Here is a 115,343-nt window from a genome sequence, read left to right on the forward strand (position 1 = left end):
GCGGCAAATATTGCAGCATCTTTTAAAGGAAAGGTCCAGTCAAAACTACCAATGGCTTTCATTTGATAAGCGACGCTAAAATCCTGCTTACCCTGTGTAACTGTTCTGCCTTTTACATGTATGGTGTAATTTCCGGCTGGTAAATTAGTTAAACTCACCTGCTGTACAGTATTGATATTGTCTATTCCTCTTTTAGCAGGCAGTGATAAAGAGTCTGCACTTGGATATGTGCTTAGTATCCAGGGCAAAATAACGGTACCCGCAGGGGTTTCCATTGATAAATCCAGGTGGTTTACAATTCCCTGTACATTGTTAATTGCTGCCGGCGGATCGACCCAGGCCAGTGTAACTTTGAGTTCCTGCTGGTTTGCCGGAACCTGTAATTGGAATGTATAGTCCTGCTGATTGTTAACTGTCCCCGTTCTAAATCTGTTTTCCAGGATAGTCTGTATCGCCTGTAAAGCATTTAGTTTCCCAAAGCCAGTGACATAGTCAACCTGTGGGGTGCCTATATCATCCGCAGAATTTACAAAAACACTCTTTACAATTGCCTGAGATGGCTGTTTTCCAAATAGACTCTTATATTTTTGCTGAAAAATAGCGACAGTCCCGGAGGTTAATGCAGCAGCACCTGAGGTACCATCCTGACCCAAAGCGACTATTTCTGGTTTAACCCTTCCATCATAAGCGGGGCCCCGGCTGCTTCGTGGCTCCGGAATATCTTCCAGGCCAATTCCTCCTATTACAATCACGTTTTTTGCAGTTTTAAAGTTGCCGGTTATATTGGCCCAAAGAGGAATGTTTTTATAGATTCCATCAGGCGGAGTAATCAGACCTGAATTTCCTGCTGAAAAAATATGGATAATAGTATCTGATTCGAATACCTGTTTATCATAAGCGGCAGCCTGCATGCCGTAAAAATTATCTACGCCAAGTCCATAAGAGTGATTTTGTACATTGACTTTGTATTGGTTCAGTTCTTTAATGTCATCAGGCATCAGATCGTCATTGTTTTTCCTGTAATCCGAAGCCGTTAAAGATGCAAAAGGAGCTGCCCCCTGTCCAAGGATATAAGTATTTCCTCTGCCTGTAGCCAGTGTTGCCATATTGGTCGCATGGTCATCTACAACGGGTGCATTAGACGGAGAAGCAACGATGTTTCCAACCAGATCTATATCAGTCTTATCAAACATCTGTTCTTTAATAGATAATGTAATGCCTTTTCCGTTAATATCAGGATAGCGCAGTTGTACCGCAGCAATTTCGTTCACAGAAAGATCCAGATCTTTAATCAGCGCTTCGTCTTTAGCTACCTGAATGATATCTGCAAATAAGACGTCTTCCGATTGCAGGATGGGCATGAGCTCATTCATTTGAATACTGGCAGTAATGATATGGTTGTTCTGATCTAACGTATAAGATTTTAATCCGGTGAGCAGGGCCGGGACAGTCAATGTTTGTGGGTTTATTGCAATCCTTATAGTAAATAGCTTATTCTGAGTTAAATATTGTTCATAGAGCCGGCTTAATTTGTCGCTCGCTTTCCATAAAGAGTTCGCTTTTGACTGAGAAATAATTAAGGAACTGAATTTTGCCGCTGTCTTTTCCGGGATAATGATATGATTCAAAGAAAAACTGCGCAAAGGTTTTAGTTCCTGAAACTCAGCAGCGGTCAAAGGACGGGAAAGCTCTACAAGTAAGAGGTTTACACCATTTATCCTTGAATTTCCTGCAGTAGAGCTGTATTTGTGGAAAATATCTTTTTTTTCTGCTACCGATAAATTTTGTGCTTTTGCAGCTGTGTTGCAAAGAAAAATTATAATTAAAGCATATTTTATTTTGAAACTCACAATATTTTGAAATTAAAAATTTGTTTATGGTTAAAATTATATATAATTTTAGATTAACCTATTAGTTCACAAACATTCTACCTAAAAAACTAACTTAATGAAAAAATTTAACTTATTCTCGCTTGCCGTGGCCGGCATGCTTGCGCTCTGCGTTTTCGGATGTCAGAAAAAAGACGCTGCTACTACAGCGACAGCAAACCAAGATGAAATTTCAGCAGCAACTAAATCTCAGATTACCAGTCTGGGTTTCAGTACTGAAAATGCAAGAAAAGTAGCTGGCGGTTACCTTGTTGAAGGTGACATCCTTTTAAGCGAAGCAAATCTTACTGAAAAAGCAGAAACTGCACATTTAAGTGTTGCTGAAACCGAGCAATACAGAACCACTAATTTAGTCAAAGCATTACCAAGAGTAATTACCATTTCTGTAACTAACCTACCTGCAGTTTATGGAAACGCTGTTGATGCAATGATTACCAGATACAACAACTTAGGCTTACGTTTTACATTTCAACGTGCAGCTGCAGGAACTACTGGTCAAATTAATGTAATTGGCTTTAACGAAGGTCCTTCTGGTGGTTATATCACTTTAGGTTCATCAGGTTTCCCAACTGCATCTGGTAATCCATACAGCGAAATTAAAATGAATACTAATCCGGCGGCTTACGGTGCTAATCCTAACCTTTTATATCTTACTTCAGTTTTACAGCATGAGGTTGGACATTGCATTGGTTTCCGCCATACTGACTACTCTAACAGAGCTTATAGCTGTGGTGGAACAGCAGTAAACGAAGGTCAGAGTAATGTGGGTGCAATCCAGATCCCAGGTACTCCATCAGGACCAGATGCAGCATCATTTATGTTAGCTTGTTCTAACGGCGGCGACAGAACCTTCAATGCTAATGATGTAAAAGCAATCAATTATTTATACAAATAAAATATCTAACCACTAGATTTTTTGTGAATTAAAGGCTTTAAGCCCGGTGATAACTATTGCCGGGCTTAGTCTGTTTAAGATTTTCTGATTAAAATTATATTATGTATTGATAGTCAGTTAATTATGTAAATTTAAATTTGTTTTTGGTTAGAATTATATATAATTTTAGCTTACCTATGACTTATTAATCATCTACCTAAAATTAACTTAATGAAAAAACTGAATTTATTGTCATTTGCCCTTGTGGGGGTAATGACCCTGTGCATTTTTGGATGCCAAAAAAAAGATGCCTCAACTACTTCAACTGCTAGTCAGGACCAGATTTCTGCAAGCACAAAATCTCAAATCAGTAATCTGGGCTTCAGTACCGAGAATGCCCGCAAAGTAAAAGGAGGATACCTTGTAGAAGGTGATATTCTTCTTACTGATAAAAACCTGAATGAAAAAGCAGTGACCAGTCACTTAAGTATTGCCGAAACAGAGCAGTACCGGACCACAAATCTGGTTAGCGGCTTACCAAGAGTAATCACAATCTCTGTAACTAATTTACCTGCTGTTTATGGAAATGCTGTAGATGCAATGATCACCAGGTATAATAACCTGGGCTTGCGCTTTACTTTCCAGCGTGCAGCATCAGGTACTACTGGTGATATTGATGTGGTTGGTTTTAATGAAGGTCCTTCTGGTGGTTATATCACTTTAGGCTCATCAGGTTTCCCATATGGAGGTGATCCTTATAATGAAATCCAGATGAATACAAACCCTGCTGCTTATGGTTCAAACCCTAATTTGGGCTATCTGACTTCTGTTTTACAGCATGAGGTTGGACACTGTATCGGACTTCGTCATACTGACTATTCAAACAGAGCTTATAGCTGCGGCGGTACTGCTGTGAATGAAGGACAGAGTGATGTTGGTGCGATCCGTATTCCTGGTACGCCATCAGGACCAGATGCAGCATCATTTATGTTGGCCTGTTCAAACGGATCTGACAGGACTTTCAACGCTAATGATAAAATTGCTTTAAACTACCTGTATAAATAATAATTAAAAACCATAGATAATTTATGAGTCATGGCTTTGAAGCCCGGCATTAATTTGCCGGGCTTTTATAGGTTGTTAACCCGCCCAGTTGTTTCTGTCCAGACTGCGGTAATGTATTGCTTCTGCTAAATGCTCCATCTCGATGTTTTTACTGCCGGCCAGATCAGCAATAGTTCTTGAAACCTTTAAAATCCGGTCATAAGCGCGGGCAGATAAGCCTAATTTCTCCATTGCCTTTTTAATGAGCAGAAGGCTTTCCTGATTGACCGTGCATAATTTCCTTACCATATTTGAACTCATCTGTGCATTGTAATGTAAACCCATATGGGCTGCAAAACGTGTTTCTTGTGTCAAGCGGGCTTTAATTACCCTTTTTCTGATGATCACGCTTTTCTCCGAAGGATTCAGTGAAGAAAGTTCATTAAAATTTACAGGTGTTACCTCCACATGTAAATCTATTCTGTCCATTAGCGGGCCGGAAATCTTACTGAGATATTTCTGCACTATACCAGGTGAACAGGTACAGTCTTTTTCAGGATGGTTAAAAAAGCCACAGGGACAGGGGTTCATCGAAGCAATCAGCATAAAGCTGGCAGGATAATCTACGCTTAAGCGTGCTCTGGATATAGTTACCTTCCGGTCTTCGAGTGGCTGTCTCATCACTTCGAGTACTGATCTTTTAAATTCGGGCAATTCGTCAAGAAATAGAATACCATTATGTGCGAGCGATATTTCTCCTGGCTGAGGATTGCTGCCACCGCCAACCAAAGCTACATCAGAAATGCTGTGATGCGGGCTGCGAAAAGGTCTTTCTGTCATTAATGATTCTGCAGCATTTAACTTACCGGCTACAGAGTGAATTTTAGTAGTTTCGAGTGCTTCTTCTAAATTTAAAGGCGGTAAAATGGTGGGTAAACGTTTGGCCAGCATTGTTTTCCCTGCACCGGGTGGCCCGATAAGAATCACATTATGCCCTCCGGCAGCAGCAATTTCCAGCGCCCTTTTAATACTATCCTGTCCTTTGACATCAGAAAAATCATGGTCATAGGAACTTATGTTTCTTAAAAATTCTTCTTTTGTATTAACCTTTACGGGTGTAAAGATTTTTTTTTCATTGAAAAAGGCGACCAGGTCAGTAAGATGATGCATGCCATAAACCAGTAAGTCATCTACTACAGCAGCTTCTCTGGAATTATCCGCAGGTAAAATAAAACCTTTAAAGCCAGCTTTCCTGGCTTGTATCGCAATAGAAAGCGCACCTTTTACGGGCTGTATCCCGCCATCCAGCGAAAGTTCTCCTGCAATGATAAATTCATGTACCCTTATGTGGGCTAATTGTCCTGAAGCCGCTAAAATGCCGGCGGCAATTGGGAGATCGTAAGAGGTTCCCTCTTTCCGGATATCTGCAGGCGACAAATTAACCACAATTTTTTGTCTGGGCATCTTTAAACCCGAAGCCTGGATTGCGCTTTCTATTCTTTTAAGACTTTCCTTAACGGCATTGTCAGGTAATCCTACGATATGATATTTATTTCCGCTGCTAATACTGACTTCAATAGTGATAGTTAAAGCATTGACACCAAAGACTGCGCTGCCGTAAGTTTTAATGAGCATAGTGATTTACGATTAGTACGTAAATTTAATCCCATAATAAGCCTTATAGGTTAAAAAAGATAGGGCATAAAAAAAACCGGATTGAGAGCCCGGTTTTTTAAAGATCAGAAAAGGTGTTATTACATTCTTCCCTGTGGCATTTTAGGCATACCGCGCATCATTTTTGCTGCGGCCGCAGGATTAGAAAACTGTTTCATCACCTTACGCATATCCTCAAACTGTTTAATCAGTTTGGTTACTTCTTCTATTTTATTACCAGAACCTTTAGCAATACGTAAACGTCTGCTTTGCTGAATGCTGTCTGGATTTTCGCGTTCGTACTTCGTCATAGACTGAATAATCGCTTCCACATTTTTGAAAGCATCATCTTCAATCTCTACGTTTTTCATCATTTTACTCACTCCGGGAATCATGCCCATCAGGTCTTTCATATTACCCATTTTCTTGATCTGCTGAATCTGGTTATAGAAATCGTTGAAGTCAAATTTATTCTTACGGATTTTCTTTTGAAGTTCTGCAGCTTCTTTCTCGTCAAACTGCTCCTGAGCACGCTCAACAAGGGAAACAACGTCACCCATTCCCAAAATACGGGAAGCCATTCTGTCTGGATAGAAAACGTCAAGCGCTTCCATTTTTTCACCAGTACCTACAAATTTAATAGGCTTGTTTACCACAGACTTAATAGATAAAGCCGCACCACCGCGGGTATCACCATCAAGTTTTGTCAGTACAACACCTGTAAAATCTAATCTGTCGTTGAATGCTTTAGCTGTATTAACCGCATCCTGTCCGGTCATGGCATCAACTACGAACAGGATTTCATGCGGTTTAGTATGCAATTTCACATCTGCAATCTCATTCATCATCTGTTCGTCTATCGCTAAACGACCAGCTGTATCAATGATAATTACATTGTGATGTTCTTTCTTTCCTTGTTCAATCCCTTCAAGCGCGATAGCTACAGGGTCTTTAGAATCTTTGTTCGCGTAAACAGGAACGCCAATCTGCTCACCCAATATCTGCAGCTGATCAATTGCCGCAGGACGATAAACGTCACCAGCTACCAGTAAAGGCTTTTTACCTTTACTTTTCAGGTAATTTGCCAGTTTTCCGGAGAAGGTTGTTTTACCCGCACCATTCAGACCAGCAATTAATATGATCGTAGGATTTGTTTTTAAGTCTAATTCTTTGACCTCACCACCCATCAGTTCCTTCAGCTCATCGTTCATTACTTTAGTAAGTAATTGTCCCGGAGAAACCGCAGTAAGTACATTCAGGCCTAATGCCTTTTCCTTAACCTCGTCAGTAAAGCTTTTAGCAGTTTTAAAATTTACATCGGCATCCAGTAAAGCCTTACGAATTTCCTTCATGGTCTCAGCCACGTTGATCTCTGAAATGCTTCCCTGACCCTTTAGAACTTTAAATGCCCGGTCTAGTTTATCCTGTAAATTTTCAAACATGTTTTATTAATTGATAGTCAATTAGTTAATGTATAATGGTAGAAGAATACAAAGTTGCAAACATTTTTAATAACAATCAACATTAAAATAGGATGCAAAAGTATTTAGCGCGGGAATATAAACATAACCCCCATAGCCAGTGACTGGCTGCCCTGAATTTTGGAACTTATTGTTTTATCATATATTCCAACCCCATTCAGTGTAACATTCATAAACCTGTTAACTTTAGTAGTTAAAGTCACATCCAGTCTGTGTTTCATGTTTTCGACCTCATCATAAGGAACAAAAACATAGTATCTGCTTTTCAGGTTTACGTTATGAAAAATATCCTTTTCAAAGTTAACAGTGACCTGGAAAGCCAGGTCATTTTTAAAAGTTTTTCCTACAGGAACCCCATAAAAATCAGTTTTCTGGTTAGTAGGGTTTGCAGCTGCATCGGCTGCAGCCAATTCCTTATTATCCAATACGAAAGTTTGTTTTGCAGCACCCGTACCAAATTGAGTAGAGAAATACTTACTTGGCTTATACTCAAAACCGAATGATTCTGTTAAATAGCCCGGAGACATGAATTTAGAAATAAGTACACCGCTTTCAACGCCATTATTTGTTGAATAAGAATATCCGCTGTCAAATTGTGACTCAAAAGTAACCTGGGTAAATAAATTCCAGTTTTTAGAGATCTTAAATGCACCGGTATTATTCCAGAATATCCGGTCATTCGTTTTCTTTTGTAACTGACCTTTGTTCCTTATTTTTCCGTAACGCAGATCAACCTCAGATAAATAACTATAGTTTTCTTTTTTATATTCAGCTTTGTAGTTGATCAATCCTTCGACAGCCAGCGAATTTACCCCGCCTCCACTCCAGTTATTACTGAATGAAGATTGATTCACATTGATTCCGATTGCTGTTTTGTTCTTCCAGTAATTGACCTTAGAACTCACAATCAATGGCTTAATCTCTACCGGCTTAAACACGATAATGCCTTTCAGGGACGGCATCGGGCTTTTCTTTAGCTTAAGATCGAAATCCTTAATCGGAATTGGAACTGTATCTATCTCTTGTGCACTTACTTGTGCTGAAACTGCAAATACAAATAGTAAACATGCGTATAAACCTCTCATTGGTACAAAGAAAAGAAAAATGTTCTTAGGATTTAGCATAAATATTTAATCCTTGAATACAGTCTCCTGTTTTACAGCTATTTCATGTCCTGAGGAGGAAAAGAAAGGCCTTTCTATAGCAGAACCAGTTACCTTATGGCTGTGCAATTTTGATCGTCGGAAGTGGCTGCAGCCTGAATGCTTTCGGATTGCGCTTGTAAGAAGCATAATTGTTTTTCAGAAAAACAATGAAAGCATAATCAGAAGCCGCCAGTACAAAATCGTAACTAGGGCGGTACTGTTGCATAAAATCTTTAAGTTCAAAGTCCTTGATCCTTAAAACACGGCCTACAAAAGCTGCATTATATCTGTAATCGATAATTTCTTCTTTATAATCTCTTTCCAGGATAGCCTGCAGATGTCTGGCATTTTTACCTTTTCTACTCAGTAAGTTGTAAATCGCATCTATTCCTAAACCGACACCTCTTGAATTTAAATTCAGCAGATCTTTAGAACTTCCCAGGTCTGTAGCATATTTAAATTCTCTGGTCCGCTGATCGTAGCGTTGTTTTGGAGAAAGGGAACTCCCGATAATAGAAACCTCCTTGAGTTGAATGGCAAGAGGTTTTAGTTGAAAAAACATCGCGCCGCCTTTGTAAATAACGGTATCTAAACCATAACCCTGACGCACGGCAAATAAAGTATCACCAACAACTGCCTGCAGGGTGAACTCACCTTTGCTATTGTTATAGATACCATCATCGTTATGGGAATTGTATATATATACGGTAGCTAAACGCTGCTTAGATACTTTGTCTATGACAAATCCCTGTACCGATTTCTTTTGTGCCATAGCAATGCCACAAAACAAGCAACAGAAAAGAAATAAAATAGTAGGTTTCATTGAGAAGCAAAAATACAAATAAGACGAAGCTAAATGGCTTATATTAACATTATTTAACTACTATTAGCTTCTGTCCGATTTTCACTCCTTCGTCTGTAAGGCCATTCAGGGACTTTAATTCATCAACAGTCATATTATATCTTTTGGAGATATTATACATAGTATCTCCTTTTTGTACGGTATAGTTAGGATCAGTTGTATTGATGATCTGTTTCGATACAGGTGTTTCTACAGGTGCGAATTTCTTTGTTTCCTTAGGGATGTTTGCATTGATCTCTGTAAAAACACGGTCTTCACGTTTAATCTTATCCTTTTCTGATTCCGACTGATCGTACTGATGTAAATTATATTTTTCAATCATATTGATCAGCATATCCGGATACCTTGGATTTGTTGCATAACCAGCCTGTTTTAAGCCTTTTGCCCAGTTCTGATAATCATTCTTATCAAGCTCAAATAACGCGCTATAGCGTTTACGCTTTAAAAACTCAGAGTGATCCTTATAAGATTCTCTGGCATCTTTATAAACCCTGAAACAGTCGTTAGCTTTATCATCATCCTTATAATATGCTTTTCCTCTCCATTCTGCTGTACATTTAATCCCAAAGTGGTTATTTGCATATTTGGCCAGGCTGCTGTTTCCACTGCCAGATTCGATGATGCCCTGTGCAAGTGTGATACTTGCAGGGATACCATAAGTATTCATTTCTTCAATGGCCACACCCTTAAAAGCTTCGATATAGCTTAACGTATTATAGTCAGTAAAATTCGGATTAGCTTTATTGGCAGCTTTTTCAATCTGCACGTTATTCCGGTGATACTTTCTCGTTTTACACGAGGATAAAAAGACGATCGCTATAGCGAAGAGTAAGAATGTGTGTTTCATTAAAGCTTGATTTTTTGCCCTGGTTTAAGCGCTGATCTCTTCAATCCATTTTTGCGCATCAGTGTGGTAGAAGAAGTACCATGTGATTCTGCAATTTTATTCAGGTTGTCCCCTTTTTTAACTGTATATAATTTAATGGAAGCACGGTGATGTTTAGCCTTATAATGACGGCTATGTTTCTTTTTTAAGCTAACAGGAGCAACTTTTACAGGCTCTACATAGTCATCAGGTCTGTCATCATACTGGTATAATTCGTACTTGTTGATGATTGCGATCACTTGTTTTGCCCAGGTCCTGCTTCGTGCATAACCACCACGCTGAATCCCTTTTGCCCATGCCGCATAATCATACTGGTCACACTCGTCAAATAATTTGCTGAAAGAAGATTTGTTTTGTAATACTTCTACGAAATTATCATAAGATTCATCTGCACTTTCAAAATCACGGTAAGAAGAATTGATCTGAGCATTGCTATTTGATCCTTTGATGCCGAAATGATTATTTAAATGACGGGCGATTTTGCTTTTACCAGCTGCAGATTCGTGAATAGCGACCGCTAAAATTACACTTGCCGGTACATCGTACTCTCTCATTAATTCTTGTGCGTGATCTGTGTGTTCTTCAACGTAAGCAGTAACAGTCTGGCTTTGGGCAGCTGAGCCCAGTAAAATTAGTGCCAGCCAAATCAGCATTAGTTTTTTTGTTATCATATTTTATTTTTTTCTGATGATAAACAAGCCATCCCTGACAGGTAAGATTAATTTCTCAACCCTGTCATCTCCAGCGACTTTATCATTAAAAGTACTAATATTAACGGTATCTCTGTCTTGTTGGAGTGTTAGTACTTTTCCACTCCACAACACGTTATCAACAATGATCAGCCCGCCTGGTCTCACTCTGTCAAAGATGAGGTCATAATAGGTGCCATTGTTTTTCTTATCTGCATCAATAAAAACAAGATCAAAAGTCTCATTTAATCCATTAATGGTTTGGGTGGCATCACCCATGATATATTTTATTTGTGAATTATAAGGGGAATCTGCAAAATAGCCGCGCACACGGTCTTCCAGTTCCATGTTTTTGTCCAGTGTATAAATAATGCCGTCATCGGCCAATCCTTCTGCCATGCATAAAGTCGCATAACCGGTAAAGGTGCCAATTTCAAGAATACGTTTAGGGGTGATTAACTTACTTAACATGCTTAAAACACGTCCCTGGTAATGTCCGGAAAGCATTCGCGGCATTAAAACCTTGAGATTGGTTTCCCGGTCAATCCGCTGTAGCAATTCGGATTCCGGTTCGCAGAAATTTAGCAGTAAAAGTTGTAAGTCGTCTTTAATCAGGCTCATGTAATGTTCTATAAACGGTGTTCTTCCATGAAATATTGTAAAATAATTGTTGCAGCGATCGTATCTACCCTTTCTTTATTACGGCGGTCCTGTTTTTTAAGGCCACTCTGCATGATGGTCTGATGGGCAAGTTTAGAAGTAAAACGTTCGTCAACCCAGTGCTGCGGGATATCCGGGAAGTTTTTTTTCAGCGTCGTGGAAAAACCTCTGACATGCTGTGCTGATTCGGATGGCGTGCCATCCATTTGTTTAGGCTCACCAATCACAAAGGCTTCTACCTGTTCAGTCAGCAGATATTTTTTCAAATATTCGACAATATCTTTTGGGTGTATGGTATCCAGTCCTGTAGCAATAATTTGCAGGGGATCTGTAACGGCGATGCCGATACGTTTGGTACCATAATCAAATGCGATAATACGGGGCATAGCTGCAAAGATTGTTATAAATTTACTATTTTGCACCAAATGCAGTTTAAAGAGATCGTCGGACAAGAGGAAATTAAGCGTCAGCTGATACAGACAGTTGTTGAAAACAGGGTAAGTCATGCTCAGTTATTTCTCTCTGCCGAAGGCACTGGGGCTTTACCTCTTGCTATTGCTTATGCGCAGTATATCAATTGTTTAGATAAGTCGGCTACAGATAGCTGTGGCGTTTGTTCGTCTTGTCGCAAGTACGAAAGATACATTCATCCCGACTTACATTTCTCTTATCCATTTTTTGCATCGAAGGATGTTAAAATTGCTGTCGATGTACTGGAAGAATGGAGAACAATGCTTTTGGCAGACCCATATTTCGATCTTGACATCTGGAGACAACAGCTAAGTGCCGATAATAAACAGGCAAATATAAATATTGCCGAATGTCACGATATCATTAAGAAATTAAGCTATAAAGCTTTTGAGGCAGAGACGAAGGTTTTAATTATGTGGCTCCCTGAATATCTGGAAAAAGAAGGGAATTCGCTGTTGAAAATTATTGAAGAACCACCTGCTAATACTTTATTCTTATTGGTGGCCAATAATCAGGAGCATATCCTTTCCACTTTGCTGTCAAGAACGCAAATTGTTAAAATTCCCAAACTTTCTTCGCAAACGATAGAAAACTATCTGATCGGCAATAACAATATTTCCGGAGAACAGGCATCGACTTATAGTTTTCTGGCTGATGGCAATTTAATTGAGGCTAAATTGCAGGTTGCCCAGTCTCATAATGACAATGCAGAGGTTTTTGCAGAATGGTTACGAATGGGTTATGGTAATAAGGTGCTGGATCTGGTGAATTTTGTAGATCAGGCTGCAACCTGGGGAAGAGAAAATCAAAAGAATTTTTTAAAATACGGTATCAGCTTTTTAAGGGAGTGCAGTTTGCTAATGAGCGGAGCAGATAGTTTAGTGAAATTGCCGGCCAGAACACTCGATACGGCACAAAAGTTAAGTAAACACGTGCTTGATCTGAATATGGCTTCTGCTATTATTACAGAGCTGGAGCAAGCACATTATCATATAGAACGTAACGCTAATCCGAAAATACTATTTTTAGATGTATCTTTACAATTAGTAAAAATAATCAAGTTTAAAACGCTCCCGAAAGGGACTCAACATATATACAATTAGTTATGGGATGTGGAAGTTGTTCTACAGGTGGCGGTTGCGCCCCCTCAGGCTGCAAAAGTAATGGCTCATGCCTTACCGGAGGTTGTCAGAAAATGGAAGTTTACGATTGGCTGTCTAATCTTGACATGCCTTCTAATTATAAACCTTTCGAGGTTATAGAGGTTAAATTCAAAGGTGCGAGAAAAGAATTTTATCTGAATACTGATAATATTTATCTGGAAATCGGGGAACTGATTGCCGTAGAAGGATCTACTGGCGGATATGATATAGGCCATGTCTCTTTAACCGGAGAATTGGTAAGGATGCAGATGAAACGCCGTAAAACACCAATGGATCAGGTTACCCGTAAAGTCTACAGAAAGGCCACAGAGGCCGATGTAGATAAGTGGAAACTGGCCAAAGATCTGGAGTGGGAAACTATGCATAAAGCCCGTACACTGGCTCTTGATTTGCGTCTTTCCATGAAAATCAGTGATGTGGATTATCAGGGTGATAAAACTAAAGCAACTTTTTTCTATACTGCCGAAGGGCGGGTAGATTTCAGGGAACTGATCAAGAAAATGGCCGAAACTTTCCGGATAAGGATTGAAATGAGGCAAATTGGAATGCGTCAGGAAGCAGGAAGATTGGGTGGAATTGGTTCATGCGGCCGTGAATTATGCTGTTCTACCTGGTTAACTAATTTCAAGACAGTATCTACTGCGGCAGCAAGATATCAAAACCTTTCTTTGAACACGTTAAAACTTGCCGGACAATGCGGTAAACTGAAATGCTGTCTGAATTATGAGCTGGATACCTATCTTGATGCTTTAAAGGATATCCCGGATCGCGTAGAAAACCTTCAGACTGAAATTGGTACTGCGCGTCATCAGAAAACGGATATTTTTAAGAAATTAATGTGGTTCAGTTACCCGAATCAGGAAGACTGGATCCCATTGAAAGTAGACCGTGTAAAAGAAATCATGGCGATGAACAAAAAAGGTCAGAAACCGGTTAATTTAAAAGATGAAGCGGTAGAGCTGGCAACAACTGTTTTTGTTGAAAAAACACCTGATTATGAAAATGTGGTTGGTCAGGATAGTTTAACACGTCTGGATGATAAACCAAAGAATAAAAACGCAAGAAATAACAATAACAGGAATAAAAATAATAATCCAAACCGGCCTGAGCGTAATGTTAAGCCAGGACAACCAGCAGTAAAGGCCGGGCAACCTGCTGTGAAACCAAATCAGGGTGGCGTAAAGGCGGGACAACCCGGAGTTAAACCAGGTCAGCCAGGTGTTAAACCCGGGCCTCAAGGACAAAAGGCAGCTCAGTCTAATCAAAAACCTGTAGAAAACAGAAAAAATCAAGAGGTAAAGAAAGCTCCGGAAGCTGTCAAAACGGAAGATGGAGAAGTTGTTAAAGCCCCTTCTGCAAGCAGGAATAACAGGTCAAGGAATAACCGCAGACGTAACAAACCAACGGATAAGCCAAAGAATGAAGAAAATTAAACTTTTTGTATGCTTATTTTTCAGTGTGCTGGCAACAGGGCTGATGGGATGTAATACAAATAACCTGATTGATACGAATGAAGAAATGCCTCAGCGTAACTGGAGCTATGTGAATAAGATTAAAGGCATTGCAGAGATTAAAGATCCTGCAAAACCTGTTTCCCTTCGTTTTAAGCTCAGACATACTGCAGATTACAGGTATTCTAATATTTATATTTTAATGACTTTAAGCGGGCCTGGGTTGCCTAAAATTACCCGGCGTTATGAATATAAGCTTGCTGAGTCAGACGGACAGTGGTTGGGTAAAGGATCCGGTAACTTATATACTTATGTTCTTCCTTTATTAACGAATTATAATTTTCCGGCTTCCGGGAAATATAATATTGAGATAGAGCAAAACATGCGTGATAATCCGTTAAAGGAAATCAGTGATGTTGGCATCATGGTTTCTGGAATCCCAGAAAAATAAAGTCAGAATTTATTGCTGTTTATAGAAAAATCCGGTTGTGCAGACAGCCGGATTTTTTTATAGAATTATGGCGTTTTCTGGTAGTTTGGTAAGGTTACTATGGCAGATCTGAGACTTGTCTTATCCCTATAAAATTGGTAATAATTGCTCCAGGGCCATTCCTCTGGAACCCTTTAGTAAGACGAGGCTATCTTTTATAGGGTTATCTTTAAGCCAGCGCTCTGTATCTTGCGGGGTGTTAAAAAACAGACCTTCAAACTGATCTTTAAAGGCGTAAAAATACTTGCCAATAAAAATAACGGTATCCAGTCCTGATTTTTCAGCCAGAGCTGCTATTTCCTCATGCTGTTTTTCTGTTTCCGGTCCTAATTCAAACATATCACCTATAATGGCTACTTTATTTTTAGCATTTAGTATAGAGATATTACCTAATGCAGCAGCCATACTGCTTGGATTCGCATTATAGAAGTCACAAATAACCGTATTCGTAGCTGTTTTGGTTAGTTGTGAACGGTTATTATTAGGGAAATATCCCGTTAAACCCTGATTGATCTGGTCGGGGCTAAGCTCAAAGAAGGAAGCAATACAGATTGCCGCCAGAATATTTTCAAAATTATAGGCCCCTGTCAGGTTTGCTTTAACCTGGAATATTTGTTCTTGTTTTTTCCAGGCCAGTTCAATCAGCGGATCTGACTTTAATAACTGCCCGGTAACCGCATTTTCTCCGGCTGTTCCATAATAAACAAGATGAGTTAAACCTGCGGCAATGCTCATTTCTATAATATAAGGATTGTCACGATTGATAAAAGCAATACCATCTGTGTTTTTCAGGTGACTGAACAATTCGGCTTTACCCTTTTTAACACCTTCAAATCCACCAAATCCATCTAAATGCGCCATACCTATGTTGGTGATCATTCCATGGGTTGGCTGGGCAATGGTACATAAAAACTCAATTTCTTTCTGGTGATTTGCTCCCATTTCAATTATTGCAATTTCTGTATCCTTTGAAATTGACAGGATTGATAATGGAACACCAATATGATTATTCAGATTTCCTTTTGTAGCAAAGGTTTTATATTTTTCTGAAAGTATTGCATTGATCAGTTCTTTAGTTGTAGTTTTTCCGTTACTTCCAGTAAGGCCAATAACAGGAATATGTAGCTGTGACCTGTGGTGGCGGGCTAAATCCTGTAAAGCAGTCAATACATCCGGGACTAAAATACACTGCTCATTTAACTTGTAGTCTGCATTGTCTATAACAGCGAATGCCGCACCCTGTTTCAAAGCTTCAGCTGCAAAAGTGTTGGCATCAAAATGCTCTCCTTTTAAAGCGAAGAATAAACAGCCTGCACTAATCTTCCTGGTATCCGTACAAATAATTGCATTTGACAGGTAGTGCTGATAAATAGATTCAATCTGGGACATAGCTGATGAGGTTGTTGGTATAATTGTGGGTAAAATTACATTATGGATTACAAACAAAAAATATTCTTTAGTACTTTGGTGTTAAGATTAGTTTGAAATTAATCAATCTTAATTAAACAGGACTAAGAACCTGATAAGCCCAGCCTGCTAAAACATATACCCTAATGAAAAAAAGTATACTCTCATTTTTATCATTGTTGTTCTGCTTTACGGTTATTCAGGCACAGGTGAAATCTCCGGATGCTTTTTTAGGTTATCCTTTGGGAACAAAATTTACCGCACATTATCAGATTCTTGCTTATTTTAAATATCTGGCAGGCACAGACAGTAATATTAAACTGATCAGTTACGGTAAAAGCTATGAGAACCGGGAGCTAGTAGTTGCTGTAGTCTCTTCCAAAGAGAATATGGAGAACCTGGAACAGCTTAGAAAAAATAATTTGGGTTTAAGTAAGGCAGAAGGCGGACAGGTAAATATTAATAAGCAGCCTGCAATTTTGTGGTTGAGCTATAATGTTCATGGAAATGAAGCAAGTTCATCAGAAACCGCAATGAGAATGCTTTATAATTTAGCTGAAGGTGTAAACAGGCAGGCAAAAGACTGGCTGAAGAATACGATTGTAATTATTGACCCTTGTCTGAACCCTGATGGAAGAGAACGATACGTTAACTATTATAATTCAGTAGCAGGGCTTATGCCTGATGTAAGCCCTCTTTCCAGAGAGCATTATGAACCCTGGCCCGGAGGCCGTCCAAATCATTATTATTTCGATCTTAACCGGGATTGGGCATGGCAATCACAAGTTGAAACCAGGGCGCGTGTAGCTTTGTATCATCAATGGATGCCAGAAGTACATATAGATTTTCATGAACAAAGTTACAATGAGCCTTATTACTTTGCTCCTGCAGCCGAGCCTGTACACCAGGATATCACCGCTTTTCAGCGTGAATTTCAAATTATAGCAGGAAAGAATAATGCCCGGTATTTTGATAAAAACGGATGGCAGTACTTTACAAAAGAGCGGTTTGATTTATTATATCCTTCTTATGGAGATACTTACCCATTATATAATGGTGCGATTGGAATGACATATGAGCAGGGCGGAATAGGTGCAGGATTAGCTGTCGTTATCGCAAATGGAGATACGCTGACTTTAAAAGACCGCATTAATCATCATCTGACCACCGGGCTGGCTACATTAGAAACAGTATCTGAGAATGCTTATAGACTTGTCGCTGAATTTAAAAAATATTTTTCGCAGGCAGCAGCTTATCCTCCTGGATTATATAAAACCTATGTTGTAAAAGCTGATAATCTGAGCAGGATGAAAAAAATGGCTGTCCTGTTAACAAAGAATAATATCAAATATGCATTTGGCGGAGATAAAACAATGACAGGTTTTAATTTTGCGACAAAGAAGACGGTTCTTTTCAGGGTTGGAAGAAATGATATGGTCATTAACCTTAAACAGCCGGCATCAGTTTTGGCCAACGTACTTTTTGAACCTCAGACTGTCGTAACAGATTCGAATACTTATGATATTACAGCCTGGGCATTGCCTTATGCTTATAATCTGAGTGCTTATGGCTGTAAAGAACTTTTTAATGGTGAATTTCCTGATCTTGAACCCAAAAAGGATAGTGCTGTGGTGCTGACAAAACCTTATGGCTGGATTTTATCCTGGGACGCAGTCGAAGATGCACAGGTTTTAATCGCGCTGCACCGGGCTAATATTAAGGTACGTATTGCCGAACAGGCTTTTACTGTAGGTGGTAAAATTCATCAGGCAGGGTCATTGCTGGTTTACAGGGCTGAAAATGAGAAGCTCAACAAGTTAATTGAGACAGATATTATTGCGTTTTCCAGAAAATTCAGGAAAGCATTTATCCCAATATCCACCAGCTATGTGGAAAAGGGAAAAGATTTTGGTTCTTCTGTGTATCCTTTACTTCCTGTTCCAAAAGTTACTATGGTTGCGGGGACTGATATTTCTTCTCAGAGTTTTGGAGAGGTTTGGCATTTCTTTGAACAGGAATTGAATTATCCGCTGAACATCATCACAGAGCAGAATATAGGAAGTCTGGATCTGGCTGCGACAAATGTTTTGATTTTGCCTGACGGGGCTTATGCACGCAGAAATATGGAAAAACTGGAAGACTGGATTAATCTGGGTGGAAAAGTAATTTTAATGGAGGACGCGATTTCGAGTGTTGCAGGGGTTAAGCCTTTTGATATTAAAAAAAAGGAGCCGGTAGTAAAAACTGAAAAAGAGGTCTTTTCCCGGATTTATAAGGAAAAAGACAAGGATAATTCGGCTGATGCTATTCCAGGTGCTATATATAAAGTTACATTGGATAAGAGTCATCCTTTTGCTATTGGCTTAGGGGATATCTATTATACTTTAAAAACAGATGATAAAATTTATGAGCCTTTGCTAAAAGGCTGGAATGTCGGTACACTTAAGCAAGATGCTTATGTGACAGGTATCGCTGGTAAAAACGTGCAGGAAAAGCTTTCTCAGGGGATGTTATTTGGTGTACAGCCTGCAGGTAAAGGAAATATTGTTTACCTCTCTGGTAATTTGTTGTTTCGCTCTTTCTGGGAAAGTGGAAAGCAACTTTTTGTAAATACTATATTCCTTGTTTTCTGATCTAAGCGGGCTTTAATGCTTGTTTAAACAATAATTCTATTGTTTTAGCTTCATGCAATATAATATTTTGTGAGATTTGCTTTTGTGGGTTTCATGTTTCGTATGCATGGTCCTATATCATATTGTCATTTAAAAGTCATTTTGCTATAACTTTTTAGTTTCCAGCTAAATCAACATTTGTAAAAATCTATCTTAGATCTTCAATTATTAACTAACTTAATAAATAATTAATCTATGAAAAAACTTATACTAAGTTTATTCGTGTTTCTAGTCATTGCAGGTGTTGCAGTCGCACAGGACCGGATAGTAACTGGTACAGTGAAAGGAAAGGATGATAATCTTCCTATTCCTGGAGTATCAGTAAAAGTAAAAGGTACAGCAAATGGTGCTGCGACCGGATCAGATGGAAAATTTTCCATTAAAGCAGGTACAGGTGCTGTATTAGAATTCTCTTCAGTGGGTTATACCCGCCAGGCCGTTACAGTAGGTACGGGTAGTAATTACACTGTTTTATTAATACAAGATTCACAATCTTTAGGTGAAGTTGTGGTAACCGCTCTTGGTATTAGTAAAGCGAAAAAAACAATCGGTTATGCAGAAACCACAGTTAAATCGGAAGAGATTAATAAATCTGCTTCAGTAAGTTTAGTTGGTGGTTTACAAGGTAAAATTGCCGGAGCAACCATTTCAAATACTTCTGGTTCTCCAGGTGGATCTACTAAAGTTATTTTAAGAGGTTTTTCTTCTATTACAGGAAGTAATCAGCCTCTTTATGTAATTGATGGTGTTCCTTTGGATAACTCTACTGCAGGTTCTAATGATAATTATGACTTTGGTAACAGTGCGAATGATATTGATCCTAACAATATTGAGAGCATGAGTGTGCTGAAAGGATCAGCAGCTACAGCGCTTTACGGATCAAGGGGATCCAGCGGTGTAATTTTAATTACGACTAAAAAAGGTAAAGCAGGTTCTTTCCAGGTAGACTTCTCTTCTGCAACAACAATTACGCAGGTTGCATCACTATACAAACCACAGGAAGTTTTCGGAAATGGTTGGGATGCAACTTATATTCCATCTGAAAATGGTAACTGGGGCCCTAAACTGGATGGTGTGATGAGATCATGGGGTGCTGTTGTTGACGGGACTCAATTGGTAAAACCATTTTCTTTTGTGAAGGATAACGTACGTAATGCATTAACAAATGGTCTGGAGTTAAATAATAACCTTGCAATCAGTGGTGGTAATGAAAGTTCTACTTTTTACTTTGCTTATGGTAATATAAATAGTAATGGTTATCTGCCAACAGATGCGGATTCTTATAAACGTAACAACGTTACTTTAAAGGGATCTACAAAGTATAAGAACTTCAGCATTGATGGTTCAATGAACTATGTAGGCAAAAATCAAAGATTTGTGAGTGGTGGTGGTGGTGACTCTGGAATCGGGTCTTCATTTTATGAGGAAATCCTGCAGATACCAGTAGATATTAATATTAAAGACTTCAGAGACTACAAAAATAAGTTCTTTAACGTAGATAACTACTTCACTCCTTATGCTGAAAACCCTTATTACGCACTTTATGAAAATGGTAGCAGAAATAAAAGCGACCGTGTTTATGGTAATATCAATATGAATTACAAAGTGAACGACTGGTTGAATATTCAGTTACAACAAGGTGGAGACATCAGTAATTCTCAGGTGAAAATATGGCATAATAAAAATGCGCCTTCACCAGGCAGTTATAATGACGGAGGAAACGTTGAGGGATCTAAAAGAGCTCCTGATGTAGGTAATGTGATGGAAGGCTCTTATAAGACTTTTGAGTATGATACTAAACTAAATTTAATTTTTAATAAAAAACTAAGTTCTAAATTTGATTTAGACGGTTTAGTTGGAGCCAATTATAATGACAGAGGATTTAGATATCTGACAACTACAGTTGAAGATCTAGCGATTCCTGGATTCTTTGATATTAGTAACAGCTCAAACAATCCAGTTAGTACAGAACAAGAATCACACAGAAGATTGTTTGGTGCTTATGCTCAGGCTACTTTAGGCTATGATAAATTCTTGTATTTAACAGTAACAGGCAGAAATGACTGGTCTTCAACATTAGCTCCAGGTAAAAACAGTTATTTCTATCCTGCAGCCAGTTTATCTTTTCTTGCTTCCGAATTATTTGACCTTTCTAAAACACCAATCAGCTTCCTGAAATTAAGAGCCAGTTATGGTCAGACAGGTAGTGATACAGACCCATTCAGAATAAATAATGTAATCACAAGAACTAATATTCCGATAGGTACAAGTAATATTCCTGGCCAGCCAGTAATTACTTTCCCTGTTCAGGGTGTACCAGGATTCTCTGTTTCTAATACTTTAAGAAACGCCGACCTGAAACCAGAAAGAGTGAGTGAGGGTGAATTTGGTACAGAGATCAGATTCTTTAAAGACAGAATTGGTTTGGATGTGACTTATTACAACAGAATCAGAAAGGATCAGGTTCTTGCGGTTCCTATTGATCCTGCATCTGGTTATACTTTCTCTTATTTAAACTTTGGTAAGGTAAGAAACAGAGGTATAGAGGTTACTTTAAATGCTAAACCAATTGTGACCAGAGATTTCCAGTGGAATCTGATGTACACGTTCTCAAGAGATAGAAATCTTGTTCTTGAATTGCCTGCGGGATTAAATAAGGTGATTATTAATGCTGCTTATGATGCGCAATTTGTTGCAGAAGTTGGTCAGCCAATGGGAACTTTCCTTGCTCCTGTTCCAGTTTATGATCCTCAGGGAAGAATAGTTGTAGGTAACAATGGATTCCCGATAGTTGCAGCTGATAATGGTAACTACGGATCAATGCAGCGTGACTTCTCTATGGGTTTGTCTAACTCATTTACTTATAAGAACTTTAATTTAGGTTTTACGTTTGACTGGCAAAAAGGTGGTGTGTTCTATTCAGGAACAGCCGATTTGTTAAACTTCGTAGGTGCCGATAAGAAAACACTTTATAATGATCGCAGACCTTTCATTGTGCCTAATTCAGTAAAACAGGTGATTGATGCAAATGGTAAAACTACTTATATAGAGAATACAACCAGAATTACAGAAGGAAATATAGATGATTACTATTATCCTACTACAAACAGAGCATTGGTTTACAAAAACAGAATTTTAAGTAAATCCTTCCTGAAATTGAGAGAGGTAACTCTGAACTATACTTTACCTAAAGGTGCAGCAAATAAAATAGGAGCTGAACGTATCAATGTAGGTGTATTTGGCAGAAACTTAATTACCTGGTTGCCGGCTTCAAATCAAACAATTGACCCTGAAGTTTCTAACTACGGTAACGATTTAACAAGTGAATTCGGTGAATTCAGAACAGCGCCTCCGGTAAGGTTCTTTGGTGCTACGTTAAAAGTTACATTCTAAATCAAAAGAAAGATGAAAAAGACTAATTTTAAATATAATACGCTGATATTTTCAGCAATTCTACTGCTTTCCTTTGGGTGTAAAAAAACCTTGGATGTAAATACAGATCCAAATAATCCATTAGTTGAGAATGCTACACCTGAGGTGTTATTTCCTTCTGCTGTTATGTCAACTACAGCGGTTGTAGGTGGGCAATTAGCTATTGTGGGAGGTATCTGGTCTCAATATTTTACACAAGCTCAGGCTTCGAATCAATATAAAAATATTGATTCTTACAATTTGACAAAAAATGATGTTTCTGTCACAGTTCCTTATACGGAGATGTTTAGCGGGGCATTAATGGATTATGACCTGACACTTAAAAAGTCAATAGAGCGTAGTGACTGGAAATATAACCTGATGGCTACAGTAATGAAAGCATATTCTTTTCAGGTTCTTGTAGATTTATACGATAAGGTTCCTTATACTGAAGCATTTCAGGGCGCAGCTAACCTGCAGCCTAAATTTGATAATGGAGATGCAATTTATACAGCTTTATTAGCGGAAATCGATGCTGCTTTAGCCAAAGATTTCCTGGGCGGAACAGCATTAACAGCTACACAGAAAAATACAGACTTTGTATTTCACGGAGATATGAACCTGTGGAAACAGTTCGCTAATACGCTAAAACTAAAAATGTACCTGCGAATGATTAATGCTAATCCAACGGCGGCGCAGGCTGGAATTAATAAATTATTTCAGGAAAATGCGGTGTTTTTATCTACGGATGCAGGAATCAAGACCTGGAGCGGCACGCCAAATAATAGTAATCCTTTCTATGAATACAATATCAGACGCTTAAATACTTCGACTAATTTAAGAGCAAGTGTAACGTTTGTAAGCTGGTTAACACAAAAGAATGACCCTAGAATTGTTAACTATTTTGGTACAGACCCAATTATTCCTATGCATCAGGGCGACTTTGCAGCTACATCAGCACAGCAGCCTACTTACGGTGATGCTACTGTACTTGTTCAGTCGGCTAAAGATCCGGTATGGTTTATTACTAAAGCAGAATCATATTTTCTGCAGGCTGAGGCCCTGGAGCGTTATGCAGCGGGTGCAGGTGCTAAAGATGCTTATGACAAAGGGTTGCAGGCTGCATTTGATCAGGCTGGACAAACACTTAGCGGAGATTTGGCTGCGACTTATGCTTATCCTGCAACAGGGTCACTTGAAAATAAAATAGAAGCAATTATCACTCAAAAGTGGGCGTCATTTACTGGAACACATGATATCGAAGCTTTCTTTGAGCAACAGCGTACAGGTTATCCTAAATTCAGTCCTGTGTACTCAACTAATGCGGCTTATATCCCGGGACAATTGGTGCTGACTCCAAATTCTGTTACTGCAGGTTTATTTCCAAGGAGATTAGTTTTTCCTGCAGCAGCAACTGACAGGAATAAGAATACTCCGGCAGTAGTTCCAATCACAACTAAAGTGTGGTGGGGTAAATAATTGCACCTAATTTAAAATAGACGATGAAAAAATATATAGCAATCATTGGCTTAGGTATCCTGAGTCTGACGATAAGTTCTTGTGAGAAAGAACCTACTTATAATTATCCAGATGGACATGTAGGTGGCTCAAAAATAACAGTTTATGCGACGATAGCACTTAAAGGAGATGCAACGGTTCTGCTTGTGAAGGGAACAGCCTTTACTGATCCGGGTGTAACCGCACTGGAAGGAAAAACTGCACTGACTCCTGTAATTAAGGGGACAGTTGATGTAAATACTGCTGGGGTATATCCTATAACTTATACCGCCACAAATAGCGATGGTTTTTCTACTGCTGTAACAAGAACTGTAATTGTTTATGATACAAAAGCAGATGCTGCTGCAAATGATCTTTCTGGTACCTATTCAGATGGGGATGAGCAAGCATCTGTCTGGACAAAACTGGCTCCTGGTGTGTATTCAGTTACAGATCCTGCTGGAAATGGATTAGCATTGACTCTTATTGCTTTTAATCCAACAGGAAATACAATTCATGTTCCTGTTCAGTTGTCTGATGATGGTACGCCAATCAGTACCACAAATGAGAGTTATGATCCAATTGCGGGCTCATATACGTGGGGTATTGTTAATTTGGAATACAAACCTGTCGCTCTTACTTTTGTTAAACAGTAATTAATAGATTGAAAATGAAAAAATACTTATATATATTAACACTATGCGTGTTAAGTTTGGCATCCTGTAAAAAGGATGAAGATCCGGGGGGAACTGCAGTTCAGGTAATGGCTAACGAATGGTTTGTTCAAGTGCAGACTGTTGATCCGTCAGGTACGGTGATCAAGCCTTTTAATACTTATTCTCCTGTCTCAACCTACAATACTTCAGATAACTCATCTACATTAATGTGGTTGAACATGAGTGCAACTGATAAAAATGTAATTGGTTTTCTGGCTAAGGTGAATGTTGACTTAGGTAGCAAAAGTTTCAATCTTACCAGTGGAGATGATACGCGCAATTCAAGAAAAATAACTGTAAAAAACGGTAAAGTTGTAACAAATGGTACTGTTGGACCAGTATCTAAAGCTGTTACTGATGCTATTTCTTTTGATATTACTGTCGATAGCAATCCTTCTGTAATTTATCAGGTAAAAGGGTATGCAAGAACCAGATTTGCCGAAGATGACCACTAAATAACTGGTTTTTCTATCAAAACCCCGTATGCTTTAACAAGCTATACGGGGTTTTTCTTTAAAAAAATACCTATAGAGGCTTTAATTTTTTGCTCTGAGTTTAACCTTTTACTTGCGAAGTAATAACCTCTGCTTTTTATATCAAAACACGCAAAAATGGAGTAAAAAGATACTAATTATGATATTTTAACTTATATTAGGACCCAATTAACTTATTAATAACCTAGACAAATTTTTTTATGAAAAAACTTATACTAAGTTTATTCTTGTTCTTGTCGCTTGCTGCAGCCGCATGGGCTCAGGACAGAACAATAACTGGTACTGTTACAGGAAAGGATGATGGACAGCCAATTCCTGGTGTCAGTGTGAAAATCAGAGGAGCCCAAGGTGGAGCTCAAACTGGCGCTGACGGAAAGTACGCAGTTAAAATTCCAGCTGGAGCTACAGCATTGGAATTCACTTCAATTGGCTATGTGTCACAATCTGTTCCACTTAGAGCAGGAAACGTAATTAGCGTTAGTTTATCATCTGACTCTAAATCATTAGGTGAGATCGTTGTAACTGCGAATGCTATTAAAAGAGAGAAAAGAACTTTAGGTTACTCTGCACCAACTATTAAGGCTGGAGAATTGACTGAAAGTGGTAGCCCAAGTGCGATTAACTCTTTAGCAGGTAAAGTAGCGGGTGTAAATATCACAAGTACTTCTAACTCACCAGGTAGTTCATCAAGAATCGTTCTTCGTGGAGGATCTTCAATTGGTGGATCTAACCAGGCGCTTATTGTTGTTGACGGGGTTCCTGTTGATAATACAAGTCAGATTGGTGGTGCATCTGTTTTATCAAGTGTTGACTTTGGAAACAGAGGTAATGATATCAATCCTGATGATATTGCTTCGGTTACAGTATTGAAAGGCCCTGCTGCGGCTGCTCTTTATGGATCACGTGCATCAAACGGTGCCTTGATCATCACAACTAAAGGTGGTACTAAAAATGCTGATAAGACTTCTATTACTTTTAACACTTCAAATACGTTTTCTTCAGTATTGAAATTACCTGATTTCCAAAATGAATATGGTCAGGGTTATTATCAGCCGGATCCAAAAACAGGAGCTCCTATTTTTGTAAACGGTCAGCCGGTTTATAACGGAGACCTTAGAGAGAATGGTAGCTGGGGTGCTCCTTTTACTGGAGTAGTTCAACCTTGGGGTCAGTCTATTGACGGAGTTCGTCAGACAAAATCATACTCTGCTATTAAAAACAATGTGCGTGATTTCTTTGATACAGGATTCTCAACAGATAACAACTTAACCTTTTCAGGTGGTGGCGATAAAACAACTTTTTATTTAGGCTTAAACGGTTTAAACTCTAATGGAGTTTTCCCGGGTAATAAAGATGTCTTTAATAAATACGGTGTTAGATTTAATGGTACAGCTGATCTTAGCAATAAGTTTACTGCGGGTGTATCTTTCAACTACAATAAAATAAATGCTAACCAGGTTGCTGGTGGTCAGGGTAGTTCATCTGTATTTAATAACGTATTACAAACACCAAGAGATATTAGTTTAGTAGGTTTAAAAGATTTGACCAACAAATATAATGGCTATGGTTATACTGATGCCAATGGTGTTGTTCAGAAAAATTCATATGGATACTATGGTGCTTATACATTAAATCCATACTGGGTTCTTCAAAACTTTGATAACTTTGATGATGTAAGCCGTATAACAGGTAATGTTAACGTTGCTTATAAACCATTAAAATGGTTAGATGTAACAGAAAGAGTTGGTATTGATACTTATACTGACCGTCGTAGAACATTAGCTCCAAAATATAGCTTTATCCCTGCACCTGGTGCTGCAAATGCACCATATACTGCAAGTAATATCAGAACAGGTACTGGTTCATATGAAATCGACCAATACAATATTACTGAGTTAGTACACGATTTAATGATTACTGCCCGTCATAAATTCAATGAGGATTTTGAAGGATCATTCATGATCGGTAACAACGTTCGTCAAAGATCAGTGACTTCACTTTTAACTGCAACAAATGCATCCGGAGGTTTAGTAGTTCCAGGATGGTATAACCTTGCGAACAGTAATGGTCCGGTTAACGTGATTCAGGATAACATCAGCAGAAGAAGATTAGTAGGTCTTTATGCAGATTTAAACTTGTCTTACAAAAACTACCTTTTCTTAGAAGGAACTGCTAGAAATGACTGGTCTTCTACTTTGCCAGTTAAAAACAACTCATTCTTTTACCCAAGTGTTAGTGCTTCATTTGTATTCTCTGAATTATTAAAAAGCTCATCAATTAATAACTGGTTAAGCTATGGTAAACTTAGATCAAGCTGGGCTCAGGTAGGTAATGATACTGATCCTTATCAGTTAGCTACTACATACGGCAGAACAGTAATCAGCGGTAACTTTGGTAACACAACTTTCCCATTTGGTAACGTGCCAGGATTATCTGCAAGTTCTACAATTGGAAACAACGAACTTAGACCAGAGAAAACCAGTTCTTTTGAGGTAGGTACAGAACTTGGATTTTTAGACGGCAGAGTTTCTGTGGATTTCAGTTATTATAAAAATAATTCAAAAGATCAGATTATCAGTGTTCCAATTCCTAACTCTACAGGATATGGTTTCGCATTGGTAAATGCTGGTGAGATTCAGAATAAAGGTGTTGAGTTAAGTTTAAGAGGAACAGTTATTAAATCAACAAATGTAAACTGGGAACTTTATGGTACGTTTACTAAAAATAACAGTTTAGTAGTATCTCTAATGCCAGGTGTTGAACAAATCTCTCTTGGTGGAGCTTCTGGTATTACTGCTGTTGCTGCTGTAGGCAGACCATATGGTGAGTTTTATGCAGTTGATAATTTAAGAGACGCACAAGGCAGAACTGTTGTTGATGCTAAAACTGGTCGTCCTTTACCAACTTCTAAAGCACAATACTTAGGAAGTTACAACCCTAAATATCAAGCTTCATTCGGAACAAACTTCCGTTTTAAACAAGTTACTTTCGGAGTGTTATTTGACATTAAACACGGTGGTGTTTTCTATTCAAGAACTAAAGGTACATTGGCATTTGTTGGAGCTTCTGCTGAAACAGGAGGAGACAGATTCAATCAGATCTGGCCTAACTCTGTTACTTTGGATGCTAACGGTAATAGTGTTCCTAATACTTCTATTACTTATAACAAACAGGATTACTATAGTGGAAGCTTAAATCCAGGAACAAACATTGTTGACGCTTCTTATGTGAAAATGCGTTCAGCAAATATTTCTTACGCATTTACTAAAGATCAGTTAAGACGTACTCCATTCGGTGCATTATCGATCGGTGTTTTCGGTAATAACTTATTTATCTGGACTCCAAACTCGAATCAATTTGCTGATCCGGAAGTTAACTCTGCTGGTGCTGGTAACTTACAAGGTTTTGACTTTACTGCACAACCTTCACTGCGTAACTACGGTGTTAATCTAAAAGTTTCATTCTAAAAAAAACTCAATTAATATGAGAACGAATAAAAATATTAATCCTAAGCAGATCATACTTCTGCTTTTTATCGCCATGGTTGGATTCTCTGGCTGTAAAAAATATTTGGATATAAACCAAAACCCTAACAATCCGGATAGCGCTGACCCGAACTTGCTTTTACCTACTGTACAAGCTGCAATGGGACAGATTGTCGGAAATGCATTTCAGGTTTATGGTGGTATCTGGGCTCAGTACTGGACACAAAGTCCAAACTCATCACAGTACAAAACGATTGATCAGTATAACCTGGCTAACACTGCTTTTGACAGACCATGGTTAACTATTTACCGTAACTCACTGGTAAATTCTGAGGCGATCATTAATAGCACTCTTCCTAGTACTGAATACACAAAAGGTATTGCTTATTTGATGAAAGCATATACTGTTCAGGTTACTACTGATGCTTTTGGTGATATTCCAGTAGCTGAAGCTGTAAATTACACACTATATCCTGCACCTCATTATCAGAAACAAGAGGTAGTTTATGATAGTATCTTTAAATTTATTGATAAAGGTGTTGCTTTGTTAAACGTAACTGCATCTGTTTCTCCAGGTTCTCAGGATGTTGTTTTTGCTGGAAACACTACACAGTGGAAAGCATTTGCAAATACTTTAAAACTTAAAGCTTATTTAAGATTAGCTTATGTTAACCCAACTAAAGCTAGTGCTGGTATTGCTGCTTTATATGCAACAGGCCCAGCTTTCCTGACAACTGATGCGGCAATTAAGTATTTAACTATCGGTGGTAATGAAAACCCACTTTATAATGAGATGGTTGCATTGAGCAAAACGCAGAATTTAGTAGCAAGTAGTACAGCCGTTGATAATTATGTGAGAAACAATGATACAAGGGTGCTTAAATTCTATGATCCGATTGCTGGTGGTGATCAGACTAAGATTACAGCAATTCCTCAAGGTAGCTACTCAGCTAATGCAGGTGCAGTTGTATCTGTTCCGGCAGGATTAGTTGGTGCGAACCCATTAAATGCAGCATCAGCTACTGCTCCGGTTAAATTCTTCTCAGCTGCTGAGAGTTATTTCTTACAGGCAGAAGCGGTTGCCAGAGGATATGCTACTGGTGATATCAACGGATTATATACTAAAGGAATCGCTGCAAGTTTCGCTGCTACAGGAAACCCAGCAGATGCGGCAGCTTATACTGCAGCTGCTCCGGACGGATTGTTAGCTTTAACAAGTGCTGTTAGCGTTGAAGATAAAGTTAAAGCAATCATTACTCAGAAATACTATGCTTTAAATGGTACTCAGGGTTTTGAAGCTTGGACTGACTATCGCAGAACAGGATTCCCAACATTCCTTGTTACGTCTGCAGCTTCTCAATTAGGAGCAGGCAGAATGCCACAACGTATGTTATATCCAAGTTCTGAAGCACTTTCAAACAGTAACTTCCCAGGTAATATACCTTTGTATACTCCTGTTTGGTGGGCTGCTAAAAAGTAATCATTCCAATTGGAACATAAAAAAAGAGGCCGTCTGTAGACGGCCTCTTTTTTTATGTCTTTATTTTTGGTAATTATTGATAAGATAATATGACTTCATGTGTCTGAACATGAAGTATAGCTGTGCTGCCAACGATCAGTGCCTGGTTATCTTCTATATGACCAACGGGAAAATTGAAACAGACCGGGTAATTATATTCAGAGACAATTTCAAGAATCAGTTCTTCAGGCGTTTGTCCAAAGGGAATTTCCTGTGGTTTGATGCCATTGAAGCTTCCAATAATCAAGCCCCTCAGATGAGCTAATTTTCCGCTCCGTTTCAACATGCGCAGCATTCTGTCTATTGCGTATTCCTGTTCTCCTACATCCTCCAGAAATAAAATCTTATCTGTATAATCCATTTCAGAAACTGAGCCTTGCATAGCAACCAGGATCGAAAGGTTTCCTCCTATTAAAACTCCCTCTGTATGTCCCGGACGGTTTGTGATGGTACTTTTATAAGTGTAATTGAGTTCTTCTCCGAATAGGGCCTTTCTTAGCGTTTCTATAGAATTTGCGCTTCCGGTTTCAAAAGAAGCTGGCATTTGTCCATGGATACTTTGCGTATGCAATGCAGCCAGTGTATGGGAAAGAAAGGTTGTGATATCACTAAAGCCCGCAATCCATTTGGGATTTCTATTAAATGCGCTAAAATCTATCTGGTCAATAATCCTGATACCCCCATAGCCTCCCCTGGCCGCAAGAATGGCTTTTATACTGCTATCGTCTACAAATGTCTGCAGATCTGCTGTCCTTAGCGCGTCATCTCCTGCAAAGTTAAAATGATCACCAGTGATACTTTTTCCGGTTATCACTTCAAGCCCCCAGCTCTCTAATAGCGCTATCGCAGGAGCTATAGATTTCCTTAATTTATTTGCAGGGCAGACAATGGCAATTTTGTCTCCTTTTTTTAGGTATGGCGGTTGTATGTTCATCGGATAAATTCTTAATCAGTGCAAAAGAATATAAATTGTCTTAAATTCTGGTAATATAAGTAAATCGTTTGTTACCTATAAGGTACGGTGTCTGCAGATATCCTTCCGTTGAAATTGTTAGCTCAAATTTAGGATGTGTGGTTATCGCGAATTTAAAGGTTATTAGAAAAATAATACCGGCCACCTGTTCAATTGATTTTTCAGATGAATTTTGTCTTCCTTTTTAAGTGGGGCGGCTGTTTAATCAGCTGCAAAACTCTTATCTTTGATAAAATAATAAAGATAGTTTTGGATAACAGTAAAATAAAAAGATATACCGTTACGGCGGCATTACCCTATACGAATGGTCCTGTACACATTGGGCATTTAGCCGGTGTTTATTTACCTGCTGATACTTATGTGCGTTACCTTCGTTCGAATAAAAGAGATGTTAAATTTATTTGTGGTTCTGATGAAAATGGTGTTCCTATTACATTAAAGGCCAAAAAGGAAGGAGTTACTCCGCAAGTTGTAGTTGACAAATATCATAAAATTATAGGGGATTCTTTTAGAGAGTTCGGTGTGTCTTTTGATATCTATCACCGTACTTCTTCTGAAATGCATCATGAAACCGCATCTGATTTCTTTAAAACTCTTTATGATAAGGGTGTCTTTACTGAAGAGGTAACAGAACAGTATTATGATGAAAAAGCACAGACTTTCCTTGCAGATCGTTATATCACCGGGACTTGTCCAAAGTGTGGTAACGAGAATGCTTATGGAGATCAGTGTGAGAACTGTGGGAGTACTTTAAATGCGACTGATCTGATTAATCCAAAGTCAACGCTGTCTGGTGAGCCTCCTGTTCGCAGAGAGACGAAGAACTGGTTTCTTCCATTAGAAAAGTATGAAGATCAGTTAAGAGCTTATATTGAAGGACACAAGGAGTGGAAACCGAATGTTTCTGGTCAGTGTCATAGCTGGTTAAATGCCGGTTTACAGCCAAGAGCGATGACCAGGGATCTGGACTGGGGTGTAAAAGTTCCTGTAAAAGATGCTGAGGGTAAGGTCTTGTATGTGTGGTTTGACGCACCTATTGGTTATATTTCTGCAACTAAAGAATTATTCCGTTTTTCCGGTACTGCAGGCGTAAATCCTAAGGCAGATGAGTATTATCTGAATAAGGATGAAGCGGCTCAGGGAAACTGGGAAGATTACTGGAAAGATGATACGACTAAACTGGTTCATTTTATCGGAAAGGACAATATCGTATTCCATTGTATTATTTTTCCGGCCATGTTAATGGCTCATGGTGATTATACTCTGGCTGATAATGTTCCTGCGAATGAATTTTTAAATTTAGAAGGACAGAAAATTTCTACTTCTAAAAACTGGGCTGTATGGTTAAATGAATATTTGCTTGAATTTAAGGATAAACAGGACGTGTTACGTTATGTCCTGACTTCAACTGCTCCGGAAACCAAGGATAATGATTTTACCTGGAAAGATTTTCAGGCTAGAAATAATAACGAATTAGTTGCTGTATTAGGCAATTTCATCAATAGGGTGACTGTTCTTACACATAAGTACTTTGATGGCAAGGTGCCTGCTCTAATGGAGCTGAATGAGCAAGATCAGCTGGTAATTGATGAGCTGGCTTTATATCCTGCTAAAATCGGCGCCTCTATAGAGACTTACAGATTCAGAGAGGCTTTAACAGAGGTGATGAATGTTGCACGTTTAGGAAATAAATACCTGGCGGAAACTGAACCATGGAAAGTTATTAAAACTGATGAAAACCGGGTAAGAACAATATTAAATATCAGTTTACAGATTGTTGCAAGTCTGGAGATTCTGATAGAGCCATTTTTGCCGTTTACAGCTGCAAAATTAAAGGGCATGCTGAACCATGAAAGTCATTTATGGGGAGATGCTGGTCAAATGGGGTTATTACAGGCAGATCATCAGTTAAATGAAACTGCTTTATTGTTTGAAAAGGTAGAAGATACTGATGTTCAGGCTCAGATTGATAAGTTAAACCAGAGTAAGGTCGATAATATCGCAGCTAATGTTGTGGTTGCTCCTGCTAAAGAAAATATAGATTTCGAACAGTTTAGTGCCATGGATATCCGTGTAGCAACGATTATTGCTGCCGAAAAGGTGGAAAAGACTAAAAAATTACTGAAACTTACGCTGAATACGGGATTGGATGAACGTACGGTGGTTTCAGGAATTGCAGAATATTTTACTCCTGAAGAGGTAATTGGTCAGCAGGTTAGCTTACTGATTAACCTTGCACCAAGAGAGATCAAAGGAATTTTATCTCAGGGAATGATTTTAATGTCTGAAAATTCAGATGGAAAACTTACTTTTGTGTCGCCTTTACAAAACCATGCGAATGGAAGTGTAATCAGGTAGTACAGGTCCCGTAGTTCAACGGATAGAATAGAAGTTTCCTAAACTTGAGATATGAGTTCGATTCTCGTCGGGACCACTTATTTAGCCAGCAGTTATATATAACTGCTGGCTTTTTTGCTTCAGGGGGCTTGAAGTTATGTATAAGTATTGACTTTAGTAATGTACTAACCCCATAATATATTCAACCTCGATGGATTACTTACTGAGAGCAAAAGGATCGTTCGGACAAGACTTAATTCATGCATTTTAACGACTTTTTTTTATCCGGGAGTTATGAATGTTCCGTATATTCATGAGTTAGCCGTCAGTTAAAAAAGTAAAAATAAATAAACTGAAAATTATGAAAAGCCTTTATCTATACTTTTTATGTATTTTAATTTCAGTCCAAATGAATTCATCTGCTCAAAATATTAAAAATAAAGGCAATTATACTTATCTGGTAAGAGAAGAAAAAGGCGACTTAAATAATGATGGTAAAATGGACAGAATAACGGTGAAAATGGATTTAACAGATGAAACCAGGCCACTAAGATTTCAAGTTTTTCTATCTCAGCCAAATGGAAAATTGACTTTAGCTGTATCTTCAACCAAAGTAATTGAGCCACAATATCCTGTTGAAAAGCAAGGGAAGCCTAATGGATACCAAATTCCAAGTTTTTTTATTGAAAAAGGGATTTTGAGAATGTGGAGTGAAATTGAAGGGGGAAACATTACTTACGATTTCAAATATAACAATGGCAATTTTGAATTAATTAAGGTTAAAAAGTTTACTCATGATGAAACGAAAGGATATATTGACGAATATACTATTTTTACAGAAACTGAATTTAACTTAATCTCGGGGCTCAGAACCGAAACTGATGATAGGTCAGATTCAGGGGGGATATTAAGTAAAAGGAAAAAAATAGTTTTAATCAGACCTTTGCCGAAACTTCAGGATTTCAAATTTTCCGATAAAAAAATATATTAAAAGAACTGGAGTAATATCGGCTTGAAAATATGGGTGGGTTTTAAATTCTGAACAAGAAGAGTTTATATAGGATTTTAATATTTTTTATAGCTAATAAAAACAAGATTGCTTATAGTGATGAAAGGAAAACTAATCATATTAATCGTTTTAACCTTTTTGAGTTGTAATTCTGCAACTAAAGATCAGGAAAAGAGAATCATTGGTAATTGGGTTGGAGATATAAAACTTCCTAAAACGGGTAAATACATCGGGAAAATGTATTTACAGTTCACTCAAAAGGGTGAATTTTTTCAAAAAACCGGGGAAGGAAGTGAACAGGTTGTTTCAAAAATGACTTATAAACTTAGTAAGAATAAAATTTTTTACAAAGGGAAAGCAACCTCAAATGAAGAATTCGATTCTAATTATTCTTTTAAGGGAGATACTTTAGTTGTTGAATATGAAGGTGAAAAAGCTGATTATATAAGAATTAAATAAAATTGGATTAGTATTTAAGATTGAAATGATAAATGTTTTGTCTTTTCTGACTTACAGGCTGCAACGGAAATTAGTTTGATAGCCATGTCTCATGTAGACACAGTTATCATCCCTGGATTTAAAAGAAGCCGTAAATTGAATATTAATAGATTTTTTGAACCGTTTTAAGAAGATCATGCGGATAGCCCAATGTTATTCTGCTAACGCTTTCTAAACGTTCAACCTGATCGTGGCTTAAACGAATATTAAGCGCCTTTAAGTTGTCGGTTAGATGAGTGAGTGTACGGGCCCCAACTATAGGGAAAGCATTTTTAGTCAGTGTCCAGGCTAATGCTACCTGGCCCGGTGTTGCCTGAACTTCTGCTGCTATCAATTCTAACTGATCTATAATAGTTTTGGTAGCTATATCTTCTTTGAAACTACCCTGTGCAGACTGTGTTAGCCGACCTGTATCGCCTTTACGATATTTGCCTGTCAACAATCCCCCTGCTAATGGAGAATATAACATTGTGCCCAGTCCAAAGTGGGTAGCCATTGTCATTAACTCCCGGTCTGCAGCTCGTTGGACAAGATTATATTCTATTTGTAAAGCGGTTAACGGAATTATACTGGCGATAGCCGATGCCTTCCATGCAGGAAAATTAGCCAGTCCCGTGTACAATATTTTACCAGATTTAACGAGATCCTCAAGTCCCCGGATCGTTTCTTCAAGCGGAGTAACACCGTCATCATAATGGGGCATATAAATATCAATATAATCAGTATTCAGTCGCTTCAGGCTGGCATCAACAGACTGACGTATAACCTTGCGGTGGTTACCCAGATTAGCGGGTTCCGGATTCGTCTCACTACTGCGTGTATATTTAGTACAGATAATGAAATTATGTCTTTGTGATTTAATAAATTCTCCAACTATGGCTTCCGCTTCTCCAAGTTGATATTGGTCAGCAACGTCAATAAAATTGCCTCCTGCATCTTTGTAAGCCGCCAGGATTTTTGAAATTTCGCCGGCATTGGCTCCATGCCCACGACGTTCACCAAAACTTGCTGCTCCCAAAACGAGCTCACTGGCCGGAAGGCCTGATTGTGTTCCGAATAATTTATATTTCATATTTCAAAGCTCGCCGTATAAGCAGATAAAGTCAAGTATAGCTGAATTCAGCCATATCAGATAAGACAATAGTATGACCTATATTTGTAGAATGTATGAAAGGAAACTACCTATACAATTTGAATGCGGCCTTCACCTTTTTATGGAGGTGATGAATGGGAAATGGAAAATCAACCTGATATGGTGTATTTACAATGGCATTAAAAGACCAGGTGAATTACATCGCAGGATGCCTAAAGCTTCCCGCCGATTATTGGATACTCAACTGAAGCAACTCACAAACCTTGGTATTATTACCAAAACAATATTTAACCAACGACCTTTAAAAGTAGAATACGAACTCACAGCGTTGGGCCTGACATTGATTCCTGTAATAGAAGTAACCGCACAATGGGGTGAAACTCACCGCGACGTGCTGGAGCCCTTATTTCAGTCATAGGTTGCACCTTTGGCGGTTGGAACTCAAAGTCTTTAGTGCCTGCAACTGTATTATTTTGTAATTAACAATAAAAGCCACTAATCAGTGGCTTTTATTGTTAATTACAAAATGTAAATCTTACAACTAAAGTGTTGCCATATCAATAACAAACCTATAGCGAACATCTCCTTTTAACATCCTTTCGTAAGATGCAGTGATATCCTTAATGTCAATAACCTCAACATCAGAAACGATATCGTGTTCTGCGCAGAAATCAAGCATTTCCTGAGTTTCAGCAATACCTCCGATACCTGAACCTGCAACACTTTTGCGGCCCCCTAATAACGAGAATGGTTGGATTGCATAAGCCTCAGAAGGAACACCTACACAAATATGTGTACCATTGGTTCTCAACAATGAAATATACATATCCATATCATGTACAGCAGATACAGTATCTAAAATGAAGTCAAATGAACCTTTTACTGCTTCAAGCTGAGCTGGGTCTGAAGTCACTACAAAGTGATGTGCGCCTAATTCTTTTGCAGCAGCCTCTTTAGCAGGAGAAGTACTTAATACAGTAACCTCTGCGCCAAAAGCGACACCAAATTTAACACCCATGTGTCCTAAACCACCTAAACCTAAAACGGCAAGTTTATGGCCTTTTCCAACTTTCCAGTGGCGTAAAGGTGAGTAGGTAGTGATACCTGCACAAAGTAAAGGTGCTGTTGCTGCCAGAGATAATTTCTCTGAAATGTGCAATACAAATTCTTCACGAACAACAATTGTGTTAGAGTAACCACCGTAAGTTGGCACTCCTGATCTGTCGATATTATTATAAGTCTGTGTACTTCCTTCCAGGCAGTATTGCTCCAGACCATCCTTGCAGTTCTCACAAATCTGACACGAATCGACCATACAGCCAACACCAGCAAGTTCTCCTACGCTGAATTTCTTTACATGGTCACCTACTTTAACAATCTTACCTACAATCTCATGTCCTGGGACCATTGGGAATACACCCGGAAACCAGTCATTTTTAATCTGATGAAGGTCAGAATGGCAAACGCCACAATATGATATTTCAATTTGGACGTCATGCGGTCCGACTTCCCTGTGTTCAAAATTCCAGGGAGCTAAGTCTGTTTGAGCATCCTGTGCTGCATATCCTTTTGCTTGTATCATGGTTAAAATCTTTTTTATGTAATACAAATGTATGGGCTGGAATTTGAACTCCAATTAAGAATTTCAAAGCAATACTTATACTTTTCAAAGAGTTTTTCTTAAAGTCATTGGAGTTTGTCCGGTATGCTTTTTAAAGAAATTATTAAAATATGAAGCATAATCAAAACCAAGACTGCGTGCTATCTCTGCTACATTCCAGTCGGTATGCATTAATAAAGACCTTGCTTCAGCAAGTATTCTGTTATTAATGTGATGAGTGGTTGACCTGCCTGTCACCTCACTTACTGCTGCATTTAAATGATTAACGTGAATAGCAAGCAGGTCGGCGTAGTCACTTGCTTTTTTGAGTATAAGGGTATATTGCTGGGAGTCTACGGGAAATTGTTTTTCCAGTAGATCCAAAAATAATTTCGCAATGCGCGATGACGCTTTCTGCGGCGAAAAATAGGCGATGGCAGGCTGCATTTTAATCGCTTCGTGAATGATGAGATTCAGATAGTTTCGGATAAGATCATGTTTGTAAATATATTCACTCTCCTGTTCCAGTTTCATCCTGTTAAAGATGCTATTGATGTAATCGGCTTGCAAATCATTCAGAAAATAAACAGGATCACCACCAGGCTTGAATAAATTTGATTCTTCAAGGTTGTGCGTACGCCCGTTTTCCTGAAGAAACTCTTTTGTAAATACACAAAAGTGTCCTACTTTGGTTTCTGGGTTGCCTTCCCATGAATAGGGAATCATGGGAGTGGTGAATACTAATGCAGGGCCGTTGATCTCAATAGCTCTGTTGGGATAATAAAGTATACTGTTACCTTCCAGCGTTAGTGTGATTTTATAAAAATCACGACGGTTATAGGAAGCCAGGCTACAGTTGGCTGTGCAGGTGTCGGCTACCCTGAATTGTGTACGCTCAGTATTTATGTTTTGTAAATATTGGTCTGTGATGCCTGCTTCCTCTGGTAAACTCATAGACAAAGTTAAATATTTCAAAGAGAAAAAGCATTGATCGGTTTTTGGGTAGCGAAGCCAGGTTTGAAAATAATAAGAGCCTGAGGACAGTGGTATGATTTGTTGTCAGCAGGCTCTTAAAGTATTGTGAGAAACTAATTTAATTATTCTGGATCAACATCAGCAGAAGTGGCCAGGATAGTTTTAATAATTGTTGTTTTTGTGCTTCCGTTATTTGGTACCACATCAAAGGAAATTCTTACAGCATAAGCCCCTACTGATGGTCCCCAGCTGGGAGCCTGGCTTGTTTTGAAAGTTCTTGTAAAAGAGGCTGTGCCGTCACCGGTCATGGCAACTAATGTTTCAGTTTGAGGCGTAATATACTCCCCTACATATCCGGTTCCTTTTACAGGACTCTTAACATCAATTAAAACAAATTGCTTTCTTAAATTCTGAATGCTCGCTCCGTCTGGTGTCTGATTAATCAAATCCGGGTTCCATATCATGGAAAAAGAGTTATAGTCAAGAGCAAATTCTGCTGTTGTCTGAGAGTCAACCTCTCCATCGTATTTGTACATCCATTTTTTGATAATCGGAGTGCCTACGATATTAAAAACCCCGAGTTTCTTCGTGTATATTGGGATTATACCGCTTTCAGGGGCAGTTAGGTTTTGAGTCCCGGAGAAAAGGACATCGAAGGTTCCCAGACCAGTAGGAGAGCCTGTTCCGGTCCCCTCAAGTTTTATGGAAGTGTTTATTTTTAGATTTACCTTCTCAGTACTGTAAGTAGTCCCTGTATCATTTTTACCTAAAATAGCATTAAATATACTTTTTGGGAGATCTTTAATGACGCTTGATGATTTAATAGATTCAAGAGCTCCTTCTGTTATTTGTGACATTTTCAATGCGCTAAGCCCATCTTTGAAAATACTTTTTAATGCAGCAGAAGCACCTGAACTGATGGCTCCCATACCAAGGTTCATTGCGCCATTAACTAATGTTGACCACAAAGAGCTTCCTGTTTTTTGAGGGACCTGTATTGTTCCGTCAATTGTGCCGGTCTGACTACCTGTGAAGCTATATTTAGTTACATCCTGCCCCATTAATCCTATTTTTAACACATTAGCTGCATAGCTTTGAGGATAAATTGATTCGTCATATGCCAGCTCAAATTGTTCTGCATACCAACAGCCATTCGGTTGTACCTTTTTCTCCAGCTGTACTCTGGTTGTATAGAGTAATTTAATGGAGTTATCGACTAATTCCCCCTGTTCAAAGTTTAGTACTTTGGAATTATTTGCGGTACCGTTTAAGCCTAGTTCCCAGACAATATTCTTTGTTGGACTAAAATTAGTATTATCCAAATAATAATAGATGCGTAAAAGGCCCCTGTATCTGTTGTATATAACGAAATACTTCTTTTGGGTATCAACCGGATTTACAGCAAAAGTATTCATATAAAGTTCCCACCCATCTGCTGGCTTCATATCACTCATGTATTCTGTAGGAAACTCTCTGGAAGTCCCGCCCGCAAACGGAGAGAGAATATTTGTATTGAACCAAGGGTAAGTCTGGTTGGTCCAGATTAAATCTGCAGACGGAATATAATTTATTTTTTTGTCGGTAGCGAGCTCTTTTCCGGGTATTACTGTGTGGTCCTTTTTACACGACGAAAATGCGAGTAAAGATGCAGTTAAAAAAATAAAGTGTTTAGTCGTTTTTGAATACATAGGTATTGGTTTTGGTTTGTTGTGTACTGTAGAATATGGTTCTTTTTTGTTGCTTGTTGTTTAATCTCTAGTATTTTGTGTTGATTTTTTAAAGAAATGTAATTGCTTTTTTTGTTTTTTATGTCATTTTTTTCTATTTTAGAAATGTAGGAAGAATTTAGAGAAAAAATGATCTGTATCGATCTTTTTACCATATGGATGAGTTGAGCGATGATTAATGGGGATTGTTAATCGAAAGTTAAATTAAGTTCACAACTGTAGTGTATATATTATAGGTACTGGATACTAATCCAGGCTCTTAATAATTTTAGCTGCATTCATATTATTGGGATCAAGTTTTAATGATAGTAAGTAGTTTAGTTTTGCTTGATTTTTATCTCCTGCCGCCAGGTAAGCCTCACCAAGACTATCATAGACATCTCCGCTATTAGGGTACAATATTGTATTTACTTTGAAAATATCTATAGCTTTTTTAAATTCTTTGGTTTTTAAGAATCGGTATCCTAGTCTGTTGATGTAAGGCTGGCTTAGTGCAAAGTGTTCCGGGCTTTCGGTTTTTGCCTGCTTATAGGCAGATAGTGCTTTTTCAAACTGATCATCCAGTATGAATTCAAAAGGGACTTTTTCTTCAGTTTTTAGCTCGGGGTTCACAAATGAAACCGAATCGGTACTCAAAACAGAAGCTATATACCTGATATGATCAGAAGGGTTACGAACAATTTTAGTCTGTGCTTCCCAGTTTCGTAAAGCATAAGTGTTTGCTGCAACTTTGAATAGTTCTTCAGGTTCTTCTGCATTTTTTTGAAGGAAGAGTCTTTCTCCATCAGCATAGATTTTTATTAACTCATATTTTTCGGACCGGTACCTGCCACCATTATTTTCTATATCAGCGGCTGTAATCTGTATTTTCTTATAAATGGGTAATACATAGTTTGACCAATTGTAATTAATTGCTACAGAACGTATTAATTCTTCAATAAGCATTGGCTGATTGCCATTTGTAAGTATTACCAGGCCGTAGCCTTTATTTTTATGAGCGATTATTTTACTTGAAAAACCTTCATTCCACCCTCCGTGGTTAAAATAGATATCCTGTTGCTTCTTCTCAAGAAAAATTCCAAGACCTTCAAAAGGTTCAATCAATGGACTGGTCATTTTATCTGCCATTTGCTGCGTCAGTACTTTTTCGCTTTGTCCCTTTACTGTTAATTGTATATCAATTGCAAATTTCGCAAGATCTTCGGCAGTAGTCCAGAGACCGGCAGGAGACATTTCGGGATAGGTATGTCTTTTTCCTGTGGTTTGTTTCCCATCAGGCAGGTAACCTGTTGCTGCCCATTTCAATTGATCTGCTTGTAAGGGTTGACTATAAGTACTGTTTTTCATCCCAAGCGGGTCCAGTACCAGTTCTTGCATGATCTCAGGGAATGGTTTACCTTCTATATCGATTAGCATTTGCTGTGCAATGCAATATCCTCCTCCTGAATAATTAAAACTGCCTCCTGGTTCCTTGTATACCCGAATAGCTCCAGAATTAGCTGGGGCTGTTCCATTAAGTATCTGCAATAGTGTGGGAACCTTATCGGGAATTGCATAGCCCGCGAAGCCTGAAACAGTGAGTCCGGCGCTGTGGCTAAGAATGTATTTCAGGGAAACTTTCTTTTTTGCTGTAAATTCATTTTCCGGCAGCTTCCATGATTTAAGATATGAATTTACATCTTCATCCAGGTTGATTTTTCCTCTTTCCACCTCTTTTAGTACCGCATAGGCACTTACCGGTTTGCTGATTGAAGCTGCTTGAAAGAGCGTCTGTCCTGTAACTGGTAGCTTGGTTTCCCGATCAGTTACGCCATAACTTTTGATCCATATTATTTTTGAATCTTTTATGACGGCCATACTGAGACCAGGCACACCATAATATTTCATTCTTTGTTCAATAGTCCATACGGAGTCCCCTTCAAAACGTACCGGGGGTATTAATCCGGTCTCAATTTTCTTTATCTCTGCCTTGATTCCGTGATCAGTTTGAGCTAAAATATTATGACAGTATAGAGAAGCGATTAAAAACAGAATACCTACAGTAGCTTTGTTTTTCATAATGAAGATTGATCAGGGTGATTTATGAAAATAAAGATAACTAATTGTTAATCAAATGCGGGATGAAACAAGAAGTGTTTCCTGTGATTAAACTATCATCTTCGCGAATGCCCATACCTGAGGGCTGCTGGCCTATAATCCACGAACCTATAATAGGAATTTTAGTTCCGGACCGCGGAATGTTAAAGATCTTCTGGCAGATATAACCTTCCCTGCCATATATCCCCTTTGTTTCTTCTATCGTCTTCCCATTTTTGATAATACTGATATTCGCTCCTTCTCTTGAATAAATTGGTTTTTTTACATAATCCTTTAAACTGTTCTCCTCCTCGAAATAACATTCCAGAATATAAGGGCAGTTTGGAAATAATTTCCATAAGACCGGCAACAGGGCTTTATTGGAAAGCAACATTTTCCATGCAGGTTCTATCCAGTAAACTTCGGGGTTTAACAATAGCTGATCAAAGAAAGGTTCATTTACCATCCATTCCCATGGATAAAGCTTAAAAATATTCTTAATCTCCTGATCTTCCAGATCTACAAATTCGCATTCTTCCTGATCCCATCCAATGTCATCAATAAAAATGAGTTTGGTTGATATTCCTGCCTGTATGGCGCAGTCTCTCATATATTCTACAGTAGTCAGGTCTTCCAGTGATTGTTTGACACAGGCAAAATGTAAAGGCCCTTCATGAAGATAAGGTTTCAGATATTTCCAATAATCAATCAGGCGTTCATGAACAGAATTGAACTGATCTTTATGCGTAGCAAAATCCTGCAGCCAGAACCATTGTACAATTCCAGCTTCAAATAAAGAAGTCGGCGTGTCGGCATTAAATTCAAATAGTTTTAAATCGTTTCCGTCAAATCCGAAGTCAAAACGGCCATATATTGCAGGTACATCATCATTCCAGCTTTTTTCAATAAGTGCTATAGCTTTCTCCGGGATTGCAAACTTATGATATAGCTGATGGTCTATGATATATTGTACAGCTTCAAGGCACATGCCCCAAAGCTCGGCTGTAGCCGTTTCAATTTTATTAACCTCCGACAGTGAGAATTCATAATATGCAGTCTCATCCCAGTAAGGAATATCAGAAGTATGGAAGCCAAAGCCCAATTTCTCTACAGCTGCCTGCCAGTGGTTTCTGGGGGTAATACTATGTCTTTGCATTTATGATGAAACAGAAAATGAATGTGAGCCTCCAAAACCACCTCTTATTGCAGCGCCTTTCATGGCCGATCTGCCAATATTTGAACGCTCAGAAAGTGAAGAGGAATAATAACCTGAATGATGATATCTGCCGCCGTAAAACATACCATATGGCCGGAATGCATAATACCATAGAAATGGCGAGAGATGTGCACCCTGTGTATGAGTATAGTTCGCTGTAGTGTCAGAACGCATATAGACTTCATTGGAATCCCAGTCTGGTTTGGGTTTACTGCAGGAAGCCAGTGCTGCGGTAATAAGTACCAGGGATACAACTTTTGATTTCTTCATATTAATTTACTGTAATAAAGATCTGATAGTTTTTCCTGACCTTTAAAGTCGTGTCCTGGCCTGAACTGTTCTCCCCCTGTTCATTTGTGAATCCCAATGCAGGTATTGTGTCCAGTCTGACAACTCTTTTAACGTCTTTGTTTTTAACCCAGAATATATGCTCAGTGTTCATCACATCAAGAGAGTCATTCAGATGCGCAATATGGACTTTGGTTTCAACTGAGCCGTTTTTATCTACCTCTTTGACTTTATCGTCATTTTTCTCTTTGCAGGCCATCAAAGACAACACAAAGATCGCGGGTACTAATTTTTTCATGAGTTCTATTTGATCAATTATTGCGGGAAAGATAAGAAATCTTAACGCGATAAGAAAAATCAGGTGATAAGTTGTGGTCTGTCCAATGAATTTGTAAAGTTGCGTAGTGCTATCAAACAAAATGGTCTTTCCTATCTGGAAAGACCATTTTGTTTGAGTTTATAAAAGCGCTTTAGATTAAAAATGAGTTTTGGATTTTGTTAACCGCAGTCCAGGCATTGCCATTCTACGATACCATCACTCCCTCCAAAACGCTGCATCGTATATTTTTCAAGATCTATTAAGAACCCTATGCCATTTTGATTTGCATTTATAGTACAGCATCCATCGCAATCTGAATCTGAACAATTATCATAAACTTTAGCATCAATCTGTTTACTTCCCTGCTTAATTCTCAGTGTTTTTAATCTGTACTTACCGGCATCTTTTGAATGGATAGATGCTATTTTATTAGCTTTTACCCATGTTAAAGACTGCGTCCCTTCTAAAAAAGCAAACTGACCGGACCATGTACAGCCATTGTATTTAACGCATTCTTCGCTACCCGGATCCGGATAAGATTCATAATTGGTAAGATTAGCTTTGCGCCAGACAGGGGCAGCAGCATCGACATTTTTTGCCGAAGAGGCTTGCGATTCAGGACTTTGTACTTCAAGGTCTTTTTTACATGAGGCAAGAGTCATCATGCCTGCTAAAACGAAAATTGTCGTTTTAGACTTTAACAGGTTGGAAATTGTTGAATTTTTCATAGATGTTTGGTTAGGTTGTTGTATATCAGTTGTTTGTAATGTATTTTAAATTTAATTATTTTTAAGATTAAAATACAGTATCTATAATTTATATTATTTAATAATAAATTCAGTTATTATTTTATGTATTTGATATTTAAGGTGTGTAATTTCTTTATGGAATTATAAATATGATAATATTGAAAATTATTCTTTGATAGAACATGGCGTGCTCTGTAGTAAAGAGCTGAATGTAAAAGCGTTAAATACTGTTAATCCTGCTTGCTATTTTTATCTCTTTGATCTTATGTCTATCAGATTCCTTTATATTTGATAGCATTATCAATTAAATTTTATGAAAGCCATTCTTTTTTCTATCCTTCTTATTTTTCTAGTCAATGTGGAAACCTTTGCCCAAAACTGTAATTGTGCAGAAGAGTTTCAATATGTCAAGGATAAAATAGAAAAGAATTATGCCGGGTTCAGGGATAAAGTAAATCCCAAAACCAGTGCGGCTTATCAGAAATATAGTGCTCAGGTACTGGAGAGATCGAAAAATATTACTTCGGCACCCTACTGCGTTAACCTTATTAATGAATGGATTGGGTTTTTTAAGGATGGTCATATTGAAGTAGGGCGTAACAGACTTTCTAAAGAGAAATATGATGCCGATCAGGAAAGGCTGTTTGCAAGTGTTGAAAAGCAGGTAGTGGATGAACAAGTGTTAAGTAACTTAAAGAAATCTGTTGGCATAGAAGGAATTTACTGGGATAAGGATTCTGTTTATAAAGTAGCTGTAATCAAAAGTGAAAATGGCTTTCGTGATTATGCTGGTGTAATCCTGGAATCAAAAATCAAGGCTTGGAAACCGGGTTTTGTGATGCTGGAATTAAAAGAGCAGAAAAATATTTTAAAGGGAATAGCCTACGATAAATATTGCACACCTGAATCTGTGTCTCTGAAAATCAGTCAGAATGCAATAGGCGATTGGCAAAGAGAAGGGACAAGCAGGGTAAAAGCAGAAAAAGTTTCGCTCGATGATATCTCCAGCAAATTGCTTTCTGCCCAGACATTCTATATCCGGATTGGAACCTTTAACCAAAGAAATGCTAAGGGTATTGACTCTTTAATGCTTTTTAACAAAGAAATTTTAGAAAAAACGCCTAATCTGATTTTGGATTTAAGAAACAATGGAGGCGGAGCAGATTTCTCCTATCGGGCGCTTATCCCATATCTTTATACCAATCCAATTCAAACGATAGGTCCGGATATCTTGTCTTCGGACGATAACATTGCAGGTTGGGCAGGATTGCTAAAGCTGAATGATATGCCTGAAGATCAGAAAGTATTTATCCGCGAAAAGATGGCAGCAATGGAATCGCATAAAAATGAGTTTATTGACCTCGGAGCTGACAAAGACCTCGTGCTGGATAGTATAAACTTATTCCCTAAAAAGATTGTGATCTTAATTAATAAAGGCTGCGGGTCAACAACTGAGCAATTTTTACTGGCTGCAAAACAGAGTAAAAAGGTGATAATTATGGGTGAAAACTCTGCTGGTGTATTAGATTATGCCAATGTTAGAGATATCTCATTTAACTGTATGCCATATGCACTCCATTACGCAACCAGCAGGAGCAGAAGAGTTGATAAAGGACAAGGTATAGATAATATAGGTATTAAGCCCGATCGTATATTGACCACTGCCCAAAATTGGATAACAGAAGCGCAGCGGTATTTAGAGAAAAAATAATTTTCTAAATCGTAAATCCCTTGCCAAAAACATCATGCACATCGTGGATGACAACAAAAGCATCAGGATCGGTTTCATGTACCATATTCTTTAACTCTATGAGTTCGGGTTTACTGATTACTACATAGATGACTTCTTTCCGGTCTTTGGTATAAGCACCATGACCATGCAGTACTGTAGCTCCTCTTACCAGGCCTTTTGTTATTTTTTCGGCAATGATAACAGATTGAACAGAGATGATGGTAACGGCTTTTTTCGTATTAAATCCTTCAACGATAAAATCAACAACCCTTGCGCCAATGTAGACTGCTACCAGGGTATACATCGTCTTTTCGGGGCCTATAATGAATGTAGACAGTCCGATGACTACAATATCAACAATAAGCATTGCTGTGCCTAGTTTCCAGCCCCAGAGCTTTTGAAACAGGCGGGCTATAATTGCAGAACCACCAGTAGTCCCTCCGGACAGAAAGACCAGGCCTATCCCCCCGCCTACAAAAAGACCTGCAAATATAGCGGCTAGTAAAGGGTCAGAAGTTAAAGGTGGATGCGTATTCTCTGTAAGAAATAGAAACAGAGAAGAGAAAAAGATGCCAAATAACGTATATACGATTGTACGTTTGTCTAGTAATTTATAGCCTATTGCCATCAGAATAGCATTCAGGATCAGGTTTAAGATTCCTGGAGACCAGTGGAAGTAGTAAAAGGCAACAATAGTAAGACCAATTACCCCACCTTCAGATAATTTATTTGGAATGGCAAAATAATTGATTCCTGAGGCAAAAATAAGGGTCCCTAAAATTATCAGTGCGATATTTTTTACATGTTCTTTTGTTGCCGGCGTTGCCATGATGTTGTTTTAGATAAAGAGGTAAAATAGGATTGAGCGATCGTTAAAAAGGCTTCTAGCGATATTTATCCTGCAAATATCTAAAACAAATCTGGTTTTTACATAACTAATTCCATCCTCCGCCTAAGGAACGGTAAAGATCTACCATTGCACTGAGCTGTTGACGTTCTATATCCATGAGGTTCAATTCACTCTGTAAAACATTACTTTGCGCAGTAATCACTTCCAGGTAATTGGCCATTCCATTTTTAAAAAGCATATCGGCATTTTTGATAGCCTGCTTTAGTGTTTGTACCCTTAAATCTTGTAATTCACGTTGTTTTTTTAATTTATCAAGCTTCACAAGTGCATCTGTTACTTCGGTAACCGCATTGATCACTGACCGCTTAAATTCTATAACAGACTTGTCCTTTTCTATTTTAGCTAATTCAAGTTGTGTTTTCAGTTGGCGGCGTTGAAATATCGGCTGCGTTAACCCTCCGGCTACCGTACCAAATAATGAGCCTGGAATATTAAACCAATTACTCGCTGTAAAAGTATTAATACCCCCGCTCGCGGTAATTTTTAAAGAAGGATACATACTGGCCTGTGCAGCTCCTATACGGACATTTGCAGCCATTACAGTTAGTTCTGCTGCTTTAACATCCGGCCTGATTGACAGTATATCAGCTGGGATGCCTGTTGTTAAATGTTCGGCTACAGAAAATGCGCTTAAACTCACTTTTCTTTCAATTTTTGAAGGAAAAGTCCCTGCCAGCGTACTTAATGCATTTTCCTGTATTGCAATCAATTGCTCTAGCTGAGGAACAAGTAATGCCGCTGATAATTGCTGTGCTTCAGCCTGTTGAACCGCAAGGCTATTTACCTGTCCTGATTCTTTTTGTAAACGGATAACAATCAGGGTACTATCATTAAGCTGTACATTGTGTTTCGCGATCTCTAATTGTGCATCCAGCATCAGAAGATTGAAGAATCCCTGGGCCACATTGGCTACAACCTGTGTTTTTACAGTTCTGGCAGCAGCTTCTGTTTGCAGATAAGTAGCGAGTGCGGCTTCTTTCTGTCTGCCGATTTTCCCCCAGATATCTGCCTCCCATGATAACCCTAAGTTTGCATTATAATCTTCTATATGTTTGGCACCAGTAAACATGGCAGCACTCATTCCGTTCAGGCTATTATCTGAAGATCTGTTACTGGCTGCATTTACTTGTAAATTAAGCTCAGGTAAAAGGGCTGCATTGGCCATTTTCAAGCTTTGTTTTGCACTCTCTATATTTTTAATTGCAAAAGCCAGATCAAAATTGCGCAGCACGGCACTGTCTATCAATTGCTTTAAAGCAGGTTCTGTAAAGAAGTCCTTATAAGCAATCTTTGCTATACTTGGGCCGGCGGCAGCTGCTGCTGTTCTGGTGTTGAACTGTTCTGGCAGCACGGTTTGAGGCCTGATATAATCCTTTCCTGTTTTGCAAGCGGATAAGACTAATGGGATTGATAAAACGTATATATATTTATTCAGTTTCATGTTCAAAATTTCTAAAGACCCGTTAAATTCTGTTCTTTGTGCGTACCACTGATCTTTTCATGTAAATACTGAAAGGCGACGTACAGTACCGGGATGATAAACACACCTAGTATTACACCCAGTACCATTCCGCCTGCGGCACCAGTTCCAATAGAACGGTTACCTAATGCTGATGGACCTACAGCACGCATCAAAGGAAGTAACCCTACAATAAATGCCAGTGAAGTCATAATGATCGGACGCAGTCTGAGTTTCGATGCTTCTAATGCAGACTCTAACAGTGTCATCCCTGCTTTACGGCGCTGTACAGCATATTCTATAATCAGAATTGCATTTTTAGCCAGTAAGCCGATCAGCATGACCATAGCAACCTGTACATAAATATTGTTCTCTAATCCGGCCATGTTTACTGCTAACAATACGCCCAGGATACCTACCGGCACAGAAAGAATAACTGCCAGTGGTAAAATATAACTCTCATATTGGGCAGCCAGCAGGAAGTAAACAAACAATAAACATAATCCGAATACGGTAGCGGCCTGTCCGCCTGATGATTTTTCTTCCAGAGACATCCCTGTCCATTCGTAACTATAACCTGCGGGCAGATATTTCGCCGCAACTTCTTCTGTCGCATTGATGGCATCACCTGTGCTATAACCTGCTTTAGCCATTGCATTAATACTAATTGCATTGAAAAGGTTGTATCTTGATACTGTTTCAGGGCCATATACTCTTTTCAGTTTGATCAGGGTATTGACAGGAACCATTTGTCCGCCCGCATTTTTAACGAAGATCCCATTGATTGATTCAGGAGTAGCTCTTGAAGCTACATTTGCCTGTACAACAACTCTGTAATACTTGCCAAAACGGTTGAAATCTGAAGTTTGTATACTTCCATAATAGGCCTGCATAACTCCCATCAGGTCTTTTATACTCACGCCCAGCTGTTTGGTTTTTACCGCATCAACTTCCATTTCCAACTGTGGATAATCTGTCCGGAAAGTAGTAAATGCAGCTTGTATTTCTTTGCGTTTCATCAGCTCCTGGGTAAATCCCTGTGCGATTTCGCTGAATTTATCAAGTCTGGCCCCTGTGCGATCCTGTAAAACAAGCTCCAGTCCGCTGACATTTCCAAAACCAGGAACTGTAGGCATAGTGAATACAAATATGGTACCTTCCAGAATGGTTGATAACTTTTGGTTCATCACACCGATGATTTCATTGATATCTTTTACATCACCTCTTTTGTCCAGATCTTTTAGTTTGATGAAACCAACACCAAATGAGGGACTGGTTGCATTACTCAGCATATCAAAACCAGAAATACTGGTAATGTTTTCTGCTGCAGGTATTGTTTTGATAATACTATCTGCTTTTTTCAAAGCCTGACCTGTTCTGTCTAAAGAAGATCCGGCAGGCATAGCTAAAGAGAAAACAACAAAACTGCCATCTTCATCCGGAATAAATCCCTTTGGTGTAGTGCGCAGCATCCAGAAGGTTAGCAGCATTAATAAAGCTAAAGCACCAAAGCTCGCCCATTTGAAACGAATCAGGACTTTAATACTTTTAATATACCTATCTGTCATAGCAGAAAAGCCAGTATTAAAAGCGGTGAAGAATTTCTCGCTGAACCCTGCCTTTTTAGCTGGATCTGTATGGTTATTTTTCAGAAACAAAGCGCATAATGCAGGGCTTAAAGTCAGTGCGTTCACTGCAGAAATTACAATCGCGATAGCTAGCGTAAAGGCAAATTGTCTGTAAAATACTCCGGTAGGCCCTTCCATAAATCCTACGGGTAAAAATACAGCGGCCATAACCAATGTAATGGAAATTACTGCTCCTGTAATATCATGCATAGCAGATAAAGTAGCCTGGCGTGCAGGAAGATGTTCATACTCCATTTTAGCGTGTACAGCTTCGACGACCACAATAGCATCATCTACTACAATTCCAATGGCCAGAACGAGTGCAAATAAGGTTAACAAGTTAATCGAGAACCCAAATAATTGCATGAAAAAGAATGTCCCTATAATGGCTACAGGTACCGCAATCGCCGGGATTAATGTAGATCTGAAATCCTGAAGGAAAATAAATACAACAATAAATACCAGGATAAAGGCCTCTATTAAGGTATGTATAACCTGCGAAATAGATTGATCCAGCTGAATTTTTGTACTCAGCGGGGTCTGATATTTCAAGCCTTTTGGAAAGGTTTTGGATAACTTTTCCATTGCCGCATTGATCTCTTCCTGTACTTTATTTGCATTGGATCCTGCTGTTTGATAAATAGCCATACCCGCACCAAATTTACCGTCCACCCAGGTGTCACCACTATAGGTATAAGAGCCGAATTCGACTTTGGCAACATCTTTTACCCGTAAAACTGAGCCGTCAGCATTGGCCCTGATAATCATTTCTTCAAAACCTAAAGGCTGATTGGATTTACCTTTGTATTTCAGAACATATTCAAAAGCTTCTTTACTTCCTTCCCCGAATTTACCAGGGGCCGCCTCTACGTTCTGATCCTGAATAGCTGTCATTACCTCTTGGGGGCTTAAGCCATAAGAAGCCATTTGCTCTGGATTTAACCAAATCCGCATGGCATAATCTTTATTTCCAAATACGGTAACGTTACCAACTCCTGAAACCCTTTTCAGTACTGGAATAATATTGATTTTCGCATAGTTCTCTACAAAAGCAGCATCATATTTCTGACTTTCATCAGCAATAGACATGAACATAATCATACTGTTTTGTTGTTTCTGCGTAGTTACACCAATCTGAACAACCTCGGCAGGTAATTGACTTACGGCCTGGGATACTCTGTTTTGTACGTTTACTGCGGCCTGATCGGGATCTGTTCCCAATTTGAAATAAACCTGGAGGCTTAAAGCACCGTCGTTACTGGAGGTTGACTTGATATAAGTCATATTCTCTACCCCGTTGATCGCATCCTCCAGAGAGGGGGCGACAGTACGAGCTACTGTTTCTGCATTCGCGCCAGGATATACGGCCGTAACGAATACACTTGGTGGTGCAATATCCGGAAACTGCGTAACCGGGAGTTTTGTCATACTCAGAAATCCGAGTATTAATAACAAAATGGAGATCACCGTAGCGAGTACGGGTCTTTCTATGAATTTCTTAAACATGGGGTCATTGTAGGATGATGCCGGGTTAATTCATTACCCGGCTTATGTTCATATTATTTTTTTGCAATTTTTGCAGCAGCCGGTGAATTGCCAGGTGTGATGACCATACCTTCCTGTAAGTGGTCAAGCCCTGTGGATACAATTCTGTCGCCAGGTTTCAGGCCTCCTTTAATCAGATAGTCTGCGCCGCTTTTACCAGCGATATCAATCATTACCCTGCTGATTTTATTGCTGTCAGCCAGTTTATAGACAAAGACCTTATTCTGAAGTTCCATTGTCGAGGCTTGAGGAACCATTAAAGAGCTTTCATGAACCTGATCAATTCTAACTTTTCCTGTATTCCCTGCGCGCAGCAAACCATCTGCATTCGGGAATGTTGCCCTTAGCATGATTGATCCGGTATTCTTGTCAAATTGTCCGTCAACCATAGTGATGTGCCCTTTATGCGGATAAGTAGTATAGTCAGCAAGAAGTAATGAAACAGGTGGTATTTGTTTAATCTTTTCGGTCAGTGTTTTACCAGAATATTGTGCTTTGAAATTGATGAAATCACTTTCTCCTATAGAAAAATAAGCATAAATTTCATGTACATCCGAAAGTGTTGTTAATGGCTGCTGATCACTTTTGCCAACTAAACTACCCAGTCTGCGTGGAATTCTGCCAATAAAGCCACTAACCGGAGCTTTGATATTGGTAAAAGCAATGTTGATCTTTGCAGAACCTACAGCAGCTTTAGCCTGCTCAAGATTTGCTTTTGCTACCTGATGAGCAGCCTGCACTGTTTTCAACTGTATAGGTGAAACGACATTGCTTTTAACTAAAGGAACAACCTTATCTACTTCAAGCTGTGTATTGCTCAATGTTGCTTCTGCAGCATGCATAACGGCAATTGCATTATTTAGCTGCTGCTGATAAGGCTGATCATTAATTTTAAACAGAAGCTGGCCCGCCTGAACAAAAGCACCCTCATCAATATATACTTTATCCAGGTAGCCATCTACCTGAGGTCTGATTTCGACATTCACTTTTCCTTCAAGTGTGCCTGTATAGTCTTTGGTGGTCGTTACTGCCGATTTAGTAAGCGTTATTACAGGTATTGTTGGAGGAGGTGCCTGTGCGCCCTGGTTTTCTTCCGTTGAACGGCAACCAAATAAAACAGTGATCAGTAATGCGGAATAAAATAAAACGCCAGGTCTTCGTAATAGAAGAGATTTGTTTTCAACTTTCATGAGTCTGTTAGAATTTTCATAATTGCGGAAATCCATATTCATTTGAAATACAGATTACAACGCTGCAATTTTATGATTAAAGACACAGAATAGAGCTGAGGAAATAACTGAGAACGCTTTATTGGCAGATGAAGCAACCTTCAGTGCAACTGAATCAGCTATCGAGCCATCTTTTAAATTGACTGGCCTTTTCCTTACTGATATGGATATCAGATGGTGCTGCGGGTGCGAGCATAAGTTTTAATTTTCCATTAAAATAATTGTGAATACTCTCCAGACTTTTGATGTTGATCAGGTATTGTCTGTTTGCGCGAAAAAATACTGCGGGATCCAGCTGTTCTTCCAATTCATCCATGGTATAGGAAATGGCCTGCTCCTTTGCATCGCAGGTAACGATATTGGTAATTTTGTTTTCTGAATAAAAATAGGCTATATCCGGGACTGTAATGGTTTTGTAGCCGTCTCTGTATGGAATCAGAAAACGGGAGCGGTAATTTGGATTTTGTTTTTTAATAATCGCAACGACCTCTTCAATTGTTCCGGAAGATATCTTTTTGGTGTTCTGTTGCTTAAATTTAGAGATACTTCCTTTTAATTCGTCTATATCTATTGGTTTTAAAAGGTAATCAATGCTGTTCACTTTAAATGCGCGTAATGCATACTCATCATAAGCAGTAGTAAAGATGACAGGTGCAGTAATTTCAACTTTAGTGAATATCTCAAAACAAATTCCGTCTGCTAAACGTACGTCCATTAGAATCAGGTTGGGATGTGGATTTGTGCGCAGCCATTGTACACTGTCTGCTATCGTATCGAGTGTAGCTACGATTTTAATTTCGCTATCTATTTCAAGCAATATCTTTTGCAGGCGTATCGCATTTAATTTTTCATCTTCTATGATTAATACATTCATTTTATATTATTCTGATATTTCTAATAAGGGTAATTTAACTATGAATGTGCTTTCATTCTCAATTATTTGTGGACATGCATCCGATAACAGGCGATAACGGCTGATAATATTTTTCAGGCCTACTCTTGTTGATGGGATATGGAAATTTACCAGCTGCAAATTATTCGAAACCTCCAGCCATCCATCTTCGTCTATCCGAATGTCAATGTATAGCGGACGTGAGCGTGATGCAATATTATGTTTAATTGCATTTTCTATCAGTAGTTGCAAAGTAATAGGAGGAACACCTTTTGTTTCATAGTTTTCGGGTATGTTTATATCAATCTGCAGGTTATCGGATACTCTTATTTTGATCAGATAGATATAAGAATTGATAAACTTGATTTCATCCTTTAATGAAATAATATCTCTGCTCAGGTTAATAATCATATAACGGTATACTTTAGAGAGATTATCCAGAAAAAGGAGGGCAGAATCCGGGTTTTCAACAATCAGGCTGGATAAAGTACTGAAATTATTGAACATAAAATGAGGGTCAAGCTGCGCTTTTAAGGATTGCAGCTCTGCCTGCATGGCTATCTGGTTAAGGTCATAGGCTTTGAGCTCAAGTGCAGAGGTTTCCAGCATAGACATTTTCCATTTACGAAGGAAGAAATCAGCAGTGTAAATAGCACTGATGAAGGTACTGATCACAATACTGACCATACAAACCTGCCAGGTATATGTTTTTTCACTCTGCGAATAGTTATTAGAGGCAGGATAAACAAGATGATCAATGTAGAGCAGCAGGCTAATCACCACACCTGCACTGATAATCTGTAAAAAAAACTGACAAAAGAAGCGTAATACAGGAGATTCCAGCCAGGGAATATGACGGTCAAGCCATCGGGCTATGAGTAAACTGGATTCTGTAATCAGAAAACAAACCAGCATGACACCGAGCCATTCTGTGAGTAATGATAATATATTCTGATCGAAATATCTGTTCCAGGATGGATCATATGGATTTAGCAGGTAAATGAAAATGTAAAAACAAAAGAAAACAATAGGTAAAATGAAGAACCTGAAGTTCTGATAAAAAGCACGTTCGCTTACTGTTTTATTCTTGGCCATAGCTTTAGTGTTTATTATTCATCAACATAACAGGTAATAACTTGTAAAATTAAGGCCAGGGTTAAAAATGTAATGAGCTTGTTGACTGAACATTATATTTATTATGCTGAAACAGTCTTTTGAGGGACTCAATAGTATCGGCCTTAGTCCTGGTTTTTAACAGATAAGACAAAGATAGAAAAACAGATTTCATTTAAATTCAAGCAGACGCTTAGCTTTTTCGGTAATCATTAATATCTTAGCAACATGTCATCACATCACATAGTCAGAGAAAAACAGGAACCAGCCTTATATATTCACAATCTGGGTAATTTCGATGAAGAATATCTGGGACAGATTCTGGAATGGAGTCCTACATTAATCGTTAATGGTGCGATTTATGAAAAAGTTCTGAGCCTGGGATTAAAAGTAGACGTAATTTTGAATAACATAGAAGGATTAGTCCCTCAGGAAAATACAAAATCAATTATTGGCCCCGGTGATGATTATAACACGGTATTAAATTATCTGATTTCAGAAAAATACCCGGCAGTAAATATCATTGATGAGGATAAGGCTTTATCAGATCTGGCTTTCTATCTTCCTAAAATCAATATAGTTCTCTTTACAGCAACAGAAAAATCATACGCTGTCAAAACAGGGTTCAATGTATGGAAGCCTGCTGGAAGTATATTTCTGATTGACGTGGTTTCTTATTTTGAAGCGACAAACCTGATGCAGCAGGAAGAACGGGAATTTGAAGTTGTTAAGGATGGTTTTGTGGAATTTACCTTTGCTACTGAATATGTGTTTTTAACAGAAAAGATATGATTACTCTAAGAAAAGCAAAAGAAGATGATTTAACTGTTATCCAGCGGATCGGAACAATTACATATGGGCCAACTTATACACATTTGCTTGGTCAGGAGCAGGTTGACTTTATGCTTGATAAATTTTATAGCATTATTGCTTTAACAAAGCAAATGATGGAAGGGCATACCTTTTTAATTGCCCAGGAGGGAGATACAGATCTGGCCTTTGTCTCTTATTCATTAGAAGAACACGGGAAACATAGTATTATCAAACTACATAAACTATATGTCCTGCCCGAGGCACATGGAAAAGGATTGGGGAAACTTCTGATTAATGAAGTGCGGAATAAAGGGATTGAATCTGGTGCAGAGAGTCTGAGACTGAATGTAAACCGTTATAATAAAGCAAAGGATTTCTATGAAAAGGCTGGTTTTATAATCAAAGAAACCGTCGACATTGAAATTGGCAACGGTTTCTTTATGAATGATTATGTAATGGCACTGCCTTTAGTACCTGTAAAACCGGCCTAATTAACTAATTTAGGTATCCTGGTTGGCGTATCTGTTCCTTTTACAATAGTTATTGCACTTTTAGCAATAGCTTTAATCGTAGATAATATATTATCGGTATCCAATGTGCTGTACTCATCTTTCACAGTATGATAAAACTTGTCTGTATCTATCTGATCAGTACTGATCGTATGTGCAGGAACGCCTAAAGCAGCTAAGGTCGCATTGTCACTTCTGTAAAAAAGGTTCTGCTTCGGATAAGGGTCAGGATGAAAAGTAAATGCTGTTCCTTCCAGATTTTTTTGGAGAATCTTTCCGAAATCAGATTTATCATATCCTGTAATAAAAGCTGTATTTTTACCGAACTTACTTTCTTTTCCGATCATTTCAATGTTAAACATGGCCACAACCTCGTCAGGATTTAATTGCTGAGAGAAATACCTTGCACCAAAACCTCCTATTTCTTCTGCTGTAAAAGCAACAAAAATAAGTGTACGCTCATTGTTATTCAGTTTCTTATAATATTTAGCAAGTGCTATCATGGCTGTAGTGCCCGAAGCATCATCATCAGCACCATTTGCAATGCTATCCTGATCTGCTGAATGAATAATACCCAGGTGATCATAATGACCTGAAAAAACCACTAGTTCTTTTGCTTTTGATTTTCCTGGAATAATTCCTGCGACGTTAAACAGCGGTAATTTCTCAATGCTGTTTTTTGCGGATACACTGAAAGTTTTTAAAGTAGTATCAGCAGATAATATCATAACCAGAACAGGCGGGTTGGCCTCAGCTGGTTTTTCCTGATCAGTAACAGCTGCTATTGAAACATACTCTCTTAACTGATTAAATTCAGTAGTAAATTTTTTATCTACCAGTACCAGCTGGCGTTTTTTATTACGCACTAAAAGTTTGTATTGTTCTCTGAATGGTTTTGAAGGATCAAGTTTAACCCAACCATCGCTATTTGTATTGTCTAAAGTCAGACTGGCAGTTGTGTTTCCCCAAATGGCTACTTCATCAGGAGCTATAGTTTTACCATCAATTGATACTTCGGCTGATATTGGTTTAACCTGGTACTTATAGAAAGTTTGTCTGTAGTCCTTTGCTCCTTTTAGTGGTTGTAAGCCAATTTTCTTAAATTCACCTTCAATAAAAGTTGCGGCTTTATCAATACCGGGACTGAATGTCGCTCTGCCCTGCATATCATCACTACTCAGGGTTTTAATCAGGTTGTCGACATAATCTTTAGAGATAATTTTATCAATATCCTGGGCTGTTGCCGTTCGGGCGATAAAAAGTAAAATCAAAGGGTAATAAAAGTATTTCATCATAATTTAGTTAGTGTTTCTTTTTGTTTTTCTATAGCTGTGGCAACTCTGGTACCGTATACCCCGTCTGTCACTTCAATTTCGAAATCCCTGTCCTTCTCAGAGCTGTGCATCTGGCTGGTTTCAAGATTCTCAACAGATCTGTCATATGGCCCTCTGGAACTCATCATTTTCACAAAAACGGGCAGACATTCAAAGAAAATAAATAGCAGGCCAATAAACGAAACAGCTAATGCTGTTGTGCTATCCCTTGTGCCATTTGTATTAAAACTCAATTGCCCTAATGCCCAGTTGCGATCAGCAAAGCCTGCGATGTTTGTCAAACTATCGAGCTGTTTTCCTGTATAAAGCCGCTCTGATAATAGCCCGTCAAATTGTTTTCTGCCATCTACAAAATTCTCCATTCTTCTTACATCCGAATTCAGTGAATCCAGGTTCTGTTGCCGCTGTTTTAATTCTTCCTCTTTTCTTTTGGCATAAGGGCCATATCCCATTACTCCTGATGTTTCAGTTGTCTTAGTCCCGAAGACTTCAAAGTTAAGTTTTTGTCTGTCACTTTTAATTCCGCTTTCTAAAGAATCCCGTTGCGCTTTAGACTCCTTAAGTTTGTTCAGTTCTATGGTATATTTATTCGTGAATGCCTTATTGAGTGTGTCAATCTTTGCACGCTGGTTGTTCAGATAACTTACTTTTAGGCGTTCTTTAATTTCTTTATCGAAGATTTTAAGCTCTAAAGGACGTGAGATGACCATACCGATCATAATCGCGAGTAATATACGTGGCGTTGCCTGCAGAATTTGTTTGGTTGAAGAAGAATTCTTGTTAATACTGGACACAATATAACGGTCCATGTTAAAGATGGCCAGGCCCCAGAGGATGCCGAAAAATATAGCAAAAAGTACAGCGGCAGTATCGCCTTTAAAAACGAAGTACATGGCATATCCACCAGATAATGCGGCAAATAAACCTGTAAAGAAGATAGTTGCGCCAATACCAACATATTTATTATGTTCAGTAGGGTGCTTCTCTAATGTAGGCTGGTGTATTCCAGAACAGAACCAGAAGAAACGTGTCAGAGCATCCATAATAACAAAGTTAAGAAAGAATACTATTAAACGCCCGGCATTCTTAGTTGTTACAGGGGATATGGCGAAACCATAAAATTTGACTTGTGATTAGCAGATAAGTTGTTGATAAACTTTATATTTGGCAATTAAATATGGATAACCGGCTGTCCATTTAAAAGCTTAAAAGATGAAAGAAATTAGCGTAGAAGAACTGAAACAAAAAATAGATAACAACGAAGATTTTCAACTGATTGATGTGAGAGAAACTTTCGAATACGATACTTCAAACCTTAATGGTGAGAATATCCCTTTGGGAGGAATCCTGATTGAAGTTGATAAAGTTTCTAAAGATAAACCTGTCATTATGCAATGCAGAAGTGGTAAACGCAGTGCAGCAGCAGTAATGCAGTTAGAGCAGCTTCATGGTTTCACAAACCTTTATAACTTAAAAGGTGGTATCCTTGCATGGCAGGCCGCGTTTGACCCTAGCATGCCAGTTTACTAAGATGAAGAAGAAGATTGCATTAAATACATTTTATACCATTGGTATAGTAATTTCTGTGATAGGTCTTAAATGGGCTTTCCAGAACACTAATTATCCAATTGCCGGATTATTAATCGCAACGGGTTTGTTTTTTATCTACCTGAAGATTAATATCGTAAAAGAGGTAAGAGCTGGTATAAAAGAAAAAGAAAATAGCCTGAATTCATCCGTTAAGGATGAAACAAATTAGGAGAAAGACCTTTCAGCCCTAAACCTGGAAGGTCTTTTAATATATATCTGCCGTTCTCAAACGGAGGTTGCTCAAAAGGGTTATTTGTAGTCAGAAAAGGGCCATCCAAATCTACCCAGTCACATAAAGGGGCTAAAGCAAGTCCTGCCCGGGTCGCTATAGAAGTTTCACTCATACAGCCAATCATTACCTTCATCCCATAAGAACGGGCTTTTAAAATCATCTGATGGGCTTCATACATGCCGCCACTCTTCATCAGTTTAATATTTATTCCATGATAAGCTCCTTTAACCTTATCGATATCTGATAAACGCTGTACGGCTTCGTCTGCAAGAATAGGAATCGGACTGCGTGTGGTTAACCAGGCATTACCTTCCATGTCTTTTTTGTCCATTGGCTGCTCAATTAAGACCACACCCTGATTATATAACCAATAAATAAGATCTATAGCCGTTTTCCGGTCTTTCCAACCCTGATTAGCATCTGCATAAAGCGGCAGGTTACTTACACTTCTGATCGTGCTGATCAGCTCTTTATCATTCGCAGATCCTAATTTAACCTTAAGTACTTTAAAGCCTTTTGCCTCTGCAACCTTTTCTTTAATAACTTCTGGTGTATCTATCCCTATCGTATAAGAGGTAACAGGCATTTTTGCAGGATCTGCTTTGTAAATTTCATAACAAGGTTTCTGCAATAGTTTCCCATTGATGTCATTTAGTGCAATGTCAATAGCGGCCTTTACAGCCGGGTTGCCCTGATCGATAGCATCCAGATAACTTATGATGCCGCTAAAGTCGAATGGATAGGTAAAACGCGTCCAGTCTACTTTTTTAAGAAAAGATGATGCAGATTGATAACTCTCACCCAGATAAGGAACCATGGAAGCTTCACCATAACCGTCAATATTTTCATAAGTCAGCTTTAGCAATAATAAGGGAGTACTTGTTCTGGTAAAACCGGTAATAGAAAAAGGATGTTTAAGTTCCAGGTTAAATGAAATATGAACTGCTTGCATGTGTTTTAAAAGCTTTTGGTAATATCAAAGTTAAAAAATGGGCGCCTCACCGAATGTAAAAATAATATCCCTAATATTGCGCTTAATATGAGTAACACAATCTATCAGCCGTTTAAAAACTTCGACTTTAAATTTAAAAACTGCTTTCTGAGCGGAGATACTTTTGATGCACCAATCATTCAGACAAATATATTGCCTGAATGGCTGCTGGAAGTAGCTGATTTTAGCGGAGATGAGCAGATTAAGTTACTGGATGAATCCATCAGGTCATATAATACCCTGAAAGTTCCGGTAAGTGAAGAAGTACTGCTTAATTTTATTGGGCCTCTGGAAGATAAAATAGCGGCAGCCTTTGCAGAAGGATTTGCGGGGGTATCTAAGCTCGAAGAAATGGATTTGTTTAAATGGGTTGGCAAATTCCTATACAGCCTGATTTATATTGAAATGAACGCGGCTGTTCGTTTGCAGCAATTGAGTGATGACGGATTAAATATGTCACAGGGGCTGATGCATAAATTCGGAAATTTGCAGACCATGATCCAGAGTATTTACCGGAGTGTAGTTCTGGAAGATTTTACGCCCTGGTCTTTTGTGATTGTACCTTTGGAACAGAATGATATTCCTTTCAGCTTCAGAGATGAAATCAACACTTTGACTTTCTCCTTGAAATTGAAAGATTTTGGGATCATAGCCTGTTTACAGGATAATGGGACAAATAAAAGATATCACCAGGAGATTCTTGATCAGATTGGAGCGGGTAAAGTAACAGATCAGCAATTCGAAGAACTTTGTGCACGTTTCTTCTATTCTGCTTATTTATTCAACCGCTTGCCTGAATATACTATTATGCCTGTTGAAGGGGCTATTTATATTGATGCTATGCCTTTAAGAGGGACTACTAATAAGCCCCTGTTTGATGTGTGGCAGCATAAAATTTATGCCCAGGTACTGGAGACTTTCTGGAAGCCGTGGGGAAACTTGTTGATGGAAATCAGAAAAGATCCGGCAGCACCAACAAGTTATTTCAATCCCCCTTCTTTACCAGCTACGGATTAAATGCCGAAACGGCCCGAAATTGCAGCAATAAAATGTGGTACAATACCTGGTATCACTAATATGGTGACGATAATACCAGTTATTGCACCGAATAAATGTGCATCATGGTTAATGTTATCTCTGGAACTTTTTGACATATAATAAGAGTATACCAGGTATAATACGCCAAATAAAGCTGACCAGATAGGAATAGGCAAAGGGAAGATCATTAGCGTATTTAGCGGATAGAATAGAATATAACTGAATAATACGGCAGAGATTGCTCCCGAAGCCCCAAGGCTATGGTAGTGATAATCATCTTTATGTTTGATTACAGAAGGGATATCACTTAAAATAAGCCCGATAAAATAGATCATTCCAAATCTTACGCTTCCTACAGTAGCTTCTAAAGTAAAAGCAAAGAAATAGAAAGTAAACATATTAAAGATCAGGTGCATCCAGCTTCCATGGATTAACCCGCTGGTAAACAGTGTGTAAACATTGCTTCTGCGGTAAACGCTGTAAGGGTGGAGCATGAATTTCCCATAAAGAGAAGTATCATTAAATGCATAAATACTGGTTACCAGTGTAAAAATGAAAATCAGAGAGGCAACTGGTGTGTTTAAAAGATATTCTATCATGTTGTATTGAATCGGATTTAAAAATTATTGCAATCTAGCAATTGGATAGCGTAAATGTGTTTTTTCATAATAATTTGAATTCTTATAGACGAATTCCAGTTGTGCAGAAGGGTTTTGAGCAAATGTGCTGTCACTTATCTTTTTCTGATTCAATCTAACTCTGAGATCAGGGTTGTCCTTTAATAATCCGGCTGCGGTATCTTCAAATACATAAGGGGAATAATGTTCTTTCTGATCCAGTATAGAATCAAAGAAGTTCCAGTTAAAGAAAGAATCTGTTGCCTGTGGTTCCAGTGTTTCCATAATATATCTGTTTTGCGGCTGATCTACATAAACCAGAAAATCACCCTTATAAAAGTTTAAAGTCTGTTTCTGGGTGCTGATCTCCACATTGTTATGGATATAGTGACCTTCATAAGGTCTGGAAGAAGTCTTATAGTCAGTTATATAGTAAACATCAACAGCCAGTTCTTTATCCTCTTTTAACTCCTGCAGTTTCACGCCGTTTAACTTTAGCAAGCCAATTACCTTATCCCATCCCTTTGGAATTACATAAGCCAGAGGTTTTTGTACGGTAAGCTGTGGCTCAAATTTATTCCAGTATTTAATGTTTTTGGTATAAGGCTCGTTTCTGTCATAGTAGAGCCTGTCTGTACCACTTACGGCGCTTGGTTTATACTTGGCAGTAAAACCTTTAAATGAGAGCAGCTCGTACTTAGATTCATTCAGCTTCCAGCTTAGTGGAAATTCTTTTTGTATGGAGGTAGCTTCATCAGCTTTGCGTTTATTTTCACCAATGACTTTCGCATCTTTGCTCACCAGGTCAATATAGGTTTGCAATAAAAGATAAGTTGATTCAACCCTTTTTTGATAAGCTTTCAGCATGTGCGTTTCGGGCATAAAACCAATTGTGTTATGTAAAGCTGCATAACCGGTCGAATAACGTGGGGTTTCCAGAAATCCGGTAATACCTGCGTCCGGGGTGGTTTCGACCGAATTGATATAGGGGATCAGCTCAAATCCTTTTTTCTTCATTTCTGCGTACAGGGCAGGAACCATCGTATTGGTCAGATAACCAGCAAGAATAGGGTTTAATTTATCCTTCTGTGTAGGGATCAATGTTATGGTATATTGATAATCTGCCCCATTGCTGGTATGGGTATCTACAAAAATCTCTGGCTGCCAGGTATTAAATATTTCCTGAAAGGCTGCAGAGTTCTTGGAATCAGTTTTAATGAAATCCCTGTTCAGATCGTAATTTTTACTGTTCCCTCTGAAACCGTAAGCTTCAGGTCCATTCTGATTTGCTCTGGAAGTACTGCTGCGGTTAAATGACCCATCTATATTGTAAACTGGTATAATACAGATAACAACGTTATCAGGTAAATGATTGCCCTTTAATAAATCTCTGGCCAGCATCATGGAGGCATCTATACCTTCGGGTTCGCCAGGATGAATGCCATTATTAATTAATAAAATCCTTATGTTATTTTTCCTGATTTCAGCAGGATCAAAGATCTCGTTTTTAGATAAGACCAGCAGATTCAGTGGTTTCCCAAAATCTGTAGTGCCATAGGAAAGAAACCTCGCCTGTGGCGATTTTTTAGCCAGTTGATTGTAGAAATCAATAGCTTCCTGGTAAGTTGCTGTCTGGTTCTTGTTACTTAACTCGTAAGGCGTTTTCTGTGCAAATGTTTCCATCGTTAGGGTAAGGATTAAAAACAAAAAAGGATATTTCATTAGAATATATTTATGAACGGTTAATCACCTTGTAAGGCTAAAATCGCCGGAATGTTTTTTTATATAAGCCCATTTTTCCGAAGTTATATTTAACTCCTACAGAATAGAAGGCATAGATATCCGGGTTGCCGGATCTATGTCTCACAGAAGAATCGTCGTAACCATCCAGCCCTTCTCCCAGGGTTACATTGCTCTGGCAGTTAATGTTCAGTGCATATCTGTAAAATCCATCGCGATCCGGGAAAAAGAAATTGATTCCAAGATTCAGTGGGAAGAAAATGTCTTTTGAAGCATTCTCTCCCGGATAATAAACATCGGGGTCAGTGAAGCTGTATCGATTGATCCCTTTCATCTTGTTTTGTATAACCCCTATTCCAGTGCCTAAATACAGGCCTCTGAAATGGTTTGAGAAGCTGTTATAGTTAAAATCTATAATTTGTCCCAAAGATATTCTTCCATTAATAGCTATTGCCTGATACGAGTTGATGAATTGGCGGTTATATGGATCGGTCTTCACATTTCCTCCGTTGATTTCCCCTTTCTGGAATTCCAGACCAAGGCTCATATAGGGTGTGAATAAGTAATCCAGTGTGCCATATCCAGCCAGCCCAAAGTCATGTTTTCTGACATCTGCAAAAGACTGTGTGATACCTGCCCCCACACCAACAGAAAGTTTGTAGAAATTTGACTGTGCAAAACACGAGAATGTTAATGTGATTAAAATGGTCGAAATAAGTATCCTTTTCAAGTTATGCTGATTGTTTATAGATAAAATATCATCTTTGGCTATCTTTAACCATTCAAAAGTCTGTTTAAAATAAATTTGAACAGCTTCAGAATTTACTGATTAAGAAGACCTTTACTTTTTTTAAAATTATGCTAAAATATCATAACACAGGTAATTCTTTGCAAAATAGATTTACTGAATACGTAAAAATAGACACACAATCTGATCCTGAGTCCGAAACCGTTCCTTCAACTGAAAAACAGAAGAATCTTGGCAGAGTATTGGTCGCTCAATTATTGGATATGGGTATAACAGACGCACACCTGGATGAATACGGGTATGTATATGCTACCATCCCTTCAAATACGACGAAAAATGTTCCTGTAATTTGCTTTTGTTCACATATGGATACTTCTCCTGATTGTAGCGGTTATGGCGTTAAGCCGATTATCCATACCAATTACCAGGGACAGGATCTTGTACTTCCTGATGATCATTCAGTGGTACTGAGAATGAGCGAACATAAAGACCTGAAAGACCAGATTGGAAATGATATCATTACAGCCAGTGGGACAACGCTGCTGGGAGCTGATAATAAAGCTGGTTTAGCAGAAATTATGGAAGCAGCAGCTTTTCTGATGCAGCATCCGGAACATAAACATGGTAAAATAAGAATTCTTTTTACCCCTGATGAAGAAATCGGGCGTGGAGTTGATAAGGCAGATCTGGATAAACTAGGTGCCGATTTTGCTTATACGATCGATGGAGAGACCTGCGGTTCTATTGAAGATGAAACTTTTTCTGCAGACGGAGCAGTCTTAACTATAAATGGTATTAGCTCACATCCCGGTTTTGCAAAAGGCAAAATGGAAAGTGCAATTAAGATTCTGAGTGATATTATCAGTGCTTTGCCAAAAGATAAACTGACGCCAGAAGCTACCTCGAAGAAAGAAGGGTTTTTACATCCGGTTACCATGCAGGGAAATGTAGAACAGGCAGAAGCACATTTTATTATCCGTGATTTCGATGATGCTTTATTAGCTGAACATGGCCATACCTTAGAAGCCATTGTGAAACAGGTTATCGCAGCCTATCCTCATGCTACTTACGAACTGAAAATAAAAGAACAGTACCGTAATATGAAAAAAGTACTGGATCAGCACCCGCAAGTTCTGGAATATGGTGTTATGGCTATTGAAAGAGTTGGTATTCCGGTAAAAAGACAGAGTATCAGAGGTGGTACCGATGGTTCAAGATTGTCGCTGATGGGCTTGCCTTGTCCTAATGTTTTTGCAGGGGAACATGCATTCCATGGTAAACAAGAATGGGCTTCTGTGCAGGATATGGAAAAAGCTGTTGAAACGATTATCAATATAGCACTGATCTGGGAAGAAAAAAGCAATTAATTATTTCAGATACATTGCTGCCAGGAGTTCGTAAGAGCGTAGACGATCATCGAAATTTTCGGTGATCGTTACAGCCATTAGCTCGTTTACCTTGTAATCAGCCAGCAATTTGTCTATTTTTTCTTTCAATACATCTGGGGTGCCAATGAGCATCCTTTGTCTGTTATGGGTTATTCTTTCTTGTTCAGCAGCATTATAGCTGACCTGTTTAATATCATCGTAACCAATAGGAAATAGTCTGCCACCTTTTTCCAGTTGAAGATATCTATAATCCATTACCGCCTGCTGGCGGAAGATTACTTCTTCACTTTCTGAGCAGAAAACACCTATCCCAATATTCGCTTCGGGTACAGCCCTGTCAATAGATGGCTTAAAGCGGTCACGGTAAAGCTGGACAGATTCTGGCCCGCCTAATGGATTAATAAAATGTGCAAATGACATCCCCATCCCAAAATGCGCTGCAAATAAACCACTTTGTCCGCTGGAACTTAATAACCACATTGGCGGTACCGTTAATGCTTGTGGAATGGCGGTAATTCTTTCTTGTATTGTACCAGGCTCTGCAGTATCATGCAGATAATTTCTCAGATCATTCAATTGCTCTAAAAAGTCCTGTTCTTTCCACTGATTGGAAGGATTGAGTACACTTGCAGTAATTCTATCTGTGCCAGGTGCCCTCCCTAAGCCAAGATCAATTCTTCCTGGAAAAAGGATTTCCAGCATACGGAAGTTTTCGGCAACTTTTAATGCACTATGGTTAGGAAGCATGACGCCTCCTGAGCCTAATATTATATTTTTAGTCTCTCCTGCCAGATGTGCGATCAGAATTTCTGGTGTAGAACCAGCTAATGCTGTCGTATTATGGTGTTCAGAAACCCAGAAACGGGTATAACCCAGGTTATCTGCAAGTCTGGCCAGTTCAACAGTTTCCTGGATAGCCTGCTGTGCAGTAGCGCCTTTTCTAACCGGTGACTGGTCAAGGATACTTAAACGAATAGGATGAGTGCTCATAGTGACAAATTGTATTACAAAAATACAATGTCTGCTTCTCAACAATGAGTTTCTGAATTATTGTGACTTCCAGATTATTGAGTAACCCTCATTTCTGCCAGATACTGGTCCTGTCCATCATCAAAGAGTAAATGACATTCCCATCCACATTCTTTAGCAATTATTTTCAGCAGCTGAGGATCAAGATAAAGCCAGTTGAACCATTCTCCTTTTTGGTCTTTATATTCGTACTGATAGGCTATTTCCCCATGATATTTATCAGCAGGTTTCTCTATATCTTCATACAGGTAAGAGATATCGGAGGTGTCAAATAATAATTGTCCGTCTTCGTTTAATAATGATTTTGCATGGTTGAGGAAGATTTTGAAACCAGCAATGGTGCCTGTGAGTCCAATTCCATTCATCAGGAATAATAAAGTGTCAAATTTTTCGCCCTGATAAGTGAAAACATCTCCTTCTACGGCATTTTTCACTCCTCTTGTCTTCATGATTTCGACCGCTATAGGAGAAATATCAAGAGCAATGACATCAAAACCGCGCTCCTGCAGGATCAGTGCATGGCTGCCTGCACCTCCGCCTACGTCCAGGACTCTGCCTTCACAAAGATCCATCGCTTCCAGTTCTATGTCAGGCATTTCTTCTTCTGTACGAAAAAAGATGTCAACAGGCATCTCCTCCGGTTCATCATAAGAATTATGCAGCACTAGCGTTGCTGCGGTACCATTTGTAAACTGATCCTGTAAAGCACTCCCGAAAACGTCCATTGGCGGCAAAGATATTAAATTATTTTTTCTGAAGTATAGGTTCTCCTTCTCCCTGATCCGGTCCTGGTTTGTATTCCAATCTTGTTTTAGGCAGGCTGTCCGGATAATTCTCTCTGATAAACTTAATCATCTCTTCACGGACATAACAGCGAAGATCAAATGCCTGAGAAGAGTTGCGGGCACTCATTAAAAAACGGACTTCTACGGTAGTTGCTTTATTGTCCGTAAGCTGTACAACATTTACTCTTTTATCCCAGAGCGGATGATCAGTAAGCAATCTTGTCAATTCATCTCTTAGCGGTGGAATAGGGATCGTATAATCCAGGTATAAGAAAACCGTACCTAATAACTGGGCAGAAACCCTGGTCCAGTTCTGAAAGGGCTTTTCAATAAAATAAGTAATCGGTAAGATCAGTCTTCGCTGGTCCCAGATATTAATCACCACATAGGTTAATGTAATTTCTTCGACCCGGCCCCATTCACCTTCCACAATTAAAACATCATCAATCCGGATAGGTTGGGTAAAAGCAATCTGAAAACCTGCAAGTAAGTTCCCCAGTGACTTTTGAGCCGCAAAACCAATGATAATACCGCCAATACCTACCCCTGTAAGCAGGCCGGTACCAATTTTGCGCATGCTTTCAAAGCTTAACAAGATAATAGCAACGGTGACCACGATAATCAGTGAGACTATAAACTTTCGGATAAACTGCAATTGTGTCCTGATCTTCCTTTCTTTAAGGTTATCCTCTTTGTTCAGATCATACTTATGATAAAAATAATCTTCCAGTACCTTAATGATCCGGATAAGTATTAAAGCAAAGGTGATAGTCAGACCTATTTCTATAATTCTATTCAGTTGGGCCAGTACGGCATTTTCCATAACCATGAATCCCATGGATATGTTAAGCAGTAATAATGGAATAAAGACTGCAATCGGACCATGCAGATGTTTAATAATAGATTGAATCTCAAAAGTGGCCCAGAATCTGGCGAAGAATTTAAAAATCTGACGAATGATTGCAGTCAGTATAAAACCTAGTATACAACTGCATAAGGCAATAATTATGTTCTGAAGGAACTGTGGAACCTTGTCACTAAAAAAATCATTTATGTACTCCATATTGGTTTAGTCTCACATTCAATTACCTGATGATATTCCGGAATAGCTACATGCTTAAATCCATGATCGTTCAGTCGTTTTGCAAAATGCTGCTGTACCTGGTATTCTCCGTGTACCAGGAAAAGTTGTTTCACCAATGACGGGTTCTGAGAAGAAAGAAACTGTAGTAAATCTTCGTAGTCTCCATGCGCACTCATAGACTGAATAGAAAGTATCTCGGCGATCACCTGAACGTTTTGTCTAAACAGATATACAGTTTTATCACCAGCAAGCAATCTGCCAGCCAATGAACCAGGAGAAGCATAACCAACCATTAAGATGGTATTCTTACTATTGCCGATTGTATTATTGATATGGTGCCTTACCCTTCCTCCTTCGGCCATGCCGGATGAAGAAATAATCACACATGGTCTGTGATCGTTATTTAATGCTTTGGATTCTTCGACACTCTCAATAAATTTCAAGCCTTTAAAGCTAAAAGGATCATCATCTATTTTAAGCACTTCTTTAACCCCGTTATTATAAACTTCAGGATGGTTTTTTAAAACCTGTGTAGCCTGGGCAGATAAAGGGCTGTCTACATAAAAAGGGACATCCGGTAATTTGTGTTTAAGCTCAAGGCTGTTTAAAGCATATAATAATTCCTGGGTTCTGCCTACGCTAAACGCAGGGATCACCACTTTACCTTTTTTATCTATACAGGTATGCTGTATAATTTTAAGCAACATGCTTTCGATTGGTTCAAGGTCTTTATGCAGGGAATCTCCATAGGTAGATTCCATAATAATATAATCTGCCTGTGAAAATGTCTGTGGACTCTTCAGTAAAAGATCGCCATATCTGCCTACATCTCCGCTAAAAGTAACCCGGGTAGATTCGTTGTCTTCTTTGATCGTCAGGTGTACGGCTGCACTGCCAACAATATGACCTGCATCTGTAAAAGATACGCTTACTTCGGGGCAGATCTGAAACTCCTTACCGTAATCAACAATTTTGAACTGGCTTAATGCTGTAATGACATCATCCTCAGTATACAAAGGCTCTTCAGGTTCTTCACCATGCGGTCTCTTTTTATTTGCATATTCAGCATCCTGAGTCTGGATTTTTGCAGAGTCCATTAAAAGGATTCTGGCCAGATCCATTGTTGCAGGTGTACAAAATATGTTTCCCGTGAAACCTTCTGCTACTAAACGCGGCAGTAACCCGCAATGATCAATATGCGCATGGGATAAGATCATATATGTCACCTTTGACGGATCAAATCCAAAATAACTATTCAGCTTTTCTGTCGCCTCACCCATGCCCTGAAACATGCCGCAGTCCAGTAGTATTTGAGTATTGTTTTTTAAAGTAATCAGGTGTTTACTACCAGTAACGGCACGTGCTGCACCATGGAAAGCGATTTTCATCAGAATAAGATATAATAGTTAAATGATGACACCGGATTTACCGGTGCCATTTATAGAATCAGAAGCGTATTAAGCTCTTACTTTTGCAATTTTGTCTTTTACAGTATCAGTAACATCTGATATTTTGTCTTTAGAAGCGTCCAGTAAATCACAGAACCAGTCTGTCACTTTATCTTTTAAGTCATCATTTTTGTCTGAAGATAAGATTAAAGCTACTGCAGCACCAAGGGCAGCTCCTGCCAATATACCTGCAACTATTTTCGTTTCTTTTGTCATAATAATTATCTTTTTATAATAGTCTAACAATATGCGAATAAAAAGGTTCTTAAAAACTGTTAATTTTATATAAAAACGTGGTTTTTTGAAAAAACGATATATGCTTAGAACTTTATCCTACCTGAATCTGATTTTTGCCGTTCTTTATTTTTTAGCCTACCTGCTGAATGGCAATCACTGGGTAGTTTTAGGACTGCTGATTACTGTGGTGTTTAACTGGATGATCTTACGGGGTATGGAAACCGAACAACTAAAATGGTCGTTTTTTCAATGGCTGACAGGAATTATAACAGTATTATTTGCTTCCTGGCTGGGATACAGTACAATTTTATTATTGATGAATACAATTGAATATCATTATTATCCTGCAGAAACTGTCGTGTTAATTATTTCGGGGTTACTATTCTCTTTTACTATCTTTTTGCAGCTTCTGATCAGCCTGTATAAAAAAAATAGATAAAAATTTGAGTAACTATTTGAAAATTACACATATTAATCTATCTTTGCAGTCCCTAAATTCTAGGGAGAAAAAATAATTGTTTAACAAATTAAATACAAGCAAGTGAATACGTTAAGTTACAAAACTGTCTCTGCCAATGCTAAAACTGTTAACAAACAGTGGGTTGTTGTTGATGCACAAGGCGAGATTTTGGGGCGCTTGTCATCGAAGATCGCAATGATCATCCGTGGTAAAAACAAGCCTGAGTACACCCCACACGTAGACTGCGGCGATAATGTGATCGTTATCAATGCGGACAAGATTAAGTTGACCGGAAACAAAATGAACGACAAACAGTACGTTTCATACACTGGATATCCAGGTGGTCAGCGTTTCATCTCTCCAAAAGAGTTATTGGCGAAACATCCTACACGTGTAGTAGAAAAAGCAGTTCGTGGTATGTTACCTAAAACTAAATTAGGTGCTAAATTATACACAAACCTTTTTGTTTATGCAGGTACTGAGCATCCTCATGCAGCACAATCACCAAAAACCATTACACTTTAATTAAAGGAAGAAAGAAATGTCAGTTACTAACACTTCAGGAAGAAGAAAAACTGCTGTTGCGCGAATCTACATGAAAGAGGGCAACGGTACAATTACTGTAAACAGTAAAGATCACAAAGTATATTTCCCTACATTACCTTTACAATATATTGTAAACCAAAGTTTTGAAGTTTCAGAACTTATCGGTCAATACGATGTACAGGTTAACGTAGCAGGAGGTGGTATTAAAGGCCAGGCAGAAGCTGTTCGTTTAGCTATCGCTAAAGCTATTGTTGAAATAGATGCTGAGAAAAAACCGGCATTACGTGCTAAAGGGTTAATGACCCGTGATATGCGTATGGTTGAACGTAAGAAACCAGGACGCAAGAAAGCTCGTAAAAAGTTCCAATTCAGTAAACGTTAATCTCAAGGAGGACAAAGACAATGGCAAGAACAACATATCAAGACTTATTGGATGCAGGTGTACACTTTGGTCACCTTACCCGCAAATGGAATCCAAAAATGGCACCATATATTTTTATGGAACGCAATGGGATTCACATTATAGATTTAAACAAAACTTTAACTAAAACTGAAGAAGCTGCTTCAGCGATCAAACAGATCGTAAAATCAGGTCGTAAGATCTTATTCGTAGCGACTAAGAAACAAGCTAAAGAAATCGTTGCTGATCAAGCAAAAAAAGTAAACATGCCTTTCGTAACTGAGCGTTGGTTAGGTGGTATGTTAACTAACTTTCAAACTGTACGTAAGTCAATCAAAAAGATGTCTAACATCGATAAAATGACTAAAGACGGTACTTACTCTATTCTTTCTAAGAAAGAGCGTTTGATGATCCAGCGTGAGCGTATTAAATTAGAAAGCTTATTAGGTGGTATCGCGGATTTAAACCGTTTACCAGCTGCTATCTTTTTAATTGACGTTAAAAAAGAGCATATCGCTGTTAGCGAAGCGTTGAAATTAAACATTCCAACTTTTGCAATGGTTGATACTAACTCTGATCCTTCTAACATCGATTTCCCTATTCCAGCGAATGATGATGCAACTAAATCTATCTCTTTAATTACTGATGTAATCATCAAAGCAATTGAAGAAGGTTTAGACGAGCGTAAACGTGAAAAAGATGATGAAGCTGAAAAAGAAGCTGTAGCTGCTAAAACTGCTGCTGATGCTCCTGAAACTGCTGCACCTGGCGCTAGAAGAGCAAGAAAAGAAAATGCTGAGACCGAAGAAGGTACAAGCGAAGCATAAATAATATATTTTTGGGTTGTATGTTGTGCGTTGCGGGTTTTCCTTACAACATACAATGTACAACCCATAATTTTTTAGATAAAAACTTAAAAAAGAAAATAAAATGTCAGTACAAATTTCTGCAGCAGATGTAAACAAATTACGCCAACAAACCGGTGCCGGTATGATGGATTGCAAAAAAGCATTAATAGAGGCCAATGGCGATTTCGAAGCTGCGGTTGATTACTTACGTAAAAAAGGAGCTAAAGTTGCAGCAAGTCGTCAGGATCGTGATTCTAACGAAGGTGTTGTAATCGCAAAAGCTACAGCTGACGGAAAACGTGGTGTTGTAGTTGAATTAAACTGCGAAACAGATTTCGTAGCTAAAAATGCTGATTTCATCGCTTTAGCAAATAAATTCACTGATTTAGCGGTTGAGAAAAACCCAGCTACATTAGAAGAATTATTAGCTCTTGAAGTTGATGGTCAGAAAGTTTCTGATATCATCGTTGAAAATACTGGTAAAATCGGAGAGAAAATTGGTATCTCTAAATTTGAAACAGTATCAGGCGAAAAAGTTATTCCTTACATCCACAGTAACTACCGTTTAGGTGTTTTGGTTGCTTTAAATCAAGCTGTTGCTGGTGCTGACGAAGCTGGAAAAGATGTAGCTATGCAAATTGCTGCAATGAACCCGGTTGCTTTAGATAAAGCAGATGTAGACACACACACTATCGAACGTGAAATGGAAATTGCTAAAGAGCAAATCCGTGCAGAAGGTAAACCAGAAGAAATGGTTGAGAAAATTGCTGCTGGTAAACTGAACAAGTTTTACAAAGACAGTACTTTATTAAACCAGGAATTTGTTAAGGATTCTTCTAAAGATGTTCGTAAATTTTTAAATGACACAGCTAAAGATTTAACTGTTACAGCATTTAAACGTGTACAATTAGGATCATAGTTCCTTCAATGATAAATTAAAAGGTCCCTTATTTTAAGGGACTTTTTTTTTGCCCTTATTTTTTACCCATCTTTATTGATTTATAGGGAATATAAGATCTTAATTACTAAAATCAGGTTATGATAGCAATCAGGAATTCGAAATTTTTTAAAGATGGTCAGCCGGTTACTGACGCTGTTGTTTTAATTGCAGATGGCTTAATCAAAGAAATTACCACAGGTGATATTCCATCCGGTTATGAAGTTATAGATGCACAGGGAAATTACCTGTCTCCTGGATTTATTGATCTGCAGATATATGGCAGTGGTGGTAATTTATTTTCTGCCTATCCTGCTGCAGAAACATTAGAACAGATGGATAATGATCTTATTGGTAAAGGAACAACTGGTTTTCTGGCTTGTGTGGCTACAAATTCGCTTGAAATATTTAAGGCGGCAATTGAAGCAGCTAAGGCCTATAAACCACATGCACGTGCTTTTTTAGGTCTTCATTTAGAAGGTCCCTATTTAAATCCTAAAAGACTGGGCGCCCATCCGCCCGAATATGTTCATAAAGCTACACTTGAAGAGGTAAAAGAATTAATCGGTAATGCTGATGGTGTTGTGAAGATGATGACCATCGCACATGAATTACAGGATGATGAAGTGATCAATTATTTACTGGATCAGGGAATCGTACTTTCTCTGGGGCATAGCGATGCTGATTTTGAACAGGCAAATCATGCTTTTAGCAGTGGTTTTACCACAACAACACATTTGTATAATGCAATGCCCTCTATTCATCACAGAAGCCCTAATTTACCGGCAGCAGTTTTTAATCATCCTACTGCTATGGCAAGTATAATTGCCGATGGTGCTCATGTTGATCTGGAAATTGTCAAAATGACTTACAAACTCATGCCTGATAGATTATTCCTGATTACAGATGCAGTTACGGCCTGTACTATTGGCCCATACAAACATCAGTTGGAAGGTACAAGATATGTAACACCGGAAGGAACAATTTCCGGCTCCAATATTACCCTGCTGGATGCTGTGCGTAATTGCGTTAACTCTTGTAATATACCTCTTTCAGCAGCCCTGAATATGGCTTCGGCTCATCCGGCAGTAGTTTTAAAAATAGAGCATCAGCGCGGACAAATAGCAGTAGGAAAAGCGGCAGATTTATTATTAATAACGGATCAGCTGACCCTGCAAAACGTTTTTGTGTCGGGTTTAAGAAACGTTTAAACATTTCAGTCTAATAATTAAAACAAATAGTTATTTTTGGAGTCATGAAGTATAAAAGGATCCTACTTAAGTTAAGCGGAGAATCGCTAATGGGCGAAAAGCAATATGGTATTGATAATGACCGCGTTAAGCAATACGCAGAAGATATTAAAGCTGTTCATGCACAGGGCCTGGAAATTGCAATAGTTATAGGTGGTGGTAATATTTTCAGAGGTTTGAGCGCAGAGAAATCTGGTATGGACCGTGCACAGGCTGATTATATGGGAATGTTAGCTACTGTAATTAACAGTATGGCTTTACAGGATGCACTGGAAAAAGTAGGACTTAAAACAAGATTACTTACTGCAATTAAGATGGAGCAGATCTGTGAACCATTTATTCGCAGAAGAGCAGTAAGACACCTTGAAAAGGGCCGTGTAGTTATATTCGGTGCCGGAACAGGAAATCCTTACTTCACAACAGATTCAGCTGCAGCATTGCGCGCAATTGAAATTAAAGCAGATGTAGTACTTAAAGGAACGCGTGTAGATGGGATCTATACTGCAGATCCTGAAAAAGATCCTTCAGCAACCCGTTATAACGAGATCACTTTCAAAGAAGTTTATTCAAAAGGATTAAACGTAATGGATATGACCGCTTTTACACTTTGTGAAGAAAATGAACTTCCTATTATTGTTTTTGATATGAACAAGACTGGAAACTTTATGAAAATTGCGCAGGGCGAAGAGATTGGTACACTGGTAAAAGGCTAAATTTAATACAAATATATTTTTTTGATAAAAAGCACAAATTATGAACGACCTCATAAAGAAACAATTACAAGATGCTCAGGCAACAATGGACAAAGCAATTGCTCATTGTGAAACTGAATTGACTAAAATACGTGCGGGTAAAGCTTCAGTAGGTATGCTGGATGGAATTGCGGTTGACTATTATGGCAGTGCAACTGGCCTGGCTCAGGTAGCGAGTTTAACTACTCCTGATGCACGTACTATTTTGGTTCAGCCATGGGAAAAAAACATGTTGGTTCCAATAGAGCGCGCAATTATGGAAGCTAACATTGGTATCAATCCACAAAATGATGGTATTGTTATTCGTCTGGTAGTTCCACCACTAACTGAAGAACGCAGAAAAGACCTGGTTAAAAAGGTTAAAGAAGAAGCTGAGCGTGGCCGTATCACAGTTCGTAACATCCGTAAAGATGCCAATGAGAAAATCAAAAAGCTGAAAGGCGAAGGTGTTTCTGATGATGAAATTAAAACTGGTGAAGGTGAAGTACAGAAAATGACGGATCTTTATATTGTTAAGGTAGATAAACATGCCGAAGCAAAAGAGAAAGATGTAATGACTGTGTAAATCTGAACAGTACAAATATAATTTAAGAGTAATTAAAAGGGAATATGGCTTTTGCTATATTCCCTTTGTTTATTTTTGTACTCTATTTTTCTACATGAACTTATTAGTACAGTATCTTAAAAATTATAAATGGATAGTGTGCCTTGCTCTCGCCCTGGCCGCCATTAATATAGGTTTCTCTTTACTTGACCCTTATATCACAGGACGTATTGTGGATAGGTTCATAGAAAAGAAAGATGTCCTGAGCAGGGACCAGTTTGTCTGGGGTGTGCTGGGATTAATCGGATTAGGTGTGGGAGCCGCAATGGTATCCCGTATCGCCAAGAATTTCCAGGATTATTTTACCAGTATCATTGTGCAGAAAGTAGGTGCACAGATGTATGCTGATGGACTAAAACATTCCCTTGAATTACCTTACCAGGTTTTTGAAGATCAGCGTAGCGGAGAGACTCTGGGAATCCTGCAGAAAGTGAGACTGGATAGTGAGAAATTCATTACTTCTTTCATTAGTATTTTATTTGTCAGCCTGATCGGGATGGTCTTTGTGATCGTTTATTCCGTAACGGTAAGCTATAAAGTAACTGTTATTTATTTCCTGGCTATTCCTGTTATTAGTTTTGTCAGCTGGTTTTTAAGCAGAAAAATTAAAGTTATCCAGCGCAATATTGTTGCTGAAACTACCGCACTGGCTGGCTCAACAACAGAATCGTTAAGAAATATTGAACTGGTAAAAAGCCTGGGCCTTGCCAATCAGGAGATAGATCGTTTGAATAAAACTACTTATAAAATCCTTGGCCTGGAACTCAGAAAAGTTAAATATGTAAGAAGTATGAGTTTTGTACAGGGAACTACAGTTAACCTGGTACGGAGTATTATGGTTGTTGTGCTGTTGATCCTTATTTTTGAAAACACGATTTCTGCAGGACAATATTTCTCTTTCCTATTTTATTCATTTTTCCTTTTTGGCCCTTTGCAGGAATTGGGTAATGTAATTCTTTCCTGGAGAGAAGCAGAAGTTTCACTGGGCAATTTTAAAAATATTCTCAATACTCCTGTTGATAAAAAGCCTTTAAATCCCAAGGTGCTGAATAAGATTGAATCACTGGAGTTTTCGGACTTGAGTTTCAAACATCTCACCGGGAAAACAAATGCGCTGAATGAGATAAGCTTTAAAGCCAATGACGGAGAAACTATTGCTTTTGTAGGGCCTTCAGGTTCTGGGAAAACAACATTAGTAAAGCTTTTGGTAGGTCTTTATCAGCCAGAAGTGGGACAAGTATTGTATAATGATATTTCAAGTAAAGAAATTGATCTGGATCAGTTAAGAGAGAAAATAGGTTTTGTTACCCAGGATACTCAATTATTTTCTGGTACGATCAGAGAGAATCTTCAGTTTGTCCGTCCCGGGGCAACAGACGAAGAATGTTTACGTGTGATGGAACAGGCAGCATGTCAGACACTTTTAGCCCGTGCAGATAAAGGCCTGGATACGGTTATTGGCGAAGGAGGGGTAAAAGTATCAGGTGGAGAGAAGCAAAGGTTATCTATAGCCCGTGCATTATTACGCAGACCGGACATCCTTGTTTTTGATGAAGCGACCTCTTCACTGGATTCTTTAACTGAAGAAGAAATCACCGCGACTATCAGAGAAGTCTCAGAATTTACAAATCATATTACAATATTAATCGCACACAGGTTATCAACTATCCGTCATGCAGACCGGATATACGTGCTTGAAAAAGGGCATATTATCGAACAGGGGAAACATACAGATCTTCTCGCTGAAAAAGGATTGTATTATGCCATGTGGAGACAGCAGGTAGGAGAAAGATAATTTATATCGTTTCCTCGTGTATATCCTGCAGGGTAAGGCCAAGCAGGCTTTTAGTTTTGGTATAAGTGATGCCCGCTATAATTATAGTCATGCACCCTCCAAAAACCACTGCAGGAACTGTTCTCATTAATTTTGCGGTAAGTCCGGATTCAAATGCACCGATTTCGTTAGAAGAACCGATAAACATGCTGTTCACTGCCGAAACCCTGCCACGCATCCGGTCAGGGGTCAGTAATTGCATGATTGTAGACCGGATCAGTACACTTACGCTGTCGAATGCACCTTCCATGAATAAGAAGACCAGTGTTAAATAAAAGTTCTTAGAAAGGCCGTAACAGATTATACTGGTGCCAAAACCAACTACAGCTACTAAAAGGTTTCTCCAGGGCTTGTTCATTGGAGAGACCCTGGTCATCACCAGCATAGTCAGTACCGCACCACCTGATGCAGCAGCCCGCATAAAGCCAAGTCCTTCAGAACCTACATTTAAAATATCATTCGCAAATACAGGTAATAAAGCAACTGCGCCGCCAAAAAACACGGAGAATAAGTCCAGGCTCATGGCACCCAGCATCATTTTACTCTTAAATACAAACTGTACCCCCTCGGTAAGGCTTTTCATAATGCTTTCTTTAGGAATATACTTTGGTGGGTGTGATTTCAGAAAGAACACGCAGATCAAAGCGATGAATATAAAGAGAATGATAACCGTATAAGTAACTGTGATTCCGTAAAAACCATAAACTAAGCCGCCAACTGCCGGCCCCAGGATAGAAGCAGTCATGTAAGAAGAACTGTTCCAGGTACTGGAATTAGGATAAAGTTCTCTTGGAACTGTCATCGCCATCAGTGATGAAGTTGCGGGACTAAAGAAGCCTCTGGCAATACCTATTCCAAAGACCATACAATACATGATCGGTACAATATAGCTTTCAGGAACATAAGGATGCATCTGAGGCGAAGTCGAAACCAGCATAATCAGTGAACAGACAAAGACCCCCAGAAATATTTTCAGCAGCAGTCCTCTCTTTTCGGATTTATCAGCCACATAGCCTCCATAGAGGGCTATACCAATTGCCGGAAGTGCTTCACAAAGACCTACCAGTCCTAATGCAAGAGGATCTTTGGTTAAGTGATAAATATGAAAGCCAATAATTACTGCTTGCATCTGATAGGCAAACGTAAAAAAGAAACGCATACCAAGGAAAGATCTGAATTCCCTGTAACGCAGGGCAGCATAAGGATCTTGTTTGTCTACAATTGTGGGACTGTCCAAAAGAATTTGATTTGAAACAAATGTATGTGATAAGGAAGCATTTTTAAAATGTAATGTCAAATATGACAGAGTCATATTTGACATACAGATTATTTAACCAGGTCGTAGAAATCCTGGTAAGCATGCTTCATGTTTTCGGCCTGATTAATTGCAGAAGAAGCCGCAATTCCAAAGATGCCGGTTTCCATCAATGCCTCAACGTCTGTGAGCTTAACACCACCAACGGCTAATACCGGTAGATTGATCTCTTTTTCCCGGAGCGCTGAAACGATCTTTGCATAACCCTCAAGACCCAGCCAGGGAGAATTATTAGGCTTGGTATCGGTATGACTGAAAGGGCCGCAGCCTGCATAATCAGCACCTTCTGCAGCGATTCTGATTAATCCTTCTAATGTATTTGAAGAGCCCCCAATAGTGATGTCTTCTCCTAATTGTTCCCGTAAAGCTTTAAAATCGGCATCCATATCTTCTATGTGAAAACCTTGTATATCGGCTTTCCTGTTCAGGTGAATATGATTGGTCACAATCAATGTCGCGCCCCAGTCATCGCAGATTTCTGCTATAGCATTGATATCTTTTAAAAGAGCTTCATCATCTTTAGTCAGACAACGGTACTGTACCCATTTCGCACCTGCTTCGCAAGCTAACCGTGCTTGTTCGATATGTGTTAAGGTATCAATATCATGTGTGATAAACTGAAGCTTTTCTATGAATTTTTTCATAATTACTTATTGTTGTTCTAACTCCTTCTGATTAAAATTTCCTAAAGTTAAATCTTAAAACTTAACATTCAGAGATAATAACAAGTTCGTCCCTGCCTGTGGAAAATAGTAATTGTCAGTTATACGCTGACCACCGCTAAAAGAAGCATAGGTAGCTCCATTAGACTCATATTTTTTGTTAAGGATATTGTTCGCCAGTAAACCGATATTCATGTTTTTTACTCCTTTGAAGCTGAAATCATAACCTAAACGGATATTATTTACCCAGTAACCATTTAGTTTTCTGCCTTCATTTTGTGTATTATCAAGATATTGTTTGCTCACATATTTACTCTGTAAAGCGATCGCAAAACTGCTGAACGGTTTATAGACCAGCTCTCCAAACAAGACTGCATCCGGTGAAAAAGAGATATCTGTATTGGTATAGTTATAAGTAATTTCCTCTTTCGTGTCACTGTTTTTAAGGAATTCAGTGAAGTTTTTGATCTTATTTCTGCTCAGTGCTGCATTCGCGTTGATCAGAAAATAACGGCTCAATGTATAAGAACCATCAAATTCTACCCCAATTCTGGAACTATTAGGTACATTTTGACGAATAGGTGCACCTACATCACTTAGCTTTCCTGTAACTACAAGCTGATCTTTGTAAAACATACCATATACATTCAATCCAGCGCTATAATGAGCGTCTTTAATGCGATATCCTGCTTCTACATTATATAGACGCTCAGGATGCGGAACTGTGCCTGCATTGGCATTGACATAGTCATCACGGTTACCTTCTTTATTCGCCACGCTCAGAGAAGCATATAGATTACTTTTCGGGTCTATGAAGTAAGATGCACCAATTTTCGGATTGAAGAAATTAAGTTTATCATGAATATTTAGTGGTAGCAAGTCATTATCCTTACCTGTAATGTCATAAGTCAGGTTTCTATACTGTAAATCTGCAAATAAATTAAGTTTTTCAACCGGGCTGTAAGATACCTTTGCATAAATGTTGAAATCATTTTTATTCCCGTCCCCATCGTAATAATGATCTGTGTTGTTCAGATTTGAGGAGATTTGTGACCAGCTGATCTGGCCGTAGTGTTTTCCACGATATTGATTATAGGCTCCGCCGACAGTGAAATTCAGACTGGAAGAAGCTTTATAATTGAAACTATAGGTTGCTCCGTAGAAGTTATTATTCAACCAGCGTCTGCGTACAAGATCGGTTGATAATACCGGAGCTCCGTTAATAATTGGATTTTGTAAGCCATAATCAGCAAAGAGTTGTCCGGGCTGAAATTCTTCAAAATAACCTCTTCCATACGTATAATGCAAAGCTCCGTTAAAAGAGAACTTATCATTAAACTGTTTTGCATATAAAACCTGATAATGATCCTGCCAGTAATTATCATTCTGATCTTTGTACAAGAAAGAATTATATTTTCTGTTGTCAGCGTTTAAAAGATTGGCAGCATCAGCTTCATTCAGTCCATTTTTGGCGATATAGTCTTTAATCGCATTTACATCACCCCTTAATTTAAACTCTGGAACACCATTCCATGACTGATAAGTTTTCTCAGAACCAGAAAAAACATTGATTCTTAACAAGTCCGTTTTTCCATGATAAGCACCAGATAAGAAATAAGATTTTAATAAGGATGCACCGCGGTCTACAAAACCATCTGACTGTATGCGCGATAAACGGCCGTCAAAACTGAATTTATTATCAATTAGTCCTGTTCCTATCTTCACCGTGTTTTTTAAGGTATTAAATGAACCATAAGTGCTGTTAACTTCTGCATAAGGCTCTAAAGCCGGGGCAGAAGTCTGTATATTTAAACTTCCGCCAAATGCACCCGCACCATTGGTAGATGTACCTACACCACGCTGAATTTGAATACTTTCTACAGAAGAGGCAAAATCAGGCATATTAACCCAGAATGCGCCCTGACTTTCAGCATCATTCAATGGAACGCCATTGATTGTGATATTAACCCTTGTAGCATCACTGCCTCTGATGCGGATACCCGTATAACCTACACCTGTACCTGCATCAGAAGTTACGACTACCCCTGGGGTATTGTTCAGGATGAAAGGTAAATCCTGTCCGAAGTTATTGGCTTCAATGTCAGATTTACTCAGGTTTTTATAAGTTGTACCTGATTTTTCCGTAGCTCTTGTTGCCATGACAATAACTTCGTCAGCCAGATAAGCTGATGGTTCCATTGCAAAATCAATTTGCTGGTCTCCATTAACTTCAATGGTTTTGTGCTGGGTCTCGTAACCGATAAAACTTACAGTCAGGACGTATTTTCCTGCTTTAATGTTTTTTAGCTGGTATTCGCCTTTTGTATTGCTGCTTGTGCCGTTGTTCGTGTTTTTTAGGCTGATACTTGCCCCTGGCAGGCTGTTATATTTACTTTTTTCGGAAACTGATCCCGAAATGGTGAATTGCGCTTTGGCAAACACAGGTAAAAGGAACACAGTGATAACTGCGATCAATAATTTTTTCAATTTGCTACTGTTTTTTTAGTAAAACCTGTTGTAAATAGGGCCAATACAACATAATTAAACTCCATAACTCCAATCCCTCCGCCGGCATTATCCGGATCAGGTGCATATTTGAATAGCATGATATAAATTCAGCTATCAAATAATGGGTATGATCTCAGCCTGTTTTTATGTTTTTTGCAAAACAAGGCACCCCTTTTGATATCAGCAAATGTATAAAATTTTTTAGATATAGCAATTAAGCGGCTTCTAAACCGTTATTCTATGTCCTCTTTTTCGCTTAATGCGTTATTATATCCCTGTGCGTATTTAATGCTTCCCCAGGCAGTTAACATGGTGATGACATCTTCATCCTTAAGCGGACCGGAGAGTTGACTTTTACAATAATCTAAAAATTCTGTTTCGTTCATTTCGTTTATTTATTTATTGTCTTTTTTTCAGATAGCCTCTAATCATGTGAGTATCATCTACTATTTTGTTCTTTAAGTTTATACTGATCTTAAAAACTGATCTACCGCTGCAATCGCATTTTGCAAACGGTTTTCAATACCACCCACAACGATATAATTCGCCTCCAGGTTTTTCAGCTCTTTATGCCAGGTAGCCATAAAATGTTCCCGCATATGCGGAAAGTCACGTAATGGGTCTTCTTGCCATGGTAAATCAATATCAAGCAGTATATAAAGATCATATGTTCTTTCTGATAGTGCATCCAATACCATTTGCGGGGTTTCGCCGAGCATTTCATCACTCCAGATCTTGACGGTCAGAAAGGTGGTATCGCAGAAAATGAAATCTTTTTCTGTAATGGCCAGAATAGATTCTTCTAGAGCTATTTGTCCGTGAAACATATTAATCTCATCCTGCATAGTACATGGAGCTGTCAGTGCAGCACAATAATACCTTGCATATTCCGCTACCCAAAGCGTATCATAGTGTTTAGCCAGTAATTTTGTCAGTGTTGATTTACCTGTGCTTTCAGGGCCAACGATAGCTATTTTCTTAGTCATGACTTTTCAATGTAATTTCTGTTTCTAACCTTGATTTTTTCCATCCCTGGTAACCTACCCATGCGATATAAACATATAAAGCGTACATGATTGCCGTAGCGTAAAGATCTTTTGAAATATAAACACCCACATAAATGATATCAACAAAAATCCAGATCAGCCAGTTTTGCAAGACTTTTCTGGCAAGGAATATTTGAGCAACCAGGCTGCATGCAGTACAAAAACTATCTAAAAATGGATAAGATGCTTTCGTAAAATAATGAAGCAGCGTTCCGGGAAGAATCGTAAGGAGAATAATAGCAATAGCAGATAATACCATTTCTTTATTGGTAATGGAGCTGACTGGTCTGGAAGATTCAGGATTATTTCTGTTTTTGCTCCAGAAATACCAGCCGTAGGCATTCGTTACTAAAAAATATACCTGCAAACCCATGTCTGAGTATAATTTGCTCTCAAAAAAGATAAAAATATAGATTAGCACACTGATAATAGCGAGGGGCCAGTTTAGAATATTATTCTTTGCGGCCAGCCATACGCAGAGTGTTCCGGTGATGACACCACACCATTCCAGCCAGCTGGTTATCGTTAAAAAATGTTCAATGCTTTCTCTGACTACATCAACTATAGCTACCATGCGTCAAATGTAAAATTATTTTTCTTTCCACTGATTATTTGGAATTATTTTAAATAGCTTGAATTATCATAACATATCTGTTACATTTGTTGCTATTGATAATCTATCTAAATAATACATATGTTTAAAAACAAACTATTTATTCTAACAGCAGTGATGTTGTTTAGCAGTTTAATTGCTGTAGCACAACAACATGCAGTTATTAAAGGCAGCGTTACGATAGCTAACGGGAAAGCTGCATCTCAAATCTCCATTATGTTAAAAGGTAAGGGCATTGGTACTACAACAGATGAAAAAGGGGATTTTATTCTTAAACATGTCAAAGCCGGAACCTATATTATTAAAGCTTCAGCAGTAGGTATCCACCCTATTGAAAAGACAGTATCTGTAAGCATTGGGGAAACTCAAACTGTAGATTTCGTTTTAGCTTTAAACGAAGAAGCTTTACAGGAAGTTGAAATCGCAGTAATCAAAAATAAATATAAAATAAGCCTTCCTTCTGCCACCTTAAGGTTAAATGAACCTTTATTGGAAGCACCTCAGAACATTCAGATTGTTAGTGAGCAGGTGCTTAAAGATCAGCAGATAACCAGTATGAGTGATGGGGTCATCAGAAATGTAAGCGGGGCCATACGTACTCAGCACTGGTCTGATATGTATGCAAATATCAAAATGCGGGGTTCACAGATTCAGGCTTTCAGAAATGGTTTTAATGTTGTGAATTCTTTTTGGGGACCACTTACCGAAGACATGAGTTTTGTAGATCATATTGAATTTGTTAAAGGCCCGGCCGGTTTTATGTTAGGAAGTGGTGATCCAAGTGGTTTATATAACGTAGTGACTAAAAAACCTACGGGAATTGATAAAGGAGAAGTATCATTCACAACCGGAAGTTATGGCCTGTACCGCACAACTGTTGATTTTGATAAAAAACTTACTGAAGATGGTAAGTTATTATTCAGATTGAATGTATCCGGACAAAATAAGAAATCACATAGAGACTTTGAATACAATGACAGATACAGTATAGCTCCGGTATTGTCTTATCAGACCGGAAATACAAAAATTACTGCTGAATATACTTTGCAGCAGGCGAAAACCAGCCAGGTTGGCTCCTCTTATGTTTTTGGGGTAAAGGGGTATGGGACTTTTCCGGTTGGTTTCTCACAATCAGATCCTTTGATCCCACCTACCACCATTAACGATCAAAGCATTACATTGAATGTGCAGCACCGGTTTGATGAACATTGGAGGCTAACTGCTCAGGGTGCGTATTACGACTATAATATGAGAGGTAACAGTGCCTGGCCGTCTAAAGTAAATGCTGATGGAACACTTATTCGCAGCATTGGGCTCTGGGACGCAACCAGTAGCATGAAACTGGCCCAGGTATTTTTAAACGGAAATTTCAATACCGGTAGTATTCAGCACCGGATCCTTGCGGGCTTTGATGCCGGTGATAAAAAATATGAAGCTGACTGGAATGCCAGCGTTAAGCTGGACACAGATGATAATCCATTTAACAGTGAACATCCTGTTTATGGTACCAATCCTGCAGCTTATACTGCTTTTGACGTCAGAAGACTGACTCCTTTAAAAGAGAGGGCTATAGATGCGGGTGGGTTAGTAGGGTCTAAATATCACTCCTTTTATCTGCAGGAAGAACTGGGTTTCTTTAACAATAAACTGAGATTGACCCTAGCCGGCAGGTTTACCAATATCAAAGAGTATAGCTGGGGCCTGACTGCCGAAAATCCCAATAAAGCAAACCAATTTTCACCAAGGTTTGGTTTAAGCTATTCTATTGACAATAAAACCTCATTATATGCTGTTTATGACAAAGCTTTTATTCCTCAGAGTGGAATACTCAGAAATGAGGCTAAGATTAAACCGCTTACGGGAGTTAATACAGAATTTGGTATTAAAAGAGACTGGCTTGATGGGAGGGTTAATACTACTTTATCGTTTTACAGAATCATAAAACAAAACGAACTAACCAGCGATCCAACTGATCCAACAAGGAGATACAGCGTTATTCTGGGTGAAAAAAGAGTACAGGGTATTGAATTTGACTTAAGGGGAGAAATTGTGAAAGGGTTGCAGTTAATTGCCAATTATGCTTATACAGACGGAAAAGTAACTAAAGCTAATCCGGATGTGGAAAGCATCAGGGTTGGTGATGTGGTGCCGGGTTTTGCAAAACATACTTCAAATGCCTGGTTAACTTATGAACTGCAAAGCGGACCGTTGAAAGGTGCTGGAGTTTCGACTGGATTTTCGTGGCAGGTTGGCCGTGTGCCTGGTTCCTGGAGCAGATCTGATGATAAACCTTTACCAAATTATTTCCGTTTGGATGGTGGATTGTTCTGGAGCTGTGGTCCTGTTAAAATCACGGGTAACGTATTTAATATATTAAATAAATATCTGTATGATGGTGAGATCTATAATTTCGGGACTGTTACCGCTTATGCATGGCAGACTGAGCCCCTAAGAAATTACAGGGTAGGAATTGCTTACAGGTTCTAATATTTCCGATATAGGAATTCAGAAACAATCCGGGCCCTGATCATTGATCAGGGCCCGGATTGTTTCAATAATTTATTTTTTACTATTAGGTGAAGAACTGAAATTCAGTGTGGTTTTAACCCTTACGTCTGTTGTTAAGGTTCCTCTTAACACATATTCCAGCCTTACCTTAAGGCTGTTACCTTTAACGTATTTGTCTATAAAAATCGAATTATCGATATCCAGTACCAGAGAAGATCCGATATGTTCTGAAACATCGCTTCTTGAGGCCACCATGATTTCATCGCCAACCCCGTTCGAAACAAATACTTTGATAGACTTAAACATCCCCATGCTTTTATCACTTGGATCAGAAGCAATAATTTTTGCCGCAGCGATTCTGACATCCCTGATGTAATCACTTCCACTTTGATTCCCGAATGTTTCATCAAAGCTACTGGCTGTACTGGTAACCGAAGTTACTGCATCGGCTTTTGAAGTTTTAGGAATAACCAGTGTCGCAGTATAAGGGAAACTGGATTTAATAATTGACTGGACAGTTCCGCATCCACTTAATAAGATAACAGCAGCAAAGACTGTATAAAGTAATTTCTTCATTGTTTTTTATAATGTATGACAGCGTCAGATTTGCTCTATTAACGCTTAAAATTTGTTCAAATTACGGTAATAAAAATCAAACTGCCTCAATGGCTTAATAATCCCATTTTTTGACCGCAGTTATCGTTGATACTATTTAAGAAATTCTTTAAAAAAATCTGAATTATTACGGGCTAATGATGTATCTTTGCATCCCGACAGAACAGTCGGGATTCTTTAGCAATAGCACGTAAAATCTCGCCCAGCTATCAGTCTTACAAGACGAACATTTTTTAACAAAACACTTTAGACTTTTTTAAAGCCTTATGCCTAAAGACACCTCCATACGTTCAGTATTGATTATCGGTTCCGGACCTATTATTATTGGCCAAGCCTGTGAGTTTGATTACTCCGGATCCCAAGCTGCGTTATCCTTAAAAGAAGAAGGAATTGAAGTTTCTATTATAAACTCCAATCCTGCAACTATTATGACTGATAAGGTCATTGCAGACCATGTTTACCTCAGACCTTTAACGGTAGACTCTATTGAGCAGATTTTAATAGAGCGGAAAATTGATGCTGTATTACCTACAATGGGAGGGCAAACTGCCTTAAACCTTTGTAAGGAAGCTGAAGAACGTGGTGTTTGGGAAAAACATGGCGTTAAAGTAATTGGCGTTGATGTTGCTGCAATTGAAAAAACAGAAAACAGAGAAGCTTTCCGTCAGTTAATGGTAGACATAGGTGTAGGTGTTGCACCGTCTAAAATTGCAAACTCTTTCCTTGAAGGTAAAGAAGCAGCACAGGAAATCGGTTATCCGCTTGTTATCCGTCCTTCTTATACATTAGGTGGATCAGGTGGTGGTTTCGTGCACAAGAAAGAAGAATTTGATGCTGCGCTTAAACGTGGTCTTGAAGCTTCTCCGACACACGAAGTATTAGTAGAAAAAGCTGTTTTAGGCTGGAAAGAATATGAGCTGGAGTTATTAAGGGACAGCAATGATAACGTGATTATCATTTGCTCTATCGAAAACTTCGACCCAATGGGTATTCATACTGGTGACTCTATTACAGTAGCACCAGCAATGACTTTATCTGATACCTGTTACCAGGAAATGCGTAACCAGGCTATCAAAATGATGCGTGCGATCGGTACTTTCGCAGGTGGATGTAACGTACAGTTCTCTGTTAATCCTGATAACGACGATATCATCGCTATCGAGATCAACCCAAGGGTTTCACGTTCATCAGCACTGGCAAGTAAAGCAACAGGTTATCCGATTGCTAAAATTGCGGCTAAGCTGGCGATTGGTTACAACCTTGATGAAATCGAAAATCAGATTACCAAAACTACCTCAGCTTATTTTGAACCTACTTTAGACTACGTAATCGTTAAAGTACCACGCTGGAACTTTGATAAATTTAAAGGTGCGAATATGGAACTTGGCTTACAGATGAAGTCTGTAGGTGAAGTAATGGCTATTGGTCGCAGCTTTATCGAAGCGCTTCAAAAAGCATGTCAGAGTTTAGAGATCGGACGCGCTGGTTTAGGTGCCGATGGAAAACATAACAGAAGTATCGAAGAAATTATGCACGGCCTGGAGCATCCAAGCTGGAACCGCTTATTCCTGATTAAGGATGCGATGAGCATGGGCGTTCCATTGGAATCTATCCGTAAAGTAACCAAAATTGATAAATGGTTCTTAGCACAAATCCAGGAATTGGTACAGCTGGAAACAGAATTAAAACGTTATTCATTAAACAACATACCGAAGGATTTCTTCTTCACCCTGAAACAAAAAGGATTCTCTGATATCCAGATTGCATACCTTTTAGGTAATGTGACTGAGGACGAAGTTTATGACCGCAGAAAATCTTTAGGAATCAGAAGAGTTTATAAAATGGTAGATACCTGTGCTGCTGAGTTTGCTGCACAGACCCCATATTACTACTCGACTTTTGAAGAAGAGAACGAATCTGTTCCTTCTGATAAAAAGAAAATCATTGTATTAGGATCGGGCCCGAACCGTATTGGTCAGGGAATTGAATTTGATTACTCTTGTGTGCATGGTTTACTTGCAGCAAAAGAAAGCGGATTTGAGTCGATTATGATCAACTGTAACCCTGAAACAGTTTCTACAGATTTCAACATGGCAGATAAGTTATACTTTGAGCCAGTATTCTGGGAACATGTACGTGAAATTATCGAACTGGAAAACCCGGTAGGTGTAATTGTACAGTTAGGTGGTCAGACTGCTTTGAAAATGGCAGAAAAACTTCATGAGAACGGAATTAAAATTATCGGTACTTCTTATAATGATATGGATGTCGCTGAAGATCGCGGACGTTTCTCTGACTTATTAAAAGAACTGGATATTCCTTATCCTAAATATGGTGTTGCAGAAAATGCAGAAGAAGCTATCGTAGTAGCTAATGAAGTTGGTTATCCGGTACTGGTTCGTCCTAGTTATGTATTAGGCGGACAAGGAATGAGCATTGTGATCAATGATGAAGATCTGGAGAAAGCAGTAGTTAAGTTATTAGGTGATTTACCAGGAAACAGAGTGCTGATTGACCATTTCCTTGACAGAGCAGAAGAAACTGAATCAGATTCAATCAGTGATGGTGAGGATGTACATATTGTAGGTTTAATGGAGCATATTGAGCCTGCTGGTATCCATTCCGGAGACTCATTTGCAGTATTGCCTCCATTTAGTCTTTCTGCTAAAGTGATGGAAAGCATGGAGACCTACTCTAAGAAAATTGCAAAAGCTTTAAACGTAATTGGTTTGCTGAATATCCAGTTTGCTGTTAAAGATGAAAAAGTATATGTAATCGAAGCAAATCCAAGAGCTTCGAGGACTGTTCCTTTTATCGCTAAAGCATACGATGTTCCTTACATCAATATCGCAGCTAAAATCATGTTAGGTGTTAATAAGCTGAAAGATTTCACGATTGAACGTAAGTTAGAAGGTTATGCAATTAAAGAGCCTGTTTTCTCTTACGATAAATTCCCTGAAGTACCGAAAGAATTAGGTCCTGAAATGAAATCAACTGGTGAATCTATCCGTTTCATTAAAGACCTGGAAGATCCATATTTCAGAAAGTTGTATAAAGACAAATCAATGTATTTATCAAAATAATTATACTGATCAATAAAAAAGTCCCGTGATTACGGGACTTTTTTTATGTCTTGATTTTAATGATTGTGTTGGCAGGCAAGCTATAAACTTAGCCTACTGGTTTGAAAACCCTTCTTAAGTGAATGTTCTCCACAGGATAAACCACTAATGGGATCTTTTCAATAATAGTTTCGCTGGTATCCAGTCCGAAAGCTTTAGTATCAGACTGAGCCAGCTTTTTAATGGCAAAATAGCTTCTCAGGATAAACCCGTCTTTCAGGCTAAATTCATTTTCATAGGAAAGAAATTTTTCCATGATGACAAAACGGAAATCTGCAGCCAGATTGAATTTATTCAGCGAGTCATATTTACTGGTGATATCAATCTCTTTATTGGCCACCATTTCCTGTACTACTTTTCTAAACAGCACATTAACGCGGGGATGGATACGGAAACCTAACCTGAATTCTATGCGGATGATTTTATCATCAGCAAGTTCCTCAACCATATAATCCATTGTATAAGGTTCATCTGTGCGTTCAATATGTATAAACCAGTACACATCTGCGCGTTTTGGATTACGGCTGAATATAGAATAAAGAACCTTTTGCTCAATCTGTTTACTGTTATTTGCCTTGGTCAGATAGATCAGGTGTGTACAATACTTTGAGATGGAGCGGTCTTCGCTCAGGGCTTTCAGCATAGGGACCTGATCTTCAAGTTCCACAAATTTTAAGAAACGATTCGTGATTTTACGGGCTTTGAACCAGACAAACATGGTGAAGATCAAGCCGACTTCAAATACTAAGAAGAAGAGTCTTTTAACGATTTTTACCGAATTTGCCACAAAGAAAGAGAGTTCTACTACAGCAAAAACACTAACAATAGGGATCACCATCCAAAGTGGCCAGCGCTTCACATAACGCATAAAATAATACATCAGGATGGTAGTCATCAGCATGGCTATGGTAATGGAAAATCCATAGGCGGCAGTCATGTTCTCTGAGGTCCTGAAATAAAGGGAAACAGCTATACAGCCAATACAAAGTAACCAGTTGATACTGGGAATATAAATCTGTCCTCTGATATTAGTTGGGTATTTTATGGTCACCTTTGGCCAGAAATTCATACTTACAGCTTCGCTGATCAGCGTAAACGAACCAGAAATTAAGGCTTGACTGGCAATAATTGTTGCCATTGTCGCTACAATGACTACAGGGATCAGAAATAGATGGGGAACAATCTCAAAGAATGGATTAATACCATCAAAACTTTTTTGTGGGCTTTGCATTAACACCCATGCACCCTGACCCAGATAATTCAGCACTAAAGCTGTTTTTACAAATATCCAGCTGATCTGTATATTTTTTCTGCCGCAATGGCCTAAATCAGAATAAAGTGCTTCTGCACCGGTAGTACATAAAAAGACAGCTCCTAAAAGCCAGAAACCATGTGGATGGTCCATTAATAACCTTGCCCCGTAATATGGGTTCAGTGCTTTAAATATTTCAGGATAATGAATCACTTGTTTAAGTCCCAGTAAGGCGATCATTAAAAACCAGCAAAACATAATTGGACCGAAAGAAGCACCAATTACCTTTGTCCCGAATTGCTGAAAAAAGAATAATAATACGATAATCGTAATTACAATACCCAGAATCAGCGTGTTACCCGGTACAATAATTTGTGATAAAGCAGGGACCAGGTTTAGTCCTTCAATGGCAGAGGTTACAGAGATAGGAGGCGTAATAATACCATCAGCTAATAATGTTCCTGCTCCTATTATTGCAGGAATCGCCATCCATTTACCATAGCGCCTCACTAAAGCGTAAAGTGAAAAGATCCCGCCCTCTCCTTTATTATCTGCCTGAAGCGTGATGAAAATATACTTGAACGTGGTTTGCAGGGTAAGTGTCCAGAATACGCAAGAGATGGCTCCCAATACTAAAGCCGGGTTAACTTGTCCGCCTTCTTTAAGTAATACCTGGAAGGTATAAAGCGGAGAGGTACCGATATCACCGAATATGATACCCAGTGTAACTAACATACCCGCTGCGGATAGTTTTTTAAGGTTAGGATGCATGATTATAGTTTGGCTATTTTTAATCAAAATTACGCTTTCTTATTCTATCTCAATGACATGCGGTTTAATTTTAACCACATTTTAATTCTTGTCCCGGATCTTTGTATTTAAATCGAGCTCATTTATGATATCATACATAAACTGAACTATATATAGGCCCTGGTCTATAGAGGAAGGCCCCAGGATGCTTTTGCTTAAAGGAGGAGGTTCGAAATAATTGCTTTCAAGAGGAAATGCAATGTATAAACGGGATGCAATAAAAGAAAGCATAACCGCACTTTTTGTTTTTTTATTGAGGAAAAGAATCCTGTTCATCATAGCAGGCGTCAGAATATGTCTTGCTTCTATCTGATCGGTTGAATGGGTAGTAAAAGTTTTATTAAACTCCGGATCTTCCAGTACAACGAGTTTGCTGCCTGACAGGTTAGATATAGGAAGGGCTTTTGTAAACCATCCGACCAGCTTACTCCCGATATTTTCTGGACTAATCAGGGTTATCCCATTAAAATTCTTATTAAAATCGGCGGTAAAAATAATCCCTTTGAAAATCTCATGCCATTTTTCCGCTCTGTTGCCCTTTACATCTGTACTTTCTGTTTTATAAGATGCATTGACTTCAGAAAAGTAAAATCTGGTTTTGGCCAGTGAACCTGTGACGCTGTTTTTGCTGCTATATTTATCAGGTGCCTCTGTAAAAAGCTGACAAGCCATAAATTCATCTTCCGGTAAACCGTCATCCGGTTCAAAAGTAATGTCCTGATAATTTGATTTAAGAATTGCCTTAAGTAATCTGCTTTTGAAATTAACTCTGTAATCCAGATAAGCAGGAGCTATTTTTAAGTACAGGTTAAGCGTATAGAGCAGAACAGCAATACCAGGAATATAAAACCATATGGGCAATAGGCTAAAAAAACTAACTGCAATGGTTAGAAATACACCAAATACAAAGCAGCTTATTGCTTTGCGCCTGGCTGCGGTTAGTATTTTACGTTCATCTTCCAGATGCTGTAAAATGCCCTGCAGCGCAGGGCCATTTCTGAAATCTGCTGTCATTAATTATTGAACAGATCTTTAGCATTTATATTTTTTCTTTCTTTAGCAGTATTTTCCAGCACTGTGAAAGGCTGGAAATCTAATGTTCCGGAAAAAACGTTTCCCGGAAGCATCATTATTCTTTTGCCAATCAGTGTGTTATAAAAATTAATTCCAATGATTATAGCGAAAATTATAGTGATGAAAATGAAGGTTAACATTTAATTTAGATTTGGTTTCTTTAGTTTATTAAAACTAGTGAAATTTATCCAAACAATAAAGAAAAAACATCTTCTATTTTGTTTACGCCAGTAATTTGCAGTTTATATTTATCTGTAATCAGGCCCTTTAAATTATAGTTAGAAACAAAAATTCTCTCAAAACCTAGTTTATCGGCCTCAGCAATGCGTTGTTCTATCCTGTTGACAGCACGGATTTCTCCGGATAAACCGACTTCTGCTGCAAAACAGATTTTTGAAGAAATAAAGATATCCTCATGTGATGAAATAATTGCTGCAAGGATAGCCAGGTCAATTGCAGGATCTTCTACCTTAATACCACCAGCAATATTTAAAAATACATCCCTGGTACTTAACCTGAACCCACAGCGTTTTTCCAGAACTGCGAGCAGCATATTCATCCTGCGGGTATCAAAGCCTGTAGCTGAGCGCTGAGGCGTTCCATAAGCTGCAGTACTGACCAAAGCCTGTGTTTCAATTAACATAGGTCTTGCGCCTTCTAATGTGGCTGCAATGGCAATTCCACTTAACTCTTCGTCCCGTTGTGACAATAGAATTTCTGAAGGATTAGATACCTGTCTCAGTCCTCCGCTGTGCATTGCATAAATACCCAGCTCTGCTGCTGCACCAAATCTGTTTTTAATAGAACGAAGGATTCTGTAAACGTGATGCCTGTCACCTTCAAATTGCAAAACGGTGTCAACCATATGTTCCAGGATTTTAGGGCCTGCAATAGCACCGTCTTTGGTGATATGACCAATTAAAAATACAGGGGTGTCAGTTTCTTTAGCAAAACGCAAGAGTTCTGCAGTACATTCTCTGACTTGCGAGACGCTGCCCGGAGTAGAATCGATATGTGCAGAATGAAGTGTTTGTATAGAATCAACCACTATAATATCTGGCTCCAGTACTTCTATTTGTTTAAATATATTCTGAGTAGAGGTTTCAGTAAGAATATAACATTCTGCAGTGGGATTGTTAGTTATTCTTTCTGCACGCATTTTTATTTGCTGCTCACTTTCCTCCCCTGAAACATACAGTACCTTTTTTCCAGTGATATTTAGGGCAAGCTGAAGCATCAGTGTTGATTTTCCTATTCCTGGTTCGCCGCCAATCAGCACGACAGAACCAGCCACCAGGCCGCCTCCCAATACGCGATCAAGTTCAAGGTCGTTGGTAGATAGCTTATGCTCTTCGGTAAAAGCAATATTGGTGATTTTGTTGGGTTTATTGGATCTTTTTGTTGATCCGGATGTCTGCCATGCAGGAACACTGGCCCCGGGTTTTTCAATTACTTCTTCGACAAAGGTATTCCAGGAATTACAAGAAGGGCATTTTCCAAGCCATTTGGCCGATTCATACCCACAACTCTGACAGAAATATGCTGATTTAGTTTTAGCCAATTGATTTAAGATTAAAAGACGAATTTAACTTAATTTGGTGGATATAAGAACCTGTTCAGCACATTAAACGGATATAAATAGAAAAGCCCGGTACTTGAGGTGACCAGGCTTTTCCATTATGTTTTGAACATGAGATTTACAATTTTATTTCTTCGTCTTTAGAAGAGATAAAGTGAAACTCTGTTAGTAAGTAAGACGGAACCGCCTTAACTTTAATTTTCTGTCCGAATTTAAAGAACCACTTCCATTGCAGGGAGTAAATACCTTTTTTAATAAAGGCCTCTATATACGGGTGTACACAAAGTGTAATATTTTTTTCATTTTGCTCACGCAAAATATAGTTCATATTACTTTCAATATCATCCATTAAAACAATACTAGCTTTAATTTCACCAGTACCGTGACACATAGGACAAACTTCGCTGGTCACAATGTTCATCTCAGGACGAACACGCTGACGTGTAATTTGTACAAGGCCGAATTTACTTGGAGGCAGAATAGTGTGTTTAGCACGATCCAGCAGCATTAGTTCACGCAGGTAATCAAATAACATTTTACGGTTCACTGGTTTATGCATATCGATAAAATCGATCACTACAATACCACCCATATCACGTAATCTGAGCTGACGTGCAATTTCTTTTGCAGCCTCTTTGTTTACCTGTAAGGCATTTTCTTCCTGATTTTCTTTATTTGCTGTTCTGTTACCGCTGTTTACATCGACTACGTGAAGTGCTTCGGTATGTTCAACAACAAGATAAGCCCCGCCGGCAAGATTTACGGTTTTGCCAAAGCCATTCTTAATTTGTTTTTCAATGCCGAAATGCTCGAATATAGGTTCCTTGTGCTTATAAGGTTTTACTATTTTCTCCATTTCCGGAGAAATCTCATGCACATAAGAACGGATATCTTCAAACAAACCCGTATCGTTCACATAAACATTGGTGAAGTCTGCACTTAGAATGTCACGAATTAACGTTGACGTTCTGTCCATTTCTCCCCAAACACGTTTGGAAGGTTCTGCATCAGGTAATTTCTTGATGAAAGTTTCCCATTTAGAGACAGAATCCAATAAATCTTTCTGTAATTCTTCAACACCTTTACCTTCAGAAACTGTTCTGATGATCACACCGAAGTTTTTAGGCTTAATACTTTCAATAATCTTTTTTAAACGATTACGTTCGGTATTACTCTTAATTTTTTTCGAGATTGAAATTACATTAGAAAATGGGACTAATACTATGTACCGTCCTGCAATAGAAAGATCAGAGCTTAGACGCGGTCCTTTAGTTGAAATAGGCTCTTTAGCTATTTGAACAGGTATAAGCATGTTTTTGGAAACGACCTCAGATATTTTGCCAGCCTTATTAATATCGGCTTCAAGCTTTAAATTGTCTAATAACGTCCCACTAACAGTGCCATTCCGCTTAATTTTTGTAAGCTTTAATAAAGATTGAACTTGCGGACCAAGATCGAAATAATGCAAAAAAGCATCTTTCTCATAACCCACATCAACAAACGCAGCATTTAGCCCCGGCATAATTTTTTTTATGCGGCCTAAATAAATATCGCCTACGGCGTAATTTGTGTTAATGTGTTCTTTATGAAGTTCTACAAGTTGTTTATCTTCAATCAAAGCTATGGTTACTCCTGTAGGAGACGAATCGATAATTAATTCCTTTACCAAAAGCTATACATTTAAAGGGATGAATCCCTTATTAAACACATGGACTGAATATATAAAAAACAGATCAACGAATAATAGATACTAAGAATATTCCTAGTATCTATTATTCGTTGATCATGAAGAAAAATCTATTTTTTCTTATGTCTGTTTTTTCTTAAACGTTTTTTACGTTTGTGGGTGGCCATTTTATGTCTTTTTCTTTTTTTACCGCTTGGCATAATTGTAAGGTTTAAATATTTTTATAAATCTGTTTATTAGTTTTTGGTTTTCAGTTCTGCCACCTTCTTATCAATGAAATTAGATAAGGTTGGATTTGCTGCCAATTTTTTACTGTTCAGGTAAGCTTCAATAGCCTCCTTGTTTTTACCCAGGTTTTCATAAGCTGTAGCCAGATAAAAATAAGCATCTGGTGAAGGCTTTTTAGCTATTATACCATTAAACCTGGTTATTGCTTTATCAAATTGTCCGGATTTTATTGCAAAAGTTCCTAAGCTCATGTTTGCTTTCAGGTTATCAGGATCTTTTTTAATGACGTCCAGCAACATTGCTATTCCCGACATTGGTGCACCCATACCGTTAACGATAGTGATTCCCAATCCAGTTTTAGCTTCAAGACTTGTTGAATCCAGTGCTACAGCATTCGTATAAGCTGCATTTGCTTTTTGTAATAAAACCGGAGAGATTAAACTATCCTGAGTATTATCAAAAGCTTTCATCAATCTGCCGCCTGCAGCTAACCAGCTATTCAGGTTTCGCTCTTTACCAGCAATGATTTCCAGATATAACGCGCTTGGAACTGCTTGTTCAACATCATCCCATTTTTCTGCAAGAACTTTGGCTGCATTCACTTTCTGATCTTCAGATGCAGTTTTATATGCATTTTCCAATGTAGTGATTTCTGCTGCCAAGTTAGCATTAATTGAATTTTTAGCAGCGGTCGAGACCTCTGTTAAATTAATTGTACTGCCTGCTGAAGTAAGTTGCCCCCCGGCAGGAACGCCAGTTGTTTCTTTCTTCGGCTTCACTAAACCTTTAATATCTCTTGTAAACAAAAATACCGCGAGCAGAATTACCGCTGCAATTATAAGTGTCTGTTTAGATCGGATAGTGTTCATCATAAGCAGATTAAGCTTCTACGCTTAGTTTTTTTGAATTGTTCTTTACTTTATCAACAAAAACTTTTGCTGGTTTAAAACTTGGTACAAAATGCTCTGGAATAATAATCGCAGTGTTTTTTGAAATATTTCTGGCAGTTTTCTGTGCTCTCTTTTTAACAACAAAACTTCCAAAACCTCTAACGTAGACATTTTCGCCACCGATCATACTACTTTTGATTACTTTGAAAAACGCCTCAACGGTTTCTTGTACATCTACCTTTTCAATTCCTGTTTTCGTTGATATTTCTGAAATAATATCTGCCTTAGTCATATTTTCTATTATTAATTGTTGTGTGTTTAATATTATAAGTGATTTGGGGTTGCAAAAGTATTGCTTTTTAATGAGATAGGAAAATAAAAGATCAATTATTTATCTTGAATAGTATCAGGGAATTGCAAGTTTTACAGAAATTGAGTTTTCTATCCGGTAAAGCAAAATATACATTGGAGAATTTTGCGGCCTGAAAAATAATAATTTATAAATCGACAAAATAATGGATTACTTGTATTTTTGGGGTTATGGCATTTCAGAAAGAGCTTATCGGATGGTATCTGGTTAATAAAAGAAATCTCCCCTGGAGACATACACAAAACCCCTATATTATCTGGTTATCAGAGATTATATTACAGCAGACAAGAGTGGAACAGGGGTTGCCATATTTTAACCGCTTTCTGGAAGCCTATCCAACAGTTCAGGATTTTGCAGCGGCTACTGAAACTCAGGTTTTAAAGCTCTGGCAGGGATTGGGATATTATTCACGCGGCAGAAATATGTTATTTACAGCCCGTCAGATCATGGATTTACATGCGGGTGTTTTTCCTGTCAGCTACCAGGACCTGATCAAACTTAAAGGAGTTGGTGAGTATACTGCGGCTGCGATTTCTTCTTTTTCATCGGGAGAGGCAAAGGCTGTTTTAGATGGTAATGTCTTTCGTGTGCTTTCGAGATATTTTGGAATCAGCAGTCCGATAAATAGCACTGCAGGTAAAAAAGAGTTTACTGAACTTGCCCAGTCTTTGATTTATAAAGAAGATCCGGCATTGTATAACCAGGCGATTATGGAGTTTGGGGCTTTGCAATGTAAACCTAAATCCCCGGATTGTGAGGTTTGTCCGCTGATGCTTTCCTGTTATGCGAAAAATAATAATCTGATCCCGGTTCTCCCGGTTAAACTTAAAACAGTAAAGGTCCGGACCAGATATATTAATTATTTTGTTTGTGAAAATGACGATAAAGTACTGGTGAATAAAAGGATTTTGGAGGATATCTGGCAGCATTTATATGATTTCCCGAGCATTGAAACTGCTGTTGCTGCTGACACTGATCAGGAAGAATTTATTAAAGAAGTTAAACAAAAATTTGGGTTAGATGTTGTTATCCGTCCGTTAATGCAGGTAAAACATTTGCTGACGCACCAAATTATATACGTTCAATTTTTTGCTTTAGATAATTATATCATTAACTTTAATATTAGCGCAGAAGCCAATTGGGTCACATGGGCCGATTTAGATCAACTGCCACAACCGAAAATTCTAACCAAATTTATTAACTTCTATTTTAACAAATAGTAAACTCCAAATTCATGTCAGGTATTAACAAAGTAATTTTAGTTGGACATTTAGGGAAGGATCCTGAAGTCCGTCACTTAGATGGTGGTGTTACAGTAGCCAGCTTTCCTTTGGCTACATCAGAAACCTATAACAAAGATGGTAAGCGTATTGAACAAACAGAATGGCATAATATTGTGCTGTGGAGAGGGTTAGCTGAAGTGGCATCAAAGTATTTGCAGAAAGGAAAACTCGTTTATATAGAAGGAAAACTGCGTACACGGTCATTTGAAGACCGGGAGAAGATAAAAAAATATGTAACTGAAGTCGTTGCGGAGAATTTTACGATTCTGGGCAGAAAAAGCGATTTTGAAAATACTCCGGTGACTACCAATAGTACACCTAAAAGTGAAAATGATTATTTAGATGCAGACGGCATCTCTGGTGATCTGCCATTTTAATCAAAGCTATTTAAAAGCTGATATTTCAATTTATTCTTAAAGAGAGGCCTGGATATTATATCAATATATCCAGGCTTTTTTTTGTTTAATCTTTTGCTGGTTTTCATTTAACAGATAAGTCGTTTCTAATTGAAACAGGAAAGGGCCTTTTGTATAGTAATAACCGGTAAGATAAGTTCGTATTGACTAGGGTATGAGTCCACGTTTTTGCCGTAAATAGATGGGCTCACTATTAACTTGATACGGCCAGTGATATACCATGGCCGCTGACTGGAAATGTCCTTAAACAAAACAGGCCGCCTTTATGCAAGGCGGCCTGTTGTTAGAATTTATAGCTAAAAATTAATTAGGATCTTTAACGTAATAGATGTTAAGTCTGATTCTTCTGTTGTTCTGATTGATAAATGAACCGATTACTGCTCTTCCGCCAGAAGTTGGATAAGGGAACACATTGAATTCAGTTGCTGCTGTTGGTGCCAGATAAGTTCCGTAATCCACAGTTTTACCGTCAATTAAATCCTGAATGTAATTGGTCACTACAAAAGTATAGCTTTTCTTGGTGTTGTCATAATAACCTCCGAAAGGTAATACAGCACGCGGATCACCAGAAGGATTGCTCTGTGAAGCCGGGTTATTATCCGGTAGATTTTGTCTCTGTTTTGCAATATCTAAACGGTACAACGAAAGACGTGGTGGTATTTTAAATGGAATTGAATCAGCAGGATCATTGATGTCGATTACAAGTTCTGCTTTGTTGATGACCAGTTTTGTGCCTAAAGATGCTTTCAGGTTTTTAAGATAAGGGAAAGTGATCAGATTTCTGACACCGCTCATTGCCTGTAAATAAGTAGTCTGGTACTTGCCTGGTGTTTTAAGTTGTGCGGCAACCGGAGTAGTCCCGTAGTCATGTGTAACTGTTGCTGCTACTGGTGTTGCTGTTGTACCCAGAGAAATCGGGAACGAAGCAAATACCGTATCTATAGTTTTAGTCGTTGATGTACTTTTTCTTTTGTAATAGATTTCCAGATTAGAATTTCCGGTTCTGAATTCAAAGAACATAATTCCACCTGGTTTTCCTGATGCTGCTGTTGCTGTTACTTTTAAACCCTTGAATGCAGCATTCAGATTGCTGTTCGTACTTAGTGTTGCTGAGTCCAGCGCCAGGATTTTACTTTGTATCATAGCCGCGTTCAGTTTGATCCTGATCTGAGGTACTGCATTATATACGGTATCTGGTGCGTCTGTGATAACTCTGGTCACTTTGATAGGAGTTGTTGGTTTTGGCTGAATAGACAACGCACCAAGCTGAGTGGTTGCTGCATACACAGTATTGCTCATAAACTTGCTCTGTGCATATAGGTTCGCATCCAACTGGCTTACATTGATGTTGAAAGTGGTGGTACTGTCTCCATAGAATGGGGTGAAAAGACTCAGTGCAGCTGTACTTCCGGCAGTTACCTGGTAAGGTAATACCAGAACTGCAGAGTCAATGACTGCGTTTTGACCAACTGTAAATCCTGTACCTGATGGCAGGCCAACTGACATAGCCAGGCTTGCTGTAGTAGCTCCGAAGATCGGATCGGTCATTTGTCCCAGTGGATATCTTGGTAATCCGGCAAATCCTCCTGAAGTACCTGCAGAAAAAAATGTTGCCGCTGGTTCATCCAATACTGTGTTGGAAGTAACAGTGACTGTATCAAGAAGAATCCCTTCGATTCTGGTGGCCGGACTAACATCTAAACCGATGGTACTGGAGTCTTTACAAGACGAAAAAAGAAAAAGACTTATCAACAGGGTCAATAAGTCTAGTTTTGAAAATTTCATAATTAATTTAATAATACCTGAGTTTATGCAATTGAAACCAATTCATCGTTCGAGATTTCCTCATATAATGAGTAAAAGTTCTCGAAATTTTCGGTTAAATTAAAGGCTAAAGTTGGCTTATTTGAATCTTTAACAAATTTTAACACATTGGCATCAATTTTTTCATCGGCCAAAACTACAGCGTCAGAATAAGTAATTGCTCCGATATGTAAAGTGTTGCTATCCGCATTTTCGAAAACTTTAGTGTCATCTGCAGTCATATTGTTCATCACTGCTTTTTTATGCAAGTCGGCATGTAAAGTTTCAGTGAAGCAATTCTCATAGACAGAATAAACAACTTTTGAATTCTTAAATGTTGGATCGTTCTTGTAAGAAGTCTTAATGTATACAGGGACTAATGAAGTCATCCAGCCATGGCAATGCACGATATCCGGTGCCCAGCCTAACTTTTTAACAGTTTCCAGTGCGCCTTTGCAAAAGAAAATTGTTCTTTCGTCGTTGTCTGCATAGAACTTGCTTTCTTTATCTCTGAATACGTACTTGCGCTGGAAATAATCTTCATTGTCCAGGAAGTACACCTGCATACGGGCTGCTGGAATTGATGCGACTTTGATAATAAGCGGGTTGTCGTTGTCATCAATCATGATGTTCATCCCAGATAAACGAATAACTTCGTGCAGCCTGTTCCTACGTTCATTGATATTTCCGAACCTTGGCATAAGAATACGGATCTCAAATCCTTTTTCCTGCATTGCCTGAGGTAGTTGACGGGTAATCTCTGAAATTTTCGTGAGTTCCAGGAAAGGCGACATCTCGTGTGTAACAATCAGTAGCTTCGTTTTTGCCATCTCCATATTTGTGAATAAATATTTATGTTAAAGAAAAGATAATCAAGGGGCAAAGGTAAGCAATTTATTCAAATTTATCAATATCTTGCCGAGATGTTTTGTTGGGATTATATAATTAACCAACTTTGGACTTTGAAATTTTACAACCCGGTTTGGAAGTTATAAATACAATAGCAGGATTAAATAGCTTGCTGAAGCCACGAAAACTGGCTCAACAAAAAATTGCATTAGTGCCTACAATGGGTGCTTTGCACAAAGGACACGTCTCTTTGGTTAAGATCGCTCAGCAGCATGCAGATGTTGTGGTATGCAGTATCTTTGTCAATCCAACGCAGTTTACAGACCCTAAAGACCTTGAGAAATACCCAAGGCCCCTGCAGCACGATATTGAAATGCTACAGGAGGCGGGTTGCGATTATGTGTTTATGCCATCTGTTAAAGAAATGTATCCTGTGCCCGAAAACTGGCATATTGATCTTGGTCCTGCAGAGTTTTTACTGGAAGGTGAATTCAGGCGGGGACATTATCAGGGGGTAACGCAAATAGTTAAAAAACTTTTTGATGCAGTTGCTCCTGATGTCGCCTTTTTTGGTCAGAAAGACTTTCAGCAGGTGCTGATGATCCGGAATATGGTTACTCATTTCAATTTGCCGGTGCAAATTATTTCCTGCCCTATCATCAGAGAAAATGACGGACTGGCTATGAGTTCCAGAAACATTCATCTTTCTGCTTTGGAACATGAACATGCATTAGTACTAAGCAGGGCATTATCTTATGTGAAAGATCACTTTCATACAGAAAATATAGAAACCTTATTGAAGGAAGCTGTAGCTATTATTCAAGCTGTAGAAGGAGTTGAGCTCGATTATTTTACAATTGCGAATGGTGAAACGCTTCTTCCTGAAAATGATAAGACGGCGGCGCACCTGGTCGCCCTGGTCGCGGCAAAGGTCGGTGAAACCAGGTTGATTGATAACATGATGTTAAACTGACAGTAGTTACAATAAACAAATTTAAAGTTACATAACTTTGCAATGGCTATCTAATAGCGTTAACCAATTTACAGTATGATTATCGAGATATTAAAATCGAAAATACACCGCGTCAGAGTTACTCAGGCGGAACTAAATTATGTAGGCAGTATCACAATTGATGAAGATCTGATGGATGCGGCAAACATTATTGCCAATGAAAAGGTACAGATTGTCAATAATAATAATGGAGCAAGATTTGAAACTTATGTAATTAAGGGCGAGCGTGGTAAAGGTACAGTATGCTTAAACGGTGCGGCTGCAAGACAGGTACAGGTTGGAGATACGTTAATTATCATTTCTTACGGGTCTCTGCCAATAGAAGAGGCTAAAAAATATACACCAATACTGGTTTTCCCTGATGATAACAATCATCTTCTGAAATAGAATTTTCACTGGCTGGTAACTATTTTCTGAAAGATGCTATGCAACCATAGTATTTTTCAGTTTGAAATACTAAATTTGGCAGAAAGTAATTTCCAAAAAATAATTATTATGCTATTTCAACTAAGTGAAGAACAATTGATGATCCAGCAGGCTGCGAGGGACTTTGCGCAGAATGAACTGAGGCCTGGCGTGATTGAAAGAGATGAACATCAGAAATTTCCTGCAGAGCAGGTGAAAAAACTTGGCGAACTGGGTTTTTTAGGAATGATGGTTTCAGAAAAATTTGGTGGCAGCGGATTGGATGCGGTATCCTACGTACTGGTCATGGAAGAACTTTCTAAAGTTGACGCTTCCGCTTCTGTTGTGGTTTCAGTTAATAATTCTTTAGTTTGTTATGGCTTAGAGGCCTATGGGTCTGAATTTCAGAAAGAAAAATATCTTAAACCTTTGGCTTCAGGACAACAGATCGGCGCTTTTTGTCTTTCTGAGCCGGAGGCAGGTTCTGATGCGACTTCTCAGCAGACAACAGCAGAAGATAAAGGTGATTATTATTTGTTAAACGGAACAAAAAACTGGATAACCAATGGCAGCACAGCTTCTACTTATCTTGTCATTGCACAGACACATCCGGATCTTAAACACAAAGGAATCAATGCTTTTATTGTAGAAAAAGGCATGGAAGGCTTTACTATCGGCCCGAAAGAAAATAAAATGGGGATTCGTGGGTCTGATACACATTCTCTGATGTTTAATGATGTTAAAGTTCCCAAAGAAAACAGAATTGGCGAAGATGGCTTCGGTTTTAAATTCGCTATGAAAACTTTAGAAGGCGGCCGTATTGGTATAGCAGCTCAGGCATTGGGTATTGCAGCTGGCGCTTATGAACTTGCTCTTGCTTATTCTAAACAACGTAAATCATTCGGTAAACCAATTTCTGAACATCAGGCAATCGCTTTTAAGTTAGCAGATATGGCTACGCAGATTGAGGCCGCAAGAATGCTGGTTTACAAAGCAGCCTGGTTAAAAGATCAGGGTCTTCCCTACACGCTGGCTGGCTCAATGGCTAAATTATTTGCTTCTAAAGTAGCTATGGATGTAACGGTTGAGGCTGTTCAGGTGCATGGCGGCTATGGGTTTGTTAAAGAATACCATGTGGAGCGGTTAATGAGAGATGCAAAAATTACACAAATATATGAAGGTACTTCGGAGATACAGCAAATGGTAATCTCCAGGGAGATACTCAGATAATCTTCTAGGATATAAGAAAAAGGGCTGTTTTCCATATGGAGAACAGCCCTTTTTCTTATATTATATATTGGGTTAGCCGTTGTCTGTACCGGCAATAGTACCAAACAGGGCTTTAATAATGGCTACAACGATTGCTAAAAATGCAGCAGCGAAGAATCCTGAAACAGTAAACCCTGACATCATATTCGAAACTAAAAGGATCATTAATACGGTAATGATGAAAGACATTAATCCTAAAGTCAGAAAATTAATCGGGAAGGTAAGCAGTCTTAAAATGAACCCGATCGTAGCATTTGCCAGCGCAATCAGGACAGCTGCAATAATTGCAGTACCGAATCCTGTGAGATGAACTCCGGGAACAATGTATGAGCCGAGCAGCATGGCCAGGCCCATCAATAAAATTTCAATAATAAGTTTCATAATGTTTAGTTTTAAAAAATGTACAGCTGTTTATTAAAATTACCTCCGGTGTTGTTTGGCGTGGCTTGTTTAATGTCATGTTCATCAGCAAATAATAAGCCACTTTCTATACAATTCTCCCCGGATAGCACTTCAATTGTCTTTTCAGATATTGACCCTGCTGGATTATGGCAGCTTAAAAACAGGCCGGGTATTGACACTGCACATGCTGATGTGGTATCTGTATCAGAAGTGTCTCCCGATGATGATACTGCTGATATGGAGCATGATGTGGCTGGTAAACTGGAAATAACTGATAGTAATTTAGTTTTTAAACCGCAGAAATCATTTATTTCAGGAAAAAAATATCTGGTCATATCTTATATGAATGTAAAGTTTGCTACGAATAAAAAAATAATCAGCGGACAGCTAAACCACAGTGTAATGCCTCAGCAGGTCGTGCTAAAGCGTTAAGCTGGTTCCTTCGTTCCGATTTTATTTTTTTTATTTTCTGTTTCAGGCTGTTATTTAATTTTTTTAAATTAGATCTGATGAACGGCTAATGGATTTACGAGTGGGAATTGTTTTTATTTTTGAAATAAAATCCCTACCTTTGCACTGTTATAGAGGGGCAAGAGGGGGCAGATGTCCCCTCTTTTCTTTTATCCGCAAATTGGTTTATGCAAGTAGAGAAGAGAGTAATAGAATTAGTAGAGGAAAAAATTTCGGACAGACCGGAGTTATTCTTAGTTGAGGTAAAGTTGTTGCCTGGCAATAAGTTAATCATTCATGTGGATGGTGACCAGGGCATCAGTATTCAGGATTGTGCTGCGATTAGCAGGCATGTTGGGTTTCATCTGGAAGAAGAGAATACTATTGAGAAAGCATATAACCTGGAGGTTTCTTCTCCTGGTGTTGGCGAGCCTTTGAAACTTAAAAGACAGTACGATAAAAATATCGGGCGTGAATTGAGTGTTAAAGTTGCCGGTGGTGATATTATGGAAGGCAAATTGCTGGATGTAAATGAGCAGTCAATTACCGTAGAAGCGAAAGTAAAAGAAAAAGGAAAGAAAGCACAATTGGTTGAAACCAGTCTGGACTTTAATAATATAATAGAAACAAAGGTTTTAATTTCATTTAAATAAAAATGAGCAATATTAATTTAATCGATTCATTTCAAGAATTCAAAGAGTTCAAGAACATCGACCGTCCTACGGTGATCAGTGTGCTGGAAGAAGTATTTCGTAGCATGTTACGTAAGAAATATGGTACTGATGAGAATTGTGATGTAATTGTTAACCCTGATAACGGTGATTTAGAGATCTGGCGTACAAGAAAAGTAATGGAAGATGGCTTTTCTGAAGATGATGATCTTGAAATCGAATTGGCTGAGGTTAAGCAGTTAGATGCGGATATGGAAGTTGGAGACGACTACATTGAGCAGATTACTTTAGAGAGTTTTGGAAGAAGAGCTATTTTAGCCGCACGTCAGACACTCGTATCTAAAGTACTTGAATTAGAGAAAGACGAGATCTTTAAAAAATATAAGGACAGAGTTGGAGAAATCGTAACAGGAGAAGTTTACCAGGTTTGGAAAAAAGAAACGTTAGTACTGGATGATGAGGGGAATGAGTTGATCATGCCTAAAACAGAACAGATACCAGCTGATTATTTCAAAAAAGGTGATACTGTACGTGCGGTAATCTTAAAGGTTGATATGATGAATAGCACACCGAAGATTATTATTTCAAGAATTGCTCCTGAGTTTTTACAGCGTTTGTTCGAAATCGAAGTTCCTGAGATTTTTGATGGTTTAATTACCATTAAGAAAATTGTTCGTGAACCAGGAGAACGTGCTAAAGTTGCGGTAGAATCTTATGACGACAGAATTGACCCGGTGGGTGCTTGTGTGGGTATGAAAGGTTCTCGTATTCACGGAATCGTGAGAGAACTTAAAAATGAGAACATTGATGTAATCAATTTCACTACTAATATTTCTCTTTATATCACAAGGGCTTTGAGCCCTGCTAAAATCACTTCAATCAAATTGGACGATGTGACTAAACATGCTTCGGTTTACCTGAAGCCTGATCAGGTTTCTCTTGCAATTGGCCGTGGCGGACATAATATTAAGCTTGCCGGTAAATTAACTGGTTATGAAATTGATGTTTATCGTGAAGCTGGTGAAGAAGATGAAGATGTGGATATCGAAGAATTCTCAGATGAAATCGATAGCTGGATTATTGACGAATTGAAAGCAATTGGTTGTGATACAGCAAGAAGCGTACTAGCGCTGTCAGTAGACGAATTAGTAAAAAGAACTGATCTGGAGGAAGAAACTATTAAAGAAGTTATCAGTATATTACAGTCAGAATTTGAATAAGCGTTGACTTGATGAGAAAAAACAAGAATAAACGTTACTTTTGTATAAGAATTAAGAAAAAATAGGATATCAATGTCAGACGACAAACCAATAATTTTATTCAAAGCAGTTAAGGAACTTAACGTAGGGATAGCTACGGCCGTTGAGTTTTTAGAAAAGAAAGGCTTTTCTGTTGAGAATAAACCCACTACCAAACTCTCCCGCGATATGTATAATGCATTATTGAAAGAGTTTCAGGGAGATAAAATCGTAAAAGAAGAAGCCAATCAAATTGTTATAGGTAAAATTCGTCGTGATGAGCCTGAAGTAACTGATAAAGTTACGGATGCACCTAGAAAAAATGTTGAATTCGAAAGCGAGGGTATTTTAATCAAGAACCTTCATTCCTATACTCCTCCTGCAGTTGAGAAACCTAAGGAAGAAGTTGTTCCTGCACCTGCTCCTGAAAAAGCAGCTGAAGTGGAAAAGGAAACTGAAAAAGTTGAAGAAGGAACGTTAAAAGGTGTTAAAATCGTAGGGAAAATTAATCTTGACGATTTAAACTCTAAAACCCGCCCTACTAAAAAAGAAGAACTTCCAGTTACTGAAGTTGTTAAAGCGGAAGCTCCGGTTGTTAAACCGGCTGCTCCTGTAGAAGCACCTGTTGTACCAGCAGCAATTATCCCAGAGGCACCTAAGGTAGTTCAGGAGGAAGTTAAGCCAGTAGAAAAACCTATCGAGGCTAAACCTGTTGAAATTAAACCTGAAGTAGTTAAAGCTGTGGAAGAAGTTAAAGAAGAAAAACCAAAACCTGTGGAATCACCTGTTGTTAAAGCAGAGCCGGTTAAAGAAGTTGTTACCCCGAAAGCTGATAAACCTGACGAAGTCGAGGTTATCAAAGCTCGTTCCGTAAAACTTTCCGGACCAAATATTATTGGTAAAATTGTCTTGCCGACAACGCCTGAACGTAAATCACAACCTGTAGCCTCTTCGGCTGACAGTAATGATGCGAAAAGGAAACGCAAGCGTAAAAAAGCTCCGGGAGCACCTGGACAGAATCAGTCGTCAGGAGGTCATCCTTCAGCGTCTGGTCAGCAGCAGGGAGGAAATAATCCTGCTGCACCTGCAAAACCTGCGGGAGCGCCAACTTTTACCAACAGACCTGATTTCAGGAACAATACAAACAATACAGCCAACAGGCCTAACTTTAGAAACAGCAAACCAGGCGCAACTGGAGGCTCTAAAGAAGAACCTACGGAAAAAGAAATACAGGATCAGATTAAAGCAACGCTTGCACGTTTAAGCGGAGCTGGTAAATCTGGTAAATTTGCACAGCGTGCAAAACTGCGTCGTGGTAAACGTGATGATGTAGCTCTTTCTGCGGAAGAAGCTGCAATGGAGCAGGAGCTACAATCTAAAGTGTTGAAAGTAACAGAATTTGTTACCGCAAACGAACTGGCGAGTATGATGGATGTACCGGTTACCAAAATTATTGGTACTTGTATGAGTCTTGGAATGTTCGTTTCGATCAATCAGCGTTTAGATGCAGAGACATTAACCATCGTTGCAGATGAGTTTGGTTACGAAATCCAATTCGTTAAACCAGATGATGAAGGCGATAGTATTATTGAAGAATCAGATAATCCTGAAGATTTAGTATCAAGAGCTCCGGTAGTTACGATCATGGGTCACGTAGATCATGGTAAGACCTCTTTACTGGATTATATCCGTAAAGCGAACGTAGTAGCTGGTGAAGCGGGTGGTATTACACAGCACATTGGTGCTTATATGGTAACTACACCTACTGGTAAAAAAGTAACGTTCTTAGATACACCGGGTCACGAAGCCTTTACAGCGATGCGTGCACGTGGTGCGAAAGTAGCGGATATTGCAATTATTGTGGTTGCAGCGGATGATGCAGTGATGCCTCAGACTAAAGAAGCAATCAGTCATGCTCAGGCAGCTGGTGTTCCTCTGGTATTCGCCTTCACAAAAATTGATAAACCAGGTGCAAACTCTGACAAGATCCGTGAGCAATTATCGATCATGAATATCCTGGTTGAGGATTGGGGTGGTAAATTCCAGTCTCAGGAGATCTCTGGTAAAAGCGGCTTAAATGTTGATCTTTTATTAGATAAAGTATTATTGGAAGCTGAGTTGTTAGAATTAACAGCTAACCCTAATAAACGCGCTACTGGTAGTGTAATTGAAGCGACCTTAGATAAAGGACGTGGTATTGTAACTACTGTACTGGTTCAGGCTGGTACTTTAAAAGTTGGTGATCCGATTTTAGCGGGTAGCTACAGTGGTCGTGTGAAAGCGTTATTTAACGAACGTGGACAGAAAGTAGAACAAGCTGGCCCATCGGTACCGGTACAGGTATTGGGTATGCAGGGCGCACCTACGGCAGGTGATAAATTCAATGCAGTAGAAAATGAGTCTGAAGCGAGAGAAATTGCAAACAAACGTTTACAATTGATGCGTGAGCAGGGCTTGAGAACACAAAAACATATCACTCTTGATGAGATTGGCCGTCGTTTAGCGATTGGTAACTTTAAAGAGCTTAACCTGATTGTTAAAGGGGACGTGGATGGTTCGATTGAGGCATTAGCCGATTCATTGCTGAAACTGTCTACTGAAGAGATCCAGATTAATATTATCAGTAAAGCAGTAGGTCAGATTTCAGAATCTGATGTATTGTTAGCCTCGGCTTCTGATGCGATTATTATCGGTTTCCAGGTTCGTCCTTCTTCAGGTGCAAGAAAGCTTGCTGAAGCTGAGCAAATCGATATCCGTCTGTATTCTATCATCTATGACGCGATCAATGAGATCAAAGCTGCGATGGAAGGTATGCTTGCTCCTGAATTCCAGGAGAAAATTACTGCAAACGTGGAAATCAGAGATACCTTCAAAATCACGAAAGTGGGAACCATTGCCGGTTGTATGGTACTGGACGGTACAATTACACGTAACAGTAAGATCCGTATCGTTAGAGATGGTGTGGTTGTCTACACTGGTGAGCTGGCTTCACTGAAACGTTATAAAGATGACGTGAAAGAAGTGGCAAGAGGTTACGAATGTGGTCTGAACATACAGAACTTTAATAACATTGAAGTTGGTGATATCGTTGAAGCATACGAACAAGTAGAAGTAAAAAGAAAGTTATAAGTTATATAAATAACTGATACCAAAACGCCCTGTTAAAGATCTTTAACAGGGCGTTTTTTATTTAATATATTTAGTGGGTTATTCTTATCCTATATTCTTATCCAGTCCCGGGGCAATACTGTAGAAGTATCATCCTGACCACCCTGGAGCCATTTCTCAGGTCCTATAATGATTTTGTCCGGATTCTCATTAAGCCATGCCGCCCACCAGCTAAAACTACTGTTAGCAATTATGTTATGCTTACAGGCACTCATTAACTGCATGTCAATATAGCTATGTGTTCCAGCGTTCCATGAGATAAATTCGCTATTTGTAATATCCAGATTCTCTGTACACCAATCAATATCATTAGAAAAGATGAAGAATTTTGTGGAATCGGTTTTAGTTTTTATAAGTTGAATGGCTTCCTGATAGTATTCTTTCTCACAAACGCCCCCAAATGTTGGGTGGTTAACATAATCACCTCTGCGGATATGTACTCCAACACTGTTTGTTTGCTTAATTTCTTCTAGAGCCTTAATATTCTTTTCATCTGTCAGAGATTTGAACTTAAAGTCTTTTCTGATTTCATCAGCTATATCGATGAAATAACCCTCATTTTGCCAGAACCCGGAGTAATATCTTGATTTGGGACTTAAGAAGATATCTGGATCAAATGTAAAATGCTTTTGTTCTTCTTTCTGAAATCTTTTTAAGTTGAAAATCTTTCTTATCTTTTTGTAAATCCATTTCCTGTTGTATATATCATAAATTCCTCCAGTCATTGGGGATACTTTATTTATTTTCAGTTCAAAAATATGGTCTAGTTCGTATCCATTATGAACAGTACCGTTTTCATAAGAACTAATGTCTGCAGTAACGTTATTAAATTTTTTGGTAAGTGCTTTATAACAGGCGTACTGGAACATTTGGTTTCCCAGACCTCCGGTGAAGCGTATAATTTTCATTTGTGTGTGTTTTTAGTGAATAACCGGATGCATTAATTCAATAACAGTCTTCAATTTTGAAATGTCAACAGTTATTTCAACACGATGGGTGTCTTCAATATCACCGGTATTTAATAAATAATAATACTCATGATCTAAATCTGAGGCGAGAGAAAAATAACAGTTATTATGTGCATCATTTTCGTTTCTCAGTTCAAATACTTGTCCATTGCAAGGCATAAACAGCATATTGGTTAAGCCGGCTCCGTGTAGACCAAGGAGAGATTTTGTTTGAGACATGATTTCTATTTGTTTTTTAAGGTCGTAATCCTCAAAAAAATGAATTTCATAACCATACACAGATACTAATTCTATAACTGCTGCTTCGTTTGTAATTTTCCTTTTAGTCGCCTTTTCTCTGCTGATGTAGATTTTTCTAAAGGGCATGGTCTCTTTACTGATGAATCTATCCCTTAGTCTGCCAATGACTTGTTTGTTGAAATTTCCGGTAGGTGCGATGTGGGATGCTGCATGTAGTTGTTTTACTGCCAGTCTTCTTTTATAATTGTTATAATATGCTTTAAAACCCAACAGATCCAAAGACTCCCCGATATAAGATTTGGTTTTGAAGGAGTCAGGTAAAATGACTGTATCCTTCGCCATTAATTCTTCTACAACAATCAGACGCGGTAATGCATCTGTTAACCAATGAAAATAGTCAATGCTCCATTCATCACTAATCCATATCGCATTTTCAATTTTATTAAAAGGCAGAAAGAACAGCCATAGCTTCCTTATAAGCTTCATTTTTGGTACTGTAAATAAATTAGATAACGAAGTGTAAAACTTTAGCCGAGCGGGACTGAAAATTACATTTTTGATAATACTGATGTTTGATAACTGAAATAATTCTACCGGATCAATTTTCTTCTTGAATTCATGCTCAAACAGAGGTAAATCTTCAGGTCTGAGATTTTTAGGTTTTTCCCTGACAGCAATATGTGCTGCTAATATTGATCTGGATAGTTTCATTGGTTGCTTTGGTAAGATTATATATTCCTGATGTAATGATTAACTGGCGGACTTAAAAAAGCTTTTTAACCATCTTTTAAAACGTCGTCTTAGTAAATTATGTTTTCTCGTTCGTTCTTCAATCTTAAACTCATAATCTAGTACAGCATAATCTGCTTGTTTTTTGGGCAGAATATATTTAGGATAAGTTATTTCATCAATCTCTTCTAATGGGTAATTTGCATATCTGTTGTCAAGATCCACGGTATGGGTTGCATCTGCTCTGAAACCTATATTTGAAATCAGGTTAACATTTGGATTAATAGCAAGGCCATTATTAAAGTAATTAATAAATGCAAGCTGGTAGTCCCATGTATCAATTTTTCCTGCCTTAACATCCCTGAATATTTCTTTCCAGGTAGTAAGAATTAAAGAATTAGTGAAGATATTGGCCAGCTGAGCGCCAACTTCGTCCTCATGATAACTTTTAAGGTCTTTATCATAATCTTTCCATACTCTTCTCCAGCTTGCCCATCCCCAGACATGTGTATTATTAGTAAAATAGGTACTTGCCTCTCCCCATTTAGTTCCTAATTGCAGATTGACACCTCCAATATGTCTAATGCGGGTATCCAGTCTGTACTTTTCAAGAAGGGTATCACAATAGCGGAAGAAGCTCTTTGCCGGCAGACAATCGTCCTCCAGAATAATTCCTTCTTCTTCATTGGTGAAGAACCAATCTATAGCAGAAGATATTGCCAGCTTGCAACCCAGATTCTGCTGACGAAATAGTGTTTTAACTTCGCAGTCCCAATCTATCTGCTGTACAATTGAAATTGTCTCCTGACATAGTGTTTCATCATTTCTATTACCGGGACGCGGGCCATCAGCTGCAATATATAGTTTGGATGGTTTAGCCTGTCTAATCTCATTAAATACTCTTATTGTAGTATCTGGTCTGTTGAATATAAGAAACAGAACAGGGGATTTTGTAGTATAGTTAATCATAAAGTTTATTGTTATGATGTTTATATATCAGCTAAGCTGATAAATTAATGTGTAATTTTCCATCTCCTCTTTTAATAATAAATCGAGTGTCTGAAAGATATCAAGGTTATAGACCCAACCGAGGGCTTGTTTTGCTTTAGTATTATCACCATATATATTCTCAATTTCAGCAGGTCTGTACAATTGATCGTCTATCTGATACAAATCATGTGATATGTTCAGTTTATCAAATATATAATGAATTATCTCGCGGAGGCTTATTGTTTGCCCGGAGCAAATCAGATAATCCGAGGGTTTTTCCTGCTCAAGGATCAGGTACATTGCTTCAACATATTCAGGTGCATAGCCAAAATCTCTTTTGATATCAATATTACCTACTTTAAGTACATTGGTTGCACCTTTGCTTATTCTGACACTTTCCTGTATTACCTTTTTTACAAAAAAGGTATTTGGTCTCAGATAAGATTCGTGATTGAAAAGAATCCCGCAACTGACATATAATTTATAACTTTCGCGGTAATGAATGCAGGTAAAATGTGCGGCTGCTTTAGCGATTGCATATGGACTTAATGGATGCAGGATACTATTTTCGGTTATAGGCAGGTCATTCACTTTTCCATACATCTCGCTGCTGCTGGCCTGATAAAAACG

101 protein-coding genes, 1 tRNA gene and 1 riboswitch (2 of these 103 running past the window's edge) are annotated in these 115,343 nt (G+C 38.5%); of the genes, 44 read left to right on the plus strand and 58 right to left on the minus strand.

Going from position 1 to position 115,343, the window contains the following annotated elements:
* Window positions 1-1,850, minus strand: partial view of a S8 family peptidase gene (locus HDE68_RS07040; RefSeq protein ID WP_183880383.1) — the 5' portion only. 988 nt of this gene lie to the left of the window's left edge; the window shows 1,850 of its 2,838 coding nt (coding positions 1-1,850); its start codon is at window positions 1,848-1,850; the stop codon falls past the left edge of the window.
* Between the two features lie 97 nt (window positions 1,851-1,947).
* Between HDE68_RS07040 and HDE68_RS07045 the strand changes: the two genes are divergently transcribed.
* A complete protein-coding gene (locus HDE68_RS07045; protein ID WP_183880385.1) occupies window positions 1,948-2,784 on the plus strand; it encodes a M57 family metalloprotease in 837 nt (278 codons plus the stop codon).
* Between the two features lie 210 nt (window positions 2,785-2,994).
* A complete protein-coding gene (locus HDE68_RS07050) occupies window positions 2,995-3,828 on the plus strand; it encodes a M57 family metalloprotease (protein WP_183880387.1) in 834 nt (277 codons plus the stop codon).
* A 75-nt stretch (window positions 3,829-3,903) separates the two neighbouring features.
* Here the strand turns inward: HDE68_RS07050 and HDE68_RS07055 are convergent, their stop codons facing one another.
* The 8 genes from HDE68_RS07055 to ruvX form a co-directional block, all read right to left on the minus strand.
* Window positions 3,904-5,442, minus strand: coding sequence for a YifB family Mg chelatase-like AAA ATPase (locus HDE68_RS07055; RefSeq protein ID WP_183880389.1), 1,539 nt, complete (start codon window positions 5,440-5,442; stop codon window positions 3,904-3,906).
* A gap of 119 nt (window positions 5,443-5,561) precedes the next feature.
* Window positions 5,562-6,902 carry a signal recognition particle protein gene (ffh, locus tag HDE68_RS07060; RefSeq protein ID WP_183880391.1) on the minus strand — a complete coding sequence of 447 codons (1,341 nt, stop codon included), beginning with the start codon at window positions 6,900-6,902 and terminating at the stop codon, window positions 5,562-5,564.
* Between the two features lie 104 nt (window positions 6,903-7,006).
* A complete protein-coding gene (locus tag HDE68_RS07065) occupies window positions 7,007-8,065 on the minus strand; it encodes a DUF3078 domain-containing protein (protein WP_260171671.1) in 1,059 nt (352 codons plus the stop codon).
* Window positions 8,066-8,159: 94 nt separating this feature from the next.
* Entirely contained in the window at window positions 8,160-8,858 is a 699-nt protein-coding gene (locus HDE68_RS07070) for a hypothetical protein (protein WP_260171672.1), read from the minus strand.
* 100 nt (window positions 8,859-8,958) lie between these two features.
* On the minus strand, window positions 8,959-9,795 hold the full coding sequence (locus HDE68_RS07075; protein WP_183880395.1) for a glucosaminidase domain-containing protein: 837 nt from the start codon (window positions 9,793-9,795) through the stop codon (window positions 8,959-8,961).
* On the minus strand, window positions 9,795-10,505 hold the full coding sequence (locus tag HDE68_RS07080; protein WP_260171673.1) for a glucosaminidase domain-containing protein: 711 nt from the start codon (window positions 10,503-10,505) through the stop codon (window positions 9,795-9,797). Before HDE68_RS07080 ends, HDE68_RS07075 begins: the two co-directional genes overlap by 1 nt.
* A 3-nt stretch (window positions 10,506-10,508) precedes the next feature.
* Window positions 10,509-11,144 (minus strand): O-methyltransferase, encoded by a 636-nt coding sequence (locus HDE68_RS07085; protein WP_183880397.1) that lies wholly within the window; start codon window positions 11,142-11,144, stop codon window positions 10,509-10,511.
* Window positions 11,145-11,152: 8 nt separating this feature from the next.
* Window positions 11,153-11,569, minus strand: a complete 417-nt coding sequence (ruvX, locus tag HDE68_RS07090; RefSeq protein WP_183880400.1) for a Holliday junction resolvase RuvX — start codon at window positions 11,567-11,569, stop codon at window positions 11,153-11,155.
* 39 nt (window positions 11,570-11,608) lie between these two features.
* On the opposite strand from ruvX, the gene HDE68_RS07095 reads away from it, so the two are divergent.
* The 3 genes from HDE68_RS07095 to HDE68_RS07105 are packed head-to-tail and all read left to right on the plus strand — an operon-like array spanning window position 11,609 to window position 14,719.
* Entirely contained in the window at window positions 11,609-12,757 is a 1,149-nt protein-coding gene (locus HDE68_RS07095) for an ATP-binding protein (RefSeq protein WP_183880402.1), read from the plus strand.
* 2 nt (window positions 12,758-12,759) lie between these two features.
* Window positions 12,760-14,250, plus strand: a complete 1,491-nt coding sequence (locus HDE68_RS07100) for a stage 0 sporulation family protein (protein WP_183880405.1) — start codon at window positions 12,760-12,762, stop codon at window positions 14,248-14,250.
* Window positions 14,237-14,719, plus strand: a complete 483-nt coding sequence (locus HDE68_RS07105; RefSeq protein ID WP_183880407.1) for a gliding motility lipoprotein GldH — start codon at window positions 14,237-14,239, stop codon at window positions 14,717-14,719. The genes HDE68_RS07100 and HDE68_RS07105 overlap by 14 nt, the downstream gene beginning before the upstream one ends.
* A gap of 126 nt (window positions 14,720-14,845) precedes the next feature.
* On the opposite strand, the gene HDE68_RS07110 is transcribed toward HDE68_RS07105, so the two are convergent.
* The gene (locus tag HDE68_RS07110) at window positions 14,846-16,147 is read right to left on the minus strand and encodes a UDP-N-acetylmuramoyl-tripeptide--D-alanyl-D-alanine ligase (RefSeq protein WP_183880409.1); all 1,302 of its coding nucleotides are present in this window, start codon (window positions 16,145-16,147) and stop codon (window positions 14,846-14,848) included.
* A gap of 164 nt (window positions 16,148-16,311) precedes the next feature.
* On the opposite strand from HDE68_RS07110, the gene HDE68_RS07115 reads away from it, so the two are divergent.
* The 7 genes from HDE68_RS07115 to HDE68_RS07145 all read left to right on the plus strand — a co-directional run bounded on the left by HDE68_RS07115 (window position 16,312) and on the right by HDE68_RS07145 (window position 29,920).
* Window positions 16,312-18,798 carry a M14 metallopeptidase family protein gene (locus tag HDE68_RS07115; RefSeq protein WP_183880420.1) on the plus strand — a complete coding sequence of 829 codons (2,487 nt, stop codon included), beginning with the start codon at window positions 16,312-16,314 and terminating at the stop codon, window positions 18,796-18,798.
* Window positions 18,799-19,032: 234 nt separating this feature from the next.
* A complete protein-coding gene (locus HDE68_RS07120) occupies window positions 19,033-22,230 on the plus strand; it encodes a SusC/RagA family TonB-linked outer membrane protein (protein WP_183880421.1) in 3,198 nt (1,065 codons plus the stop codon).
* 12 nt (window positions 22,231-22,242) lie between these two features.
* A complete protein-coding gene (locus HDE68_RS07125) occupies window positions 22,243-23,727 on the plus strand; it encodes a SusD/RagB family nutrient-binding outer membrane lipoprotein (RefSeq protein WP_183880423.1) in 1,485 nt (494 codons plus the stop codon).
* A 23-nt stretch (window positions 23,728-23,750) separates the two neighbouring features.
* The gene (locus tag HDE68_RS07130; RefSeq protein WP_183880425.1) at window positions 23,751-24,401 is read left to right on the plus strand and encodes a DUF5011 domain-containing protein; all 651 of its coding nucleotides are present in this window, start codon (window positions 23,751-23,753) and stop codon (window positions 24,399-24,401) included.
* A gap of 14 nt (window positions 24,402-24,415) precedes the next feature.
* A complete protein-coding gene (locus HDE68_RS07135; RefSeq protein WP_183880427.1) occupies window positions 24,416-24,916 on the plus strand; it encodes a lipid-binding protein in 501 nt (166 codons plus the stop codon).
* A 239-nt stretch (window positions 24,917-25,155) separates the two neighbouring features.
* On the plus strand, window positions 25,156-28,422 hold the full coding sequence (locus HDE68_RS07140; RefSeq protein ID WP_183880429.1) for a SusC/RagA family TonB-linked outer membrane protein: 3,267 nt from the start codon (window positions 25,156-25,158) through the stop codon (window positions 28,420-28,422).
* A 16-nt stretch (window positions 28,423-28,438) separates the two neighbouring features.
* The gene (locus HDE68_RS07145) at window positions 28,439-29,920 is read left to right on the plus strand and encodes a SusD/RagB family nutrient-binding outer membrane lipoprotein (protein ID WP_183880432.1); all 1,482 of its coding nucleotides are present in this window, start codon (window positions 28,439-28,441) and stop codon (window positions 29,918-29,920) included.
* A 73-nt stretch (window positions 29,921-29,993) separates the two neighbouring features.
* On the opposite strand, the gene HDE68_RS07150 is transcribed toward HDE68_RS07145, so the two are convergent.
* A complete protein-coding gene (locus HDE68_RS07150; protein ID WP_183880434.1) occupies window positions 29,994-30,893 on the minus strand; it encodes an LD-carboxypeptidase in 900 nt (299 codons plus the stop codon).
* Window positions 30,894-31,181: 288 nt separating this feature from the next.
* Between HDE68_RS07150 and metG the strand changes: the two genes are divergently transcribed.
* The 4 genes from metG to HDE68_RS07170 all read left to right on the plus strand — a co-directional run bounded on the left by metG (window position 31,182) and on the right by HDE68_RS07170 (window position 34,737).
* The gene (gene metG / locus HDE68_RS07155) at window positions 31,182-33,290 is read left to right on the plus strand and encodes a methionine--tRNA ligase (RefSeq protein WP_260171676.1); all 2,109 of its coding nucleotides are present in this window, start codon (window positions 31,182-31,184) and stop codon (window positions 33,288-33,290) included.
* A gap of 4 nt (window positions 33,291-33,294) precedes the next feature.
* Window positions 33,295-33,366, plus strand: a tRNA-Arg gene (locus tag HDE68_RS07160).
* Between the two features lie 264 nt (window positions 33,367-33,630).
* Complete coding sequence (locus HDE68_RS07165; protein WP_183880438.1) at window positions 33,631-34,260, plus strand: hypothetical protein; 630 nt, start codon at window positions 33,631-33,633, stop codon at window positions 34,258-34,260.
* 117 nt (window positions 34,261-34,377) lie between these two features.
* Entirely contained in the window at window positions 34,378-34,737 is a 360-nt protein-coding gene (locus HDE68_RS07170; RefSeq protein ID WP_183880440.1) for a hypothetical protein, read from the plus strand.
* 142 nt (window positions 34,738-34,879) lie between these two features.
* Here HDE68_RS07170 and HDE68_RS07175 read toward each other — a convergent pair whose 3' ends face one another.
* Window positions 34,880-35,848 (minus strand): aldo/keto reductase, encoded by a 969-nt coding sequence (locus HDE68_RS07175; protein WP_183880442.1) that lies wholly within the window; start codon window positions 35,846-35,848, stop codon window positions 34,880-34,882.
* Window positions 35,849-35,921: 73 nt separating this feature from the next.
* Here HDE68_RS07175 and HDE68_RS07180 point away from each other — a divergent pair, with 73 nt between their 5' ends.
* Window positions 35,922-36,287, plus strand: a complete 366-nt coding sequence (locus HDE68_RS07180; protein ID WP_260171677.1) for a winged helix-turn-helix transcriptional regulator — start codon at window positions 35,922-35,924, stop codon at window positions 36,285-36,287.
* Window positions 36,288-36,410: 123 nt separating this feature from the next.
* Here HDE68_RS07180 and HDE68_RS07185 read toward each other — a convergent pair whose 3' ends face one another.
* The 8 genes from HDE68_RS07185 to HDE68_RS07220 all read right to left on the minus strand — a co-directional run bounded on the left by HDE68_RS07185 (window position 36,411) and on the right by HDE68_RS07220 (window position 44,798).
* Entirely contained in the window at window positions 36,411-37,451 is a 1,041-nt protein-coding gene (locus HDE68_RS07185; protein WP_183880444.1) for an NAD(P)-dependent alcohol dehydrogenase, read from the minus strand.
* An 84-nt stretch (window positions 37,452-37,535) separates the two neighbouring features.
* Window positions 37,536-38,423, minus strand: a complete 888-nt coding sequence (locus HDE68_RS07190) for a helix-turn-helix domain-containing protein (RefSeq protein ID WP_183880446.1) — start codon at window positions 38,421-38,423, stop codon at window positions 37,536-37,538.
* Window positions 38,424-38,566: 143 nt separating this feature from the next.
* Entirely contained in the window at window positions 38,567-40,132 is a 1,566-nt protein-coding gene (locus HDE68_RS07195) for a hypothetical protein (RefSeq protein WP_183880449.1), read from the minus strand.
* A gap of 285 nt (window positions 40,133-40,417) precedes the next feature.
* Window positions 40,418-42,229, minus strand: a complete 1,812-nt coding sequence (locus HDE68_RS07200; protein ID WP_183880451.1) for a serine hydrolase — start codon at window positions 42,227-42,229, stop codon at window positions 40,418-40,420.
* A 40-nt stretch (window positions 42,230-42,269) separates the two neighbouring features.
* Entirely contained in the window at window positions 42,270-43,403 is a 1,134-nt protein-coding gene (locus HDE68_RS07205) for a glutathionylspermidine synthase family protein (protein ID WP_183880453.1), read from the minus strand.
* Window positions 43,404-43,733 carry a hypothetical protein gene (locus tag HDE68_RS07210; RefSeq protein ID WP_221300692.1) on the minus strand — a complete coding sequence of 110 codons (330 nt, stop codon included), beginning with the start codon at window positions 43,731-43,733 and terminating at the stop codon, window positions 43,404-43,406. It lies immediately after the preceding gene.
* A 1-nt stretch (window position 43,734) separates the two neighbouring features.
* Window positions 43,735-44,049: a hypothetical protein gene (locus tag HDE68_RS07215; RefSeq protein WP_183880455.1), complete on the minus strand. Its 315-nt coding sequence runs from the start codon at window positions 44,047-44,049 to the stop codon at window positions 43,735-43,737.
* 200 nt (window positions 44,050-44,249) lie between these two features.
* The gene (locus tag HDE68_RS07220) at window positions 44,250-44,798 is read right to left on the minus strand and encodes a hypothetical protein (RefSeq protein WP_183880457.1); all 549 of its coding nucleotides are present in this window, start codon (window positions 44,796-44,798) and stop codon (window positions 44,250-44,252) included.
* A 334-nt stretch (window positions 44,799-45,132) separates the two neighbouring features.
* On the opposite strand from HDE68_RS07220, the gene HDE68_RS07225 reads away from it, so the two are divergent.
* Window positions 45,133-46,530: a S41 family peptidase gene (locus tag HDE68_RS07225; protein WP_183880459.1), complete on the plus strand. Its 1,398-nt coding sequence runs from the start codon at window positions 45,133-45,135 to the stop codon at window positions 46,528-46,530.
* Window positions 46,531-46,534: 4 nt separating this feature from the next.
* Here the strand turns inward: HDE68_RS07225 and HDE68_RS07230 are convergent, their stop codons facing one another.
* From HDE68_RS07230 to HDE68_RS07255, 6 genes are all read right to left on the minus strand, one after another.
* The gene (locus tag HDE68_RS07230; RefSeq protein ID WP_183880461.1) at window positions 46,535-47,380 is read right to left on the minus strand and encodes a YitT family protein; all 846 of its coding nucleotides are present in this window, start codon (window positions 47,378-47,380) and stop codon (window positions 46,535-46,537) included.
* A 106-nt stretch (window positions 47,381-47,486) separates the two neighbouring features.
* Window positions 47,487-48,902: an efflux transporter outer membrane subunit gene (locus HDE68_RS07235; protein ID WP_183880463.1), complete on the minus strand. Its 1,416-nt coding sequence runs from the start codon at window positions 48,900-48,902 to the stop codon at window positions 47,487-47,489.
* Window positions 48,903-48,913: 11 nt separating this feature from the next.
* Complete coding sequence (locus HDE68_RS07240) at window positions 48,914-52,054, minus strand: efflux RND transporter permease subunit (RefSeq protein WP_183880464.1); 3,141 nt, start codon at window positions 52,052-52,054, stop codon at window positions 48,914-48,916.
* Between the two features lie 53 nt (window positions 52,055-52,107).
* Window positions 52,108-53,283, minus strand: a complete 1,176-nt coding sequence (locus tag HDE68_RS07245; RefSeq protein WP_183880467.1) for an efflux RND transporter periplasmic adaptor subunit — start codon at window positions 53,281-53,283, stop codon at window positions 52,108-52,110.
* A gap of 154 nt (window positions 53,284-53,437) precedes the next feature.
* Complete coding sequence (locus HDE68_RS07250) at window positions 53,438-54,196, minus strand: LytR/AlgR family response regulator transcription factor (RefSeq protein WP_183880469.1); 759 nt, start codon at window positions 54,194-54,196, stop codon at window positions 53,438-53,440.
* A gap of 6 nt (window positions 54,197-54,202) precedes the next feature.
* Window positions 54,203-55,309, minus strand: coding sequence for a sensor histidine kinase (locus HDE68_RS07255; RefSeq protein WP_183880471.1), 1,107 nt, complete (start codon window positions 55,307-55,309; stop codon window positions 54,203-54,205).
* A gap of 246 nt (window positions 55,310-55,555) precedes the next feature.
* On the opposite strand from HDE68_RS07255, the gene HDE68_RS07260 reads away from it, so the two are divergent.
* The gene (locus HDE68_RS07260; RefSeq protein WP_183880473.1) at window positions 55,556-56,119 is read left to right on the plus strand and encodes a thiamine pyrophosphokinase; all 564 of its coding nucleotides are present in this window, start codon (window positions 55,556-55,558) and stop codon (window positions 56,117-56,119) included.
* Window positions 56,116-56,631 (plus strand): GNAT family N-acetyltransferase, encoded by a 516-nt coding sequence (locus HDE68_RS07265; RefSeq protein WP_183880475.1) that lies wholly within the window; start codon window positions 56,116-56,118, stop codon window positions 56,629-56,631. Before HDE68_RS07260 ends, HDE68_RS07265 begins: the two co-directional genes overlap by 4 nt.
* Here HDE68_RS07265 and HDE68_RS07270 read toward each other — a convergent pair.
* Complete coding sequence (locus HDE68_RS07270; RefSeq protein ID WP_183880477.1) at window positions 56,628-57,944, minus strand: M20/M25/M40 family metallo-hydrolase; 1,317 nt, start codon at window positions 57,942-57,944, stop codon at window positions 56,628-56,630. The two genes, HDE68_RS07265 and HDE68_RS07270, sit on opposite strands and share 4 nt — an antisense overlap.
* The gene (locus HDE68_RS07275) at window positions 57,941-59,026 is read right to left on the minus strand and encodes a DUF4407 domain-containing protein (protein WP_183880479.1); all 1,086 of its coding nucleotides are present in this window, start codon (window positions 59,024-59,026) and stop codon (window positions 57,941-57,943) included. Before HDE68_RS07275 ends, HDE68_RS07270 begins: the two co-directional genes overlap by 4 nt.
* A gap of 169 nt (window positions 59,027-59,195) precedes the next feature.
* On the opposite strand from HDE68_RS07275, the gene HDE68_RS07280 reads away from it, so the two are divergent.
* Both HDE68_RS07280 and HDE68_RS07285 read left to right on the plus strand, forming a co-directional pair.
* Window positions 59,196-59,513: a rhodanese-like domain-containing protein gene (locus HDE68_RS07280; RefSeq protein WP_183880481.1), complete on the plus strand. Its 318-nt coding sequence runs from the start codon at window positions 59,196-59,198 to the stop codon at window positions 59,511-59,513.
* A 1-nt stretch (window position 59,514) separates the two neighbouring features.
* A complete protein-coding gene (locus HDE68_RS07285) occupies window positions 59,515-59,742 on the plus strand; it encodes a DUF6358 family protein (protein ID WP_183880483.1) in 228 nt (75 codons plus the stop codon).
* On the opposite strand, the gene HDE68_RS07290 is transcribed toward HDE68_RS07285, so the two are convergent.
* The gene (locus tag HDE68_RS07290; RefSeq protein WP_183880485.1) at window positions 59,723-60,757 is read right to left on the minus strand and encodes a dipeptide epimerase; all 1,035 of its coding nucleotides are present in this window, start codon (window positions 60,755-60,757) and stop codon (window positions 59,723-59,725) included. The genes HDE68_RS07285 and HDE68_RS07290 overlap by 20 nt on opposite strands.
* Before the next feature lie 87 nt (window positions 60,758-60,844).
* On the opposite strand from HDE68_RS07290, the gene HDE68_RS07295 reads away from it, so the two are divergent.
* Entirely contained in the window at window positions 60,845-61,813 is a 969-nt protein-coding gene (locus HDE68_RS07295) for a hypothetical protein (RefSeq protein ID WP_183880487.1), read from the plus strand.
* Here HDE68_RS07295 and HDE68_RS07300 read toward each other — a convergent pair.
* The 3 genes from HDE68_RS07300 to HDE68_RS07310 are packed head-to-tail and all read right to left on the minus strand — an operon-like array spanning window position 61,810 to window position 64,921.
* Entirely contained in the window at window positions 61,810-62,433 is a 624-nt protein-coding gene (locus HDE68_RS07300; RefSeq protein WP_183880489.1) for a rhomboid family intramembrane serine protease, read from the minus strand. The genes HDE68_RS07295 and HDE68_RS07300 overlap by 4 nt on opposite strands.
* 24 nt (window positions 62,434-62,457) lie before the next feature.
* Window positions 62,458-64,173 (minus strand): M14 family metallopeptidase, encoded by a 1,716-nt coding sequence (locus HDE68_RS07305; RefSeq protein WP_183880491.1) that lies wholly within the window; start codon window positions 64,171-64,173, stop codon window positions 62,458-62,460.
* A gap of 37 nt (window positions 64,174-64,210) precedes the next feature.
* Window positions 64,211-64,921: a hypothetical protein gene (locus HDE68_RS07310; protein WP_221300693.1), complete on the minus strand. Its 711-nt coding sequence runs from the start codon at window positions 64,919-64,921 to the stop codon at window positions 64,211-64,213.
* 128 nt (window positions 64,922-65,049) lie between these two features.
* Between HDE68_RS07310 and pepT the strand changes: the two genes are divergently transcribed.
* Complete coding sequence (gene pepT, locus HDE68_RS07315) at window positions 65,050-66,306, plus strand: peptidase T (RefSeq protein ID WP_183880493.1); 1,257 nt, start codon at window positions 65,050-65,052, stop codon at window positions 66,304-66,306.
* Here the strand turns inward: pepT and HDE68_RS07320 are convergent, their stop codons facing one another.
* From HDE68_RS07320 to HDE68_RS07340, 5 genes are all read right to left on the minus strand, one after another.
* Window positions 66,307-67,317: an LLM class flavin-dependent oxidoreductase gene (locus HDE68_RS07320; RefSeq protein ID WP_183880495.1), complete on the minus strand. Its 1,011-nt coding sequence runs from the start codon at window positions 67,315-67,317 to the stop codon at window positions 66,307-66,309.
* A gap of 74 nt (window positions 67,318-67,391) precedes the next feature.
* Window positions 67,392-68,081: a class I SAM-dependent methyltransferase gene (locus tag HDE68_RS07325; protein ID WP_183880497.1), complete on the minus strand. Its 690-nt coding sequence runs from the start codon at window positions 68,079-68,081 to the stop codon at window positions 67,392-67,394.
* Between the two features lie 19 nt (window positions 68,082-68,100).
* Window positions 68,101-69,204: a mechanosensitive ion channel family protein gene (locus HDE68_RS07330; RefSeq protein WP_183880499.1), complete on the minus strand. Its 1,104-nt coding sequence runs from the start codon at window positions 69,202-69,204 to the stop codon at window positions 68,101-68,103.
* Window positions 69,192-70,613, minus strand: a complete 1,422-nt coding sequence (locus HDE68_RS07335) for an MBL fold metallo-hydrolase RNA specificity domain-containing protein (RefSeq protein ID WP_183880501.1) — start codon at window positions 70,611-70,613, stop codon at window positions 69,192-69,194. Before HDE68_RS07335 ends, HDE68_RS07330 begins: the two co-directional genes overlap by 13 nt.
* A gap of 69 nt (window positions 70,614-70,682) precedes the next feature.
* On the minus strand, window positions 70,683-70,889 hold the full coding sequence (locus tag HDE68_RS07340; protein ID WP_183880504.1) for a YtxH domain-containing protein: 207 nt from the start codon (window positions 70,887-70,889) through the stop codon (window positions 70,683-70,685).
* Window positions 70,890-70,989: 100 nt separating this feature from the next.
* Here HDE68_RS07340 and HDE68_RS07345 point away from each other — a divergent pair, with 100 nt between their 5' ends.
* The 9 genes from HDE68_RS07345 to HDE68_RS07385 all read left to right on the plus strand — a co-directional run bounded on the left by HDE68_RS07345 (window position 70,990) and on the right by HDE68_RS07385 (window position 78,502).
* Window positions 70,990-71,349, plus strand: a complete 360-nt coding sequence (locus tag HDE68_RS07345) for a hypothetical protein (RefSeq protein ID WP_183880506.1) — start codon at window positions 70,990-70,992, stop codon at window positions 71,347-71,349.
* A 102-nt stretch (window positions 71,350-71,451) separates the two neighbouring features.
* The gene (gene rplM, locus HDE68_RS07350; protein WP_068404336.1) at window positions 71,452-71,895 is read left to right on the plus strand and encodes a 50S ribosomal protein L13; all 444 of its coding nucleotides are present in this window, start codon (window positions 71,452-71,454) and stop codon (window positions 71,893-71,895) included.
* Between the two features lie 16 nt (window positions 71,896-71,911).
* Entirely contained in the window at window positions 71,912-72,298 is a 387-nt protein-coding gene (gene rpsI / locus HDE68_RS07355) for a 30S ribosomal protein S9 (RefSeq protein ID WP_183880507.1), read from the plus strand.
* A 20-nt stretch (window positions 72,299-72,318) separates the two neighbouring features.
* On the plus strand, window positions 72,319-73,143 hold the full coding sequence (gene rpsB, locus HDE68_RS07360) for a 30S ribosomal protein S2 (RefSeq protein WP_041883002.1): 825 nt from the start codon (window positions 72,319-72,321) through the stop codon (window positions 73,141-73,143).
* 103 nt (window positions 73,144-73,246) lie between these two features.
* Window positions 73,247-74,083, plus strand: coding sequence for a translation elongation factor Ts (gene tsf, locus HDE68_RS07365; protein ID WP_183880509.1), 837 nt, complete (start codon window positions 73,247-73,249; stop codon window positions 74,081-74,083).
* A gap of 119 nt (window positions 74,084-74,202) precedes the next feature.
* Window positions 74,203-75,312 carry an N-acetylglucosamine-6-phosphate deacetylase gene (nagA, locus tag HDE68_RS07370; RefSeq protein WP_183880511.1) on the plus strand — a complete coding sequence of 370 codons (1,110 nt, stop codon included), beginning with the start codon at window positions 74,203-74,205 and terminating at the stop codon, window positions 75,310-75,312.
* Between the two features lie 44 nt (window positions 75,313-75,356).
* Window positions 75,357-76,064, plus strand: a complete 708-nt coding sequence (pyrH, locus tag HDE68_RS07375; protein WP_183880513.1) for a UMP kinase — start codon at window positions 75,357-75,359, stop codon at window positions 76,062-76,064.
* 40 nt (window positions 76,065-76,104) lie between these two features.
* Window positions 76,105-76,668, plus strand: coding sequence for a ribosome recycling factor (frr, locus tag HDE68_RS07380; RefSeq protein ID WP_183880515.1), 564 nt, complete (start codon window positions 76,105-76,107; stop codon window positions 76,666-76,668).
* A 94-nt stretch (window positions 76,669-76,762) separates the two neighbouring features.
* A complete protein-coding gene (locus tag HDE68_RS07385; protein WP_183880517.1) occupies window positions 76,763-78,502 on the plus strand; it encodes an ABC transporter ATP-binding protein in 1,740 nt (579 codons plus the stop codon).
* Window position 78,503: 1 nt separating this feature from the next.
* On the opposite strand, the gene HDE68_RS07390 is transcribed toward HDE68_RS07385, so the two are convergent.
* From HDE68_RS07390 to pnuC, 6 genes are all read right to left on the minus strand, one after another.
* Window positions 78,504-79,778 carry an MFS transporter gene (locus HDE68_RS07390; RefSeq protein WP_260171686.1) on the minus strand — a complete coding sequence of 425 codons (1,275 nt, stop codon included), beginning with the start codon at window positions 79,776-79,778 and terminating at the stop codon, window positions 78,504-78,506.
* 89 nt (window positions 79,779-79,867) lie between these two features.
* The gene (locus HDE68_RS07395) at window positions 79,868-80,500 is read right to left on the minus strand and encodes a thiamine phosphate synthase (protein WP_183880521.1); all 633 of its coding nucleotides are present in this window, start codon (window positions 80,498-80,500) and stop codon (window positions 79,868-79,870) included.
* A gap of 54 nt (window positions 80,501-80,554) precedes the next feature.
* On the minus strand, window positions 80,555-83,005 hold the full coding sequence (locus HDE68_RS07400; RefSeq protein ID WP_183880523.1) for a TonB-dependent receptor: 2,451 nt from the start codon (window positions 83,003-83,005) through the stop codon (window positions 80,555-80,557).
* Between the two features lie 56 nt (window positions 83,006-83,061).
* Window positions 83,062-83,209, minus strand: a riboswitch (TPP riboswitch).
* A 50-nt stretch (window positions 83,210-83,259) separates the two neighbouring features.
* A complete protein-coding gene (locus HDE68_RS07405) occupies window positions 83,260-83,412 on the minus strand; it encodes a hypothetical protein (protein ID WP_183880525.1) in 153 nt (50 codons plus the stop codon).
* Window positions 83,413-83,490: 78 nt separating this feature from the next.
* Window positions 83,491-84,012 carry an AAA family ATPase gene (locus HDE68_RS07410; RefSeq protein ID WP_183880527.1) on the minus strand — a complete coding sequence of 174 codons (522 nt, stop codon included), beginning with the start codon at window positions 84,010-84,012 and terminating at the stop codon, window positions 83,491-83,493.
* Entirely contained in the window at window positions 84,005-84,646 is a 642-nt protein-coding gene (gene pnuC, locus HDE68_RS07415) for a nicotinamide riboside transporter PnuC (protein WP_183880528.1), read from the minus strand. The genes HDE68_RS07410 and pnuC overlap by 8 nt, the downstream gene beginning before the upstream one ends.
* A 120-nt stretch (window positions 84,647-84,766) precedes the next feature.
* Here pnuC and HDE68_RS07420 point away from each other — a divergent pair, with 120 nt between their 5' ends.
* A complete protein-coding gene (locus tag HDE68_RS07420; RefSeq protein ID WP_183880530.1) occupies window positions 84,767-87,172 on the plus strand; it encodes a TonB-dependent receptor in 2,406 nt (801 codons plus the stop codon).
* 72 nt (window positions 87,173-87,244) lie between these two features.
* Here HDE68_RS07420 and HDE68_RS07425 read toward each other — a convergent pair whose 3' ends face one another.
* Window positions 87,245-87,769 carry a hypothetical protein gene (locus HDE68_RS07425; protein WP_183880532.1) on the minus strand — a complete coding sequence of 175 codons (525 nt, stop codon included), beginning with the start codon at window positions 87,767-87,769 and terminating at the stop codon, window positions 87,245-87,247.
* Window positions 87,770-88,074: 305 nt separating this feature from the next.
* Here HDE68_RS07425 and carB point away from each other — a divergent pair, with 305 nt between their 5' ends.
* Window positions 88,075-90,891, plus strand: a complete 2,817-nt coding sequence (carB, locus tag HDE68_RS07430; RefSeq protein ID WP_183880534.1) for a carbamoyl-phosphate synthase large subunit — start codon at window positions 88,075-88,077, stop codon at window positions 90,889-90,891.
* 88 nt (window positions 90,892-90,979) lie between these two features.
* Here carB and HDE68_RS07435 read toward each other — a convergent pair whose 3' ends face one another.
* From HDE68_RS07435 to HDE68_RS07465, 7 genes are all read right to left on the minus strand, one after another.
* Window positions 90,980-92,953 (minus strand): KUP/HAK/KT family potassium transporter, encoded by a 1,974-nt coding sequence (locus HDE68_RS07435; protein WP_183880536.1) that lies wholly within the window; start codon window positions 92,951-92,953, stop codon window positions 90,980-90,982.
* Window positions 92,954-93,034: 81 nt separating this feature from the next.
* Window positions 93,035-94,006 carry a DUF3137 domain-containing protein gene (locus HDE68_RS07440; RefSeq protein WP_183880538.1) on the minus strand — a complete coding sequence of 324 codons (972 nt, stop codon included), beginning with the start codon at window positions 94,004-94,006 and terminating at the stop codon, window positions 93,035-93,037.
* Window positions 94,006-94,206 (minus strand): hypothetical protein, encoded by a 201-nt coding sequence (locus HDE68_RS07445; RefSeq protein WP_183880540.1) that lies wholly within the window; start codon window positions 94,204-94,206, stop codon window positions 94,006-94,008. The genes HDE68_RS07440 and HDE68_RS07445 overlap by 1 nt, the downstream gene beginning before the upstream one ends.
* A gap of 44 nt (window positions 94,207-94,250) precedes the next feature.
* A complete protein-coding gene (gene radA, locus HDE68_RS07450) occupies window positions 94,251-95,627 on the minus strand; it encodes a DNA repair protein RadA (protein ID WP_183880542.1) in 1,377 nt (458 codons plus the stop codon).
* 136 nt (window positions 95,628-95,763) lie between these two features.
* Entirely contained in the window at window positions 95,764-97,314 is a 1,551-nt protein-coding gene (locus tag HDE68_RS07455) for an Rne/Rng family ribonuclease (RefSeq protein WP_183880544.1), read from the minus strand.
* 254 nt (window positions 97,315-97,568) lie between these two features.
* A complete protein-coding gene (locus HDE68_RS07460; protein ID WP_260171687.1) occupies window positions 97,569-98,429 on the minus strand; it encodes a tetratricopeptide repeat protein in 861 nt (286 codons plus the stop codon).
* A 10-nt stretch (window positions 98,430-98,439) separates the two neighbouring features.
* A complete protein-coding gene (locus HDE68_RS07465) occupies window positions 98,440-98,742 on the minus strand; it encodes an HU family DNA-binding protein (RefSeq protein ID WP_041883022.1) in 303 nt (100 codons plus the stop codon).
* A gap of 248 nt (window positions 98,743-98,990) precedes the next feature.
* Between HDE68_RS07465 and mutY the strand changes: the two genes are divergently transcribed.
* Together mutY and HDE68_RS07475 are read left to right on the plus strand one after the other, a co-directional pair.
* Window positions 98,991-100,040 carry an A/G-specific adenine glycosylase gene (gene mutY / locus HDE68_RS07470; RefSeq protein WP_183880548.1) on the plus strand — a complete coding sequence of 350 codons (1,050 nt, stop codon included), beginning with the start codon at window positions 98,991-98,993 and terminating at the stop codon, window positions 100,038-100,040.
* A gap of 14 nt (window positions 100,041-100,054) precedes the next feature.
* Entirely contained in the window at window positions 100,055-100,480 is a 426-nt protein-coding gene (locus HDE68_RS07475) for a single-stranded DNA-binding protein (RefSeq protein WP_041883024.1), read from the plus strand.
* Between the two features lie 342 nt (window positions 100,481-100,822).
* Here the strand turns inward: HDE68_RS07475 and HDE68_RS07480 are convergent, their stop codons facing one another.
* Window positions 100,823-102,304 (minus strand): DUF4270 domain-containing protein, encoded by a 1,482-nt coding sequence (locus HDE68_RS07480; protein ID WP_183880550.1) that lies wholly within the window; start codon window positions 102,302-102,304, stop codon window positions 100,823-100,825.
* A 23-nt stretch (window positions 102,305-102,327) separates the two neighbouring features.
* The gene (locus tag HDE68_RS07485; RefSeq protein WP_260171688.1) at window positions 102,328-103,152 is read right to left on the minus strand and encodes a glycogen/starch synthase; all 825 of its coding nucleotides are present in this window, start codon (window positions 103,150-103,152) and stop codon (window positions 102,328-102,330) included.
* Between the two features lie 152 nt (window positions 103,153-103,304).
* Here HDE68_RS07485 and panC point away from each other — a divergent pair, with 152 nt between their 5' ends.
* From panC to HDE68_RS07500, 3 genes are all read left to right on the plus strand, one after another.
* Complete coding sequence (gene panC / locus HDE68_RS07490) at window positions 103,305-104,144, plus strand: pantoate--beta-alanine ligase (protein WP_183880554.1); 840 nt, start codon at window positions 103,305-103,307, stop codon at window positions 104,142-104,144.
* A gap of 75 nt (window positions 104,145-104,219) precedes the next feature.
* Window positions 104,220-104,570: an aspartate 1-decarboxylase gene (gene panD / locus HDE68_RS07495; RefSeq protein WP_183880556.1), complete on the plus strand. Its 351-nt coding sequence runs from the start codon at window positions 104,220-104,222 to the stop codon at window positions 104,568-104,570.
* Between the two features lie 108 nt (window positions 104,571-104,678).
* The gene (locus HDE68_RS07500) at window positions 104,679-105,818 is read left to right on the plus strand and encodes an acyl-CoA dehydrogenase (protein WP_183880558.1); all 1,140 of its coding nucleotides are present in this window, start codon (window positions 104,679-104,681) and stop codon (window positions 105,816-105,818) included.
* A gap of 72 nt (window positions 105,819-105,890) precedes the next feature.
* Here HDE68_RS07500 and HDE68_RS07505 read toward each other — a convergent pair whose 3' ends face one another.
* Window positions 105,891-106,238 carry a phage holin family protein gene (locus HDE68_RS07505; protein WP_183880560.1) on the minus strand — a complete coding sequence of 116 codons (348 nt, stop codon included), beginning with the start codon at window positions 106,236-106,238 and terminating at the stop codon, window positions 105,891-105,893.
* 18 nt (window positions 106,239-106,256) lie between these two features.
* Here HDE68_RS07505 and HDE68_RS07510 point away from each other — a divergent pair, with 18 nt between their 5' ends.
* The 4 genes from HDE68_RS07510 to infB all read left to right on the plus strand — a co-directional run bounded on the left by HDE68_RS07510 (window position 106,257) and on the right by infB (window position 111,747).
* The gene (locus HDE68_RS07510) at window positions 106,257-106,691 is read left to right on the plus strand and encodes a hypothetical protein (protein ID WP_183880562.1); all 435 of its coding nucleotides are present in this window, start codon (window positions 106,257-106,259) and stop codon (window positions 106,689-106,691) included.
* Between the two features lie 206 nt (window positions 106,692-106,897).
* Window positions 106,898-107,362, plus strand: a complete 465-nt coding sequence (rimP, locus tag HDE68_RS07515; RefSeq protein ID WP_183880564.1) for a ribosome assembly cofactor RimP — start codon at window positions 106,898-106,900, stop codon at window positions 107,360-107,362.
* A gap of 2 nt (window positions 107,363-107,364) precedes the next feature.
* Window positions 107,365-108,600: a transcription termination factor NusA gene (gene nusA / locus HDE68_RS07520; RefSeq protein WP_183880566.1), complete on the plus strand. Its 1,236-nt coding sequence runs from the start codon at window positions 107,365-107,367 to the stop codon at window positions 108,598-108,600.
* Between the two features lie 72 nt (window positions 108,601-108,672).
* Entirely contained in the window at window positions 108,673-111,747 is a 3,075-nt protein-coding gene (gene infB / locus HDE68_RS07525; RefSeq protein ID WP_183880568.1) for a translation initiation factor IF-2, read from the plus strand.
* 89 nt (window positions 111,748-111,836) lie between these two features.
* On the opposite strand, the gene HDE68_RS07530 is transcribed toward infB, so the two are convergent.
* The 4 genes in view from HDE68_RS07530 to HDE68_RS07545 are tightly spaced (at most 39 nt apart) and all read right to left on the minus strand, a layout consistent with a single transcriptional unit that may run on beyond the window.
* Window positions 111,837-112,694, minus strand: coding sequence for an alpha-1,2-fucosyltransferase (locus HDE68_RS07530; protein ID WP_183880570.1), 858 nt, complete (start codon window positions 112,692-112,694; stop codon window positions 111,837-111,839).
* Between the two features lie 12 nt (window positions 112,695-112,706).
* A complete protein-coding gene (locus tag HDE68_RS07535) occupies window positions 112,707-113,705 on the minus strand; it encodes a glycosyltransferase family 61 protein (RefSeq protein ID WP_183880572.1) in 999 nt (332 codons plus the stop codon).
* Window positions 113,706-113,744: 39 nt separating this feature from the next.
* A complete protein-coding gene (locus tag HDE68_RS07540; protein ID WP_183880574.1) occupies window positions 113,745-114,692 on the minus strand; it encodes a nucleotide-diphospho-sugar transferase in 948 nt (315 codons plus the stop codon).
* A gap of 27 nt (window positions 114,693-114,719) precedes the next feature.
* On the minus strand, window positions 114,720-115,343 hold the 3' portion of the coding sequence (locus HDE68_RS07545) for a GDP-mannose 4,6-dehydratase (protein ID WP_183880576.1). Its footprint extends 360 nt past the window's final position; 624 of the gene's 984 nt are visible here — the last part of the coding sequence; its start codon lies beyond the right edge, outside the window; its stop codon occupies window positions 114,720-114,722.

The sequence above is a fragment of the Pedobacter cryoconitis genome, from assembly GCF_014200605.1.
Classification (GTDB): domain Bacteria; phylum Bacteroidota; class Bacteroidia; order Sphingobacteriales; family Sphingobacteriaceae; genus Pedobacter; species Pedobacter cryoconitis_B.

Excerpts from the sequence above, each read along its gene's own strand:
- HDE68_RS07245 (WP_183880467.1), bottom strand. The coding sequence starts at position 53,283 with ATGAAAGTTGAAAACAAATCTCTTCTATTACGAAGACCTGGCGTTTTA.
- HDE68_RS07215 (WP_183880455.1), bottom strand. The coding sequence starts at position 44,049 with ATGAAAAAATTAGTACCCGCGATCTTTGTGTTGTCTTTGATGGCCTGC.
- HDE68_RS07395 (WP_183880521.1), bottom strand. The coding sequence starts at position 80,500 with ATGAAAAAATTCATAGAAAAGCTTCAGTTTATCACACATGATATTGAT.
- HDE68_RS07150 (WP_183880434.1), bottom strand. The coding sequence starts at position 30,893 with ATGAACATACAACCGCCATACCTAAAAAAAGGAGACAAAATTGCCATT.
- HDE68_RS07540 (WP_183880574.1), bottom strand. The coding sequence starts at position 114,692 with ATGATTAACTATACTACAAAATCCCCTGTTCTGTTTCTTATATTCAAC.
- HDE68_RS07275 (WP_183880479.1), bottom strand. The coding sequence starts at position 59,026 with ATGGATGCTCTGACACGTTTCTTCTGGTTCTGTTCTGGAATACACCAG.
- frr (WP_183880515.1), top strand. The coding sequence starts at position 76,105 with ATGAACGACCTCATAAAGAAACAATTACAAGATGCTCAGGCAACAATG.
- HDE68_RS07070 (WP_260171672.1), bottom strand. The coding sequence starts at position 8,858 with ATGGCACAAAAGAAATCGGTACAGGGATTTGTCATAGACAAAGTATCT.
- HDE68_RS07255 (WP_183880471.1), bottom strand. The coding sequence starts at position 55,309 with ATGGCCAAGAATAAAACAGTAAGCGAACGTGCTTTTTATCAGAACTTC.
- HDE68_RS07305 (WP_183880491.1), bottom strand. The coding sequence starts at position 64,173 with ATGAAATATCCTTTTTTGTTTTTAATCCTTACCCTAACGATGGAAACA.
- HDE68_RS07295 (WP_183880487.1), top strand. The coding sequence starts at position 60,845 with ATGAGTAACACAATCTATCAGCCGTTTAAAAACTTCGACTTTAAATTT.
- HDE68_RS07425 (WP_183880532.1), bottom strand. The coding sequence starts at position 87,769 with ATGAAGAAATTACTTTATACAGTCTTTGCTGCTGTTATCTTATTAAGT.
- rpsI (WP_183880507.1), top strand. The coding sequence starts at position 71,912 with ATGTCAGTTACTAACACTTCAGGAAGAAGAAAAACTGCTGTTGCGCGA.
- HDE68_RS07260 (WP_183880473.1), top strand. The coding sequence starts at position 55,556 with ATGTCATCACATCACATAGTCAGAGAAAAACAGGAACCAGCCTTATAT.
- HDE68_RS07125 (WP_183880423.1), top strand. The coding sequence starts at position 22,243 with ATGAAAAAGACTAATTTTAAATATAATACGCTGATATTTTCAGCAATT.
- pyrH (WP_183880513.1), top strand. The coding sequence starts at position 75,357 with ATGAAGTATAAAAGGATCCTACTTAAGTTAAGCGGAGAATCGCTAATG.
- infB (WP_183880568.1), top strand. The coding sequence starts at position 108,673 with ATGTCAGACGACAAACCAATAATTTTATTCAAAGCAGTTAAGGAACTT.
- rpsB (WP_041883002.1), top strand. The coding sequence starts at position 72,319 with ATGGCAAGAACAACATATCAAGACTTATTGGATGCAGGTGTACACTTT.
- HDE68_RS07435 (WP_183880536.1), bottom strand. The coding sequence starts at position 92,953 with ATGCATCCTAACCTTAAAAAACTATCCGCAGCGGGTATGTTAGTTACA.
- HDE68_RS07110 (WP_183880409.1), bottom strand. The coding sequence starts at position 16,147 with ATGTCCCAGATTGAATCTATTTATCAGCACTACCTGTCAAATGCAATT.
- HDE68_RS07080 (WP_260171673.1), bottom strand. The coding sequence starts at position 10,505 with ATGATAACAAAAAAACTAATGCTGATTTGGCTGGCACTAATTTTACTG.
- HDE68_RS07170 (WP_183880440.1), top strand. The coding sequence starts at position 34,378 with ATGAAAGGAAAACTAATCATATTAATCGTTTTAACCTTTTTGAGTTGT.
- HDE68_RS07530 (WP_183880570.1), bottom strand. The coding sequence starts at position 112,694 with ATGAAAATTATACGCTTCACCGGAGGTCTGGGAAACCAAATGTTCCAG.
- HDE68_RS07045 (WP_183880385.1), top strand. The coding sequence starts at position 1,948 with ATGAAAAAATTTAACTTATTCTCGCTTGCCGTGGCCGGCATGCTTGCG.
- HDE68_RS07280 (WP_183880481.1), top strand. The coding sequence starts at position 59,196 with ATGAAAGAAATTAGCGTAGAAGAACTGAAACAAAAAATAGATAACAAC.
- HDE68_RS07220 (WP_183880457.1), bottom strand. The coding sequence starts at position 44,798 with ATGAAAAATTCAACAATTTCCAACCTGTTAAAGTCTAAAACGACAATT.
- ffh (WP_183880391.1), bottom strand. The coding sequence starts at position 6,902 with ATGTTTGAAAATTTACAGGATAAACTAGACCGGGCATTTAAAGTTCTA.
- HDE68_RS07500 (WP_183880558.1), top strand. The coding sequence starts at position 104,679 with ATGCTATTTCAACTAAGTGAAGAACAATTGATGATCCAGCAGGCTGCG.
- HDE68_RS07095 (WP_183880402.1), top strand. The coding sequence starts at position 11,609 with ATGCAGTTTAAAGAGATCGTCGGACAAGAGGAAATTAAGCGTCAGCTG.
- HDE68_RS07320 (WP_183880495.1), bottom strand. The coding sequence starts at position 67,317 with ATGAGCACTCATCCTATTCGTTTAAGTATCCTTGACCAGTCACCGGTT.
- HDE68_RS07345 (WP_183880506.1), top strand. The coding sequence starts at position 70,990 with ATGCTTAGAACTTTATCCTACCTGAATCTGATTTTTGCCGTTCTTTAT.
- HDE68_RS07145 (WP_183880432.1), top strand. The coding sequence starts at position 28,439 with ATGAGAACGAATAAAAATATTAATCCTAAGCAGATCATACTTCTGCTT.
- HDE68_RS07510 (WP_183880562.1), top strand. The coding sequence starts at position 106,257 with ATGTACAGCTGTTTATTAAAATTACCTCCGGTGTTGTTTGGCGTGGCT.
- HDE68_RS07340 (WP_183880504.1), bottom strand. The coding sequence starts at position 70,889 with ATGACAAAAGAAACGAAAATAGTTGCAGGTATATTGGCAGGAGCTGCC.
- HDE68_RS07485 (WP_260171688.1), bottom strand. The coding sequence starts at position 103,152 with ATGGCAAAAACGAAGCTACTGATTGTTACACACGAGATGTCGCCTTTC.
- HDE68_RS07165 (WP_183880438.1), top strand. The coding sequence starts at position 33,631 with ATGAAAAGCCTTTATCTATACTTTTTATGTATTTTAATTTCAGTCCAA.
- HDE68_RS07065 (WP_260171671.1), bottom strand. The coding sequence starts at position 8,065 with ATGCTAAATCCTAAGAACATTTTTCTTTTCTTTGTACCAATGAGAGGT.
- nagA (WP_183880511.1), top strand. The coding sequence starts at position 74,203 with ATGATAGCAATCAGGAATTCGAAATTTTTTAAAGATGGTCAGCCGGTT.
- HDE68_RS07405 (WP_183880525.1), bottom strand. The coding sequence starts at position 83,412 with ATGAACGAAACAGAATTTTTAGATTATTGTAAAAGTCAACTCTCCGGT.
- HDE68_RS07480 (WP_183880550.1), bottom strand. The coding sequence starts at position 102,304 with ATGAAATTTTCAAAACTAGACTTATTGACCCTGTTGATAAGTCTTTTT.
- pnuC (WP_183880528.1), bottom strand. The coding sequence starts at position 84,646 with ATGGTAGCTATAGTTGATGTAGTCAGAGAAAGCATTGAACATTTTTTA.
- nusA (WP_183880566.1), top strand. The coding sequence starts at position 107,365 with ATGAGCAATATTAATTTAATCGATTCATTTCAAGAATTCAAAGAGTTC.
- HDE68_RS07330 (WP_183880499.1), bottom strand. The coding sequence starts at position 69,204 with ATGGAGTACATAAATGATTTTTTTAGTGACAAGGTTCCACAGTTCCTT.
- HDE68_RS07210 (WP_221300692.1), bottom strand. The coding sequence starts at position 43,733 with ATGAAGAAATCAAAAGTTGTATCCCTGGTACTTATTACCGCAGCACTG.
- HDE68_RS07265 (WP_183880475.1), top strand. The coding sequence starts at position 56,116 with ATGATTACTCTAAGAAAAGCAAAAGAAGATGATTTAACTGTTATCCAG.
- HDE68_RS07465 (WP_041883022.1), bottom strand. The coding sequence starts at position 98,742 with ATGACTAAGGCAGATATTATTTCAGAAATATCAACGAAAACAGGAATT.
- HDE68_RS07290 (WP_183880485.1), bottom strand. The coding sequence starts at position 60,757 with ATGCAAGCAGTTCATATTTCATTTAACCTGGAACTTAAACATCCTTTT.
- panD (WP_183880556.1), top strand. The coding sequence starts at position 104,220 with ATGATTATCGAGATATTAAAATCGAAAATACACCGCGTCAGAGTTACT.
- HDE68_RS07085 (WP_183880397.1), bottom strand. The coding sequence starts at position 11,144 with ATGAGCCTGATTAAAGACGACTTACAACTTTTACTGCTAAATTTCTGC.
- HDE68_RS07105 (WP_183880407.1), top strand. The coding sequence starts at position 14,237 with ATGAAGAAAATTAAACTTTTTGTATGCTTATTTTTCAGTGTGCTGGCA.
- HDE68_RS07130 (WP_183880425.1), top strand. The coding sequence starts at position 23,751 with ATGAAAAAATATATAGCAATCATTGGCTTAGGTATCCTGAGTCTGACG.
- HDE68_RS07205 (WP_183880453.1), bottom strand. The coding sequence starts at position 43,403 with ATGCAAAGACATAGTATTACCCCCAGAAACCACTGGCAGGCAGCTGTA.
- HDE68_RS07115 (WP_183880420.1), top strand. The coding sequence starts at position 16,312 with ATGAAAAAAAGTATACTCTCATTTTTATCATTGTTGTTCTGCTTTACG.
- HDE68_RS07075 (WP_183880395.1), bottom strand. The coding sequence starts at position 9,795 with ATGAAACACACATTCTTACTCTTCGCTATAGCGATCGTCTTTTTATCC.
- mutY (WP_183880548.1), top strand. The coding sequence starts at position 98,991 with ATGGCATTTCAGAAAGAGCTTATCGGATGGTATCTGGTTAATAAAAGA.
- HDE68_RS07300 (WP_183880489.1), bottom strand. The coding sequence starts at position 62,433 with ATGATAGAATATCTTTTAAACACACCAGTTGCCTCTCTGATTTTCATT.
- HDE68_RS07230 (WP_183880461.1), bottom strand. The coding sequence starts at position 47,380 with ATGGCAACGCCGGCAACAAAAGAACATGTAAAAAATATCGCACTGATA.
- HDE68_RS07225 (WP_183880459.1), top strand. The coding sequence starts at position 45,133 with ATGAAAGCCATTCTTTTTTCTATCCTTCTTATTTTTCTAGTCAATGTG.
- HDE68_RS07440 (WP_183880538.1), bottom strand. The coding sequence starts at position 94,006 with ATGACAGCAGATTTCAGAAATGGCCCTGCGCTGCAGGGCATTTTACAG.
- HDE68_RS07385 (WP_183880517.1), top strand. The coding sequence starts at position 76,763 with ATGAACTTATTAGTACAGTATCTTAAAAATTATAAATGGATAGTGTGC.
- HDE68_RS07535 (WP_183880572.1), bottom strand. The coding sequence starts at position 113,705 with ATGAAACTATCCAGATCAATATTAGCAGCACATATTGCTGTCAGGGAA.
- HDE68_RS07200 (WP_183880451.1), bottom strand. The coding sequence starts at position 42,229 with ATGAAAAACAAAGCTACTGTAGGTATTCTGTTTTTAATCGCTTCTCTA.
- HDE68_RS07050 (WP_183880387.1), top strand. The coding sequence starts at position 2,995 with ATGAAAAAACTGAATTTATTGTCATTTGCCCTTGTGGGGGTAATGACC.
- HDE68_RS07285 (WP_183880483.1), top strand. The coding sequence starts at position 59,515 with ATGAAGAAGAAGATTGCATTAAATACATTTTATACCATTGGTATAGTA.
- HDE68_RS07100 (WP_183880405.1), top strand. The coding sequence starts at position 12,760 with ATGGGATGTGGAAGTTGTTCTACAGGTGGCGGTTGCGCCCCCTCAGGC.
- HDE68_RS07055 (WP_183880389.1), bottom strand. The coding sequence starts at position 5,442 with ATGCTCATTAAAACTTACGGCAGCGCAGTCTTTGGTGTCAATGCTTTA.
- HDE68_RS07250 (WP_183880469.1), bottom strand. The coding sequence starts at position 54,196 with ATGAATGTATTAATCATAGAAGATGAAAAATTAAATGCGATACGCCTG.
- HDE68_RS07475 (WP_041883024.1), top strand. The coding sequence starts at position 100,055 with ATGTCAGGTATTAACAAAGTAATTTTAGTTGGACATTTAGGGAAGGAT.
- HDE68_RS07460 (WP_260171687.1), bottom strand. The coding sequence starts at position 98,429 with ATGAACACTATCCGATCTAAACAGACACTTATAATTGCAGCGGTAATT.
- pepT (WP_183880493.1), top strand. The coding sequence starts at position 65,050 with ATGCTAAAATATCATAACACAGGTAATTCTTTGCAAAATAGATTTACT.
- ruvX (WP_183880400.1), bottom strand. The coding sequence starts at position 11,569 with ATGCCCCGTATTATCGCATTTGATTATGGTACCAAACGTATCGGCATC.
- HDE68_RS07135 (WP_183880427.1), top strand. The coding sequence starts at position 24,416 with ATGAAAAAATACTTATATATATTAACACTATGCGTGTTAAGTTTGGCA.
- HDE68_RS07180 (WP_260171677.1), top strand. The coding sequence starts at position 35,922 with ATGACCTATATTTGTAGAATGTATGAAAGGAAACTACCTATACAATTT.
- HDE68_RS07120 (WP_183880421.1), top strand. The coding sequence starts at position 19,033 with ATGAAAAAACTTATACTAAGTTTATTCGTGTTTCTAGTCATTGCAGGT.
- HDE68_RS07410 (WP_183880527.1), bottom strand. The coding sequence starts at position 84,012 with ATGACTAAGAAAATAGCTATCGTTGGCCCTGAAAGCACAGGTAAATCA.
- HDE68_RS07140 (WP_183880429.1), top strand. The coding sequence starts at position 25,156 with ATGAAAAAACTTATACTAAGTTTATTCTTGTTCTTGTCGCTTGCTGCA.
- HDE68_RS07185 (WP_183880444.1), bottom strand. The coding sequence starts at position 37,451 with ATGATACAAGCAAAAGGATATGCAGCACAGGATGCTCAAACAGACTTA.
- HDE68_RS07240 (WP_183880464.1), bottom strand. The coding sequence starts at position 52,054 with ATGTTTAAGAAATTCATAGAAAGACCCGTACTCGCTACGGTGATCTCC.
- HDE68_RS07235 (WP_183880463.1), bottom strand. The coding sequence starts at position 48,902 with ATGAAACTGAATAAATATATATACGTTTTATCAATCCCATTAGTCTTA.
- HDE68_RS07335 (WP_183880501.1), bottom strand. The coding sequence starts at position 70,613 with ATGAAAATCGCTTTCCATGGTGCAGCACGTGCCGTTACTGGTAGTAAA.
- HDE68_RS07270 (WP_183880477.1), bottom strand. The coding sequence starts at position 57,944 with ATGATGAAATACTTTTATTACCCTTTGATTTTACTTTTTATCGCCCGA.
- HDE68_RS07505 (WP_183880560.1), bottom strand. The coding sequence starts at position 106,238 with ATGAAACTTATTATTGAAATTTTATTGATGGGCCTGGCCATGCTGCTC.
- HDE68_RS07420 (WP_183880530.1), top strand. The coding sequence starts at position 84,767 with ATGTTTAAAAACAAACTATTTATTCTAACAGCAGTGATGTTGTTTAGC.
- HDE68_RS07325 (WP_183880497.1), bottom strand. The coding sequence starts at position 68,081 with ATGGACGTTTTCGGGAGTGCTTTACAGGATCAGTTTACAAATGGTACC.
- HDE68_RS07195 (WP_183880449.1), bottom strand. The coding sequence starts at position 40,132 with ATGTATTCAAAAACGACTAAACACTTTATTTTTTTAACTGCATCTTTA.
- tsf (WP_183880509.1), top strand. The coding sequence starts at position 73,247 with ATGTCAGTACAAATTTCTGCAGCAGATGTAAACAAATTACGCCAACAA.
- HDE68_RS07190 (WP_183880446.1), bottom strand. The coding sequence starts at position 38,423 with ATGAGTTTACCAGAGGAAGCAGGCATCACAGACCAATATTTACAAAAC.
- HDE68_RS07175 (WP_183880442.1), bottom strand. The coding sequence starts at position 35,848 with ATGAAATATAAATTATTCGGAACACAATCAGGCCTTCCGGCCAGTGAG.
- HDE68_RS07445 (WP_183880540.1), bottom strand. The coding sequence starts at position 94,206 with ATGTTAACCTTCATTTTCATCACTATAATTTTCGCTATAATCATTGGA.
- carB (WP_183880534.1), top strand. The coding sequence starts at position 88,075 with ATGCCTAAAGACACCTCCATACGTTCAGTATTGATTATCGGTTCCGGA.
- rimP (WP_183880564.1), top strand. The coding sequence starts at position 106,898 with ATGCAAGTAGAGAAGAGAGTAATAGAATTAGTAGAGGAAAAAATTTCG.